This window comes from Pseudomonas sp. LBUM1671, assembly GCF_059695685.1.
Map to the genome: position 1 here is coordinate 4,000,248 of NZ_CP166782.1, position 108,778 is coordinate 4,109,025.

Sequence of the window (108,778 nt, forward strand, 5' to 3'; positions counted from 1 at the left end):
TGCCTCAATGATGTCCACCAGTTTAGTAAGACTGTCGAGTGAAACGTCAGATAACCCGCTCCCTTTTGCCGAATCAATTTCTTTGCGAAAAATCGATACAACGTCCGATGTCATCATTGAGCAATACTCTGTAAAGGGGTGACGAAAGTTTGTTGGGCTACAAGATTTTAGGCAAGGTCCCTCCCTCGGCGTTCTGCCGACCGATTACCAAATCTTTTTTGACTGCTACGCTCTCCTCCTTCATGGAGGAAATCACAATGCCCAATTCAGACCTGCTCCCTTCCTTGCTTTACAAGATCAACGAAAACCAGCTTGCCCTTGAAGCTGCCATCATGGAACTCACGTTGTTGGTTGAAAGCCAAGGCTCAACAGAAATAGGCAACAATGTTCGCGTTGCCCTGGATGTGATCGGCCAGAATGAAGAATTCATCAAGATGACACTCGCCGTCATGATGACGCCGGAATGACCTGAGGTTGCAGCTCGTCGCTTCACCCTAGCTCCAGCCTTTTGCCTCGACTACTGTATATCCGAACAGCATCGATAAGGCATGACCGTGGACCCCCTCGAAATCGAAGACACCAGCGACTGGCTTGGCTGCCCAACTGAGCTTGAGACCTGTCGCTACTTCCTGCGCATCACCGAGAACGAGGTGCAGGAACTGACCCTGCAATTGCGAAAAGCCCGCGAAGACATCTTCGGCCTGGTGCAGATGCATGCTGAGGTCTCGAAAGAATGCGGTAAGCTGCGTGCCGAACTGACGATAGCCAAGGCTGACCTCGCAGCTTCGAACCGTAGAGCCACCGATATTGAAACGAAAAGCAACTGGGAGCTGATGGCCAAAGGTAAGCACATTAGCGAGCTCATGGTGAAAATCCGCGAGCTTTCCGGCGACTAGCCGTTCAGCAGCGCCTTTCCCCAGCAGGGCACATCCATCCCGAGCGCTCATACGAAATTCAATTCTGCCTTAAACTGTTACCTGCTCTACACTGACCCTCTCCCCCCTGCTTTCAAAATAACCAGATCAATTCAAGGAAGAATGCCGTGAGATGTCTTGCCATCTTTGTCTCAGCCCTGCTGTCCGCCAATGCATATTCTGCTGGTACGACCTCAACTCCCGATGATGAATTTTACAAGGCCTATTCGGTCGTAAGCGCCGAAGGCAAACTGCCTATACGCAACGTTGTGGTGAAAAGGGTCAGCGAACATTTCACTTCGTATCGAGGCTTTCAGCTTAACTGCGTGAGCCATAAGCTCAGTGAGACCGGGTTCTTCAGTTCGCCAGATGCGGCATTGCGTGAGATATCCACCCTCAAGCCATCAGATAGAATCTTCAAACTGCTGACGGACGAAGTGTGGACAGCTGCGTGCGGGTCTGAACAGCCAACGGTGGTCAGCGATAGCGCTCAACCACCCAAAGCTTCGTAAGCCCACTCGAAAGTCTTTCCCCTGGCTCTGGCTTGGTCAGCGCCGCAGCCAGGTCATCCGCGGTGCAGCTCAACCAGTCACTCACGGCACATCCTTGAAGAACACATGACCACCAAGCCTGAGTGTTTCTTTGGCTTTTGCCGCCCAGCCCGGAGCCTTCTTCATGGCGATGGCGTAATAGTGCGTGGCGCCTTCGGTCGGATCCGGCACCTTGCCGTCGATCACCTGGTCAGCAGCGATCCGCGCCTGGGCAAGCTCCCGGAACGGAATCGCTTTGGCCCCGCTCAGGTAGGCGAAGTTCGGGTCGCTCTTGTTCCAGCAGCTGAACTGGTACGGCGCCAGGCAGACACCGGCATATCCCTCCCCCCACCACGATCTGTCCTTGCCGTCGTTCACGCGGTTGCGAATCGCCCAAGCCACTGCAATCTGCCCGGCCAGGCTTTCACCGCGCGCCTCACCCCAAAGCGTGCGAGCGAGGATGTCGCGGACCTTCTCGGTAACAGGCATAACTTTTCTCCAGGCAAAAAAATACCCGCTCAATGGCGGGTTCTTGGCGCGTCGACAATTAGGCGTCGGGGGGAAGCTCTTCTTCTGACGTCTCGCTTTCATCCTGAATTAAAGGAAGCTCTACCGGTGCCGGATCCGGCACCAAAATGTGAAGAGTGATCATGTGCTTTAGGTCGTAGGGCAGACCGTCTTTCGTTGCCTTGACCGTCAGCACTCCGTCAGCAAAGTCTGTCTCGATGTCCGCTCGGATATCCACCTGGTTGACGGTGTAACCCCAGCCGTCATCATCGGGGGGGAACGGCACCATGCCGAGGCAGCCGGTGATTTGGTAAATGCCTTTCGAGGTTCGCGCTGATCCAACCGGAGTGTCTCCCTGCGTCACGAAGTCGTAGGTTTTGCCGGTCGCGCCCAATACGTTGATTGCTGCTCTTGCCATGGTCAGATCGCCTTCAATGTGCCGTCGGCTGCACGGGTTGTATTGCCGGTGTGATAAAACTCAGCCCATGACGTCGCCGCAGTCTGGTCTTTCATGATTGAACGGAAGTAAGCCTTGTTTGCCGATATACCTAGGGCTAACTGTGATTGCCAGCGGGGGTCACCACCCCAATCCGAAGTCAGCAGCTGGATCGCGGTAAATGGCGCGTTTGTCGCGCCGCTCACTGCGTACAACCCTGTCGCCTTCTGATTGTTGGCGTTTCCATTGTCAATAATCGACGAACCGAGCCAACCGCCCGCCCCCACGGTCATTACGTTCCCGGCGGCAGTGCCGACGTTTGCGACAGCCGCTGTTCCCAAACCAAGCCCAGTCCTTGCCGCCGCCTGGGTGGCCCCTCCCGTACCGCCTTTGGCTACGGGGACGACGTTTTCAACAGCCACAGAACCCAAGCCAAGCCCTGTGCGCGCACCTGCTTGGTCACTGCTGCCGGTGCCCCCTTTGGTCACAGGCACTACATCTTCGACAGCCGCTGTTCCCAGACCCAACCCGGTCCTTGCTGCGGCCTGGGTCGCTCCTCCCGTACCGCCCTTGCTCACGGGCAGCATGTCGTAATTACCGGTGGTACCAAGAGCCGCGAGTTTGGCGCCGTATTGAATGACCAGGGAGCGCAACGCGTCGGCCGAGTCCTTGACGTACCCTTGCAGCGGCGCCAGAGCGTAACCCCCAGCGCCGTTGGTTGCGCCTTGATAGTTCGGCGAGATCGACATGGCCGTGTCACTGGCGATATTGGTCACTTCGTACCAGCCTCCGTCCGGGCCTCGCCATCCATCACCGACACGGCTATTGGCAATGAAGGCTGTGCCCGTGCCGATCACGGCATTGGAATTTTGAGCAACAGAAACCGTCCCGGCTTTATACCAAGGCATTGAATATCTCCAGAAAATAGGCGTTCAGGCCAGTAGCTTGGCGCAGAGGAAAGGACGGTGACCCTGGTCCGTCCAAGCGGTTGTTGCGAGGCTGTACATGAGGATTCGACTGTTGGCGTAATCGACGGCAAGCGCGCAGCTGCCACCATTTGCTCCGTTGTGGCAGTGCATGGCGAAGGGATTAATAGAAATGTATTCCCCCGCTCCAAGCAGCTTGCTGATGCCCCAGATGTAACGACGCCCCACTATAAGCACCTCGTCGCCTAGGTAAGTCCAGTTGCCAGCGGCGAATGTGACCACCACAGCAGGTGCGCCACTGTCATAGACCAGTGCAGCGTTCTGATCCCACAACCGCAAGCCATACACCGCCGTGCCCATGGAAGCCCAAGCAGCCACGAAATATTGACCGCTCAGCGTTGAATTGACGTTGGATGCTTTCATTGTGAACCCGGTCCAGTTACCCGGACTACCGGTGAACCACACCGATATCGGCACCTGAATAGCGCCCGTCTGGTCTGGCCGAATGAATACCAGCGGAGGATCCGGACTGGTGATCGCTCTCGCAAACAACCCGGAGGCGTTGGTAACACCCGAGTACGAACCCTTCGTCAGCAGGCACAGTCGTGGTGCCTCCGCGTCAATCTGAACGAAGGCGTTGTCATTGATGCTTTGGAAGCCAAAACTCATGTCGAGTACCTGATTGCATAGCCCTTTGCAACGATACGTGAGCCAATTGTGGCGGCCGTAGCGGAGGGGTTTTTATACTTGACGACAACCTGATTCAATGAAACCGACACGTAGGGGTAGGACTTGCTGTTGCCCGATCCGGATTCGGAGGACTGCACATCCTGTTCTCTCGTCGGAATGATCATGAACACGCAGTTGGCCGGGTTGAAACCGGGAATGCTCAAAGTGTAATCGCCGACCGAACCGCTGAAGTCGATCACGCCCTGCCATATCACCTGGTAGGTGAAGCTGTTGGTGTCCATGGCGAGCTGACCGTTCTCGTCAAACACGCGTAATCCATAAGCCATTTTTTACCCCAGATAGCCGAGTCGGACACGCAACACACTGTTGGCGTCATAGACCGAGACGTTCAGCGCGTTGATCACCAAACGCCCCTGCCCTGGCACGATGCCGTTGATCTCCAGCGTCCCGTCCTTGTTGAGAATCCAACCCTGTTGACCGGCGATGTAGTTCGTCGAACTGATGTAGCTGCCGATCTTGGCGTTGGTAATGGTGCCGTCCGCGATAAAGGCCGAGTTGATGAACACCTGACCGCCCTGCACTGCAAACGGAACCGAGATGGCGCCGCCGGCGATGGTGTTGACGACGGCAAACCGATCCGCACTGACCAGGAACTGGCTTTGCAGACCCGCGCCGGTGTTCTCGATGCCCAGACCGATACCAGCGGCAATGTACTTGCCATCGGCCGCGACCTGCATTTTCACCGACCACATGGTGTTTAGCTTGCCGGCAGTGTCCGCGTAGGCCGTCGACGTCTGTTGAATGGCGGCCGCGTTCTGCCCCACCGACACGTTCAACTGGTCAATCTTGGTGGCCGTCGCCGACTCGTTGGTGGCCACCACCTGTTCCAGCTCGGTGATGTTGGCCGCGTTCTCGCCGATCTTCGCATCGAAGGTGGTGATGCGCTGCGCGAACGCCTCGTTTTCGGAACTCCGAACCTTGGATTCCGAAGCGATGGCCGCGGTGCTGGTCCAGCCCTTGAGCGCATCGGCCAGATCACCCTCCCCGTTATCATCCCTGTAGGAAGCCCGCAACGCTTGGAACGCGGTCGCCTGCGCCGTGACAACCCCGTCGAGCTCGGTGATGTCCTGAGTGTTGAAAGCCACCTGTTGCGCCAGCCCGTTCGCCGTCTCGATTGACTCACCGACATCCAGCCAGTAGGTCGCATTCGGCGGCGGGGTGTTGATTGGCACTTCGCCCTTTGCCTGAAAGATATGGCCGTCCTCCACAACCATCTGATCTTTCTCGTAGACCTGATCCGGTTTGTAAGCGGTCAGGCCGTCGAGCGCGTCTATCTGGTCCTGAAGGCCGGGGATTTTGTTGATCTCGTCCAGCAGGTCCTGGCCAAGTTCCGTCTCGCCAATCTGGCCGGCGATCATTTCCAAGATGGCCGAAGCATCCGCACTCGACTGCCCCATAACGCCAAGCCCGATCGGGTACCAGGGCCCGATGTTGCCGATGCGGTCTACCAAACGCGCCCAGAAGAAAAACGTCACGCCAGCACGTAGGCCCAGCATCGAGAAATCACTTTGCGGGTATGACAGGTCAGTCAGCTTGGTGGCGGCCTCCAGACTGGTCGTCGGTCCGTACCAGATTTCAGTGCGCTGGGTATCCTCGGCGCCAGCCGGGAAGCCCCACTTCAGATAGATGCCGAACAGCAATGGTGTGGCTGTCAGGTATGAAACCGCCGGCGGCAAACCTTCCTTGCCCTTGAGGTTGGTCAGGATCGACGCCCGCCAGATCGACGAGATGTCGAAGGCGCTCACAGCACGGACTCTGGCCACGTAGGCGCCAGCATAGATACCCACCACGTCGACACTGGTCATCCCGGTGCGCTGCAGCTTGATCCAGTTGCCGCTGTCCTTTCGCCACTCAACGTCATACCCGACTGCGCCGTTCACTGCGGGCCAGGTAATCGTCATGGTGGCGACGGCAATGCCCTGGGACACGACCGAGTTCGAGGTGACAGTGACGCTCGCCGGCGCCGGAACGACGGTGATTGGAATCACGCTGATCGGCCGCTCTTCCAGCCGTGCGCCGGTGTCGATGTAAGCGAACTTACTCGGGTCGTACTGGACGGCCGAGATCTCGAAGACGCCAGGCTCCGGCCGTGACACGCTGGTCACGCGATATAGCGGCACAGCCAAGTCATCGGCATCCAGCGCCCAGACAAGTTCGGGCTCCGGCACCGCAGAGAAGGCGACCGTCACGGTCACCACGCGTCCCGCCACGGATTGCACGGTACGGCCCTCACACTTGCCGTTAGGCAGATTCAGGATCAAACGGTCCCCGGCCTTGGCCTTGGCCTGGGTGTCGCGGTCGAGCGTGATAGCGCGGCCAGCAACCGCCGAGATGCGCCCGCCGATCGCGCGGCCGGCCAACAGTTCGTCAGCCACGGGAATGACGTAGCCAGGCAGCGGGATGCGACCATCGAGACCAACACGGAAGTTGATCCCGCGATCCTTCGAGTTGGTCAGAAGCGCCCACTTCCCACGCCGCTGCGCTTCAGACTCACGGGTGCAGCCGATCGCGCTGATCTCCAGTGGGTTATCGCCGTAGCGCCGCTGAAGCTTGGCATCGGTCACCGCGGTGACGTCGGTGTCGTAGTTGTTGGCCGGGTTGTCGTAGCTGATCAGGGCTCGGCTGTAGCGGGTGCGCTCCGATGCACTCGAGTAAGTGAACTTGCCGTCGAGGACATTCGCCCGGGTATAGGCGAAGTCGAAGTCAGTGGCGCGCGGCATGTCGGACAGCGTGAAGACTTGGCCCTGAGCCCAGTAGGTCATGCCCCGGTATATCGCCGAGATATCGCGCAGCAGCGCCCAGGCATCGGCCTTGCCCTGAAGGTTCAGGTTGCAGATGAAGCGCGGCTCTTGGCCGCCTTTTCCGTCCGGCACCAACTGATCGCAATACTGGGCGATCCTGTATAGCTCCCATTTATCAACCTGCCACGGTTTGATCCGGCGACCAAGACCGAAGCGATCACTGACCGTGATGTCATAGGTCATCCATGTCGGGTTATCTGTCCAGGCCTGTTTAAAGGTTCCATCCCAGATCCCGGTATAGCTTCGAGTTTCCGGATCATAGTTGCTTGGAACTTGGAGCTTCTTCAGCTTGGTATCGACAGTCACCGCGGGAATGCTGCGGAACTGTTCAGCCGAAAATTCGATGTACAGCAGCGCAGTGTTCGGGTAACGCAGCTTCGCGTCGATCACTTCAGTGAAGCCAGCGATTTGCATGGTGTCGGCGATTTTATTGTTGTTCTGGTTCGGCGTAATGCGGGTGACGCGGATCAGCCAGCCGCTGGTAGCTGCGGGAAGATCAATGCGACGGGTTCGCTCATAGGTGCTGGTGGTTTTGCCGTCGACAGCTTCGCTCAGCACTTGCTGATAGGCGCCGCCGTCGGCGGCAAGTTCGACTTTGTAATCAATACGGTAGCCATTCACGTTGCCGCTGGCATCAACCGATTGCAGGGCTGGCCAGGCGAAGCGCAGGCGCACTGCTGACAGCTCGGTGTTGCTGATCGCTCGAACCCACGGCGTGCCGCTGCGCAATTCGATACCCAAAGAGGTCTCGTTCTCGATCGACGGGATACCTTGGATGTAACTCTGCTCGACCGAACCGCTGCGGAACTCCCACTTAACATTCGGGAAATTCATGTTGCCTTGGGGGTCTTGCAACGGCGTGTTATCGAGGTAGATGTCCTGCGCGGTCGGGTTGCCGGCGAACTCCCCTTCACCCATCGCGATCAGGATCTTGGCCACTGCCACAGAGCGCAGGCTGTCTGGTGCTTCGGTTGGGGTCTTTGGCTTGTCCGATCCGCCTTTGGCACCGTTAATATCGAGCTGCTGTGCTGCGCCCATACGTTTCTCCAGGCAATAAAATGTATGGTCAGCCCATCTCCTGCAACCTCATGGGCTGTTTTCGGTAAAGCTGGCTTGCGCTAATGTATCCGGGCTCATTGTGAGCGTTGCTGCAACAACGCTCGGCCCTCGATGAGTAGCCGCTCCCGACTGTCCTGAAAAAACCCTCAGCCTCTAAAGCTGATTTTATTGCCAGGTTCTCAGTCGGGCCGTTTGCCGTTTACTGTCATCAGTCAGTGACGTCGCAAAAGCCGGTAGTAAAGCTGTACGTTCAAGCGTTCGGATGTGGGTCGTACTGGCCGCCTTTGGCCAGTACCGCCCACACGATTCGCGCCAGTTTGTTCGCCAGCGCGCACGCGACGACATTGGAGTGTCGACGCGTCAGAAGCTCCCGAACCCAAGGCCCAATGGCGTCTTCCCGCTTATCGATATGCTGCATGATGGATCGCGCGCCCTGCACCAGCAGTTGGCGGATGTGCTTGTCGCCTCGCTTGCTGATCCCCAGAAGCACTGTCTTTCCGCCCGTCGAATATTGCCTCGGCACCAGCCCTAGCGAAGCGGCAAAATCGCGTCCACTTCGATAGTTCGACGCATCGCCTACATCGGCCAATACCGCACTGGCGGTGATGGGACCGATGCCAGGAATACTCTGCAAACGACTCCCGGCATCGTCTTCTTTCAACTGTTGCTTCAGATCGGACTCGATGTCCTTGATTTCATCATTCAGCTGTTGAATTTGATGATGGAGACGCATCACTACGCCCTTTAGGCGCAACGGAACCGGGTGCTGCGGGTCGTCCAACAGCGCCGGCACGCGGTGCAACGCAGCGGCACCTATAGGCAGGCTGATCCCGAACTCCAGCAGAAAGCCATGAATCTGGTTGGTCGCGACGGTTCGCTGGCCAATCAAAGATTTACGGACACGATGCAGGGCTGAAAGCGTTTGTTGCTCTGCGGTTTTGATCGAGCAGAAGCGCATCGCGGGGCGGCTCGCCGCCTCGCAAATCGCTTCGGCATCAATGAAGTCGTTTTTGTTGCCTTTGACGAACGGTTTGACGTGCTGCGGGGCGATCAGCTTCACCTCGTGGCCCAATGCACCGATCTGTCGAGCCAGCCAGTGGGCGCCACCGCACGACTCCATCACCACCGTGCAGGCCGGTAACTGGGCCAATGTGCTGAGCAATTGGCCGCGGTTGGTTTTCTTGCGCAATACCTGATGACCTTTGGCGTCCTGGCCATGTAGGTGGAAACTGTGTTTGCCAATGTCGATACCGAGAAGCGTCATCGTGTTCATGAGAGATCCTCCGCCGAAAACGAGAAAAGCCCTGCAAGCGTAAACCTGCAGGGCTTCTCGGTCAGGCTGACCATCTCATTAAACCCGCCGAAGCGGGTTTTATGAGGTTTCTAGTAAGCTGTTGGAGTCAGATAAAAATCCCCACTCCTTATTGAGATCCTGCGACGTACAGCCTCTCCTGGTTTTAATTCGATCTCAGATTCAGTAATTGCAGATTTCCCAAACATTACCCAAGTACTCAGACCCAGTACATGTTTGCCTGGAGTAAGGCCGAATCGCGCCACCTCGCCCGGATGAAACTCAGCAGCACGCTTTCCATCAATATGTAAAATGAAGCGAATTTCAGATCCAACAATGCCCCCATCCCTTGTCACCACAAGCTGAGACTCATTCTTTTCCGAAAATGCGAAAAGTCTCGACCTTGGTACAGGCTCTGCGTTTTCAGCTGAAATCGGTGAGGTCGAACACCCAGCGACACAAAGTAGAATCAAAGCAACAGCTAAAAATCTCATGTCATTCCCTCGAATTATTCCGCGAAACTCTAGCATCCGAATTACGAACAGCAAACGAACAACACACTAAACAATTACATCTGGTCCTCGGCATAGATCGCGGCACTGATTATCGCCCCACCCACCCGGCGCTTGCCGTAACAGAGCGGTACCGGATTACCGGACGCTGTGGTGTTCTTCGCGCTGCCGAAGGCATAGCCCGGGGTGTTCTCGGGGGCTGCGCTCGTCTTCAAGCCTTTGGCTTGCGGACTGAGCATCTGAATGACTCCGCTGATCACCATTGCAGCGCCAACCTGATAGAGGAATGGTGAAGCTGCAGCGAACGGTGTGAACGACAGCACAAATGCGACAGCGATTAGGACGGAGCCAACAATGGTTTGAAAGGATCCGCCCCGCTTGCTCCCTGTGACTACAGGTGCAATACGAATTTCGTCAGAGCCACTGAAACTCAGCTCGTTCTCTTGAACGGTTTTAGAGCCGCGGAAGACCGCGAACTCAATCCCTTGGGATTTTGCATTTGAAATGAAACGTTCAAACCCGGGGATCTGGATGCACAGCGCTTTTATGGCTTCCGCCGGGGAACGCACAGAAAGCCTGAATGATCGACCGAATTGCCGCAGTTGCCCGTAAAGCCTAATCGTGGTCATGGGCTGATAGTCGATAGAAAATGCAGCCATTGTTTTCTCCAGGTATAAAAAAACCGCCTCTCGGGCGGTTCTAAATCTCACAGCGTCGTAGGCAAAATATCTATCTGCCCATCGCCACCAGTAAACACTCGGTACTTCTTCACTGAGTTTTGCGCTGCCACCGCATCTCGCTCGATACGCTCGGCGCCCATCCCACACATTCCTGACCCAGAATATGCGGCACCCAAAGTCAACGGACCTGGAGGCACAAAGAATGCGGCTTTCTGACCTGGGTCAAGCAATGCAACCTTCTCACCGTCGATGAAGACAGCCATTGAGCAGAAACTACCTGTATGCCCTGAGTCGCGTATCACCTGCACTGTTCCGAAGCTACCTGCTGGCTTGCTTTGGAACTTCAAAAGCTGCTGAGCTGGCGCCTGCGATGCTTGGGAAGAAGGAACTGGAGATGTCGAACACCCCGCCAGCAGCATCACCGCCACAGCGCCTATCAAGATCCGCATGATTCTTCCTCGTCCTGAAAACGCCGACTGTATCACCGAGCGTCCTTGTGTCGAAGAATTAGACGCGCTCGGTCCATCCATGGCCCGCCGAACACGATGATCTCGCTCGGGCGCCCATACAGGTGGTGCAACAGGAATGGCCCGGGGCCGAAGGTGTTTGCCTCTTCGCCTGGCAGAGCTGGGTCCGAGCCGAGGTAAATCCCGGCGTGGTTCGGGTGAGCTGTGCGGCCGACCGCCATGACGATCATGTCGCCGCGCTGCGGCCGGTCAACTCGCACGAAGCCGGCAGCCTCGTAGTTGGATTCGTACAGACTTTCTGCCTCGGCACTCTCCCACCAGCCGTCTTCGCGTTTGAAGGCCTCAAACTCAAGCCCCCGCTCGCGCTTATACCAGTCTGCACAGACCTGCCAGCAATCCCAGGCCCCGTGCACAAACGGCCGGTTGAGCAGCGGCGTGTCGCCGCTTGGGGTAATGCTGCGCAGATCACCTTCCGGCCAACTGAGGATGTGCCAGGGCAAGGCTGTCGCCTCGCACATGGCCAAGTCGTGCGGTGACGGCCGGCTGGTTGCATCGGGGTGGGTATGGAAGACGCCGATCACCTCACCCAGGTCTTCCGCCGCGGCGTAGTCCTCGGGATCGATGCGAAACTCTTCGGCCGGCTCAGTGGCGATGTTCCGGCACGGGAAGTACCTCTGCTTCCTGCCGATCGCCAGCAAAAACCCACAAGCCTCTTTCGGATACTGGGCGGCCGCGTGCGCTGCCATGGCGCTCAAGATGTGCTTGCGCATGGTCAACTCCGTGCGATCAGGGACACCGCGGGGAATCCGCCGTGAGGAAGTTGGTTGTTCTCGCCGAAACGCAATTTGCAGGACTTGAGCCCGCCCTTGCACTCGTCCTTGCTCGGGTCGTCCGTGGGGTTGTCGTCGTCATCGAACATGGCGCTGCCGGTGTAACCGCAGTTCGGGCCGCGGTAGCCGCCGGTCATTGCCCAGTGGCAGAAGGTCGTCATCTGGCGCCCGGGCAATCCGTGGTTGTCGATCTCACCTGGTGAGGACAACTCCCATTGCACTACCTCGCCGTCTTCACTGGTCTTCTGATCGATGAACCAGATTTCCAGAGCTTCTTGGGTTGGGTCGGCGGTCGGATTGCCTTCTGGGAAGTTCGCCGCGTCCAGGTACTTGACCATCGTCTCGCGCACGGTCAGTTGAAACTTCAACAGGTCATCGAAGGCCAGGCACAGCGCCGTGATACGTCCGTTGACGTTGGCAGCCATGAACGTGGGCCGAGTGGCGCTGCCATTGCTGTCGGCGCCGATGCCTTCGATCTGCACGGGCCAAGCCGCGTATACGTTGCCCTGCCAAATGATTGACTTTGCCGGCAGCTCTTCAGTTGAACCCTCATAAGCCAAAAGCTCATCGGGCGTGTGCGGGATGGCGTGAGCGTGAAAGCGCAGAACGTCTGCGCCGTACTCCGTGCCATCGATCTCAAACAGCCGCACTTCCCCGCCGGGCTCCAGCTTCTGGATGTCCGTAATCAAAGCCATGCGGCGCTACCTCAGGGGTGAAAGGTTTGCTCGAAGGTAGCGGTCAGCGTGTATACCGATCCGCCTTTGTGTGACGGCTGAAAGCCGGTGCATCTGTAGAGCCCGAGTTCGCCGAGTGGCGGCGTCCACAGGAAAGCCTTTGCCCCCTTGTGGCGGCGCAGGAACGTGATGATTTCCTTAATCCGTTCCGAGCTGCCCGTGTGAGTGACTGGCCAAGACTGCTGCTCGTTGTTGATGCCGTCCGAAACAGACTGGCTGTAGCCGTCACCGAAACCTTTGGTGCGAACACGCTGCTTGATGTCGCCCGTCGCACCCTTTTCCGTCTGCCAGGTGAATCGCTCAATTGCCATGAATCACCCCTTGATGGCCCTGTTGATTTTCCCGCCCTGCCGCAGATCCTGGCTCACGAGCTTCTGATAACGCTGATCGACGAAGTCGGCCAAGTCCTTGCCAAACTGCTCGTAGGCAGGATCATCAGTTGTTGAGCTGGTCGATCCGTCGCCGGACACCATGACCTGCACGCTGATTGTGGTTCCGCCACCAGATCCGCCACCAAGCGCCCGAACTCCCAGAGCGCCACCGGCGGTCCTGGTAAGCGGCATGATCGCCTCTGGCCCTGCCTCACCCATTACGCCAGTTTGTCCCCCGGCCATCCCGAAGGCGGTCGGCTTGGTCACGACGTTGTTGGTGAAGGCGCCACCATTCGCAAATAGCTGCACGCCGGAGCCCCACGCACCACCGTCCGCTTGCGGAAAGTAAGTGTTGGAATAACCGGCGGCAGTGGACCCTGCTGACGTAGGTGCCGCACCTGCCGCGCTCCCGGCGAAGTAACTCGTGGCAGCACCCACCAAGCTGCTGAGCAACGCCGAACTGGCTTGCCGTGTAGCAATGCGCGCCATGTCTGCGAGGATCGACTTGGCGAAGTCCGCGAACGACAGCTTCCCAGTCATGGCGAAGTTGACGATGGCGTCTTCCATCGAGCTGAAGGCGTTGCTGAAGAGACTTTTCGTCTGTCCGGCCACATCCCGAGCCGACTCCAGGTAGTTCTGCCACGCCGATGATGCACCGGCGCTCCAGTCACCCTGTGCGGCGGTCATTTCCTCGTAGTTGGTTTGCACGGTGTCGTGCAGGTCTTGTTGTGTGGCTTTCAGCGCGGCCAGCTTCTGGGTGTACTCGTCGAGACTCATGCCGCGCGAGCCATCGCCGTATTGGTTGGCCAGTTCCAGGCGTTGCTGATTGAAGCGATCGTCAATGCCGTTTTGCTGATCCGTCAGACCGCGCTGCCGATCACCTTGGCCCAGGCCAGAAGCCGCACGCAGGCCCTGCTGCCGAAGCGTATCGACCTGTTGCTGAAGCGCGCTTGTGTAGGTCTGGACGGCCAGGGTCTGCTTGTTTAAGCGGCCTTGCTCGTTGGTAGCGATGATCGACAGCTCGCTTTCGCTGTCCTGCTGCGCCTTGACCATCGTTGAGCGCGCATCGGCGATCTTCTGATCGATCTGGATGACTTGCGCGGCAGTCGTGCCCTTTTTGGCCTTGGCCGCTTCGAGCGCGTCGATTTCCGACTGGTAGCTGTGAGCAACTTCCTCCGACTGCTGCTTCAGCAGGCTGATCCGTTGCTCGGTGTAGCTGGCCTGGGAGATCACGCCTGCACGCTGAGACGCTTCCAATTCCTTGTCGGCGTTTTTGTAGTAGGCCAGGGTCTCAGCCAAGGCGTTCTTCGCGTTGTTGAAACCGGTCAGGTCAGCGCTGCCTGCGGCGGCCTTCGGATCCTTGAACTTGTCGTTGATGTTCGCCAGGTTCTTGTCAACGACTGACTGCTCAAGACGCTTGTCCTTGGGGTCCGCCTTACGGATGTCGTCGAGTTGCCGGCGATATTCCTTCAGCGCATCTGCGCGCTTTTGCTCATTCGTCCAAGAAGACTTGGTGAGTGCGTCGACCTTGGCCATCGCAACAACGGCGTCTTTCTGAACCTTTGCCTGCTCACCCTCATACTTTGCAATATCAGCTTCAGCGGCCTTTTGATCCTCCAGCATGTTCAACCGGTCGCGGTAGAACCCGATCATCTCCTGCTTGTTCTGAAACAGGCCAACATCGCCGGCCTCTGCCCGGGCGAGGTTCCGCTGAGCTTGCTCGATATCAGCGCCGATGTCGCTACGGCCGATGTTTTTCAGGTTGTCGGCTGCTCGCGCGACAGCGTTGTATCCCTTTTCCCAGAAGCTGAGGTTTTCAAGGATCCGCGGAGTGCGTTCATTGATAGCGTCGGCGTATTGCTCGGTCGCCAGCTTCACCGCACCGGCGTGGTCGCCTTGCTGTTCCAGTGCAGCAATCTGCGAATAAACCGACGCCGTCAGATAGTGATACTGCTCATTCAGTGCGGCCGACGCCTTAACCGGGTCGTCGGCCAGCTTGGAGAACTCGGCTACCGTCTCGCTCACTGCCTTGCCGGTGGCTTCCTGCATCGACACAGCGGCTTGAGTGATCCCGGTGAAGCTCTCGCCGGCGATCTTCCCGTTGCCAGCCAGCAGAGCCAGGACCTCGGCAGCCTGCCCGGTGGTGCCGACAGTAGCGCTCACCTGGCGCGCCATATCGCCCAGTTGCCCGGCACTCACACCGGCGTAGTTGCCGGTAAGCACCAGCGATTTATTGTATGCGTCCTGCTCTTCGCTGCCCTTGTAATAGGCATATGCCAGCGCGCCCACAGCAGCAGTGGCCAGCGCGAGCGGCGCGAGGATGGCGAGTAGTCCCGCCGCACCCGCGCCTGCGCCAGCCCCAAGCTGAGCCACAGCACGAACGCCGCTACCCCAGTCGCCCGAGGACAGCGCATTGCCGAGTTGAACGACGTTTTCTTGCGCCTGGCGAGAGCCGAGTTTCAAACGGTCGAAACCAGTGGCGGTTTTCTCCAGAGCGGCATAATTGCCGTTCAGCTTGCCCAGTGCCGAGTTGTACTGGTCCTGGCTGATGCGGCCCGCATCGAGGTGCTTGCCCAGTTGCTCGACCTGAGTATCCAGCTTGACCATCGCCGCGCGGGCCGGGTCAATGGCACCGAGCAGGCTGTTTAAAGCCTTCTGCTCATCTAGGGTCGACTTGGCCAAGGCCACTTGCTGCTTATCGAGCTGCGCGGTGATCTTGGAGAATTCAGCCTCACCGTACGCGCCTGTCTTGGTGAGTTTCGCCAGGCTCTCACGCTGCTTCGCCAGTTCCTGCGTAGTGGTCGCGCCTTTCGATAGCGACTTCTCCAGCGCTTCCATCTCTTTCATCAGGCCGACGGCGGATTGCTCGGCGCGATCGCCAGCCTTTGTCAGCTTGTCGAGATCGGTCGCAGCGTTGGCGGCATCAGCCGAATCGACCTTGATGCCGAGTTCTGCAATGTTCATCGACTCACCTTGAATAAGTGCCCGTCTTCACGGGCGGTTGTCGCGGGCTTCAGCCATCACCGCGATGGCTTCCGATTCCATTACACGGATGTCTTGAAACACGCCCGGGCGATCCTTTGCTGAAATGCCGACGAGTTTCATCACCTCCGGCAGCACGCCGTAATCGAGGCCGGTTGCGCCGCATGCACCTGTGCGCCACTGAGTCCACATCGAATCCATGACGAGGAACGACTTCCAGTTGTCCGGCCAGACTTCGAAGGTTTCGTCGTAGTCCTCCGGCGAGAAGCCGAACAAGGCCATCTGCTCGGCTGATCCGTCGGATTCGTAAAGAGCACGGGCAGCGGCGGTCAGTTTCCCAGGCGGGCTTTGCCAAAGGCTTCGCTGTAAGCCCTCACGACGGCATCCGATACACCGATGCAGCTCTTCACCAGAGCCGTGATCGACTCATCGTTGAGCTTTTCGCCGAAGCCCCACGAAACCACCAGGTCCTTGATGTGATCTACACCCTGCTCGACCTCGGCCGCGGTGATTTCCGCGAGGGTTGGTTCGGTCCCTTTGAAACGCTCACCGATCGCTTCCGCTTTTGCCTTCCAGGCATCGAAAAGCTCGGCCAGTGCGGTGCGATCGCGATACTTGAAGGTAAACGGCACCATGGCCGGCTTATCACCGACCTGCGGGATAGCCACATCGATGGTGAACGTCGGCTTGGGCGCAATCGAAAACTTTGCCATGGAAACCCTTAGGCGTTGTAGCGAGTTGGGCGGGAGGCGAACGACAGAGTGATGGTCCGCGTCATGATGTTGTTGCGGCTCAGCGTTGGGGTCGCGGTGATCGATACGTACGCGTAGTAGTAAATGGTCGCGCCGCCCGGAAGGTTTGCGCGCACCAGCCGCGGCTCTTTGTCTTCGTCCGCTGCTTCAACAAGTGAGACATACGCCTGGGTCGGATCATCGGCGACTGGCAGTGTCATGCTGCTTGCCGATTTGTTGGTGGGCAGTTGACGATCGTCGTCGTCCTCGAGGAAGCCGTAGGTGAGGAACTGCTGCTCGCCGCCGTTGGCCGCCGGCTCAGTGATTTGTGCAATCTGTGTCCAGCCAGAAGCAGAGCGAACCTTGCCCGCACCGGAACCCGCGGGGTAGTTCTTCACGCTGGTGGTGTCCAAGCCTTCAGCGGCGAACTCGTCGGCTTCAGAAGCGATGACGCGAGCCGGGCGACCATTCAGCTTCGCCCAGGCGGAGTCGATGACAATCACGTCACCGTCGGCCAAGCCGTGCGCAGCCGCAGTGAGCACCGCCGGCTTGGCGTTACTGATGGCAGTGAAAGGCTTCGCGAGGCTCAGCGTGGCCGCGATCTCAAACGTGGTGCCGTTGGGAATCTTGACGCTCATGGGTTTTCCTCTGTGCAGAAATGACAAAACCCGCTCAATGGCGGGTTCTGGGTTTGCCCAACGGGCTAATTCAGTTGGTGTCGGCTCGGTACAAGAACGAAACCGGCACCGTATAGGTGGTGTCGTCTGGAATGCCGGGGCCGGGATCAACCGGTGTCATCGTCACGACGGTCAGCGCACCCTTGGTGTTCCGCTCGTACAGCGGGAACAGTGTGGCGATTTGATCGGCGAGCGCGCCGGCCGCACTGCGGTACTTGCCCGAAGGCGTCACGATGCTGACCTGAAACACGCCGGTATACAGCTTGTGGTCACCGCCAAGCGTGTTGCTCGCGGTGTCCGCTGGCAGCGTGAATGCTTTCAGGTAGGTCGCGCCGCTCACAGGTGTATAGGCCTCGTTCTCGACGACGACCTTTAGCGGGACTGGTAGAGCTTTCGCCCAGTTAATCAGCCTGGCCTCGTAGATTGAGGCAATGATGTTGTGGCTCATATCTGGTTGTTCCTGATGGCCTCCTGCACGATCTGCTGGAAGCGGGCCACAGTGATGCGGACCATGCCGCCCGGTGCCTGGGTCGAATGTCCGAACTCGAGCGGGATGGCGTACGGCAGGTTGTTGATGAGGTAGGCAGTCTGTCCGGCGGTGAAGTCGCTGACTGCCGAGACCAGTGCAGCAATCGTCTCCTGGCCGCTCGGGTCAACCTCGTCGAAGGTCACGTTCTCGACGACATCAATGGAGAGGTGCCAGTTCGCCCGGAACCGTCCGCCGACGTAGCCGTCAGGGGCAACGATATCCATGCCGTCGTTCAGCTTGCGCCCAGGCTTAAGTCGACCAGCCTTCGTCAGGTTGGCCGGATCGCTGCGCAAATCGTTGTTGTGATCGTCCACAGCCTTGTTGTACTGATGGGCCACCGTGTTCTGTGCCCAGATCTCAGGGTTGCCCACCGGTGACATCCGGATAACGCTGCTACCGACCTCGATGATGATCTCGCGCAGGCTCGCGTCGATGGCTTCCGTGGCCTGTGCTGCAAACTCGGCAAGGCTCAGGGCGAAACTGCCGTACTGGCCTGCTCCGGCGCGGCTCACGACCGCACCTGCAATTCGTAGAGGATCGGCGTTCCGGCCGGGTTGATCTCTTTCAGCGGCGGGACGATTGACCAGGTGCGTCCTTGGACGATCACCTTGTTCAATAGGTCAGGCGCCCATGCCAACCCCTGCGCGGCGATCTTGAGTTTCTTATCGCCCTGCTTGATGAGGCTGTTGGTTTGGAATTCTTGGCCGGTGAAGTTGAGCAGGATGCCCTGGGCGGTCTGATCGATGAAGGTGTCAGGTGGTGCGCTGCCAGCATCAGGGTCGTACTCGCCCACGGTAATTGCTCGGATGATCACGGGCTGGCCAAACTCTGTGATCATCTCCAGAGCCATCACGGCCATTTCGTCGTAGAAGGTGGCCATGGTTGCTCCAAGTATGAAAAACCCAGCGCTATGGCTGGGCTTGTTGGTTAGCTGTAGGACAGAGTCACTGTCCCAAAACCTCGACTTTTAAGCTCTTCAAGGATCTGTTCAAGGGTCGACTCTGATAGAGACTCACCCACATCTTGCTTCTTGGCTTCAGCCTCAACCTCTTCGTCGTCAACCTCAAACAGCGCCTTGTTGAGTTCTTGCCAGGTATACATCGTTGGCTGAGATTCGCCGCGCTCATATCGGCCTGGCATGACTTTAGAAATTCCCGCAGCGTCAGCGAGTTCAGTCAGAGTGAGCCCCGCATCTTTTCGAGCATTTCGCAGTGCTGAACGGAAATTACTGCTTTTTGGATTCGGTAGCATGGCACAGCTCCTTTAGTGAGGCGCCAAGATATACACCAAAACAAACTCGATCAAGATATTTTTGTATCATGGCCAGTATTCTTTTATACCCTAACTGCAAAGAGACCTCGCTTCAGCAAATAGTCAGCAAACTGCGTGGCGCTCGGTCGATCCGGTGCTGCTGGTAAAAGTCGGCCGCTGGTGTTGGAGATCGTGGCGTACTCGCGAGTTACGGCGCCTTCGACACGCTCAAGCGTCACAGCGCCTTTGCGCTTGTCGATGGGGTCGATGTCGTCGGCATGGATCTCGGCGGCCAAGGCCATCTGGCCGTACTGGATGCGCGCAGGCAGGTAGTTGTCGGGCTTGATCTGGCAGTCCAGTTCAACTCCCCGCCGCGGCCAGGCCAGAGCCTGATCGCCATCCGTCTTGCGCCCCTTCCAGGTCTTGCCATCCATTGCCAAGGCGGCCCGGCGAAGCAGTGCTTCCTGCGCTGGCTCGCCCGCTGGGATGGTCACGCCGAACTTGCCGGCGTACATGACCAGGTCCTCGGCGCTCGCGTAGCTTTCGGCGTCTGGCTTGCCGGTGCCGTCCTCGATGATGAGTGTCATGGATCGACTCGCTGGATTGAGTTTTGAATGATTGGCCGCCGGCTTACCGACAGCCAGCAGTATCACGCCTTGGGCAGATCAGCGACGAGCTTTTCCAAGGATTCTTTCGAGGCGTTGGCCCGGTAGGGAACGCCGGCAGCTTCGAGCTTAGCCTTCATGGCCTCGACTTCCACGCCCTCGCCTGCCCTCAGTTCTGCGAGCTCGTTGCGCAGCGTCTCGTTTTTCGCTGCGAGACCATCGCGTGCACCGGCCAGCTCCACCATCTGCACGCGAATACCGTCGAGCGAATGAAACAGGCGGATTGCGAGCTCACCAGCTTCAGGTTTTTCAATCACGCCGGTGTCTAGGCCGTCGATCACAGCGCGGACCGTATCGCTTTCGATCTGCAACTTGCCGATCAGCGCTTCTAATTCGGCACGATTGTCACCAGCACCAACGACCAGCACTTGGCGAGACTCTACTTCTATCGCCGTCACTTCGACGCCGACATGCTCGTAGCCTTCAACCACCTTCGGCCATTCGCCGACGACGACAACACCGGTTACGCCTGCTTCCGGGCGGTCGAAATGCTCCGGATTTCGATAGCGCTTGTCTGGGTCAAAGCCGGAGCTTTGAGTGGAATAGATGAGTTCCATGGAAATCTCCGTAGCGACCATTGCTGGCCGCTGTCGTGGGTGAGCCTTAAGGCGTGGTCGTCAGGGTGATCATCACACCGGCGGTGACCTTGTTGCTGTCGGAGTGCTTGACCCAGTTGGCCGCAGAGCCTACGGCTGCCAAAGTTGGGTTTGCGCCGCCGACGGCGTCCTTCCAGCTGTAACCCAGCACGTCGATGTTGACGGTGCCCTCGGCGCGGTAGCCGATGCCGAGGTTTTCCTCATCGTCCACGTTGTACGAGCGGAAGCCCGGGGCCTGGGATTCGGTGATCACCACGGCGTTTGGCAGCAGGCCGAAGATCACGTCCGCCGGCGCAGTGTCTGTCACCAGTACCGGCTTGCCGAGGGTGCCTGGGAGGCCGCCGTAGATCACGACGCCGGCTTCTTCATAGACCTTGTTGGCAATGGCCTCGTCGACGATGTCGAAGTAAGCGCTGGAGTGCATGACCCACAGAGCAATGCGGCCGAACTTGTCACCGAATTTGCGCATGCCGCGGGTCAAGGTCTTCTTGCCGTCGGTTTCGATGTTGGCGGTTACCACCATGCCGGCGTTGGAGCTGATAGCGGCACGCAATGCGGCGGTGGCGTACTGAATGAAGCCTTCCAGTGTGGCGTCGGCCACGTCGGCCCCAATGATCTGGGAGAACTCATCGACCGGACGACCGCGGCGCTTGAACGCCTCTTCGGTGGTCTGGTACGGGCCGTACTTCCAGGGAGCCTTGACGCCAACCGCTTCGCCGGCGCCAATCTTCTTCGCAGTCACCTTCCCAACGGAGTTGACGTCGCGATGCTCCAGCGAGCCGCCAATCTTGTAGAACGAACGCTTACGGAAGTCACCTTCGATCAATTCGTTGTCGAGAACGATCGCGCCGTTGGATGATGCGTTGAAGACATCGAGGTTGTCTTGGACGCGCTCCAGGTACGCGGTTTGCGCTTCATCGTTGTAGATGATCAGGTCGCTATTAACGGTTGTAGCCATGGGTGAATCCCCTTACTTGGGCAATTGCAGATATGCGGTTTGGCCGTGCTTGCGCTGGAAGTCGCGCTTTTGCTCGGAGGTCATTTCGGAGCGTTTGAATGCAGCCTGGCCGCCACCCCCGCCCGGGGCTTGTGTCCCTGAAGCCCTTGGCCACAGGTGAGGTGCGCTTTCGCGCAGTGATTCCGCCCATTCGAGCGGAGTCAGTGGGGTTTTGCCGTCTTTGCCGAGGATGGTCTGGCCAGACTCATCGACGGCGATCGCTTCGCCCTCTTCATTCAGTGAAAACACGCCCTTGGCGCGCAGGATGATGTCGTCGGTTGCTTCCGGCAGAGCGCCGGCTTTAAGTGCTGCGCCGCGCACCGAGTCGCCCAGGACTTTGCCCTGGAACTTGGCAGCGAAGGTCTCAGCCTTCTCGGCGCGCGCGGTGATGGCCTTCAGTTGCTTGTCGGTATCAGCGCGCAAACGCTCGGTTCGGCGGTTGAAGACCTCGTCCACCTTACCCTCTGTGAGCAGCTTGGTTTCTTCGTCCTGCCCGGCCCGATTCAGCAGCCCTTTGACGGCATCGATGTCGATGCCTTCGAACTGGGTTTCGAACTGGGTCAGCTTGCCGGTGGTGTCTTTCAGCTTGCCCAGCAGCTCCGTATTTTTGGTTTTCAAGCCTGAAACGGATGCTTCAACGGCAGTCGCGATAGCGGCCTTGATTGCCGGGTTTTCCAGGTCGATTTCGTTTTCTTCTGCCACGTTGATACACCCCTTGGGTTTGGTCTACCCGCTTTGCAGGCATAAAAAAGCCCCGGCGACTGCCAGGGCTGTGTTTATTTCAGTTGTAAAGTAATTAGGCGTTCGAGATCTGATCGTGTGCAGCGTCAAAATTCTTCTGTATCGCTGCACGAAATGCCGCTTTGGTTTCTTCTAACACGGGGGACCTAAACTCACTCAGAGTCGTCTTCACCTGAATCTCAAGATCTCCCAGATCATCAAAAGAAAGAAGAGCATTGATAGCCAAGTCCTCAAACATTTCAGGCTTCGTCATGAAATCGATATTCTCTGCAAAGCTCAATGTTTGAGGTAGAGACGCTTGGTCCCCATGAAAAATGAAACGCTTTATCGGTAGAATCGTGTCGATCTTGCGTGAGTAAAAACCAACCCACAGCACTCTCGCAGGCCTCTTTCCTTTTGATACAACCGAAATGAGCCAGCGGTCTCGTACCTGGCGTTGAACTATATTGAGTTCCTCTACATCCTCTTTCCGCTGTACATGCGACTGCCAAAGAGCAACACCTACCGCAAAAAATGCGCCCACCCCTGCAACCCAATCTCCCAGGCTACCCCAATTCGGTACGTACCTTGTCGTTGACTCCGCATTGAGGTTTATACCTATGGTCAATCCCAAGAGACCGCTGATGGCACACGCAATGAGCAATCCAAGCCCGATAAAATATTTCATGCCGCCTCCGATTGATTGAAGGCGTTATACCAATCCAGCACGCTCAAAGGCCAGCGGTTCCAGGCCTTTCATCTGCACAAGGGTCAGAGGTGAAAAGTTACGATCAAGCTGCAGTTCGGCGAAGCGCTGAACACTCAGACCGCCTTCGCGGAACAGTTTGGCCCGGGCAGGCCCTAAAGCTACGTACTGGAACGCTGACGGCTGCTGCTGAAGCCAGTGGTAGTAATCCAGACTCGCACTGACTTGACCCGCCCCATCAGCACCGACAGAAGCGCGGGTAGCGCCCTTGGCGAACATCGCGCTGAGTTTGGTCAGCAGAATGAACGTTGTGCGGCAGTTTGGATGGAACGGCGGCCTGGGCCCAGAGGTGACCGGAAAGCGCCGCTTGTCCATCGAGCGACATTGCTGGCTGGTCTTGCTGTCCAGGGTGGCGACCATTTCAATCTCGGCCACGATGTCCGTGTTGGCCTTGGCCACTTCCATGCGAGCCTGTGACGACACATGCTGAATCGCGGTGTGCACGACGGTGCTGGCATTGCGATTTGTCGTTGCCAGGACGCCGTCCTTGTACCCAGCCGCCTTGGTGCCGCGAATGTTGCGGATGACTTGGTAGTTCGTCTGCCCTTCGAAGAATCCCTGCCGGATCGTGCCAGAGACGCGCTCTCGCTCAGCAGTGGTCCAGTCCTTGATGAACGACTTCAGCAGCTTCCCGCCGCCGGTGCCACGCACGCTGAGCGGATTAGTCAGCACTGCCGCCCTGATGGCCGCAGCTGTCGGTGCCGCAACATCAAGCGACACGCCGACCGGCGCAGACCTGGCCAGACTTGTGGCCTCGAACTCAGCTTCGTAGTTGGCGATGTCGATCAAATCGAGGTTCAGTTGCACGCTGTAGCGGTCGAAGATGCCCAGCAGCAGGCTGTCGACTTCCTTCAGCAGCGCTTCCAGGCGCTTTACGTTGTACTCGGTCAGGTCCGACTGGGTGAGCCTGTCCCGGATCGAGCGGTCAATCTCCTTGAGGAAAGGTGCAAACTTGCCGACCTCCCCTGCCTTCAGCTTTTCGAGGAAGACCGCATGCCGGATCGTGGCGTCAAGGATTGCTTGGTTTGCCGCCATTTGGTGGTACCTCATCATCCAAGCCTAGGCCATCGCTCTGCTCTTGAAGCTCGCCATCAATCTGCAAGTCCGTGCGCTCCGGGGCAATCAAGCCCAGTTTGCGCAGGTAAGATCGCAGATCTGCCTTCGCGAAGCCGCCGTTTTGCCACAAGCCAACCAAGGCCGTGATCATCTGCGGATCAGCCGTCAGCTCGACGAACTCCTGATTAACCTGGTAAGCAACCTTGTCGGTGACACCCATGTACTGACCGCACCACATGATTGCCCGGGTATAGGCCTCGCTGACGTTCGCCACGCAGCCGGCCAGCACCGACGTCGATGCAGACTGATCACCACGGGACTCGGTAGCGGTTTTGGCCGCCAATGAAGCGACGACCATGCGAGCGCCCAGTTCGATCATCATCTGGTTTTTGTCGTTCATCGCCTCCCTGACCAAGGTGTTCGGTAATGGTTGTGCGTAGCCGAATGCGCCGCCAACAGGCAGCATCATCGGCGCCCGAGAGCCTACGTAAACGCCGTTCTTCTCCATCCAGTCGCGCCACTGCTCATCCAAGCCAGAAATCCACGGCTGAGCCTGGCCACACCAGAAGACGCTGTCTTCGTAGTCGGCGCTGTTGCGGTAATGCCCCAGATTGATCATCGCGATGTCGTATAGCGGCGACTCGTCGATTGACGGATCGTTGTTTTGCGCGCCGACGAAGGTGAACGGGATTTCCTTTAGCCGACCGGTGATTCCCTCCGGAGTAAATGTGTCCGTGACCTCAAGTGGCCCGCCACCTCTCGGCCCAGACCGGCGCCAAACTCGGCAGACAAATCCTTCAGGCTCAAGCACAAGCTCACGAAACTGCTCGACAACCTTGAATCCGAAACCGTCCTCAATCTCTAGCATCTCCCGCAGCACGACCAGCGTCAGAACGTTGTGACCATTCACCATGCCGGTGCGCCAGTTAATGATGTCTTCGGCGCAGTACGACAGGATCACCGAGTGACCACCAGCAGCATTATCTTGGTGGTAGTCGACGTACAGGCCGTGGCGCCCAGCCTCAAGCACTTTTTCCAGGGTGCCTTGGGAGTGCTGGTAGATGCTCACCCCGGATCCGTTGGCGTTGTCCTGTAGGTACTCCAGCTTCTTCGGTACATCGAGCGTCGGGTCTTTGTGGAAGGCCAGACCCAGTAAGCCGTTGCGGGTGTGGCCGGTAGCGTTCTTAAATACGGCGCGCTCGCGATATGCCTTGTTCCGGTCGGCGTTCTCAGGCGACTTGTCGTGAGCGTTGATGTAAGGGAGTCGAGAAACCACCCGGTGCTGCCCGGCGCAGATATCGCGCACGGTAGCCCAACGCTCCAGCACTTCGATGTAATCCGCCCGCTTGAAGGAGACGTCGTTGCTCATCGGGCGTATCCCATTTTGATAGCGGTGACCGGTTTGATAATCGGGTACTCGCGGTGGATGAAGTAACCGCCGCCGTCGTTGGCGTGGTCGTTGCCCTGGCTTTTGTCCGGCTCGCCGTTGGGCGCCCAGATCTGTTGCTCAAGGCCGTCAGCGTATGTCGGGCAAGTGAACGGGTTGACCAAGTAACGCCGCTCACCCTGCGCGTTGCAGAACATGGCGTTCATGGCGTTGATCCGATCCTTCACAGGCGGGTTGGCCGCCGGCGCGATGACTGTGAAGCCTGCCTGCTTGAGCATGGCGATATCGGTGACGCTAGCGTTGACCGACTTGCGCGAATCACCAGAGGCGTCCGGGTAGATTCGGATCTCGCAGGTCTTCTTGTAGTCGTTGCCGGTGTGCTCCCAATAGCGCTCCTTGATGCGACGGATCATGTCCGGCGTGTCGTATCCATCCATCAGCTCATCCACCGCGCGGGGAAGACCCTGGTCACGTTTGACGTGGGTCACCGCCGCCATCTTGCCGACGTTGAAGTCCATGCCGATGAACAGGGTCTCGCCCGGCTGCACAGTGTCGAAGCACTGATTCAGCTTGCGGTCGTACGTGTGGTAGATCGATCCAGACGTCAGGTTGACGAACTGGCCGTTCAGGTAAGCGAGGATCAGCTGCGGCGGATACGACTCCATCAGCGATTCGATGTAGTCGCTTGGCAGGTTCAGCTCGTTGTCGAACGTGCTGGCCTGCACCAGGCCGTACATCTCATTCAGCTTTGGCTTATCGCGGAGCTGCTTCACGAATTGCAGGAAGACGAATTTGAAGCCTTCCGGCGTCGTAGTTACGTCGACTCCGTTTTTTAGCCCAGGCAGGTTGTAACGCATCCGAGCAATGATCTTGCGCCAGGCTTGCTGCGCCTTGATCGACGTCAGCACATCCAGCTCATCCACCAGCGCATGGCCGATCTTGAAGCCGACGATGGTCTGCGGCTTCTCCATCGACCGGCAAATCACAGTGCCGCGATACTGCCGGCCGCTGTAGATATGAACCTCATGGTTCGCCTGGTTGATCTTGGTCTTCAGTCCCCAGTCAAAGGCCACCTCTTCCACTGTCGGATAGAAGATGTCCCGGATCTGCGGGTAAGTGGGTGCGAAGTATCCAGCGTTGACGCCGGGCCACTCCATGAAATGCTTGCACAGCGCCGAGCATCCGACCCAGGTCTTTCCTGAGCCAAACCCTGCAACGAATGCGCGGAACTTGTGGGGCAGCGTGAGGAAGAGAGCCTGCGGAACGTTAAGGCTCGGCATTCGGCTTCCTCGCATCCACCACGTCAACTTGAATGCGGGTGGGGATTGCCGGCTCTTCGTCCGGCTCATCTTTACGGTGCCGGTTGACGTAGATGTCACCGACTTCCTTCGCGGCCTGCTCCAGCACCTGCATGGCCAAAGCGATGTTCTTCATTGTCTCGGCCTTCTCGACGAACCGCCCCAAAGCGCGGAGTCTGAATGCTCGGTTGGCGATCGGGATCTCAGCCGTCTCTTCGCGGAAGCGCTTGCGTGTGTCGTGAAACAGGGTTTGCCACTTCAACGCCAGACCCTTGCCGGACGTCTTAGTTGGGTCGTGTGTTTCCACCTGTTGGCGGCTCAACACAACGCCGAATTCGTTCTTGACGGATTCAACCACCTGAGAAGGTGTGTCAAAGCACGCCAGAGCCTGAACGATGAAGCTCTTCACCTCATTTTTCAGGACTGCCATAAGTTCTCATCCGTCCAGAGCCTGTCCAGAATCAGGCCGACTTGAGCAGACAGGTTCCGCAGGCCCTCGATATGTTCAATTTCCCCACCTCAGCAGGACTGTTTGCAGCATCCACCAGCTCTTGCACATCAGGGCTCGCACCATAGCGACGGACCACACCGACGAACTCTTCAACGTCGTGACCGCGCATCTCCAGCTTGGGCAGACCTTCCTGGGTGAACTTGGGAGCGCCGTACTGATCTTTGGCCTGGGCAATGTGATAGAGCTCATGCTCAACCAGCGCGCAGAAGTCAGCGTCGGAACACTGGGCGCAGTAATCAGCAGCCAGCGTGATGATGTAAGCCGGCACATCGCCGAACCAATCCATCATCTGTTGTTCCATCCGGGCTTTCTGCCAGCCACCTGCGCGGAACGCTACCTGCTCGGCCTGGCCAACCACAGTGCGGTCCTTTTTGCTGAATGCAGCAGATGCCCACATCACTCGGATGTCAGCGTCGATCAGATGGGCATGGTCTTCGTTGTGGATGCTGCCGGTATCGGAAAGTATCTCGGCTTGGAGCCACTCCCATACTTCCGGAGCTGGAGTGAGGCGTATGCCGAAGTTGGGCTGCCGAGACAGGTCAAGCAGCGACCCAGGCGGGATAGGTCTGTCCATAGCCCACCTGAAGTTCTACATATGTGAAGGGGTTGTTGTTAGCGGATACCCTGGGCACTAGAGGACAAAGCATCAAACTGGTCAGCAGGATTTCTTCCAAGAGCAGTGGTGATTGCGAGGGCAAGCGTGAAGTATTGATTCCGACGAAATTGCGGCACACTAAAGCGATTGGACTCTTCGTCGGAGAACTCCGAGATAATCGTTCCATCCTCCCTGATGTCCAGAAAATAAACTTCTTTCCAGATGTCTCGATCCAGGCTGTCGGTGAACTTCCGCTCAAATGAGTAGCGGCCGTAAAGCCCGGCAGCATCAAGAAATACCAATAATTTAGCGCGCGCCTCGCCAAACGGGCTTGAAATCCGAGCCGATTGCCCGTCCTCGGAATGCACCAAATTCACCCCAAACGTTTCTGCATCCTCGCTTGCAAACTCGCTTGCCAACGCAACTATAACTTTTCTCGCGTAACCCCGGATTTCCTCGGCGGCGCTTTTTGCGTCTCGCGCTCGATCGGCAACGCTCATATTGAGTTCAGGAAAGGCCATGCTCATTCACTCCATTAATTGAGCGCATGAGTATGGCAGTGCTTCGTGCACCTTGCTGGTGACCTAGGTCGCTTCATCAACCCGCCACCTTTTCCAAGTCGATTGGTCTATGGTTAACGTCTGATCTATTCACAGAGGAATTGAAATGATCGAGCGCATCACTGAAGGCTTGGTAGCGCAGGCTGCCAGGGAATGGGCGGCACGAAAGAACAAAAGCGATGCGACTGCCGTAGCCAATGCATACGAAACAATGGCCGCGCTCAAGGTCAAGCTCAGCACAGAAGAATACGACCAAGCATTGGCAAAGCTTTATCGCGAGTACGAGGAGTCGTAACGCGCTCAGCTCACCATGATGTTGGTCTGCACCTGGGCGTGCCCGTGCAAGATTGATACGACCAAGCCCTGAGGTAGGCCGGCGGACTTGGCAGCGTCTACCGCTTTGGCGATGGCGCTATCCAGATCGGTGACGGCCTTGTTGATGTCCGGGCTCATCGGCAGAGCGTGGCGCAGTCGGGTCACGTTGCTCATGCTCTCTCCAATGTCGCGACACAATTTGCTGATTCTCGAAACGTGTCGCGTACTACTTGCTCTGACTGCGCTTGATCTGGGCGTCCACCTGGTCGGCACACGTGTCCAGCAGCTTGATGGCTTGATCCTTCAACTCCCACACATCGCCATTGAGGCGAAGCCCGGCCTCTGCCTCAGATGCGTCAATCCGTTCGCAGGGGATCAGTTCAGGCGCTTCAATTCGTACTGCTTGGGTCTTTGTTACCACTGCTGGCTTTCCCGAGCAGGCCGTCAGGCAGAGGCTGAGCAGCCCAATCACGAACAGGCTTGCTGTTGCGCTTGAGATCTTCAAAGTCTTTCCTCGCCTTTTTGGCTTTGTCTTCGCTGGCCTTGATTCGTTTGTTCAGGTCTTTCAGGTAGTCAGCGTTGCGTTGGGCTTCGGCGCGCAGGGTGGTGATTGTCGCCTGGCTCTCGGTGTTGGCCGCGATGGCGTCCTGTTTGCCCTTGGCCTCGATCGTCACCTGCCCCTCGAGTGCAATGACCTGGTAGTGCTGGATGCCCAGCAACAGGCAGGCAACGAGCGTGATGATTGCTGCAGCGGCGAACGCTTTCATGCTGAGTCCGCCTTGCGACCGAGGAACTTGATGATCAGCTCTCGAATCGCTGTAACGCCGATGAATCCGATAGTGCCGCCGGCCGCGACAGACAGACTGGAGGGCCAAGCCATCCATTCAATTACGCTGCTGGCAGAAAGGCTTAACGATCCGCAAATGAGCGCCTCAAGGACTACGCGCCACTTGTTGGCTTCTTTACCCTCATACAGCACGCGTAAAAACGAGACAGTAGAGGCCATGATTGCGCCCTGCCAAAGCGGATTGCTCAGGACAAGCCAAACCTGGGCCCAGAAGTCGGGGTTTTTATCAGGCATGTTTTTGGACATCCGGCTGTCCTCCCTTTCGGGGAGCGTGATAGGTCCGACTCCAAAAGCACTCCCAGCTCAGAGCGATGGGTGTGGAGGAGCCGAAAACGAAAAGGCCCCTGCAAATGCAGAGGCCATGAAGAGGTATATATTTCCCGGCGCTTATCTCCGGTCACACAACGCAGCGGTCTATGCGTAGTCGATTCGTACTTGGTAGTTCGTATCCACCAAGCGCACATGAACGCGAGATGCGGAGTATTCCTCGCACAGACTGTGACGCAATCCTTCACCTATCAGCCTTGCACGCTCGGGGTGATCGTCACCGAAAGAAATGTTTGTCTCGAATGGCATCCCTGCGGATCGGCTGTCCGAGAAATGATCCGTTGCCATTTTTTCAACCGCATCGGCCATTTTGCTGATTTCAATTGTTGTTTCACGATCCATCACAAGCCCCATCGATAAAATTAAGGGCGGATGATTTCACAACCAGCGAAAAGCAAAAAGCCCCGCTCGATGACGGGACTCTTTATCACGGGGTGGGGACGCTAGACTCTTCAGCCTTGAGAGCTATTCGAGCGTAGTGCTCATCGTCTAGCCGCTTAGCCCACGCTCCTGCAATCTCTTCCGTTTCAAAGGGGCCGGCCACTTTCATTGTGCCTACGAACACAGCCCACAACGTCTTCCCGCTCATCTTTTTTGATTTGACCGAATGGATACTCAATCTCGCCTCCCGTTAACCTGCGTGGAGACGCAACCTATCAGTTATCCATCCCTGAAAAAACCCGGCAAAATGACCGGGCTCAGTAATTGGAAGAAATCGTTAAGGAGCGGGATGCTCACTCGACACCGAGTTGTTGGCATCCACGTCCGTCATATCTTCATCGACAGGCGCTTCGTCGTCCGCAGGCAACGACACTTCAGGGTCTTTCACCTTAGGATCATGGCCTGCTTCGTTATCCGTAGTGTTCGTTACGCGCGCCTGAGAAATGTTTCCAGGCGCATTTTCGTCAATTTCCATGCTCGCTCTCCGTTCTGACGCGCGAAATGCCCGCGCTTAAATTTGAGAGGTGGCAGAGCACCACGAGTGCCCAGGCATGGACGAACGGCGAAAACTAAAAAGCCCCGCACTAGGCGAGGCTTTTGCATCATTCAGACGCTGCTTCAATCTGAGACGCAGGTGTCCAAGATCACTAGTGCTGGCCAAATTTACTAGAAGCCACCCATCCAATGATAGCGCCAAGCACCGTCCAGATAACGTCAGCCAAGAAAAGTGCCTTTTGCGATGGCGCTTGAATTGCCTGTTCAAGGAGCAGTTCCGGCATATCGGAAGTGAAAATGGCGTGATAGCCATGTGGGAAAAATGCCCAGAGCACCAATAAAACCAGCAAAGCCGCTATCCATTTCCCATCGTAGTTACGTTTGTACCCTGCCAAAAATGCATAGGTTAGAACGCCTGCGATAACTGCAGTCATCGGAAACTGCGCGACAAGCGCACTGATTTGCTCAGCAATACCACTAAAACTCATAAAACCCCTCTACTTCAAATTATGGAAATAGAGGCTAATACTTTTTCTTGGAAACAAAAAAGCCCGGCAGAAGCCGGGCTTTCTTTAGTTATGTGCGTTTCGCGTTACTTGTGCACTATGGGAAAAGTACGCGCAACTCCCCGTCATGTCAATATATTTATGCCGCCTCCTCTTCTTTTTCCGCGTGTATCACCTGCCATACAGGTTGTTGCGCCTGAATATCCACTTCCTTGATGACTACTTTCAGGGATTCCCACAGGTCGAGCCAGTCACGCGTCCAGTTCTTCGGATCGATAGTCACGCCGAAGAAGTCTTTCATCTCGGCAGCGACCCGGGCTGGCCCCCATTCCGCCGCCCCGCTCACTTGGGCCTTGTATGACTGCAATGCCAGAGTGACCAGGTAGTGCGCCTTCACGCGCTTGGCTGATGTCAGGTCGGGCAACTCTGCTTTTGACGCCACAAGCAACACCGCATTCATGACGTGTTGCATAGTCATCATCGGGTGATACAGGAAGTGCCCGAACTGCTGCACCTGGAACGGCAGCGTATCGATGGCGCGCAGGATCTTGCCGATGGTTGCCAGGTGCGCGGCGCGCGCGGTAGATCGACCCATGGGTGTCCGGCGTGTTTCGCTGATGCTGATCCGCTGCCGGGTGGCCATGATCCGTTCGGCCTTGTCGTCACCTAGGGCGGCGAACACCACCTCATGCAGGCGGGCCCGTGCCTTCTTCACCGATGCCACCGACTGCGCCGAGTCGATGGCCGCTGCCGTGATCGAGGCGTTCGATTCGTGTTGAGAGTCAGTCCATGCCTGACGTGCGCCAATTAGCTTCATGCTGCTGCCCTCTTCAGTTCTTTGGTTTTTGCCCGGTAGTCGGCGGTCATCGCCTTCAGTTCTTCGGTGGTGTACTTCTTCGCTTCATGAGGGCCTTCCAGCCACTCGACCTGCTCCGCGCCGATCCGCTTCACCAGTGCTATCCGGTAATTCACGATGTTCCCGGACAGCTGGGTGTTGCACGGGGAACACTGGCGGTGGCAGTTCAGCGGCTCGAATCGCAGCGCAGGGTTGCTGCCGACAGTGCGGTAATGCCCTGCGTCGTACTTGCCCTGGTGGTGCCGGCCGCAACTGATGCATGGCAGCTCGGCATCCCGCTCACGCACCCAGGCGTTGAAGGCGATCTGCGTGTCCTTGAGGTGTTCCGCCCTGCTCTTCAGCTTCTCCCTGCGGACCTTGATCTCTTTGCGCTGGACTTGGGCAAGCGACTTGCGCGCCCTCTCCTGGTTCACGTCCTTGATGGCCAAGCCGCACTTGGGACTGCACACAGCCTGACCCAGGCGCTGCGGCGGGAAGCTGATGCCGCACGCGGGGTTCTTACACGTTTTAGGCTTGGGTTGCTTGGCGATCATGCAGCCTCCTTGCTGAGCAGATCAGTGAACACCACGCCATGGCCGGTGAAGAACGCGGCGATTCGGTCGGTGTACTGGATGCCCTGGGAGCGATTGAACAGACTGGTCACCGGGAAGCCGTCAGGACCGAACAAATGGCATTCCCCCATCATGGCCAACTTCGTTTCGTAAGGGAGGTGGCGCATCACGCGGTACCACTCAGCCTGAAACCCGGCGTCCTCGTTCAGCAGGACCTGCACGCCGAAGTGCAGCTTGCAGTAGCGCCGGGCATCGGCCGCGTCGCCGATCTGGGTCATCTGCGCTATTCGCTTGTACATCCCAAACCACAGCGAGTTCTGGTCAAGCGTGCGGTCCTTGCCCGGACGAAGGGAAACCACGACGAACTTCTTGTCCCGGTACATGGTGGTCAGGCTGGTTATGGCTTCAGTGAGCTTGGCCTGGCAGTTGACGCTGATTTTGTCGGTCATGGCTTCACCTTGAGGCCTGCGGCGCGTATCCGATCAGCGCACATGTCGCGGATTTCGGTAGCGCTGCGCCAATCCAGATCCTGCGGCAGCTCAATCACGACAGACTCGAGTAGCCCCTTGCGCAACGCCTCGTTCTCAGCCAGCAACTCTAGCGCCACTTCCTCGACGGTCTTCTTGCCCAGGAACTCGCCTAGTGCTTCCGAGCTTCTCTGCCATGACTCACAATTCGCACTCCATGCGGCGACTTCAGCCCAGAGCAGGTTTTTCAGTTTGTTGTAGTCGCTCATTGGGAAAGCTCCTTGGCTTGGCCTTCGCTAACCTGTTTTTGCAGTACGGCCAAGCGCGCAGCCAGGTCGTTGGTGGCATGAATCCGCATCAAGACCCTGTCTTCTTCGCTGGCTTTTCGCATGTTTTGGAGGGCGGACTTGATGACCCCAATTCGCCCCTTGATCTCGGCGCTCGGTTTGGCACTGGATTCAGGCCCGCCGAGCAAGCCGGCAACAGCGCGCCCGTCTTCGGTGATTGGTTCGTGCGACAGGTCAGCCAAATAAAGCTGCCCGCGCTCTTGCGGTATGCGCTTGAGCTGAACGGCCTTGGTGATGGCTTCCAGGCGGCGATTAGCGTCAAAACCAATGGAGACGTGCCAGTTGACCGACTTGCCTTCATCGCGAGCCTGAAGAACCAATCGCTCGTAGGCGTTGATGAATGCCATCCGCGCGCCGACCTTGTCGCCGAGGTCGAGTACCGGTTTAGCAGCACCCAGTGCGAGCTGGATCTCATCAGTCATCACCACCGTGTCACTTTCGTCGCTGGACACCAGAGCGATCGCCCAAGCTTCGTCTTTGCCGGGACGGCCATCGGAGGCCTGGACGCGCTGCAAAATGTCAGCCATCGACAGCCGGCCTTTCACCTCAAGCCGGCAGGCCTTCAGCGCGGCGCGGACAACCGGAACCGGGTAGACGCACAAATCCTCGGCCATCATCGCGGCAGTGCCTGGGTTCATTTCCTGCCCCATGGCTTCAGCCGTGGCGATGATTGCCGAGGCAAGGCCGGCGACTTGGGCGTCGTTCATTTCAGAGGTATTCATTGCGCTCTCCTGCCTGGCGCTTGGCCAGGACCATTTGCGCAGCCTGTTCTGCTGCGGAGAGGTTGGCCTCGGTGCGCTCCATCTGGCGGGCCGTGGTCCCGTTGATGCGCTGACCTGTGACCCACTGGGTGTGGTAGCTCTCCGCGTTGGCCAGCAGCTCGTTGAGGCTGTGGCATTTGCGCAGCACTGCGGCGTCACTGGTTTTTAGGAAGTGGGCTGCGACGTGATGCGCGACATCGGCACCAAGGCGGCTGACAAGCTGACCGAGCTGGCCACCGACCTTGGCGTTCCATACCGGCCAGGCGCCGTAACGTTTGCGATAAGCCATGGCGTAGTTCGCCCAAGTTTTGAACGTCTTGCAGGTCTGGTCTTTGGGGCCTGGCATGTCGGTGGGGATTTCAACCCGTGGGGATTCGATCCGATCAACCACCAGCACCAAGCCGCGGGACTGGGCCGGCTTGCCGGTACCGTCCTGCAAATCCTGATTACTGGTTACCTGATTGGTACCCTGATTATTGGTACCCTGATTTGTCGGAGATTTATCCGACCCTGCATCGGATTTTTTTCCGACCTTGCTCGGAGATTTATCCGAGGTAGATCGGATTTTTTTCCGACCATCGATAGCATCTGAGGTCGGATATTTTTCCGACCCGTCCAGCTTGCGGTTCCACTCTTTCGCCTTCTCCGTCAGGCGAATCAGTGTGATGCTCGACGTGCTGGAAAGCTCGATCAGGCCAGCATCACGCAAGGCTTTTAGCAGGCGGTAAGCGGTGTCCGGCTTATCAGTGAGCAGAGGCAGTTCTTCAACGATCTTGCTCTTGCTCAGTGCGAAATAAATCCCGGTATCCGTCTTGATTGGATTGGCCCAGCTCGGGCTCTCGTAGACGAAGGCAAACAGCAGGGCTTGCTGAGAATTCAGCCCCCACTCCAGCGCCTTCACCTGGTTGATCGTGACGGTGTATTGCATGTCAGCCCTTCCCGACCAGTTTGGTCAGTTCAAGGAAGCGATCCACGTACCAGTGAGGTTGGGTTTCGCGAGGGGATTGAGGATTAGTCAAATTCTTGCCAAAACGAAGGCCCTGATCAGTCACCGACCAAAAGTCGACCATTTCCTGCTTGGAGTTCTTGCGCTGCAGCTGTTTGAGAAAGCCCCTGGCGGCCAACGCACGGTTGAATGCCGCCGGCGCGACTCGGATGCCGTTGTCTTTGAGCAAGGCCGTGGCTGACTTGGTGGGCATCGAGGAGCCGCCGGCAGCATCTGGCGCGGCGTCGACGGCGTAGCCTGGGAGAAACTTCGGGTCCAGCCCGTTGTTCTGGGCGATCCTCGTGAGCATGGCCATCTGGCACGATGGCGCAGGCTTCAGCAGGCGCGTGAAGCACTCCATGATGGCGATCTCGCCAACAACCTTGGTGCCATTGAGCAGAACCTGCTCGCGGGCGCCCTGCTGCTGTTCCAGCTCGCGCCAGCGGCGAATCACTTTCATGCGCATTGGTGCGCTGTAGCCGGTGAGCAGGCAATCGGTGTGCTCGCGGTCGAGCATGTATTCAACTTGCTCTCGGTTTTGACCGTCCAGATAGATGTGCTCAAAACTGAGTACATCTAAATTGAGTTCTTTCAGCATCGCTGCGATGTCGCGCTTCACGTTGGCGTGACGCTTGCCGGTGACGTTGGCTATCTCGCGGGAAGACATCGTGGTCCGCGACACGTTTTCGGAATTAGCAAAACGTGTCGCGACATGGTTCGGGGTATTGCTTGAATTGAGTTGGCTCTGCATAATCGGCCTCACAAGTGTTATCGAATCAGCCGACCTCGACCGTCGGCTTTTTTGTGCCTGTAATTCAGGCGGCTTTCACCGACGCATCCATCACGTCCAGGCTCTGCCGAACGTGGTTGATTTCTTGGCGGATCATGGATTTCTCAACAGTGCTGACGTGGTCATCGCCGAGCGCTTCGTGTACCGCGATGGTCAGATCGGCCACTTCCTTGCCGACGTTGATCAAGGACTTGGTCAGTGCTTGTGGTTCAGGGGCGGACTTGGCGGCCAAGTCGAAACCAAACTCGTTGGCCAGGGCCAGCAGCGGGCGCATGTCGCCGGTGTGCAGCAAGATCCCGAACAGATGCTCCACGGTCAGGTGGTGCGCATCGTTGTCGGGGTTGGCGCGCTGAAGAAGACCTACATGCGGAACGCCCATTTTTGCGGCCAGTGCTTTTGCCTCGTTATCCAGAACAGCGCTCTGGCAGGCCCGCAGGAAATCTTCCATTCGTAAAACCTCATTTCTGTTTCCGTGGTGGCGATGCGCCAACAAGGCAATAATTCGCTCATCAACTGATCAGGGATGAACCCATGACCCTTTCTGCTTCCAGTCCCGAACCAGGGACCAAACCCAATTTTGAAATCCGTTACTGGCCTGCACTACTCTCTCTGCGGTCCCTAGTAAGGGCTGTGAATCACCGCTTGGGCGGGAAGGCAACCACGTTGCTTTCGGGTGGTGTGCTGTCGCAGATCGCCTTCTTGAGCCCTGGCATCGCCAGTCGTAAAAGCTCGGAAGCCAAGGCATCCGGGGTGATTCCGATCTCCGACGCCCATCGCGCCAGTTCTTCTGTTGCGCCCTTCCTGAGTTCAACTACTGCACTGGGCATGAATCCCCCTCTATGGCCTTCTCAGGCGCGTCTTTTCTCCAGCTCAAACGGCAGCTCTCCGAGCGTTCGCTTGACCTCAAGCGCGGCCTCGATGATTTCTCGGCTAAGCACGCTGTGTTGAAGCTTCATGTCGCGGGCTACGTCCTTCAATTCCTGAAAGACTTCGTCATCGGGGCGCACCTTCACCTGGTGCTCGTGCCGGTGCGCTTTATCGTCGTAGGCCATAGGTTCACTTCCGCTTTCGGTGTGACTGGGCTGGGTTAGGCTGCTGATTTACGAGCCGGCTGATGGCGAGAACAAAGCTCACGAGCGGTGATTTCACCGCTCGTAAGCTCCTCCGCCTTGAATGCTTTCTCCGCGCTCATCAAGTAAATGCCAGACACCCAGTACGAAACCGCAGCCTGAGATACGCCGAGAGCCAAAGCTGTTTTGGTTTGCCCGCCGAAGTGGTCGACGAGCCTTTCGATAGGGGTCATTTGAAATCCATCCTGATAAGCCTGCTTATATCCTAATTAGAAGGACACTTATTTGCAAGCCGATAAGGAAACTTATAAATTTCAGCGGATGAGCACACTCGCCGAAAGAATCAAATCTGCACGAAATCACGCAAAGCTGACGCAAAAGGCCCTCGCCCTTAAGGCGGGAGTTGAGCAACCGGTGATTTCGCAGCTGGAAACGGGAAAGAACCTCCAAAGCGCGCACCTGCCAAAAATTGCGCATGCATGCGGGGTGAGCGCCATCTGGTTATCTGAGAATATTGGTCAGATGATCAACTCAAAAGCGGCCGAGTCGAACGTGGGCGAATCCCGTCAGCCTGTTGAGTCCTACCGCTACCCGGTTATCAATTGGGTTGCCGCTGGCGCCTGGGCGGAGGCCGTGGAGCCCTATCCCGCCGGCTTCTCGGATCGCTATGAGTTTTCAGAGTACGACTCGAAGGGGGCTGCGTTCTGGCTAGAGGTCAAAGGCGATTCGATGACTTCGCCTGTGGGGCAAAGCATTACTGAAGGAACATTGATCCTTGTCGATACCGAAGCTGAGGCTGCACCTGGCAAGCTGGTGATCGCCAAACTACCGGAGAGTAATGAGGCCACATTCAAGAAGCTTGTCAGCGATGGCGGAAGACTGTTCTTGAAGCCGCTGAACCCTGGATACCCGATTGAACCGTTTGACGAGCGCTGCCGGATCGTGGGCGTCGTCGTTCGGGCACTGCAAAAGTTTTGACAATGTCAAAGAAACTGCCGGTAGACACCGCTACAGCAACCGCTGCGGACATTGAGAGATCTATCCTAGCTCTGAACAAAATGGCTGAGCGCGTCTGGGGATATGGTCGAGAGAGCGAGGCAAAAGCCGTGCTCAACGCCTTGATTCCCTCAATAGAGCGCTGGACCGTATCATGATTGGCGAACCCCGTAGGGTGGTGACTTTTCACTGAGAGTCGAGCCAAAATACGACCGGCATATTGTCGTGAACCTCCTTAGTGATTGCCGGCGAAGATGGCGCAGAGAAGACTGGTAGGTCGCTTCACAAAATCATTTTTTCGCAACGCACAAGACACTCAACAAAAATTATCATCTGCACATCAAAAGGACTCGTGATGTTCCACGAAGGATTCGCCGATCTGAAGAAGGCTCTTGAGGAGAAACGCGAAGTGAAATTGCAACTTCCACCCCGCTTCTCCTTTAAAGAGCACGACGTATACGACTTTGATCGCCTGATAAAATTTTTTGACTGGGATATTCATAACTGTCCGGTCGAAATAGATCTGACAAAATGCCACACCGCTAATTACCAAGCCCTTTCATTATTAGCAATCTACGGGTGGAAGTTAAAGTCTCAAGGTTGCAGAGTTACGTATGTCGAAAATGAAAAGACTACCGGCGCCAGCGAAATGTGGAGAACCATGGGTGCACGTGGCTTATTCGCAGTGCTCTTTAATAGTGGACAGCAGTTTAAGGGAAATCATTTCAAACCACTTTTTGCCGTTAGGGATGCCAAAGACTTTGGTACTGTAATTCAGTCTGCAGAATCTTATACTGACGGATTTAACGTCGAGTATGAAGGAACATTGCGTTACGTATTGAGCGAACTTCTATATAACACAATGGAACACGGCGCTAGCTTCTCAGGGCCAGCAAACATAAGAATACCTTCGCTAGTTCAATTTACTTGGTATAAGCAGCGCAATGAAATTCAGTTCATTATTGCCGATCTAGGGATAGGTATTAAATCTCACGTTGAACAAGCCTTTGCCCCTCTTGAAAGTGATGAGGAGGCAATCGAGTTTGCTCTGCGGGCCAAAGTGTCTGGGACATTTGGTAGGAACGATCCGTATAAAAATAAAAATAATGCCGGTATGGGGCTTTATATTTCATCCAACATCATCCGGCGCTTGAATGCCGATATGCATATTCTGTCAGGTAATGGTCTTGTTCACATTTCTCCCAGAGATGTCACTCGAAGAAAAATGGAAACGAAATGGCCAGGAACGCTTGTCCTTGTATCATTGCGCCTTGATAAAAACTCGACCTTCATGCTCCACAAAATCATGCAGGAATTTAGAGAGGCCGCCGATAAAGAGCAAAAAAGCGGCGATACACAAGAAGCTAGTTCCAAATACTTGATCGGTATAGAAAATTTTTTTGGAAAGTATGCTGAAGATAAAGAAGCTGCAATCAAAATGCGGGACAAACGTATTTTCCCAGCGCTTGAAGAGGGCAAAACGATTTTAATTGACTTCGACAATGTGGTTAGCTCACCCCACAGCTTCCTAAGTGCGCTTCTCGCGTCACCAATCAAGGGCTTAGGCATGCAGGCGTACAAGCGAATCAAAATCGTAAATGCGACAGCTGAAATCCGCGAAACTATAGATTTCATTTTGGAAGACAACACGTAAAAAAGGTGTTGACAATGCCCAGTTGCAGGGATAGAAATCAGGTGTCGATGCGAATGGAGTCGCATTAGTATCGATTCTTCGGACCGCCTCTCAAGGTCGGCTCCCTCCCAAAAAAGCTCTCTTGGTTATCCTGGAGAGCTTTTTTATTTTCGACTGCGAGACCTGGGCCGGCTAGCGTAGAGTTTTTTTGGTACAGCGCTATCCACTTTTCCATCGATTGGCGCCCGCTTGACCGGCTATTTTTTGTACCTGTGGACCTAAGAAGTAAAGACTCACTCTTTCGGTCTTGCCAAAAGGAACTCTTACCAATACTGTACATACATACAGTATTGGTAAGGAAAAACCGCATGCACCCCTCCCCGATTCCTACAACAAAAAACCGAACGTCTTACGAGACGACGTGCCGCCGCTTGCAATCGCTCATTGCTGCACCTGGCGTTCAAAAGGTTCAGGCGGTGACAGTGTCCAGGCTCGAGCACGAGACCGTTGAGGATTGGCTGCGGCTCATTGATGAAATCAGTGAAACCGCCGGAGTGCTTGTTGAATCTCTGGAGGATGGCGCAGTTCGGATCGGGTGGCGACAGTACTGCGAAGCTTGAAATTAGCCCGCCATCGAGCGGGCTTTTTATCGCCTCATGATAAATATATAAGCGTGCTTATTGACGACAAAGATAAGCTCGCTTATATTCACCCCGTCGCAACCCAGTCCCCACATAGGGACCGGCTGCGAAGGGTCGAGAGATCCGCCGCTCTTTAACAGCTCAGGATCCTCGCCATCGACTACCCCGGGTTTCAGCCGGTAAGTGCGAGCAACAAATAGTCGATGCCACGCCAGCTCTGGAACTGGCCGTGCTCACCAGATGTGAGTACGCGAAACCACGCAAGCCAGCCGTACCAGCACCGAACACGAAATGTGCGACGACGGCCAGAGATATGAATCCGGCGATGCGCGTGGTGGAGAAACGAAATTTTTCACTGATGCACCTGGTGACGGGTGCATTGGGAAAATAACCGAGGGAATGACGATGTGTGACTGCAGAAGCAAGAACGAAGAGCGGCTGACCGAGCACTTCGCCAAACAACTCCCTGAAGGCGCAACAGGCCTGAAGGTGAGTCTCGGCGGCTACGCGATGATCTTCAGCGGCCCAGTGAGCATGAAGAACTATTCCGAAGTCACGGCGACGTACAGCTCGCCAACCAAAGGCACCGCCAAAAAGCCAAGCCGAATGCGCGAGCAAAAAGAGACGGAAAGCCTGCTCGGCAACTACTGCATGTTCTGCGGTGAGAAATACGACAAAGACGAGCAGGAAGCGGCTTGAAGCATCACCTCTGTCCATTCGTTGAGTGGGCAGACGGATGTAGGCCTGCATCAAACGAAAGGCTCAACTGAGCAAAGGCGACATCAATGGAATGAGGTACAAACCATGACTGTAGACATCAGCAATTACACCATCGCTACCCCGCTACCAATCTCCGACACCAATCCTATCTCCCTTGACTTGATCGGCTGGCGAGCGCTGCTCGAATGCCCTGACGTCGTCTCGATGCTTCCTGACGGATCGCTGCAGATGACGGCACCAACCCTCGGCGCTTCCAGCAAAAGCGTCCATCGCACTCGTTGCGAATGGAAAGAGCCTGGCTACTGGTTGTTTTCGAGTGCCGCAGACCATTGGAGCCGCCAAGAAATGCGGCTGACAAAGGTCAACTCTCTGCAGAAGGTCGTGATCGGCCAGATTCATGTGCAGGGCTCAGAGCGGCCTCCGGTGAAGGTGTTCTGGAACAAGGGCAAGATCACGATGGGTTTCAGGTCTAGCTATCTACAGGACGACCCGGTCAACACGACCGTCTTGGACAATGTGCCACTCGGCGCACTGTTTAAGATCAACATTCACGCCAACTCCAGCGGTGCTGTTTCGGTTTCCGCCAGCTGCAACGACGTCAAATCCGCCTCCGCAATCATGCGGCTCGACAACACATGGGACACGAAAACTCTCGCCTTCCATGGCGGCGTGTACAACCAGATTGACTACTCCGAAAGCACCGACCCGGAAGACGGTTCGGTCTGCATCATCAGCGACCTTTCCATCACTCACGCCTGACTCCGCCCGCTTCTGGACGTGAGGCCATCCAACATCACGTCAGCTTGACGATACTGCCCGAGCACCTCAAAGAGGCTGCATCGGAATGTCGGCGCCCCATGAAAAAAGCTGATCCAGGCCAACTGTTTGTATGCGAACGGGCGGACGTAGTTAGGCATCTTGGTCAGGACCGACATTCCAATGCAGCTTCGATAGGTGGCCACTGCCTGCCCAGTGAGCGAGCGATAGGAGCTACCGCCATGAAGGAATAACCCACCGTTGCCGGGCAACAGTGTCCCCAGCCACTAAAGAGCTGGGCGCTTGGACCGACGAGAGAATATCGGTACCGGAGAGCGCGCTTTGTCAGCGCCCCGCAGCGGGTATAGCCCACAGAATCTACTGATGACATCAGCGCCGGACAAGTAACCGGTACTGCAGGCGAGTCCGAGGGCATAGCTGGCCAGGCTCGACACATCCCGGGCAGTGCCGGGCGTCTGCAACCCGACTAGAGTTACTTTTGTTATTGGTACAGCCTCTCAAATTTTTTAAGGAAGCCGCTATGAAAGTTAAGGAAATGATCGCTCAGCTACAACAGCTTGACCCGGAACTCCACCTCTTGGTGCTTTGCGAGGATTCAGAAGTTTTGGAGAAAGGCCAGGGCATTCGAATCTTCGAGCCCCACTCGGCGGACATGTTTTTCGCAGAAATGAGTCGAGACTCTAATCACAAGGCTCGACTGGCAATCACCGGTGCTGGCGAAGGCCAAAAACTAGCGAGCATCAATGTAACAACAGACTTCTAGCCGTCCCCTGCAGCGCCATCGCAACAACGACTTGCCGCCGTAAGCGGCTTCGACCTTCCCCGACACCACCCGCATGCACTCCCCTCCGCGCCCAACGGCAACCAGCGGAATGTATGAGTGCAGCCGAGTTTTGTTGGATCAACACCGCCGCTCTTGGAGGCGACTATGTCAACCAGCTATGCAGACAGTGCGCAGGCCCGAGAGTGGGACAGGCGCTACGACGCTTGGGGCCGCGAGAAGAAATCGCAGCCCGAGGAGTTTCACGATTACGAAGCGGAAGCAGTCAAGCGCACTCAGGCACTGGCTGACCGTAAAGCTCGGCTGGTGAAGGAGCGCAAAAGCCTGAAGCGGCGCATTGCCGCAACCATGGCGCAAATGGAAATGGTGTGTCCGGCAAAAGGAGGCGCAGCGTGAGCATTCAACAGCGCGACCACGATACGGCGGTGACTTGGATCGAGGGCGAGATCAGCAACATGATCCGCGACCTGGGCAAGCCAAACGCCAGCTCTGCGGCAACGTCGTGCATCACCCTCGCTTACATGCTGCGCGTCATCAGCGACGCCGAACATCGTCATTACCGGGCGCGCATCGATCAGATCTACGCCTCCTTCAACGCATCAAACAAGCAGGGAGCTGCAGCATGACCACGCCACCAGTTAAATCACTGATCGACGAGCAGCTCGACGAGATCGAATCGAAGCTGGTCCTGCTGGGTTTCGGCCTGCCGTTCAACGAGGTGATTGGCAAGTCTCGCGAAGCTCTGGTCTCCAGCTTGCCGCGCCGGCTGGCGGCAACCATGAAAGGCGGCCGGATCGCGGTGAGGGTTCGGCCATGACTTCCTATCAGCGCGCAAAACGCTTTTGGTTCTGGCGCGGTTCAGCCATCGCCCTGCTCTTCTTCACTGCCTGGATGCTGGCAAGCGCCTACTCCGGTCAGATCACTCAATAACCCACACCTGCAAAAGCTGCGCACCGCGCGGCAAGGAACTGTCATGTCCGCAAATACCAAACAAGCACTCGCGCAAGACTCGCTGGAAATGAGCGAAACCGACGACGCGAAAAAAATTGTAGTCCCTGCAGTTGCCGTCACCGACATCGCCGAATATCGGCCGCACGAAGAACAGATCGTTCGTCTTGAAACCACTTACGCGAAGCTGGTCGTTGACTGCTCGACCAGCGAGGGCTTGGCGAATGCGAAGGAAGTTCGCGTCGATATCCGCGACGTGCGCTATGCCCTGGCGAACACCACCAAAACGGCGCTCGTGCCTTATCAGCAGAAAGTCAAAGAAGCCCAGGCTCGCGTCAACCAGGTTAAGGAGTTCGGCGAGGCGCTCAAAGATCGCGTGTTGGCGATCGAAGCGCCTGTCGACGAAGCGATCAAGGCCGAGGAAAAACGCGTAGCTGACGCCAAAGCCGAACGCGAGCGTGTCGAGGCTGAACGCGTCGAAGCCATCCGGGCAAAGATTACCCGCTTCAGTTCTGTTGCTGCCGCATATGCAAGCCGTAGCGCTGCCGATATCGCCGACATTCTGCAAGGCGTCAAGGTGTCAGTGATCCTGCCCGACGAATATGCCGAGTTCGAAGCTGAAGGCACCATCGCTCGCGACAACGCTATTGAGCAATTGGAAACACTGCACAAGTCTGCCGTTGAGCGAGAGGAAGCTGCCGCCAGGCTGCTGGCTCAGCAGAAAGAACTCGACGAGCTGCGCGAGAAGCAACGCATTGCCGACGCTGAAGCTGAGGAGCTGCGCAAGCAGCGGGCCGAGGAAGATCGCCTGCGGTTGAAGAAGCAGCAGGACGATCTGGACCAGCAGCGCCGCGACATGGAAGCACAGCAACGCCAACAACGTGAGCAGCAGGAAGAGCAACAGCGCCAGCAGCGCGAACGCGACGCACAGTATCAACGTGACCAGGAAGAGCTGGCCCGTCTGCGCGCCCAGGCAGCCGCACCGGCTCCAGTCACCCCAGTGGCTACCCAAGTGGTCGCAGAGAAGGCCGAAGTCACGCCTATCAGCTCACATGCACCTGTTGCTGAGTCCGACGACGTAACTACAACCGCCCCATCGGTTGAAGACATTGTCGAGGTTGTAGCCCTGGGCTTCGACGTGGACCTCGACACTGCACGCGCCTGGCTTCAAGCCATCCGCTTCTAACCACCCTTTCCATCTAACGGCCGACCTACTCCTCGTCGGCCACGGAGAGCGCAATGACTGACTCAGACACTCAAGCCCCAACTGGCCTTGCCACGTACCACGATCCATCGCACAACGCAGCTGCGCTCATTCTCGACCCGGGCACCATGAAGTCGATGAGCGACCTCGCGCTGATGATGTCGAAGGGCGTGACAACCGTCCCCAAGCATCTAAAGGGCAATCAAGCTGACTGCATGGCGGTAGTGCTGCAAGCAATGCAGTGGCAGATGAACCCATTCGCTGTTGCGCAGAAGACGTTTATCGTCAACGGCGGTGCGTTGAGCTATGAGGCACAGCTCGTCAACGCAGTGATCACAGCCAAGGCGCCCGTCAAAGGTCGCTTGAACTTCGAATGGTTCGGTGCCTGGGAAAACGTCATCGGGAAGATGCGCGAAGTCACCAGCCGGACCAAGAAGGACGAGGACACTGGCGAGTTCAAGAAGTACCGCGTTCCCGGATGGAGCTTTGACGATGAGAAGGGCCTCGGCATCAAAGTTTGGGCAACCTTCAAAGGCGAGGACGAGCCGCGCGTTCTGGAGCTTCTGCTAACCCAGGTCCGCACGCGAAACTCTACGCTTTGGGCGGAAGACCCCAAGCAGCAGATTGCCTACCTGGTGACTAAAAAATGGGCGCGACTCTTCTGCCCCGACGTGATCCTCGGCGTCTATACGCCCGATGAGTTCGAAGACTCTTACGGCGGCGAGATCGACATCACCCCTGCGAAGCAGGCTTCAAATACCGCTGCCGCTGCTGGTGTGTCGTTCGGCCCGAAATCCCCCTCGCCGGAAATCGACGGAGTATTCGCAGACCTTTTGGTCGTCGCGAAGCGGCAGGACATCGAAGCCTATGCGGCAGCCTGGGCAGGTCTCAAGCCTAAGCAGCGCGCAGCGATCGGCCTGGAATGCCACGAAGCGCTCAAGAACATGGCGGCAACCGTTGATGGCGACTTTACCGATATGACTGGCAACAACGACGGCCTGTCTCAGGTCGAGGAAGCGGCGTAGTGAGAACTGAACTTCAGGGCACTGAAAAGTGGCAAGCAGACCGATCTGGCCGAGTGACAGCCAGCCGGTTTAAAGATGTGATTGCCTGGGGGAAGCCTGACAAAAATGGGAAGCGCGAGCCTATGGGGGCGCGCACCTCATACATGCGCGAACTGTGCTTCGAGCGACTGGCAAAGAAGTCCAAGCACAACGTCAGCAGCGCTTCCTTGAAGTGGGGCCACACCGAAGAACAGAAGGCTCAGGACGCCTACGAGATGTTGACCGGCAAAATCGTCATACCGTCAGAGTTCATCGTTCACCCGAAGTACGACTGGCTCGGCTGCTCGCCAGACGGCCTGATCAACGATGACGGCGGCACCGAGTCGAAGTGCCCTTTCAATGAGGCGATACACGTCAAGACTTGGCTCGAAGGCATGCCCGAGGAACACATGCCGCAGGTCCAGGGCTGCATGTTCGTTACGGGACGGAAATGGTGGGACTTTCTGTCATTCGATTCTCGCCAAGATGAAGAGTGTCAGCTCTACATCGAGACGATTCACCGCGACGAAGACTACATCGCCAACCTGCACAAAGAGCTGGTCCAGTTCAACCTGGAACTGAACCGCATGGTTGATGAAGTCGCGGACAAAGCCAGGGCGCAAGCCCATCGTTTAGGAGCCTGATCATGATCAGCAACCACCTCAACTTGGTCGAGCAGCAGCGGCAGAATGCGGAATCAATTTCCAACCGGATCGCTGAGTTCCTGGCCGCTGGCGGTCAAATCGCCCAACTGAAAAACCCGCCGCGCAACCCGCTGCCACCTCCCCGCTCGCAGAAAATCGACCCCGGCACGATCCTCAAGAGAAAGCCCAAGGCGCTGACAGCCGCTGATCGAAAGGCTCTCCGGCTAATGGCGGACTCACTATGAGCAAGCGCAAACCGCACAACCTCAAGACCCGAATCGACCGCTCATGTCGTTCACTGCTGGCCACCAACCACGTCGCAGTGGTGAACATCGATCCCAGCGGCCACCAGGGCATGATCAATTACAAGTCGCTGAAGAGCATCGCGCCCGGGAAGATTGGCCAGGCCGTGTGTGGAATCGCCCACCGCTGGACGATCTACCTCAGCGCTCTCTGTATTGATGCCCACGGCGATCGCTACAGCAAGTCGATTGAGGTGGCGCCTGATGGCGTCTACCTCTCCGATCATCTGGAAGAGGTGATCGAGCATTGCTACAAGAAGCTGCGCGACTCCGCCAACCAAAGCCAGATGGTGGCTTCCGGTTGGATTGCTATCCCCGACTCTTTATCGCTCGACGAGGCTCACGCAGCGCGGATTTTTGAAGCGGTTGGAGCTTGGAATCAGCAAAAGGTCGCCGCGTGAGACGACTCAGCAACCAGGTGCGCCAGCGCCGACGACAGACATGGCTGGATCTACCGGCCCACGGAATTGAAGAGGCAGGCCATGGCCGAGGAACAGCAGGAACTGACGGCGGAAGCCATCAAGCAGCGCAAGAAGCGCGAGAAGGACGCGGCCAAGAAGGCCGCGCTGGGAATCGAGAAGTTCACTGTTGAGGTCGCCGGGGTGTTCAAGCCCGACATCAAGCGCCTGATGAAAGAACACGGCTTCAACAACCAGCAGGAGATGTATCAAAACCTGCTGCGGAACGTGATCGCCGCCGACTTTGAAACGGCGGCGGAGATGCTTAAGTGTGTCACGACACCTTTTGTTGTTGATGAATCAGTATCTCGGGAATTTCGCAACGAAAGCCTCCGGATGCTGCGCGACATGCTAGGTGAGCCAGAAGATGAGATTAAGGACCCTTCAAACTCGGCCTGATCTTGCCTTTTCTTCAAATACAATCACCATTTGCAGGACGAATCTTCAATGAGGAATTCAGTTCAGCAAGGTACATCTGAGTTGGATTTTTACAATCAGATATCAAATACTTTCCTGCAACCGAGTTAATTAGAACACCTAAGACAAGCCCCTTATCATCAACTACCACGGGTCGACTTGGCCCATCTGATTTTAACTGCCTTGCATTTTGGTCGGCTATATAGATAGGAAATACCAATAGGATTGACCCTAGTCCCAATGCAGATACCAATAGCACACTTATTCTAGGCTTCCCCTCTTCGATCATCTTTATTGCAAGCCCCAATGCGGATGATGAATACATCATAAAAAATATCGCCAGCATGGCATCCACCCATCCAACACTTCCAATATCCTTGCCGAACAGCGTGAGTATAAATGTTGCAAAAAGTGCGATCGTACCGACACTGAACAGTAAAAAATTACCGATTCCCTTCATGTAGTCAGAATTGGAAAAAGAGAAAAACGAAACTGCGGCAACTACGGTGCACGTTAAAACCAAGGGCAAGCCTTCTCTTACAAATCCCTGGGGGTCAATAAAATTCATCACCCACGATGAATTCAATATCCAGTAGAAGTAAAGGCAGTAGACCCACCCCGCAACATATGCAAGCCCAAGTATTGCTCCTGAGCCAACTACTAACTTACTCAGTTGATCTAGGAGCCCGGTATAAAAAGCACCTGATGTTTTTCCTGCCATAAGAACTCCTCTTCCGGCTCCATGCCGGGCCGAACACAAATACCCCACTTCAATGAATCACGCCAGCCGGCGAGGCAGGCGCACGCTTGGAGACAACCCATGCAATCAGTCATCTACGCTGGCCTGCGCAACGGCGAGCGCGATCAGCGCATCCACGACGCGTTGGTCTATAAGCACGTCGTTGAGGTTGCCAAGGAATTTCAACTGGCCCCGAACACCATCCGCGCGGCGGCAAAGCGCATTCAAAACGCTGTTGTGTTCGACCTCTGTCTGCTAGGGGGGGGGCAGCCCACGCCTATCGGCAAGGTCGCGGCGGATTGTTTTCGCAAGGCGGCACTCGGAGCCTACCGGAACTACCACGGCACCTTCCGCAACCTTGAGCTGCCTTGTTGGGTGATCACCGACGGCAACAACAGCATCGAGGTGCTCGAACTTCGCAAAATCGATACGGGCGAAATGTCCTTGTGATTGCCCGATCTACTGCGGCGCAAACTTGAATGGCAGATCTCCGTAAGCCCAGATCAGCGTGCCAGTAACCACCAATATAAAAATCACCAAGTCAGCCTTATCGAACTTGGGAATAAATTTTTGCCGCTGCTCATTCAAACCTTTCCAGCCAAAGCCAGGCGGTGTAATTGAAAGCTTTGCCCTAACTGCCACAGCTTCTGCCAGAAGAGCAAAAACGGTGGTTATCGCACCGCTCCGGCTAAACCAGCCTCCGAGATCAACATCTCGCAGGATTGGATGAGGAGCTAACAATGAAACGATCGGAGCAAGAATCGCGAACGCGATTAGCCCCCAAGCGACGTTCACACTGCGTTGCAAATCCGTATCCGTCGGCTGTTTGAACGACATTCCCGTTGACCTCAATCAAAAGCCAAATATACCGGCAAGGATCCCCTATGTCCGCACAACAGAAGAAACACCCCTTCGATTTCAAAACTCAATACGGACTCGGCTTCAGCACTCAGGACGATGAGATCGTTGTCGACTTCTTCTGTGGTGGTGGCGGCGCCGGCACCGGGCTTGAGATGGGCCTGGGCCGCGCGGTGAATGTCGCGAAGAACCACAGCCCTCAAGCGATCAGCATGCACACCGTCAACCACCCGGGCGCCGTGCATTACACCACCGACGTGTTCGCCGGTGATCCGGATACGGAATGCGGGGGCAAGGCCGTCGGCTGGTTCCACATGTCGCCGGACTGCACGCACCACAGCCAGGCCGCTGGCGGTCAGCCGCGCAAGCGTGAGATTAGGAACCTGTCGTGGATCGGCCTGAAGTGGGCCGGAAAGAAGAAACCCCGCGTCATTAGCTTGGAGAACGTGAAACAGATCCTCCAGTGGGGGCCGCTGATTGCCAAGCGCTGCAAGGCAACTGGCCGCGTAATGAAGCTGGGCGGCGCCATTGCCGAGCCGGGCGAAGTCGTCCCGGTCCACCAGCAGTTCCTGGTGCCCGACCCGAAGCGGCGCGGCCAGACCTGGGCGACCTTTGTCGCCGAGCTGCAGCACCTAGGCTATGTCGTCGAATGGCGCGTCATCAAAGCCTGCGACTTCGGCGCGCCTACAAGCCGCGAACGCCTCTTCATGATTGCCCGATGTGACGGTGAGCCGATTGTCTGGCCAGCCCCGACGCACGCCAAGCATCCGGTTAAGGGCCAACAGAAGTGGCGCACCGCCGCCGAGTGCATCGACTGGACCATCCCGAGCAAAAGCATCTTCGACCGTCCGAAGCCATTGGCACCAGCCACCCTTCGCCGAATCGCCAAGGGCATGAAGAAGTTCGTCATCGATGCCGCTGACCCGTTCATCGTACCGATTGCGAACTGGTCCGGCGAAAGCGTGCAGTCAGCGCACGACCCGCTCCGCACTGTCACCTCTTGGCCGCGCGGTGGTTCGTTCGCCTTGGCCAGCCCAATCATCGCGCCAGCCACGCACCAAGGTAGCGACCGGATTAACGACCCGCACGCACCGCTGCCGACAGTAACCTGCGCCAACCGCGGTGAACTGACGCTGATCAGCCCGGTGCTGGTCGGGGCTGGCGGGCCAGAGTACAGCGGAAAGCCAGCGACAACAGATCAGCCGGCCGGCACGCTGATGACCCAAAACCACCGTGCGATCGCCTCGGCGCATCTGGTGAAGTTCCGGTTTGAGGACGCCGGCAAGGCGCTCGACGAGCCACTGCCAACCATCACCAGCGGCGGCAACTACCAGCGCCCTGCCGGGGCCGCCCACGCCATGGGAATATCGACGGTGTTCATGGCCCAGATGAACGGCGGATTCAACACCACCGACGCCAAGAGCATCGAAGACCCGATGACCACGGTGACCAACACCGGCAGCCAGCAGCAACTGGTGACCGCCAACCTGATGCACCTACGCGGCAACTGCGATGCCCGAGATGCGGCCGATCCGCTGCACACCATCAGCGCCGGTGGCACCCACCACGGACTGGTCACCGCATTCATGGAGCGTCAGTTCGGCGCCAGCGTTGGCCAGGCGGTGGATGAGCCAGCACCAACCATCACGGCAGGCGGTGGCGGAAAGAGCTCGTTGGTTGAGTTCCAGCTTTCGCCGGAGGTTGAAGCCGGTGCACTGCGCGTCGCGGCATTCCTGATCAGCTACTACGGAACCGAGAACATGAGCGCCGCCAACGCACCAGCGCCAACGATCACTACCAAGGATCGACTCGGCCTGGTCACCGTGACCATCAAGGGCACGCCTTACGTGATCGTCGACATCTGCCTGCGAATGCTTCAACCAGCCGAGCTGTACAAGGCTCAGGGCTTCCCCGCCGACTACATCATTAGCCACGGCGCCGACGGCAAGCCGTTCACCAAGACTCAGCAAGTCCACATGTGCGGCAACAGCGTCAGCCCACCGCCGATGGCAGCACTGGCACGGGCCAACGACCCATGGCGCGCAGTTGAGCGCCAAGCAGTGGCCGCTTAAACGTTGATAAGGCGAGCGGCCTGGTGCGAATCGATGGTTGGAATCGTTCCAGAGCCTTGGTGTTGCTCTATCCACTTCCGAGTCAGCTCTACGTCAAAGCGCCAGCCATGGGCATGCATTAGCACAAGCGCCGTACCAGAGATTCGATAGTGCCCGCAATTCGGACAAACTCTTTCCTCGTAGTCCCCACCCGGATCTACATCCTTTGCTGGCTCGTCGCAAATCAAGCAAGTCATGAACTTCCCCTTTTGACTAATCGCTCAACTGTAGCCGAGATCCCAACCAACACTCCACCGCCCGGGCATGACCCGGAATAGGACGCCCCATGCCCACAGAAAACAAAATAGCTGAGCCGGCACCGAGCCTGGCGACCGGCCACTACCTCGACGCCGCGACCTGGGCCGACTTCGTCCAGCGCCTGCGCCATGATTGCAAGGGGAAGCGGGTCCACGATCATTGCACTGCTGATGCCATCTTCATTGTCGAGGCCCGCCGCATCGTCTCCGGGCTGGACATGGATTACACCGATAAGCGCTTGGTGTATTGGGACAGCGGCGAGTCGGTAGCCTACTCGGTCAAAGAGTACTGGGACGGTCTGTCCAGCTACGAGAAAAGCAAGCTCAACAAAAAGATGCAGGCCTGGTCGGAATGCCAGTTCATGAAAGCCGGCGAAGACGATCAGTGGTACGTGCTCGGCGAGCTGGCGGAGCACTCGGTCACCGGCTGGGACGATCGCTGGGAATACGTCAACGCCCACTTCACCCACACTGCCGCCGAAGCATTCATCAAGCGCAAGAAGCACGACTACCGCGATGGCATGCGGGTCTACGTCGAATCGCAGTACTACGCCTGGGAGTTCAACGCCATCAAGGAAGCGATCCTCGACGGCACGCTGACCTACACGCCGAAGGTGGCCGCATCAAGCGCATCGACCTCAGCGAGCCAATAAAGAAACGTTGTAGTCGTAGGTCGATATCAACGGCATTGCCCCGCCGTGCCGAGCCGTCTTGAGCCATTGCCTTGTTCGTTCAACGTCGAAGGATTCGTTCTTGAGCCTCGTCTTCGCAACAAGGTTCGCTGAGACCCTAAAGTGTCCACACCCGGCCGAGCATTTGATCTCGGACCAGCATCCTTCCATGTGAACAATTTTAGAAGCAGCCTGACAAATTAAGCATTGCATGTCCGATCTCCATTTCGATGACTTACCTACTGTAGCCCAACATCGGCAACGCCCTACCCGGCCTCAACTAGACGCCCTGCAGGTGCGCCTGAACGTAGCGGCTTAGCGGATTGATGAGCTGAGCGCCAATCTCTGCGCTTATTGTGCTGAGAGCCCTTGCAGTTCAACGGCCTCGAACAGATAACCCTGCAGCTCCCCCATTAATCGGAAGTAATAGAAGCTTGCCTCCGCTTCCGACTTGGTTTCAAAGGCTTCCGCCTCCTCGGGTGTCTTGCAGCGATAACGAAAACCATCGCGGTCTATCGCCTCGCCAAAGAAGGTATCTCCGTCCGGACTTGTAAGCATCACTACCCAAGCCATATCTGCCCGCCTAACCGAATGGAATGAGATGCCATTAGCTTTGCTCCGCAGCGGCCCACAGCCATTGAGGAGCAGAAGCCCTTTGGACGGTTGAGTACCACGTTGCGAGATGATTCATGCCGGCTGACCACCGGTCAGCATTAAATTATCCCCTCCCCCTTCAAAGTCAGCCGCTATAGCGGCAAAGGACAGGTATTGCCCAATGAAAAGAACAGTCGTTCTGACCGGAAAGGCGGTCGTGAATTTTCGAAAGGTGATTGAAGACATCGATGACGATGAGGTCGCGGACTTGTTGGCCAGCCAGGACCTGCGTGAAGCGCAGATTGACGACGGCGACCTGCTCGACATCGAGTGGATTCATGACGATGTCGATATGAAGGTGACGCCATGAGCCGCAGCGGATACAGCGATGATTGTGGTGGATGGGATCTGATCCGCTGGCGGGGAGCCGTGACTTCTGCGTTGAAGGGCAAGCGCGGCCAGACCTTCCTGATCGAGCTGCGCGACGCGATGGATGCAATGCCCGACAAGCGGCTAGTGACAGACACCCTGGAAGCCGACGGTCAGTTCTGCACACTCGGCGTTCTCGGCGCCAAGCGCGGCCTCGACATGGCCGTTATCGACGCTCATTGCCGCGAGAGCGTTTCGCAGGCTTTCGGGATCGCCGAGGCCATGGCCGCCGAAGTCGTGTTCGAGAACGATGAGTGCGGTTGGAACGAAACTCCTGAGCAGCGCTGGCAGCGGATGCGCAAATGGGTCGACTCGAACATCAAGCAGGTGACGCCATGATCATTTTCACAGCGCCAGCCCTCGCCTGGTTCGCCTACGTGTACTGCTACAAGGGGCCGCGGCGATAAACAACCGTTACTACAACTGCCCCTTCCTCTTCGCGTCCGTTAACAGCTCTAACCCAATCATTCGCGCAAGAACTTGGGGGAGCAATGCACCAAGCGAAGCCCATTTCGAGTCGAAGTCACACCCTACATTGATCATGCCCTTTTCCACTGAGTACCAGACTCTGTAGGTCTTCCCTTCGAATTCCAGATCTATCGTCTCACGCATAAAAACATCCTCATAACTTTAGCTCGAATGCAATAACCGTAGACCTTTCCCTTAAATCCACAAAGCCTGCCGGTGTACGGCGGGCGAGGAATCGCTATGTCCGATTTCCAAACGGAATCCACGCCCACCGCTCGGAAGGCTCACAAATGCTGCGAGTGCTATTGCGTCGTTCAACCTGGTCAACAGTACAGCCTTGTCACGGGATGCTGGGACGGCGACATGGATACCTTCAAAACCTGCATGCTCTGCGTTGAGGCGCGCACTTGGGCCACCGCTCAGCCTGAACGGGGCGGCGACGGAGAGCACCTCTATTACTTCGGGCGCCTCGACGAGGACCTAGCCGACCTTGCGCCAGAGATCAGGTCTGGTGACGGCCGGCGATTCCACGCGTATCGGCTGCGGGTGCTCATGAACAGGCGCCGTGAAGCTGGCCGGGCGATCAGAGCCGCAGCATAAATCATTCACCACCTTCTGCCGCCACGCGCGGCATGGAGCACCCAATGAAACGAGAGCTGATAAAAATCAGTGAGTTCCAGCGCCGGCGCTGGGGCGAGAACGGCACCCCGCAATGCCCGCAGGCCATCCGCAACCACATCCGTAACGGCGTGGTGCCCGGCGAGCAGATCGGGAAACTCTGGTACGTTGACTGGACAGCATTCAATCGCTCGGACGGAAACGACTTGGTGGCGATGGTATTGAAAGGAGCTGCATGATGGTCCCACGGCCGCGCAACAAGGCGAACAAGAGCCTCCCGCAGAACCTGTATTTCGATTCGCGGCGCTCGACTTATCGCTACCGGCGGCCAACCGACGGGAAGTGGTTTCAGTTCGGAACCGATCGCATCAAAGCAATCGATGCCGCGAAGCAACTGAATCTGGAATTCATGCGCGGCGCTGACCTGATCGGCGCTGTGATGGGCAACTCAACGGAGTCATTTGCTGGCTTCCTCGATACCTACGAACGCGACGTTCTGCCACCACGAGAGTTGGCCAAAGGTACGCTGGGTCTTTACGCGGTGCACTTCCGGCGTTTCCGCAAGCAGTTCGAGGGCAAGGCCGTCGATCAGATCACCATTCGCATGGTCGCGGAGATGCTCGACGCGCTCACCCCGCGCACGGCGAACCAGTGCCGGGCGCTACTGATCGACATCTTCAATCACGCAGCGTCCAAAGGATTGTGCCCGGACAACCCGGCGGCCAGCACCATCAACCGGATCGAGAAGAAGCAGCGTAAACGCCACACGGTTGAAGGACTGAAAGCCATCCGGGAGAAGTCGCCGGCTTGGCTGCAGAACGCAATCGACCTGGCGTTGATCACCGCCCAGCGACGGACAGACATCCTCGATATGCGTTTTGATGGCAGTCGAGAGGGTTACCTGTACGTGGTGCAGAAGAAGACGGCCAAGGCCAGTGACGCGGCATGGATACGATTTCTGATAACGCCGGAGTTGCAGGCGGTCATCAGCCGATGCCGTGACGATGTCGTCTCGCCCTACCTGGTGCACCGAAAGCCCGAGCGCCGGAAACAGAAACAGGCGCAGACCAAGGATCACTGGACAAAGGTTGAGGAGAGGTATTTGACGCGAGCATTCAAGGAGGCCAGGGAGGCGGCGAACTGCTACGCGGGATGGAAGGAAGAAGAGATGCCGGGCTTCCATGAAGTGCGAGCGCTATCGCTGCACCTGTACAAGAAAGCCGGAAAGGATGGTCAGAAAATTGCCGGCCATGCGAGCGAGGGCATGACCAGAAACTACCAGCGGGACCACGAGGAAATCGTCTGGTCCGAAGCAATTCCGGACCTGAATATCAGCGAAATCACCGGGTAGTTTTGCGCCAGTTTTGCGCGGGTTTTGCGCAGACACAAAAAAGCCGATCTAGCTGATCGGCTTAAGTGTCTGATTTTACTCAGGAATAATGGTCGGGACGGAGTGATTCGAACACTCGACCCCTAGCACCCCATGCTAGTGCGCTACCGGACTGCGCTACGCCCCGACTAGGCGTGAAACTCATCCTTCATCTCGAAGAACGCTCAAGAATATATCGCAAGCTTTTGAAAACTGGAAGTATTCAAACGCAGGAAATTATTTCTTGAGGACAACCAGCACATCTTCCAACTCGGCAATCATCTGCCGAATCATCTGTTTGTATTGGGTGGTGTCGTCTTTGGCTTCGTCACCGGACAAACGCAGACGCGCGCCGCCGATGGTGAACCCTTGATCGTAAAGAAGCGCGCGAATCTGCCGGATCATCAGCACGTCTTGTCGCTGATAATACCGGCGGTTTCCGCGGCGTTTGACGGGGTTGAGTTGAGGAAACTCCTGCTCCCAATAGCGCAGTACGTGCGGTTTTACGGCACACAGCTCGCTGACTTCACCAATGGTGAAGTAGCGTTTGCCTGGGATGACGGGTAGCTCGTCGTTATGACTTGGTTCCAGCATAAGCCTCAACTCGGGCCTTCAACTTCTGCCCTGGACGAAAGGTGACCACACGGCGAGCCGTGATCGGGATTTCTTCACCCGTTTTCGGATTGCGGCCAGGCCGCTGGCGTTTGTCCCGAAGGTCGAAATTGCCGAAACCGGACAATTTGACTTGTTCGTTGTCTTCAAGAGCGTGCCTGATTTCTTCAAAAAACAGTTCGACCAATTCCTTGGCCTCCCGTTTATTCAGGCCCAGCTCTTCATACAGACGTTCCGCCATCTCAGCTTTCGTCAGAGCCCCCATACGTCACTTCCTTAACGTGGCGTTCAACCTTTGTTCGAGCGAGGTGAGGATGTTTTGCGTCGTGGTATTCACCTCATCGTCATTAAGAGTGCGCGATGGATGCTGCCAGGTCAAGCCGACTGCAAGGCTTTTTCTATCAGGATCAATGCCTTTACCCTGATACACGTCAAATAGCCTGAGGTCTGTGAGCCATTCGCCTGCATTTTCACGGATTACGTCCAGTACGGCACTGGCCGCAACGTCCGTGGCCGCAATCAGCGCCAGGTCACGACGCACTTCAGGAAAGCGCGACAACTCCTGGAATTTAGGCATTTTTCCCAATGCCACTTCGGCCAGAACCAGCTCGAAGACGAAAACCGGGCGATCTAGACCGAGGGTTTTCGACAATTCAGGGTGGATAGCGCCGACGAAGCCTACCAAACGACCTTCACGTTCGATGCGCGCGGTTTGACCCGGGTGCAACGCAGGGTGTTTGCCCGGCGCGAACGTGAACGAATCCAGTGCACCGGCAAAGCCCAGCACCGCTTCCACGTCGGCTTTGACGTCGAAGAAATCCACGACATCGCGGCCCTGAGCCCAGCCTTCCGGCAAACGGCTACCGCAAACAACACCCGCAATCATCGGCTCTTGCTTCAGACCATCCAGCTGCCCCACGAAACGCAGGCCGCTTTCGAACAGACGGACGCGATCCTGCTGACGGTTCAGGTTGTGCTGAAGCGCCTTGACCAGACCGGGCCACAGAGACGAGCGCATGGCCGCCATGTCGTTCGAGATCGGGTTGGCCAGCAGCAGCGGCTCGACACCTGGATTAAACAACTCGAATTGTTTCGGATCGATGAAGCTGTAGGTGATCGCTTCCTGATAACCACGTGCTACCAGCAGGCGACGCAGTTCAGGCAGATCGCTACGCGCTTCGGCCTTGGCTTGTGGTGCAAGGCGAGCTTGCGGGTAACGAACCGGCAGACGGTTGTAGCCGTACAGACGGGCCAGCTCTTCGATCAGGTCGACTTCCAGGCTGATGTCGAAACGGTGGCTTGGCACTTCAACGCGCCACTGCCCTGCCCCATCGGCAGAAATCGTCAGGCCCAGGCCGCTGAGCAGACGCTCGACTTCGGCCGACTCCATTTCCATGCCCAGCATCTGAATGATGCGCTGCGCACGCAGGGTGACCGGAGCAATCTTCGGCAGGTGCTGTTCGCTGACGGTTTCGATGATCGGGCCAGCTTCGCCGCCAGTGATTTCCAGCAGCAGGCCAGTGGCGCGCTCCATGGCTTCACGGGCCAGCTGCCAATCGACGCCACGCTCGTAGCGGTGCGAGGCATCGGTGTGCAAGCCGTAGGAACGGGCCTTGCCAGCGACGGCGATTTGATCGAAGAACGCGCTTTCCAGGAATACGTCGCGCGTGGTCGCGGTGTTGACGCCGCTGTGCTCGCCACCCATGACGCCGGCAATTGCCAACGCGCGGGTGTGGTCGGCAATCACCAGCGTATCGCTACGCAGGCTGACTTCCTGACCATCGAGCAGCACCAGCTTCTCGCCTTCTTCGGCCATGCGCACACGGATGCCGCCATTGATTTCGGCGAGATCGAAGGCGTGCAGCGGCTGACCCAGTTCCAGCATCACGTAGTTGGTGATGTCGACAGCCGCATCGATGCTGCGCACGTCGCCACGGCGCAAGCGCTCGACCATCCACAGCGGCGTAGGCTTGGACAGGTCGACGTTACGGATCACACGACCCAGGTAACGCGGGCAAGCGGCAGGCGCCAGCACTTCGATCGAGCGCACTTCGTCGTGCACGGCTGGCACGGCAGGCACCACAGGACGGGTGACTTCAGCGGCATACAGCGCGCCAACTTCACGGGCCAGACCGGCCAGAGACAGGCAGTCGCCGCGGTTCGGGGTCAGGTCGACCTCGATGCTGGCGTCGTCCAGGCTCAGGTACTCACGAATGTCCAGACCGACCGGCGCATCCGCCGGCAATTCCATCAGGCCGTCGTTGCCTTCGCCGACTTGCAGCTCGGCTTGCGAGCACAGCATGCCGTTGGACTCAACGCCACGCAGCTTGGCTTTCTTGATCTTGAAGTCGCCCGGCAGTTCGGCACCGATCATGGCGAACGGGATCTTCAGGCCCGGGCGCACGTTTGGTGCACCGCACACAACCTGAAAGGTCTCCGAGCCATTGCTGACCTGGCAAACACGCAACTTGTCGGCGTCCGGGTGCTGCTCGGTGCTCAGCACCTCGCCCACGACCACGCCACTGAATTCACCGGCGGCCAGCGTAACGCTATCGACCTCAAGACCGGCCATCGACAGACGAGCAACCAGCTCGTCGCGACTTACCTGCGGGCTTACCCAGCCGCGCAGCCATTGTTCACTGAATTTCATCCTGCTCTCCTAAGAATTCGTTACGACTAGCGAAATTGCGCGAGGAACCGCAAGTCGTTGTCGAAGAACAGACGCAAGTCGTTTACGCCGTAACGCAGCATGGCCAGACGCTCAACGCCCATGCCGAAGGCAAAGCCCGAAAACTCTTCCGGGTCGATCCCGGACATGCGCAGCACGTTCGGGTGAACCATGCCGCAGCCCATCACTTCCAGCCAGCCAGTCTGCTTGCAGACGCGACAGCCTTTACCACTGCACATCACGCATTCCATGTCGACTTCAGCGGACGGCTCGGTGAACGGGAAGTACGAAGGACGGAAACGCACGGCCAACTCTTTTTCGAAGAACACGCGCAGGAACTCTTCGATGGTCCCTTTGAGGTCGGCGAAGTTGATATCGCGGTCGACCAGCAGGCCTTCGACCTGGTGGAACATCGGCGAGTGGGTGATATCGGAGTCGCTACGGTACACACGGCCTGGGCAGACGATGCGGATCGGCGGCTGTTTCGATTCCATGGTGCGGACCTGTACCGGCGAGGTATGGGTGCGCAACAACATGTTGGCATTGAAATAGAAGGTGTCATGCATCGACCGGGCCGGGTGATGGCCTGGGATGTTGAGCGCTTCGAAGTTATGGTAATCGTCTTCGACCTCAGGGCCTTCGGCAATGCCGTAGCCAATGTGGGTGAAGAACTGTTCGATACGTTCCAGAGTACGCGTAACCGGATGCAGACCACCCGAGGTCTGGCCGCGGCCAGGCAGGGTCACGTCAATGGACTCGGCAGACAGTTTGGCGGCCAGGTCGGCCTCTTCAAACAGTGCCTTGCGGGCATTGAGAACCTCTGTGACACGCTCCTTGGCAACGTTGATCAGGGCGCCGACTTGCGGACGCTCTTCTGCCGGCAAATTCCCCAGGGTCTTCATCACCTGAGTCAATTCACCCTTCTTGCCAAGGTAGTGAACCCGGATTTGCTCCAGGGCATTGATATCTTCAGCGCTTTGCACAGCCTCTAGTGCTTGAGAGACGAGCGCATCCAGGTTTTCCATGTACAGACTCCAGATACAAAATAGGGGAAGAGCTTGAAGGCTCTTCCCCTATTTATGACGTTTAACACCTGGCCCCACAGAGGTGAGGCCGGGTGACTGTCGGGGGTACTTAAGCCAAGGTGGCTTTAGCTTTCTCGACAATCGCAGCAAACGCCGCTTTTTCGTTCACTGCCAGATCAGCCAGAACCTTACGGTCGATCTCGATGGACGCTTTTTTCAGGCCGGCGATGAAACGGCTGTAGGACAGACCGTTGATACGTGCACCAGCGTTGATACGAGCGATCCACAGAGCGCGGAACTGACGTTTTTTCTGACGACGGTCACGGTAGGCGTATTGGCCTGCCTTGATTACCGCTTGCTTGGCAACACGGAATACGCGCGAGCGAGCGCCGTAGTAGCCTTTAGCAAGTTTCAGAATTTTTTTGTGACGTTTACGGGCAATGACGCCACGCTTTACACGAGCCATGAGTTACTTCCTCTATTCTTGACTAAAATTAACGAAGGCGCAGCATGCGCTCGACTTTTGCCACGTCAGACGGATGCAGCAAGCTGCTACCGCGCAGTTGACGCTTACGCTTGGTCGACATTTTAGTCAGGATGTGGCTCTTGAAAGCGTGCTTGTGCTTGATACCGTTAGCAGTTTTCAGAAACCGCTTAGCAGCACCACTTTTCGTTTTCATTTTTGGCATGTTCGGATACTCCGCATTCAGTTGATAAACATAATCAGAAGGCCTGCCGTGCCCTGATGATTACTTCTTCTTTTTCGGGGCGATGACCATGATCAGCTGGCGTCCTTCCATCTTAGGATGCTGTTCGACCGAACCGTACTCGAGCAAGTCACCTTCAACTCGCTTGAGGAGTTCCATCCCCAGCTCCTGGTGGGCCATCTCACGGCCGCGGAATCGCAAGGATACCTTGGCCCTGTCCCCATCACTCAGGAAACGTACCAGGTTGCGCAGTTTTACCTGGTAATCCCCTTCCTCCGTCCCTGGACGAAACTTGATTTCTTTAACCTGAATCTGCTTCTGGTTTTTCTTGGCCGCGGCAATCTGCTTCTTCTTCTCGAAGATCGATTTGCCGTAGTCCATCAGTTTGCAAACAGGGGGTACTGCATCGGCGGAAATTTCCACCAAATCCAGTTTGGCCTCTTCAGCCTTAAGAAGCGCGTCTTCAATTGACACAATCCCAAGCTGTTCACCTTCAGCCCCAATTAACCGAACCTCGCGTGCCGAGATATTCTCGTTGATCGGGGCTTTCGGTGCAGCTCGTTTATCTTGTCTCATTTCACGCTTAATAGTAATTACTCCGAATCTGGGCGACCACGCCGGGAAACCGCTTGCGCGAGAAACTCAGCGAACTGGGCGACGGGCATCGAGCCCAGGTCAGCACCTTCACGAGTACGCACAGCGACAGTCTGCATCTCGACTTCCCGATCTCCGATAACCAAGAGATAAGGAACCTTGAGCAAAGTATGCTCGCGGATTTTAAAGCCGATCTTTTCATTTCTCAAGTCAGACTTGGCACGAAATCCGCTTTCATTGAGGGTTTTTTCAACCTCGGCGGCAAAATCGGCCTGTTTATCAGTGATATTCATGATCACTGCCTGGGTCGGAGCCAGCCACGCAGGGAATGCACCCTCGTAGTGCTCGATCAGGATTCCGACGAAACGTTCGAAGGATCCGAGGATCGCCCGGTGCAACATAACCGGGTGCTTGCGACTGTTGTCTTCGGAGACGTATTCGGCTCCCAGACGGACAGGCAGGTTAAAATCGAGCTGAAGGGTACCACACTGCCAGACACGGCCGAGGCAATCTTTCAACGAGAACTCGATCTTCGGACCGTAGAACGCCCCCTCGCCCGGCTGCAGATCGTACGGCAAGCCAGCGCTATCAAGGGCTGCAGCCAATGCTGCTTCGGCGCGATCCCACAATTCGTCGGAACCCACGCGTTTTTCCGGACGAGTGGACAGCTTCATTTCGACGTCTTTAAAGCCGAAGTCGGCGTAAACGTCCATGGTCAGCTTGATGAATGCGGCGGATTCGGCTTGCATCTGCTCTTCAGTGCAGAAGATGTGGGCGTCATCCTGAGTGAACGCACGCACGCGCATGATGCCGTGCAGCGCACCCGATGGCTCGTTACGGTGGCAAGCACCGAATTCGGCCAGACGCATCGGCAACTCGCGGTAGCTCTTCAGCCCCTGATTGAACACTTGCACGTGGCAAGGGCAGTTCATTGGCTTGATTGCGTAGTCGCGGTTTTCCGACTGCGTGGTGAACATGTTGTCGGCGTAGTTGGCCCAGTGCCCGGATTTCTCCCACAGACTGCGGTCAACGACTTGCGGAGTCTTGATCTCCAGATAGCCGTTGTCGCGCTGAACCTTGCGCATGTACTGCTCGAGCACCTGATACAAAGTCCAGCCGTTCGGGTGCCAGAACACCATGCCCGGCGACTCTTCCTGGGTGTGGAACAGGCCCAGGCGCTTGCCGATCTTGCGGTGATCGCGCTTTTCAGCTTCTTCGATGCGCTGGATGTAAGCCGCCAGCTGCTTCTTGTCCGCCCATGCGGTGCCGTAAACGCGCTGCAATTGCTCGTTCTTGGCATCGCCACGCCAGTAGGCGCCGGACAGCTTGGTCAGCTTGAAAGATTTCAGGAAGCGCGTGTTCGGCACGTGCGGGCCGCGGCACATGTCGACGTATTCTTCGTGATAGTACAGGCCCATGGCCTGCTCGTTCGGCATGTCCTCGACCAGGCGCAGCTTGTAGTCTTCGCCACGGGCCTTGAACACTTCGATCACTTCGGCGCGCGGAGTGACTTTCTTGATCACGTCGTAATCTTTTTCGATCAGCTGCTGCATGCGCTGTTCGATCGCGGCCAGGTCGTCCGGAGTAAATGGACGCTCGAAGGCGATGTCGTAATAGAAGCCTTCGTCGATGACCGGACCGATGACCATCTTGGCCGTCGGGTACAGCTGCTTGACCGCGTGGCCAACCAGGTGGGCGCAAGAGTGGCGAATGATCTCCAGCCCCTCTTCATCCTTTGGCGTAATGATTTGCAGCGTGGAATCGCTGTCGATGATGTCGCTGGCGTCGACCAGCTTGCCATTGACCTTGCCGGCCACAGTGGCTTTGGCCAGGCCAGCACCAATGGATGCGGCGACCTCGGCTACGGAAACCGGGTGATCGAATGAACGTTGACTGCCGTCGGGAAGAGTAATAGTTGGCATGGCGCCTCCTCTCCTAGTGGTGACCCCTACCAAAGGTCACGTGGGTTGGGATGAGCCAGTACAAGATCCGATCCAGGCCATTCAATGACGAACGCCTGCCTTACAGCGGCAGGAGCCTTGCGGCCAACCGGAAAACCGAACCAGAGTGACTGGGATTCAAATCAGGGTTATTCGCGCATCTGCCGCCACCGGGACTGAAGGTCATCCGGAGCCTGCAAACGCCCGAGCGAGGCATGCTAGCACAGATGAACGGTCGTCGATGCAACGAGGCTTTATGCCGGGGCAAATCATGCAATTTATGCCAGAGTGCTGAACTTGAACCCTGCTTTACCCCTCTAGATAACAAGACATTGACCCACAAGGAGCATCCAGCATGCGTCTGAATCGTTTGTTCGCAGTCGTCGCCCCCATCGTTCTGCTGCTGCCACTGGCCGCCCACGCCGATTGGCCCAAGGGCGAGCGCGATAAATACATGGCTCAATGCACACAGGCTGCAACCCCGCAGATCGGTGCTGCCGCAGCGAAGGCTCACTGCGCTTGCGGTGCTGATGCGATCAAATCGTATCCGGCTGGAGATATCCAGGCATTGATGGACAACAAGGCCAGCCCGGAATTGCAACAGAAAGCACTGGGCCAGATCGCCAAATGCAAGGCCGATGTACCAGCGAAAAAGTGACAAAAAAGTCCTTTTGACTCAGCTTATCGCTGATAAAAAGCGCTGCATTTGAGCTTTTTCGTACGATTTATGCAGGTTTTACAGGTTTTTTTATCGTCTTTACTTTCGGCTGAAAGCCTTGTAAAACGGGGCTTTCAGCTACATCAAGCAGCAAACGGAACGCGACTGTAGGGCAAACAGCACGTCCGGGGGGCTCCCAAAGCGAACATTTCGACTATGATACCCCGGTGTGCCCAGTTGGCCTGAGCAGCACAGCACTACTGAAAATATATGTTTCTTGGAGATACACCATGTCTAATCGCCAAACCGGCACCGTTAAATGGTTCAACGATGAAAAAGGCTTCGGCTTCATCACTCCTCAAGGTGGCGGTGACGACCTGTTCGTACACTTCAAAGCTATCGAAAGCGACGGTTTCAAAAGCCTGAAAGAAGGCCAGACCGTTTCCTTCGTGGCTGAGAAAGGCCAAAAGGGTATGCAAGCTGCACAAGTCCGCGCTGAGTAATTTTCAGCCGCACTAAAAAAACCCCGTCCATGTGACGGGGTTTTTTATGGGCGAAGCAAAAGCCTGTAACGATCAGCCGCAGTTGACGCGGGTGACCACCCGGCTGGCATCGGTATTCAGGTTCAGGCGATCGGAGCGGTATTCCAAGGTCACCATATCGTGAGGCGACAGGAAACGTGCGTTCTGTGCGCCTGCGCGAGTACGCGCCTGCTCCAGCAATGCGGGCGAAGCCGGTTTGCCGATGGCGAATTCGGCAGCCTTTGCCTCACAACGGCTGTGACCTGTGTCAGTCGTCGTTACAGGGTCTGCCGCCGACTCGGAGGACGTGCTGCTGCAACCAGCCAGCAAAGTGACGGCGAACAAAGTACCCAATGACGCGAGCTTCCAAGGCATGAAGCCTCCTTTTTTCCAATAGTTAAACCGAGATCTTGCGACCGCCAATCCGGCATTTGGTTTCAGAGTGAGTGCCATCACCCTGCCCTGAAACCGCACGAGCGGCGAGTTTGCCTGAGCATCGCCCCGTCGTTTATCACTCAATCGTGACTGAATATGAACAGCACTCAATAGACGTCGATGTAATCGTACGGCGGGTTCGGCCAGTTCTCTTTCAGCGCATTGAAGATCTGCATGACCCAGACCTCATCGCTTGCTGCGACCAATCCTACATAGCCGGAGCCCTTCGCCCACGTCTCCAGACGAAACAGTAGCCCGCTGATATCGGTGCCGCCCACAACACCCGATGAAATATAGGCGATGCCGCCCTTGGTCACCCGCAACTGCGTGTGCTCATCATCACTGGCAGAGGCCAGCAGCTGGCGCACCGCGTCAAGGGTCAAGCCGTCGGGCGTGTTCAAATCGATCTGCACAGCGCGGTCCTTGAGAATCCGTCAAAGACCAAGTGTCGCATAGCCCTCCTCTCATGCCTAAGTCGGAGTGCCAAACGCCGCGCAAAATGGTTAACTCGACACTCAGACTTTCCCGACTTCACGAGCGCCATCATGTCCACCATAAGCATCGACGCCAACATCACAGTAAAGTGGCCGCAGGGTCACAGCTCTTACAGCCCGGGCAGCCCGGAAGAGTTCGCAATCATCGGCATCGATCTGTTGGTCAAGGAACTGGGAACTGAAGCGGCGAAGAAATTCATCGCGCAGATATTCGAGAAATACCCCGCCGACTATATGGGCCTGACAGAGATCGAGCGAGTGTAAAACCCGCAGGCTGGCACCTGCGGGCGCATGGTTTACTTCAGACGAGCCAGACGCTGGGTCAGCAGGTCGAAGAACCCCTGGGCGTCGCCGCTTTCAACCCAGAAAGCGTTCTTGGGCGCTTTCAGGCCGTCATACCAGTCGACGATGGTTTGACCGAAGGTCGGGCCTTCGCGGCTATCAACGACCACGTTGACCGAACGACCAGTGAACAACTCAGGCTTGAGCAGGTAGGCGATGACGGTGGCGTCATGCACCGGGCCACCCGGAATACCGTAGTGCTCCATGTCGCCTTTGACGTACTCATTGAGAATATCGCCCACCAGCTTGCTGGCGTTGTTGTTGAGCGCTGCGATCTGCTTCAGGCGCGCCTCACTGGTGAGGATCTTGTGAGTCACGTCCAGCGGCAGATACGTCAGCTTCACGCCGCTTTTGAGTACCACTTCCGCAGCCTGCGGGTCTGCAAACAGGTTGAACTCGGCCACCGGGGTGATGTTGCCGCCGTTGAAATGCGCGCCACCCATGATCACCACTTCCTTGATGCCCTGAACGATTTCAGGTTCCTGAATCAGCGCCAGAGCCAGGTTGGTCTGTGGACCGAGCATGGCGATGGTGATGCTGTGGGGCTTGGCGGCCTTCAAGGTATCGATCAGGTAATTGACCGCATTGCCTTCGGCCAGGCCTTTCTTCGGCTCGTGCACGGTGACGCCCGACAGGCCTTCCTTGCCATGGATGTTCTCGGCATAGATCGGCGTGCGCATCAACGGTTTCGGTGCGCCCGCATAGACCGGCACCTCCTCGCGCCCAGCCCACTCGCGAGCCAATCGTGCGTTTCGCGAAGTCTTATCCAGACGCACGTTGCCGGCGACGGTAGTCAGCGCACGAATGTTCAATTCTTCCGGCGACGCCAACGCGAACAGCAAGGCGACCACGTCATCGGCACCGGGATCGGTGTCGATGATCAAGTCGATCTTTTCCGCCGCCTGGGCGCTCGTTGCAGTAATCAGGGACAAAAGCAGCAGACTCCGGAGCAGGTGGTGCAGTTTCTGAGCATAGCGGTGCATATCGCACTCCTTGTGCGTGGGGGAACAAATCTGAGTACAGGGCGTTAGAACGTCACTCCCGATACCAGCACGATATTGCAGTACGGCGCGCATTCGCCCGTACGAACAATCGCTCGCGCCTGTCGGCTGAGGACTTTGAATTGGTCATGGCTGAGCAGCTCACGCTGGCCCAGCGCGCCTTTGGCATTCAGCTCATCCAGCGAGCTCAAGGCAGGTGGTTGTTTGTCCAGAATCTCCTGCGCCAGCACATGGCGCTCAACCTGCATTTCGCTGAGCACAACCTTCAAGGTGCTGACGAAATCCGGAATACCCTGGGTCAGGGCCAGGTCGATCAGTTCGACGCCCGGCGGAACCGGCAGACCGGCATCGCCGATCACGACCATGTCGCCGTGCCCCAGGGAGGCGATCAGCCGCGACAGTGCAACGTTGAGCAAAGGTGTCTTTTTCATGGTGCTTTGAACGCCTGTACATCGGACAAGGTGGGAATCGAAGGTTGCGCACCGGCACGGGTGACCGACAGCGCCGCAGCGACCTGACCAAAACGGATCGCTTCTGCTTCGGTTTTGCCGGACGCCAGCGCGGCGGCGAAACCACCGACGAAGGTGTCGCCAGCCGCCGTGGTATCAACAGCCTTCACCTTCGGCGCCGGAAAATGTTCGAAGCCACTACCGTTAGCGAACATTGATCCTTGAGCACCCAGAGTGATGATGACCTTCCCGGCGCCCAATGCGATCAAGCGGGTAGCGGCAGTTTCGGCGGTTTCAAGGGAGTCCACCGGCAACCCACTGAGGGCCGAAGCTTCGCTTTCATTGGGGATCAGGTAATCGATCGACGCATACCAATCCGCCGGTAACGGGCGGCTGGCCGGGGCCGGGTTGAGGATGACGATTTTGCCCAGCTCACGGCCGCGCTTGAGGGCATGACCCACCGTGGCATCCGGCACTTCCAGCTGACAAATGATCACGTCCGCCGCCTGCAACACGGCATCGAATTGGTCGATCACTTGCGGCGTCAACGCGCCATTGGCTCCGGCGACGATCACGATTGCGTTCTGGCTGTTGTCATCGACCACAATCAAGGCCACGCCGCTCGAGCCCTCGACAGTGCTGACGGCCTGGCAGTCGATATGCTCGACCAACAGCGCCCCGCGCAGTTCTTCGCCATAAGCATCGCTGCCGACACAACCGACCATCGACACCTGCGCCCCCAGGCGCGCCGCGGCGACTGCCTGGTTCGCGCCCTTGCCGCCGGACACCGTGGCAAACGACTCGCCGATCAGCGTCTCACCGCCACGGGGCAACCGTGGAGCCCGGGTCACCAGGTCCATGTTCAGGCTGCCTATCACCACTACTTTTGCTGGCATACATCACTCGTCAATTCGGTTTCAGCGGTATTCGTCGAACACACCGGCGAGCGGCGCAGTCGATTCTCGCAGGACAATACTGGGCGTCACGATTCGTTGATCGGTGGCCATGTGGGGTGTTGCGATCCGTCGTAGCAGAACCTCGGCCGCCATCTCACCCAGCTGCAGGATCGACTGGCCCACGGTGGTCAGCGCCGGATAGACATAACGGCTCATCTGGATATCGTCGAAGCCGATCACCGACAGTTCGGTCGGCACACGCACGTTGCGTTCAGCCGCCGCTCGCAGCACGCCGATGCCGATCATGTCGTTGCCGGCGAAGATCGCGCTGGGCGGGTTCTTTTCCAACAGAATCGCGGCGGCGTTGTAACCGCCCGTGCTGGTGAAGTCACTTTCCAGCATGCGCTCGCGATGCACTTCCACCCCCGCCTCTTTCAAGGCACGGCAATAACCGGCCAGACGCATCTGCGCCACGCTGGTACCGGCCGGTCCGCCAATGGTGGCGATGTCCCGGTGGCCAAGTTCGAGCAGATGCCGGGTGGCCAGATAAGCGCCGTATTCGTGATCGATACGCACCAGGTCGGCGTTCACACCTTCCAGACCGCGGTCGACGATCACCATCGGCGTGCGCACGCCAGCAAGACCTTCTGCCAGCCCCGCGTCGCCACCGGCCGAGGCAACGATCAGCCCGTCGATACGTTTTTCCAGCAGCACACGCAGGTAACTGCGCTGTTTGTCCGGGTTGTCGTCGGAGTTGCAGAGGATCACGCAATAGCCGTTGCGCTCGCAGTAATCCTCGATGCCGCGCGCCAGTTCGGCGAAGTACGGGTTGAGGCTGTTAGGCACCAGCAACCCGATGGTCGCCGTGGTCTTGGCTTTCAATGAACGGGCCACGGCGCTCGGCACGTAGTCCAGGGTCTTGATCGCCGCCTCGACCTTGATCCGCACCTCTTCGCTGACCGGCCGGGTCTTGTTCACCACGTGGGAAACCGTGGTGTAGGAAATCCCCGCGAGTGCCGCTACATCCTTGATCGTTGCCATGACTCAGGTCCGCCGGCTTGCGCGCTGACTGCGATAAGTATCCAGCACCACCGCCACCACGATCACTGCGCCGGTGATGATGCGTTTGGTCGGCTCGGTCGCGCCGATCTGCGCCAGGCCCGCCGCCAGTACGGAGATGATCAGAACCCCGAAGAACGTGCTGATCACCGAACCACGGCCGCCCATCAGGCTGGTTCCGCCGATCACCACGGCGGCAATCACTTGCAGCTCCAGGCCGGAGCCCGCATTCGGGTCTGCCGCTTCCAGACGGGAAATCTGGAACAGCGCGGCAATACCGGCCAGCAGCCCCATCAGACTGAACACCAGGATCTTGTAGGGTTTTGGATTGATCCCTGCCAGACGCACCGCTTCTTCGTTGGTGCCGATGCCGATCAGATAGCGACCGAACACAGTGCGGGTCAGCACGGCCTGGGCGATGATGATGATCAGCAAGGCAATGATGAAGGACGGCGAGATGCCAAAGGCAATCGGGTTGGACAGCCAGGCGAAGGCATCACCGATGTAGGCCGTACGCGAACCGGTCATCTGATACGCCACGCCGCGGGCCATTTCCAGCACGCCGAGGGACACGATGAACGACGGAATTCGCCACGCCACGGTGATCGATCCGGTGATGGTCCCGGCCAATGCCGCAATCGCCATTCCGAGCAGCGCTGCCGGCAGGACGCTCCAGCCCCAGCCGAGAATCGCCACGCTGACGGCCGACGCCGCGAGCGCCAGGACCGAGCCGACCGACAGGTCGATACCGCCGATGATCAGCACGAACGTCATGCCGACCGCCAACACCATCAGATCGGGAATCTGGTTGGCCAGGGTGCTGAAGGTGTCGTAAGACAGGAAGTGGCTGCTCAATACCGAGAACAGCGCGATCATCGCCAGCAAGGCACCGGCCAGTCCCAGATAGGTGCCCATGCCGTAGAAATTGCCACTACGTTTGCCGGCAGGAGATGCAGTTTTCATGAAAGATCCCTAGGCGCTGCTTCGTTGAGCAACGCATCACGTTTTTGGTAGCCGGCGAACGCGGCGGCAAGCAAATCATCCTGGGTCCAGCTGTCGCGCTCGAAGGTCTCGATCAGGCGCCCCGCCGACAACACACCGATCCGGTCGCAGATCAGCATCAGTTCACGCAGGTCGCTGGATACCACCACCAGCGCCTTGCCCTGTCGGGTCAGCTCACCGAGCAGTGCATAGATGTCGAACTTGGCGCCGACATCGATGCCGCGGGTCGGCTCATCGAACAGCATCACCGAACAGTCACGCTCCAGCCAACGACCGATCACGACCTTCTGCTGGTTGCCACCCGACAGCTCGGAGACCAGTTGCGTCGGGCTCGAACTGCGGATGCGCATGGCGTCGATCTGACGCTGGGCCAGGGACATTTCGTCAGCGTTGTTGACGATGCCGCCGCTGGAAATCACCGGCATGTTGCCCAGCGCGATGTTAGCGCTGATTGACTGCGTCAGTAGCAGGCCTTCGCCTTTGCGGTCCTCGGTGATCAGGGCGATGCCGTGACCGACCGCATCGGCCGGCGAACGAATGCTCACCACCTTGGCCGGCGAACCCAGTGCGACGGTGCCGCTGTCCGCGGTGTCGGCACCGAAGATCAGACGCAGCAACTCGGTGCGCCCTGCCCCGATCAATCCGGAAATCCCGTAAATCTCGCCGGCGCGGACTTCGAAGGACACATCGCGAATCTTGTCGGAGCGGGTCAGGCCTTTGACCGTCAACGCGGGAGCGCCAATCTTGCGCGGCCCCAGATCGATGTGTTCGCCGAGTTCGCGGCCGACCATCAAAGTGACCAGTTGCTCGCTGTTGTAATTGGCCATCGGCTCGACGCAAACCAGGTTGCCGTCGCGCAATACCGCAATGCGCTGGGCGACCCGTGCCAGTTCTTCGAGGCGGTGGGAAATGTAGATGATCGACACGCCGCGCGCTTGCAGGCGGGTGATCTGTTCGAACAGCATCTCGACTTCACGCGCGGTCAACATGGCCGTCGGCTCGTCGAGGATCAGCACATGGCAATCGCCGATCAGGTTGCGCGCGATCTCGACCATTTGTTGATGGCCGATGCCGAGTTCGCCGACCAGGGTGTCCGGGTCGATCGCATCGAGCCCGACCTGGGCCATGGCCTCGATCGCGGCTTTGCGCAGTTGCTTGCGACTGATCCAGCCGCCATTGCTCGGCAGATTGTCGAGAAACAGGTTTTCCGCCACCGACAGGGTCGGCAACAGATTGAGTTCTTGCATGACCATGCGGATGCCCAGGTCTTCAGCCTGGGAGCGGCTGCCGGGGCGGTAGTCCTGCCCCTGGAACTGCATGTGGCCTGTGGTCGGCGTGACCAGTCCGCCAATGATTTTCGACAGCGTGCTTTTGCCGGCGCCATTCTCGCCGGTCAGCGCCAGCACTTCACCGCGCATCAGCGTCAGGTCAATGCCGGTCAGGACAGGTTGGGCGTAGGTCTTGCCGATGCCGCTGACCGAGAGGACAGCGTTCGGGGCGGAAACTGACATAAAACTCTCCATGCGCTCGCCCGGACGGGCGAGCACCGTTGTGTCGCCAGAAGGCTTACTTGGTAACCAGCTCTACCGGAGTTTCGATCACGCCGTTGGCGCCGCTGTCGACCTTCTCGCCCTTGATGATTTTCAGCGCTGTCTCGATACCGAACACGGCTTGCCTGGCGGCAAACTGGTCAGCGGTAGCCAGGACCCGGCCGTCTTTCAACATTGGCTTGATGGCGTTGATGTTGTCGTAACCAACCACTTGCACCTTGCCGGCCTTGCCTGCCGCACGCACGGCGGAAACGGCACCGACGGCCATGCTGTCGTTACCGGCCAGCAGCGCTTTGACTTCCGGGTATTCGCTGAGGATCGAGGCAGCAACCTTGTTGCCCTTGTCGATCTCCCAGTCACCGGATTGCAACGAGACGACCTTGATCTGCGCCGCTTCCATCGCGTCTTTGAAGCCTGCGGTGCGGGCCTGGGCGTTGGTGGTGGTGGACACACCCTCGATGATGCCGACTTCGTCACCGGCCTTCAGTTGCTTGGCCAGGTACTCGCCAACCAAACGCGCACCTTTGCGGTTATCCGGGCCTACGAACGGGACGTTGATGTTCTTGCTTTTGACCACGGCCGGGTCCAGCTGGTTATCGATGTTGATCACGGTGATACCGGCATCGATGGCTTTCTTGATCACTGGAACCATGGCCTTGGAGTCGGCCGGCGCGATGACCAGCGCATTGACCTTGGCCAGAATCATTTGCTCGACGATACGCGTCTGCCCAGCGGTATCCGTTTCGTCCTTGATGCCGTTGGAGATCAGTTCGAAATCGCCGGAATGGTCTTTTTGATACGCCTTGGCGCCATCTTCCATGGTCAGGAAGAACTCGTTGGCCAGGGATTTCATGACCAGCGCGACTTTGGGCTTTTCAGGAGTCTCGGCGAAAGCCGAAGAGACAGGCAGCGCAGCGGATGCAGCGGCCAGCATAGCGACAGCAAGAAGACGTCCAGCGAATGGCAGCTTCATGGGTTCACTCCGATCTTATGATTATTGTGAGCAACGCTTGCGCTGGCGTAAGCTTCATTGCGTCCGTCAATGGACCGAGCCATCAAGAACGGCGCGCAAACGTTTGCGTAGACCGAACTATGCGAACCCTGCCGGGATTTGTCAACGACCTGTTTTGTGTCTCTGTTGGCAAAAACCAACCCTGCCCATTACGCGGTCGTGCTGACCAGCGCGCCAGTGCTGGAGTCCTTGGCCAGTTCTTTCACCAGATTGCCCGTCACCTGGGCCAACGCGCCATTGGTCTCGGCGATCTGCCCCTGGATCGACATGACAGCGGTGGCTTTGGCTTCCTCGGTTGGATAAGTCGCTGCCTGAGCGGCCGCCAATTGCTGCTGTTGTTCGCGCAATTGCTGTTGCAGTTCCTGCATGCGCTTGAGCAGCACCTGCACCGCAATACTTTGGCTGCTTTTGGTCTCGGATTTGCTTTCGCTCTGAGCAGCACCACCGGTTCTGACCTGATTCTCTTCTTTTCCCGTCAGTTGAGTCGACGCTTCTTCAGTCGCTTCGCTCAAGGCATTGATCGTTGACGGAGTCTTGCCACCGATGGTGATTGCGCTCGCATTTGGAAAACCGACAGAAAAAGACATGTGAACTCCCGAAAAAAATCCTTAAAGGGGCATCGACCTGTGCGCGGGTTTCTTTAGCACTGATTTTCTTTCTGGCAAGGCGATGTGTTCACCAGAGGTCGTAGGCCTTTTCGGAGAGCCGAACGCGAATCCTCAACTTATTCGGAAACCCGGACACGAGGCCGTTTAACGCCGGTAGCCAAATAGATAAATATTGATATAAATCATCACGTTAAAAGTTTTTCTCTTTCAAAGTAGGGCTGGTACAGATCCTGCTCTTCACCTACACCGCAGGCGTTCAGATCTGCCTGGGGCGTATCTAGATGAACTTGCATCAGCACCGTCTCACTACTAGAGAGAAAATAATGAAATCTGCCTTCAACACCTTTATTCCGGGCGCTTTGGCCCTCCTGCTGCTCCTGCCTACCGCTCTTCAGGCAAAAGAAGCCGAAACCCAACAGAAACTGGCCAGCGTGGTGATCCTCGCCACCGGCGGCACCATTGCCGGCGCCGGCGCGAGCGCGGCTAACAGCGCCACCTACCAAGCGGCAAAAGTCGGTATCGAGCAGCTGATCGCCGGGGTTCCGGAGCTCAGCCAACTGGCCAACGTTCGCGGCGAACAGGTCATGCAGATCGCCTCGGAAAGCATCACCAACGACAACCTGCTGCAATTGGGTCGTCGCGTCGCCGAACTGGCCGACAGCAAAGACGTCGATGGCATCGTGATCACCCACGGCACCGACACCCTGGAAGAAACCGCCTACTTCCTGAACCTGGTGGAAAAAACCGACAAGCCAATCATCGTCGTCGGCTCCATGCGCCCGGGCACCGCGATGTCGGCTGACGGCATGCTGAACCTGTACAACGCCGTCGCCGTCGCCAGCAGCAAAGACGCTCGCGGCAAAGGCGTGCTGGTGACCATGAACGATGAGATCCAGTCGGGTCGCGACGTCAGCAAAATGATCAACATCAAGACCGAGGCGTTTAAAAGTGCCTGGGGCCCGCTCGGCATGGTCGTTGAAGGAAAATCCTACTGGTTCCGCCTGCCGGCCAAGCGTCACACCATGGATTCGGAATTCGACATCAAAACCATCAAGAGCCTGCCTGACGTCGAAATCGCCTATTCCTACGGCAACGTCAGCGATACGGCCTACAAGGCACTGGCTCAGTCCGGCGCCAAAGCGATCATCCATGCCGGCACCGGCAACGGTTCGGTCTCTTCGCGAGTAGTCCCTGCCCTGCAGGCCCTGCGCAAGGACGGCGTGCAAATCATTCGTTCGTCCCACGTCAATGCCGGCGGTTTCGTCCTGCGTAACGCCGAACAACCTGACGACAAGTACGACTGGGTCGTGGCACATGACCTGAACCCGCAAAAAGCCCGCATCCTGGCCATGGTCGCGCTGACCAAGACCAACGACAGCAAAGAGCTGCAGCGGATGTTCTGGGAATACTGATTCGCCCTCGCCCGACCGACTCCGGTCGGGCACTGCATTCACCACTCGCCAGCCTTGGCGAGTGGTTCACCCCCCTCCGATATCCCGATAAAAAATTTCCCTTCGTCCTACACCAAACGGAAAAAACTGCTGTCAGAGGATTTTCTTGAATTTTAAGCAGTTGCGAAAATGCCTACAGTTAAATACTGTATGCACGTACAGCTTAATAAGGATAATTCCGTGGCCACCACCCCTGCTTCTCCTGACGCCTATCAACGCATGGGCATTCGCGTTCAGAAAATCATCAATTCCCCCACCGCACAGAAAGCCAAAGCCGCACTGATCTTCCGTCTGCCGGACGAACCCGTGGATGAGTGGGAGAAATTGCTCGAAGAGATCGATGAGAACGACAACGTCACCCTCGCCTATCGCGACGATGGCGGCGTGCAGATTTTCTGGGTTGTGCCGAAGGAAGATTGAGTCAATGAGTGTCCGCTGGTTTGCTTTGCTGTTTCTGTTCATCACCCTCGGCGCCCAGGCTGGCGCCCCACGCACCTTCAACGAAGCCAAGAAAGTCGCCTGGAAGCTGTACGCGCCGCAATCCACCGAGTTCTATTGCGGCTGCAAATACACCGGTAACAAGGTCAATCTCGCAGCGTGCGGGTATGTGCCGCGCAAGAACGCCAAGCGCGCCGCCCGCATCGAGTGGGAGCACATTGTGCCGGCCTGGCAGATCGGCCATCAACGTCAGTGCTGGCAAGAAGGTGGACGCAAGAACTGCACACGCTACGATCCGACCTATCAAAAGGCCGAGGCTGACCTGCACAACCTGGTGCCGAGCATCGGCGAGGTGAACGGCGATCGCAGTAATTTCAGTTTCGGTTGGCTACCGGTGCAATCGGGTCAATATGGCTCGTGCCTGACCCAGGTGGACTTCAAGGCGAAGAAGGTCATGCCCCGCCCGTCCATTCGCGGCATGATCGCCCGGACGTATTTCTACATGAGCAAACAGTACGGTTTGCGCCTGTCGAAACAGGATCGCCAACTGTACGACGCGTGGAACAAGACCTATCCGGTCGAAGCCTGGGAACGTCAGCGCAACCAGAGCGTGGCGTGCGTGATGGGTCGCGGCAACGAGTTTGTCGGGCCCGTGGACATGAAAGCCTGCGGCTGATCGACCGCAGAAAAACGAAAAGGCCTCGGGTGGTTATCCCCCGAGGCCTTTTTCGTTTCTAGCCGCCGCTTTTGTTATAGCGCCAGTAGCCCATCAGATTGAGCGACTCCCGGGCAATGCCGCGCTCCTTGATCAAGTGCTTGCGCAGACTCATCACGGCCACCGTCTCGCCGGCTATCCAGCCGTAGAAACCGTTACCGGTCGAGTCAAAGGTTTCCCAGAGAATCTCTTCGTCGACATCGACTTCCGTCAGCTCCACTGCTTCATGAGCCTGCGAAGAAGTGACCGGCAGCTCCGCCCGACGGACCGCTTCAACCATCAGCGACCCTGCCGCTTTACCGCTGGAATAATCCCGGACCAGCCACCGCACTGACAGCCCCGGCCATTCAGGAACCGACAATGCGTCTTCTGCGCTGTCCACCTCGAAAAATGCCTGTGTCATCGGCGGCTCGGCCAAGACGGCCATCTCGTCAAGAATGCCGAGCGCGGCGGGCAATGCAGTGGCATCGGCCACCAGCAACAAGTGCTTGAGCCTGTGAGGCGGCTTCCATTCGAAACCACCGGCGTCTTGCGCTGAAAACTGGCGATCAGGTGCGACGATCTGGATAGGCTCGCCCGCCACCGCACGTATTGCCCAACGGGAGGCGGGACCGGTTTCACCGTGCAAGACGAAGTCGATGTCCACTTCGCCTTGCTCGGCCCGCAAATGGCGAATGGTGTATGTGCGCATCGCCGGACGCTGGTCGGCCGGCATTGAACGGTAGCGCGCATACCAATGCTGGTCATGAGCCAGCTTGGCTGGCGATCCATCCTCGGCTGGAAAGAACAGCTTTACCCGTTGATCCGGCGCCCAGGTGGCCATTTCTGTGACCATCGGACCGGCCAGGGTCACGCGCATCAAATGCGGGCTGAGGGTCTTTTTGTGCGCCAGGACCGCGTCGAAGATTTTGTAAGGGGTGGCGGAGGCCATGGAGAGCTCCTTCTGGGAATCGACAGTGACTACGCTTAAAGACGAGTCAATGTGGATCCCCTTTAAGAGGCTTCGACAGAAAGCTTGCGTGAAAAGGGCTGTTACTGGGCTACAGGACGCTCAAGCACCAGCAATTCGATGTTCTGCTTCTTCGCCCGGGTAATCGCTGCAGCGACCTCGGCCTGCTTGGCTTCGGCTTCGGCTTTCGAATTGAATGGACCGAGCAGAATCCGGGTCTTGCCGTTTTCCTTGACGACGCTGGACATAAAACTGTGTTCGATCAGCCAGCCGCTCAGGTCGCTGACAGCCTGTGGCGTTTCGCCTCGCACTTCGAGATCCCATTGCGGACCGGTGGCCGCCGCCGGTGCGGAAACGACTGCCGGCTTCGGCTTTTGAGCGTCAACGCCTTTACCTTGATCGCACCCAACCAACGCCAGTACTGCGATTACCAAGACCATTTTGCGCACAACGTGTCCCTCTGAATGCTGAAAGCGGCGATTTTACCATTCATGAATACTTCCCGAGTGCCGCAAAATGGGCGCAAAACAACGAGAATGATGGTTGCGGCCTCTGTATAGTTACGCCTTGGGAATTAATGCAGCATCTGCGCGTCAGAAAGAGGCACCCAAACCGTGAGACTTCGCACTAATCTATACATACCACCGACCTCTGCACTGTTCGAATCAGGTGCCCTACAAAGCAATCAAGGAGAAGACCATGCTGATACTCACCCGCAAAGTCGGTGAAAGCATAAATATCGGTGACGACATTACGATCACCATTCTGGGCGTGAGCGGCCAGCAAGTCCGCATCGGCATCAACGCGCCGAAAGACGTCGCAGTGCATCGCGAAGAAATCTACCAACGCATTCAGGCTGGCCTGACCGCCCCAGACAAGCCACAAACTCCCTGAATCCTGTTGCAGTCAGTAGCCAGCCCGTTCAGCCCTGAACACCGGCTGGCTAAAGATTCAAGCATCGTGTCGGCATCCATTCATCCGCTCGCCCCTTCCTGCCAAAAAACGTGAGCCGATATTAACGGCACGTCCCCTGCCCTGACTGTCAGACGTTTCGGATTAACCCCGAGGAAGAACGCGATCAGACCCGGCTAACCAAACGTCACGCCGCGCGCCATGCCCGTGGCAGCCACGACCATCAGCAGCACCAACAGCCCCTCGACATGACTGATCCGTGCAAACAGCTTCGCACGCCCGGTATTGATCGGCGCGCCACGGCTCAGCGCGATCCGCCATTTGATCAGCGTGATCATTGGCGCGACCTCAAGCAGCAGGATCAGAACGAAGAGCGTCATCTTGAGATGGAACAAGGGTTGGTGAAGGTAGTAGTCAGTCCCTTTTTCATACCCACCGAAGGCCCGCATCCCACCGGTGACCAAGAGCAGGACGGCAGAGATGCCCCACAGGTTATCGGCCATCAACACACGACGAGCCTCCCCCGCTCCGGCAGCCAGTTGGCGAAATGCCGTGCCCCGCGTCAGTACCGCCCAGAACCCCAAGGCAAAAGCCAGCAGGTGAATTGCCGCAAGCGACCAATGAACCAGCATCGATAGACTCCCATCAGACTGAGTTTGAGTTTGGCCAGTCAGTAGTAGTCTAAAAAAAAGGAATGCGCTTGAGTTGGAAACGGTGTTTTCGGGGTAGCGGAGGAACAGCGGGAGTCGCGCAAGGGACGCTTAAACGTCGAGGGACAAATGTCAGGCAAAAAAAAATCCCAAGCAGCTGATGGAAGCTTGGGACTTAAAATGCATAAACCGTGGTGGTGAACGCGAAGCAATCTTACCTAAAACCGACACTTGTAACAATATATTTTGGGGACCGTTCGGTTAATAAATTTCCTAAGTGATTCAATATCCACACTATTTTTGTGGACCTTGATCAAACCCGCAAAGACCAGTGTCGCAACTGACATTTTTTCAGAGCGCCAAACAGAGAACCCAGCACGAAGGCTGGGCTCTGGTTATTTTCTGTTTTCCATCATCTTGTCGGCGAGCGCCTTGGCTCTTTCGATCAACAGGTTCTGCCTGTCCTCGTGAGTAGCCCCTCCTACAACCGGGGCCGTCAGGTTGCTTTCCGCAATCAACGCAGCGCAGAAGTATTGATCCCAAACAGCCTTGCCCTCAGACGCCTGTTTGTTCATTTGGTCGGCGATCATATGCGGCTCCTTTCGGTGAGGTAGCACCGCTATCTTACGCCTGAATCGCCAACAACCTCAGCAACTGAAGACCAACGCGAATACGCCGACACATAAACTTTCCGACGCACGACAGGTTCATTTCCAAGGACTCGTTAACCTTTTGCAAATTTGTGCCGATGTCTCTGGTTCAGGGCATAGGAGCAACACAGATGAGAAATAATCAACCCGTTACACAACGCGAGGTTGCCCTTGGACCTCAACAGAAACTCATCTCGACAACGGACTCGCGAGGGGTCATTACTTACTGCAACGACGCCTTCGTAGACATCAGCGGTTTCAACAAGTCAGATCTGATAGGCGCGCCTCAAAACATCGTTCGTCATCCTGACGTACCGTCCGCCATATTTGCCCATATGTGGAGTGCCCTCAAACAAGGCAAACCTTGGATGGGCATCGTCAAGAACCGCTCCAGGAACGGTGACCACTACTGGGTCAACGCCTACGTCACACCCGTTTTTGAAGGTAGCCAGGTCGTTGGTTATGAGTCGGTCCGGGTAAAACCGAGCATCGAACAAATCCGCCGCGCCGAGGCCCTCTATAAACGAATCAGCCTGGGTAAGTCGGCAGTACCCGGCAGCGACAAATGGCAACCCGCCTTAATGGACTGGCTACCGTTCCTGGCCATGAGTTTAGTGGGTACTTTGGGCGGTGTTTTCCTCAGTCCTCCCTTGGCAACATTGGTAGCTGTAGGGGTATCGGCTCCAATGGGCCTGATTGCTTCGCGCCGGCAAAAGCGCGGTGCGCTGCACCTGCTGGAAATGGCAGAGGCTTCCACTTCCGACCAACTGATTGCGCAAATGTATAGCGACGAGCGAGGGCATCAGGCGCGTCTTGAAACGGCCTTCGTGAGCCAGGCGTCACGTCTCAAGACTTGCCTGACACGCTTACAAGACACGGCAGAGCAACTCACCGGTCTGGCCGGGAGATCTGACGCCCTTGCCTCAGACAGCTCCCGTGGACTTGATCGCCAACGAATCGAGACCGAACAGGTATCGGCCGCCGTCAATCAGATGGCAGCAACTACCCAGGAAGTCGCAAGCCACGTCCAGCGCACCGCCGACGCCACCCAGGAAGCCAACGTGCTGACAGGCCGTGGACGCGACGTCGCCCGCGACACCCGCGAAGCCATTCAGCGCCTCTCCAATGTAGTCGGCGAGACAGGCCAGACCGTCGCGCAACTGGCTAAAGACAGTAACGAAATCGGGACGGTTGTCGATGTGATCAAAGGCATTGCCGATCAAACCAACCTGTTGGCACTCAATGCCGCAATTGAAGCTGCACGCGCAGGAGAAATGGGTCGAGGTTTCGCGGTCGTAGCGGACGAAGTGCGCCAATTGGCACAACGCACAACTGAGTCGACCACCCAGATTCACGGCCTGATTTCCAAGTTACAGGCCTCTTCCAACAATGCCGTGAAAACGATGGAAAGCGGCCAGCGCCAGGCCGAAGAGGGAGTTGCGTGGGTGCTGGAGGCCGATAAAGCCCTGATCGGCATCAGTGAAGCCGTCGCCAATATCACTGATATGACAACCCAGATAGCGGCCGCCACTGAAGAGCAATCAGCCGTCGCAGAGGAAATCAGTCGCAACATCACCACCATCGCAACCCTCGCCGATCAGACGTCAGAGCAGGCCAGGCATTCCGCCGAGGTGACCAAGGAATTAACACAGACGGCTAAAACTCAGTATTCGCTGGTTGAGCGCTTTAACCGATAACCCCTGCTATTACTGATCGGGGATCGAAATAGAAAAAGCAGGATGATCAATCCTGCTCTTTAAATCAGTTATCTGCTCGACGCTCAAGATCAGCTATGGCGTAGGCGCATGGGCACGCGTGCTACGGCCGAGAAGCTCACTTATTCCTTTGCATCCAGCCGATCAACATAAAAGCGAGCCCTGGAATGAGCAGCCCGGGCGCCATGTAACTGAACGTCGCTTCGTTTAATAGACCGCCCAAGCCAAAGCTGAATCCGCAGATTGCCAACGGGATGCCGGTTAGAAACATCGGATTTCGAAATGCCTTATCCATAGCATTATCTCCTTGAGAATTTCGCGGACTGAACTATACCGTCTGCCAGTGAGCGGCTGGAATTGCTAAACGCCAGACAACAAAAAAGGGCTCACCTTTCGGTGAGCCCTTCTAGACCGCCCAGCAGAGCGGATTTTGTTTGGTAGGCGCGATTGGACTCGAACCAACGACCCCCACCATGTCAAGGTGGTGCTCTAACCAACTGAGCTACGTGCCTGCTGTGAGGCGGCATTCTACGGAATTCCGGAGGGGTGTCAACACCTTTTTTCGAGCTAACCCTATGAATATGCAAAATATTTAATTTCGGGGCGGTTAAGAAGATTTTCCGGTGGCTGGCGGTCGATTTTTAACTCGGGTAGGATCGATGCACTCGTAAAATATATTAAACAGAGGCAGCCGGATGTCGAACACCCCCTACCCCGAATCCTATTACGCCGCGTCGGCCAATGCGGCTCCGCCGCGTCCGGCCCTGCAGGATGACGTAGAGACCGATGTCTGTGTGATCGGTGCCGGTTACACCGGTCTGTCCTCTGCGCTGTTTTTGCTGGAGAACGGTTTCAAGGTCACGGTACTGGAAGCCGCTAAGGTGGGTTTTGGCGCGTCGGGCCGTAATGGTGGGCAGATCGTCAATAGTTATAGCCGTGACATTGATGTGATCGAGCGCAGCGTCGGTCCCAAGCAGGCTCAGTTGCTGGGGCAGATGGCGTTCGAGGGCGGGCGGATCATTCGTGAGCGGGTCGCCAAATATAATATCCAGTGCGACTTGAAGGACGGTGGCGTGTTCGCCGCCATCACTGCCAAGCAGATGGGCCATCTGGAATCGCAGAAACGCCTGTGGGAACGTTTTGGTCATACGCAGCTTGAGTTGCTGGATCAGAAGCGCATTCGTGAAGTGGTGGCCTGCGATCAATACGTCGGCGGCATGCTCGACATGAGCGGCGGGCACATTCATCCGCTCAACCTGGCGTTGGGCGAAGCGGCGGCGGTCGAGTCGCTGGGCGGCACTATTTATGAGCAGTCACCAGCGGTCCGCATCGAGCGCGGCGTGAACCCAGTGGTGCATACGCCACAGGGTAAAGTCAGGGCCAAGTTCATTATCGTGGCCGGCAATGCTTATCTCGGCAACCTGGTGCCGGAGCTGGCCGCCAAGTCGATGCCCTGCGGGACCCAAGTGATCACCACCGAGCCTTTGGGCGAGGAATTGGCCAAGCGCCTGTTGCCGCAGGATTACTGCGTCGAGGACTGCAATTACCTGCTCGATTACTACCGACTGACCGGCGACAAGCGTCTGGTCTTTGGTGGCGGCGTTGTCTATGGTGCGCGGGATCCGGCGAACATCGAAGCGATCATCCGGCCGAAGATGCTCAAGGCGTTCCCACAGCTCAAAGACGTGAAGATTGATTTCGCCTGGACCGGCAATTTCCTGCTGACCCTGTCGCGTCTTCCTCAGGTCGGACGGATTGGCGACAACATCTACTATTCCCAGGGTTGCAGTGGCCACGGCGTGACGTACACGCATCTGGCGGGCAAGGTGCTGGCCGAAGCGTTGCGTGGCCAGGCAGAGCGTTTTGACGCGTTTGCCGATCTGCCGCACTTCCCGTTCCCGGGCGGACAATTGCTGCGCACTCCATTTGCAGCATTGGGCGCGTGGTATTACGGGTTGCGGGACAAGTTCGGGTACTGACTGACACTGCAAAACCATTGCGGGTGCTCGCGATCGCGAAGGGTCAGTCAACACAGATATAGAATGTGATGGCCTCATCGCGGGCAAGCCCGGCTCCCACAGGGATCAGCGCTTGGCTTTAGAGCCGATCCCGCGCGATGCCGCTGCGGATTCGCAGGATGTCGGCGAGGACGGCCAGGGCTATTTCCGCCGGTGTCTTGCTGCCTAGGTTCAGCCCGATGGGCGCATGGATCCGCGCCAACTCCGCGTCTCCCAAGCCACCAATCCTGCGCAATCGCTCGAAGCGCTTTTGCGAGGTTTGCAGGGAGCCCATCACACCGATATAAAACGCCTCGGTGCGCACGGCTTCCATCATCGCCAGGTCGTCGATGCGCGGATCGTGAGTCAAAGCCACCACCGCGGTATCGCTGTGGCAGCCGCCGTCAGCAATGAACACCGACGGCAATTGACGACGAATCTCGACGTTTTCCAGCACAACACCTCCCAGCACTTCATCGCGCGGATCACAGAGAATCACCTCGAACCCCAAGGCAACCGCAAACTCCGCACACGCCTGAGCGACGCTGGAATACCCCGCCAACAACAAGCGCTGAGCCGCACCGATCCGCACGCGCACCCGGTCAATCTCACGTTCGATGCGCACACCCTGCTCACGGTCAGTGAACAGACTGCGCGCACCGCTGGCCAGATCAACCTCGCGGATCAGCCGACGCTGGCCCAGTAACGCCGACTCCAGCTCCCGCAGATGAGCCTGAACCTCGCACTCGGACTCAAGCTTCTCCACCAACACATCGAGCACGCCGCCGCAGGGCAGACTCACGCGCGAACGCGGATCATCGCCTTCGCCATAACGAACGACGCTGACCGCCTCAACAAACGCGCCCTCGGCGACGCGCTCGAGAAAGTCTTCCTCGACGCAGCCGCCAGACAGCGAGCCGATCCATTGCCCGTCGGTGTTCACCGCCAGCAACGAGCCCGGCGCGCGCGGCGCCGAGCCATACGTGGCGAGCACCGTGCACAGCCAGATGCGCTGGCCAGCCGTCGACCATTCCAGCGCCCGTCGCACGACTTGCAGATCGAGATGCTGCATGTCAGTGGGCCTTGTGCTCGAGCGGCGGTGCATCGGCCCGCAACGTCTGCACATCGCTCACCGCCAGATCACCCGATTGACCACCCCAGCCCTGACGCAGGTAGTTCAGCAGATCGGTGAGTTGCTCATGGCTGAGCTTCTCGGCGAACCCCGGCATCGGTTGCATGTGTTCGAACCCGGCGAATTTCTGCTCACCAATGCCGTCGTCGATCACCCGCATCAGGTTGCGCGGATCGTCCAGGCGCAACGTGGTGTTGCCGCGCATAGCCACGGCGATGTGCGGTTTGCCTTCGCCGCCAACCGCGTGGCATCCGGCGCAGACGTTCAGGTAATCCTGACGACCGCGCTGGGCGCTGGCGCTGAGTTTGTCCAACGGCACGTCCGTCAGCACCTTCGCCGCCGGCGGTTGATCGCCGAGCAGGAAGGTCGCCATCGCCGCCAGATCCGGGTCATTGAGGCCTTGGGTGCTGTTGTGGAACACCGGGAACATCTCGTTGAACATCGTGCCCTGGGCGCTCATGCCGTGTTTGAGGAACGAGCTCAGGTCCTGATGATTCCAGCCGCGCGCGGCCAGGTCATTGGCCAGCAGACTTGGCGCCAGGTAGCCGTTGAGCAGGCCGCCGGTCATGCGTTTGTCCTGCTGCATCGCGCCCGGCAAACCGCGCGGCGTGTGGCATTCGCCGCAGTGACCGAGCACGTCGACCATGTACTGGCCGCGTTTCCAGGCTTCGCTTTTACCTTCAGCCGGTTCCAGTTTCACGTCCTTGCCGTAGAGCGTGTTCCAGCCCATCAAACCCAGACGCACATTGAACGGAAAGCTCAGGCTCGTGACCGGTGCTGCACGCTCGATCGGCTCGACGGTTTTCAGGTACGCGTGAATCGCGTCGGAATCTGCGCGTGGCATCAGGTGATACGAGGTGTACGGCATCGCCGGGTACAGGTTCGCGCCATCGCGACGCTTGCCCTCGGTGAGCGCGGCGAAGAACTCGTCATCGTTGTACAGACCGATGCCGTGGTCCTTGCTCGGGGTGATGTTGGTGCCGTAGATCGTGCCGAACGGCGAGACGATCGGCAGCCCGCCCGCATACGGCGCGCCACCCGGCGCGGTGTGACACGCCATGCAATCGGCGGCACGGGCGAGATAGGCACCGCGAACCACTTGATCATCCGCATGAGCCAGGAACACAGGCGCAGCCAGACCAACCGCCAACGCCAGGCGGGAAAGAAGATGCTTCATGCTTAACCCTCCTTGACCAGGCCGAGATCGGTCAGCACGTTGCGCGTCGCGCTGTAATAACGCACGTAGCCGGTGCAGCGGCAGATGTGGTGACCGAGGCTGTCCTCGATGACTTTTTCCAGCTGGCTTTTGACGATGGGCTGACGCTGCAGCTTCTCCACCAACACCGTCGCGGCATTCACGAAACCCGGTGCGCAGTAGCTGCACTGGAAGGCGAATTCATCGACGAAGCGCTGCTGGATCGGATTAAGTTCAGTGACCTGGCCGTGCTCGTCGCGGGTCGCGTGGCCTTCAATGGTCCGCACCTTTTTGCCTTCGAAATAGTGCGCACCTGTGATGCAGGTGCGCACTTCTTCGCTGGTGCCGTCCGGGTTGTCGACGATCACCACGCAGGCGTGGCAGATGCCCTGACCGCAGCCGAGACGCGAGCCGGTGAGGTTTTTGTATTCGTGCAGGTAGTCGATCATCGGCAGGTCATCAGGGATGTCCACCGGGCCGACGGATTGACCGTTGAGGGTCAGTTGAAGCCGACGGTTAGCCATTGAGGGCCTCCTTGATGCGGGCAGAAGTGATAGGCAGGTCGCGGACCCGTTTGCCGATGGCGTGCGCCACGGCGTTACCGATGGCGCCGACCACCGGGATCATCACCACTTCGGCGATGCCCTTGGACGGATCGCTCGGCGACAGCGGCGGCAGGATCTCCGCCGTCTGCTTCCAGACCGCAACGTGGCGCGCCATCGGCAAGCGGTAACGGTTGAAGTTCCAGTCGCCCTCCCCCGGCCCGCCTTCGTACAGCGGCATCTCTTCCATCAACGCATGACCGATGCCCATGGCAATCCCGCCTTCGAGTTGGCCCTTGACCAGTTCTTCCACCAGCACCCGACCGCACTCGACCCACGAGTGATGGTTGAGCACCTGAACCTCGGCCGAACCCTTGTTCACTTTCAATTCCACCAGGGTCGCGACCGGGCTGTAATAGGTCACCGCCGCGTTGTTCAACTGAGTGTCCGGGTAATGGATGTTCTGGCGGTCGAGCAGGTGGAAACCGGCGCTGTTCATCTGCGCCTTTTTCACGCTCGGAGCGCCGTCGCCGTACTTCACTGCCAGACCATCAAGCGGCAGACGTTCACGCACGCCGTCGATGCTGAACTCGGCCTCAGCCCAGCTCCAGCGGTTGAAACCGTGCACCGTCGCGCCGGTCACCAGGCCTTTTTCGTGGGCGTGTTTGGCCAGTTGCTCGAAGCTCAGCGGCTGCATACCGTTGGCGGTGAGTCGGCCGTCGACCCAATGCGCATCTTCGCGGCGCACCACATACGGATTGGCCTGGCCGCCGTAAGGGCCTTGGCCCCAGATCTGCAACGCCGCCGGCCACAAACCGTGGTTAAACAGCACGCGCGCCGCTTCACGGGTGGCGTGGCTGAAGTAGTAGGCGGAGTTGGTCGCCGACGAGGCCGAGGCGAGCTTGCCGACCCAGCGCGGATTGCGCAGGAATTTGTCCTGCTCGGCCTGGCTCATGATGTACGGGTTGCCGCCGGTGATCAGCTGCAACTCGTTCCATTCAGTCTCGCCGGTCTTCACTTCAGTCGCCGGGACGCCGAGGAAATCGGCCACGACCAAGGCTTGCGAGGTGGACATGCCGGTGCCGATTTCGATACCGATGTGGCGCAGGGTGATGTGCCCATCAGCGGTGAATTCGATGCTCGCCATCGGCGCTTCGGAGCCGGTGCCGAAGTCTTTCTGGCAGATGGCGAAACCAACGCCGTACCAGTTGTCCGGGTCCTGGGCTTCGCGCTGTTTCTTGATCGCGTCGCGGTTTTTCCAGACTTCGTGGACAGCGGCTTTATCGAGAATTTCGTGCAGACGCAACGCACCTGCCGGCACTGCGCCCTGGGTGTTTTTCATGCCCGAGACCATGGCGTTTTTCTTGCGCAGATCAATCGCATCGATGCCGAGGCGATCGGCAATTTCATCGACCATCATCTCGGTGGAGGCCATGCTTTGCAGCGTGCCGTAACCGCGCATCGACCCAGCTTCAACGGCGCGGGAATGGTAGGCGGTGACCTGCAAATCGTTCTGCGGCATGTAGTAGATCGACTGCGCCGCCGTGGCGCCAACCGCCGCCACCGATGGGCTGTAATTGATCCGCCCGCCGCCGTCGACGTTCATCTCGGCGCGGAAAATCTTGAAACTGTGATCGGTCTTGTCCACCGCCAGTTGATAGCGGATGTCGAACGGGTGACGCTTGATGCCGCTCTGGAACTGCTCGTAGCGATCGTTGGCCAGACGCACCGGCACACCGGCGCCGTACAACGCCGCCAGCGCCGCGTAGTACACGAAAATGTTGTGGTCTTTGGAGCCGTAGCCGACGGTGTAACCGGGGTGCATGTTCAGGTTTGCCAGGCCGAAACGCGACGGCGCGATCATTTTCGCGGTCTCGGTCGCGGTCTCCAGCGGGCACTGGGTGGCGACGACAAAATGCAGGGTCTTGGTCGCCGGGTCGTACCAGCCGTTGCCGTTGTCCGGCTCCATGGCGGCCGGTTCGATCGACGGGGTTTTGTAGCGCTCGTCGAACACCAGCCAGTTGTCTGGCGGCGTGTCGATCTGCTGCTTCATGCGCTCGGCGTAGAACAGGCCGCGCTCGGTCAGGTTGCCGTGCAGATTCGGCAGGGAATTCCAGACCGGACGACGGTTGCGCAGCATCGGGAACAGGATCGAATCCTTGAGGCTGGCGAATTCGTCCTCGTCCGCCGAGGTCGCCCCGCCGACGCGCACGTAGCGGAAACTGCCGTAGGGATCGCCTTCGTAGAACGGCACTTTGTCGCCGTAACGAATCGCTTTGTCATTGAATTTGAGTTTGGCCTTGGCCTGACGGAAACGCTCGAAGTCGTTCCAGATCAGGATCGCCACCGGGTGCCCGATGAACATCGGCACCTTGCCTTCCGGCAGCAGCGGATCCGGCGCGTGTTCTTCCGGGAAGGCGATGCCGTCCTTGTCCAGTTCAGCGGCAGTGACGATACGGTCCGGCTGCAAGTCAACGCCGAGCCACGCCAGGTCGTAACCGGCGTAAATGCGATCGGCCTTGGTGGTTTTCAGCAGCATGGCGTGACCTTGTTGCTGCGGCCAGCCCGGCATGTCCTTGGCGCGGATGTCGCGGGCAAAGACTTTACTGCCGCAGACCTTGGACAAGGCATCGTTACGCGAGCGCGCCTTGCCGTTGTTGCCGAGCCATTGCTCGGACGGCACGGTCACGCTGTTTTCCATCAGGGCCGCCAGCGCCTGACTGCTGAGCGGCGTGAGCGTCACGCTCACACCCGCCACCAGCCCGCCCTGAAGGAACGAGCGCCGGGATATTTCACGGTTGGACATGGATCATCCTCTGGGCGGTTATGGGTCCGCCCTTCTGGTTATGTTCTGGGGATCTCGAGTCTTGCAGAAGCCCTTTTTGACGAGGCAAAGGGCTGTGTTGACAGTGCAAAGCTGACCGAAAGGTTAACTTTATAGATTTATGCGCTTTTAGAAAACAACTGGTAACAAAAATCTGACCGAAGAATCAAAAAATCGCCGCTTTTCGGCGGAGCAAATCGATGAACAAACCCAACTCCCGGCTGATGTGTTCGCCCTTGCGAAGCAGCAATCCGAACGGCGCCAGTTGCACGTCCAGCTTTACGGGCAGCGCCACCACCAGCCCCATTTTCAGGTAGTCGCGCAACGCGGTTTCCGAGAGCACCATGATGGCGTCGGTCAGTTGAATCAGTTGCTGCATCGAATACACCGAGCTGCATTCGATGATGTCGGCGGGCGTCGGCAAGGCCAGGCGCTGCAAGGCTTGATCAAGCCCGATGCGCGCCGGACTGGTCTCCGGCTGCAGGATCCACGGCCAGCCGCTGACCAGTTCCGAGAGTTCGAGTGCTTCCCTTTGCACCAAGGGATGACCGGCGTGAACGACAACCAGCAACCGTTCGTTGCCCAGCTGTTCGAATTCGTAATGTTCGCTGTCGGTGGCGGCATTGCGCCGGGCAATGGCGAGGTCGATGCGGCCCTGCTCCAGAAGCTGGATCACCTGGTCACTGGTGTCGCCCATGATGCGAATGCGCAACTGCGGATTGAGCGCCTTGATCTCGGCAATCGAATCCATCACCAGGTCAGGCGCGGCGCCCATGATGGTGCCGATGGACAGATAACCGTAACCGCCCTGCTGCCGCGCGATCAGGTCTTCGGCGCAGCGGTCGAGGCCGCTGAGGGCGGATTCGGCGAAGCGAATCAACTCACTGCCCAGCGCCGTTGGCCGCATCCCGCGCGGCAGGCGCTCGAACAGATCGCAGCCGAACATGTCTTCAATCTCGTGCAGCATCCGGGTCGCCGCCGGTTGCGACATGTTCAGGCTTTGCGAGGCGCGGTGCAGGTTCTGACTGCTGCTCAGCGTCACCAGCATGTGCAAATGCTTGTAGCGCAGGCGGTTGAGCAGGCTGCGGGAGATGATCGGCGTGGTCATGGCGGGCCTTTTGTATCGATACCCTGAGGGTATCAGTTGTGAGCTAGATTCGATTTGTAACGCATCGATCCACGGCCGTACAGTCTTTCCCATAAGAACAAATGCCCTACCAAAGGAAAACTGCGATGAAGACTCTACCCGCGCCTCTGCTCGCCAAAATTTCCTGGCGGCTGCTCCCGTTTCTGCTGCTGATGTACATCATGGCCTTCCTCGACCGCGCCAACGTCGGGTTCGCCAAGCAAGCCTTTCAAGCCGACACCAATATCAGCGACGCCGCCTTCGCCTTCGGTGCCGGGGTGTTTTTCGTCGGATATGCGCTGCTTGAAGTGCCGAGCAATCTGATCCTGCACCGTGTCGGCGCCCGGCTGTGGATGTGCCGGATCATGGTCACCTGGGGCCTGGTCTCCGCCGCCATGGTCTTCGCCCACACCGAAACCAGCTTCTACATCCTGCGCTTTTTGCTGGGCGTGGCCGAAGCCGGATTCTTCCCCGGCGTCATCCTCTACCTCACCTATTGGTTCCCCAGCGCCGCGCGCGGCAAAGCCATGGGCTTCTTCTACTTCGGTGCGCCGCTGGCGTTCATCTTCGGCAGCCCGCTGTCCGGCCTGTTGCTGGAGCTGGACGGATTTGCCGGTGTCCACGGCTGGCAATGGCTGTTCGCGGTTGAAGGCCTGATGGCCACCGCGGTGGGTGTCTGGGCCTATTGGTATCTGGACAATCGCCCGGCCGATGCGAAGTGGCTGACGGTTGAAGAGCGCCAGCAAGTGCAAGGCATCCTCGATCAAGAAGACAGCCACAAACAGAACCACGGCCGCAGCCTGCTCAACGTCCTGTGCCAGCCGTCGGTGCTGTACCTGTGCCTGATTTATCTGCTCATTCAGGCCAGCGTTTACGGCGTGGTGTTCTATCTGCCCACCCAGGTCGGCGGACTCTTGGGCACCAAGGTCGGGCTGATGGTCGGACTGGTCACGGCGATTCCGTGGATCTGCGCGATCGTCGCGGCATACCTGATCCCCGGTTACAGCGACCGCACCGGCGAACGTCGTCGCACCGCCTGCCTGACGTTACTGATGTCGGCAGCCGGGATCGCCTGCTCGGTGACCTTCGCCAGCCCGTTCCTCGGCATCGTCGCGCTGTGCTTCGCCGCTTCCGGCTTCATCGCCGTGCAACCGGTGTTCTGGACCTTCCCTTCCAGCTACCTCGCCGGCAGCGCTGCGGCGGCCGGGATCGCCTTGATCAACTCGTTCGGCGCCCTCGGCGGCTTCATCGCCCCGGTGCTGAAAAACTGGGCCGAAGGCGCCTTCCATTCACCGGCCGCCGGTTTATACGTGCTGGCCGGCACCACTGTCATCGCCGCGTTGCTGGTGCTGGGTATCCGCTCACCCGTCCAGAAGCCTTCCAGTACACCGGCCACCGTTTAAACCTGAGGAGTCACACCATGGGCATTCCAACCATCAAACACGTCCGCGCCTTCACCCTGCGAGGCGGCGGCGCGGATTATCACGATCAGGCGGACGGCCACTGGATCGACGATCACATCGCTACGCCGATGAGCAAATACCCAGAGTACCGCCAGAGCCGCCGCACTTTCGGCATCAACGTGCTCGGGACACTGGTGGTCGAGATCGAAGCCAGCGACGGCACGGTCGGTTTTGCCGTGACAACCGGTGGCGAGCCTGCCGCGTATATCGTCGAAAAACACTTGGCGCGATTCCTGGAAGGTGCGCGGGTCACCGATATCGAAAAAATCTGGGACCAGATGTACCAATCGACGTTGTATTACGGGCGCAAAGGCATCGTCATCAACACGATCTCCGGCGTCGACCTGGCGCTGTGGGACTTGCTTGGCAAGATCCGCAAAGAGCCAGTGCATCAATTGCTCGGCGGTGCGGTGCGCGACGAATTGCAGTTCTACGCCACCGGCGCCCGTCCGGACCTGGCGCAGAAAATGGGTTTCATCGGCGGAAAAATGCCGCTGCACCACGGCCCGGCTGAAGGGGAGGAAGGCCTGCGCAAGAACCTCGAAGAGTTGGCCATCATGCGGGAACGGGTCGGCCCGGACTTCTGGCTGATGCTCGATTGCTGGATGAGCCTGGACCTCAACTACGCCACCAAGCTGGCGGTCGGCGCCCACGAATATGGCTTGAAGTGGATCGAAGAAGCCCTGCCGCCGGACGATTACTGGGGCTACGCGGCCCTGCGCAACAACGTGCCCAAAGGCATGCTGGTGACCACCGGCGAACACGAAGCCACCCGCTGGGGCTTCCGCATGCTTCTGGAAATGGGTTGCTGCGACATCATCCAGCCGGACGTTGGCTGGTGCGGCGGCATCACCGAACTGGTGAAGATCTCGGCTCTGGCCGACGCCCGCAACGCTCTGGTCATTCCTCACGGCTCGTCGGTCTACAGCTACCACTTCGTCGCCACCCGGCATAACAGCCCGTTCGCCGAGTTCCTGATGATGGCGCCGAAAGCGGACGAAGTGGTGCCAATGTTCCACCCGCAATTGCTCGGCGAACCGGTGCCGGTGAACGGCCGCATGCGCCTGTCGGCACTCGACCAGCCAGGTTTCGGCGTGACGCTCAACCCGGAATGCCAACTGCATCGGCCGTATAACCGCTGAGAAAGGACCCCGTCATGAACATGCCTCACAACGCTTTCAAGGCCGCGCTGAAAAATCCGGCGACCCAGTACGGCATCTGGGCCGGTTTCGCCACCGGCTATGCCGCCGAAATCGTCGCCACTACCGGTTATGACTGGATGTTGATCGATGGTGAACATGCGCCGAACACCGTGCCCGGCGTACTCGCGCAATTGCAGGCGGTGGCGCCCTACTCCACCGCGCCCGTCGTGCGTGCAGTGACGGGCGATGCCAATCTGATCAAGCAACTGCTGGATATCGGCGCGCAAACGCTGATGATCCCGATGGTCGAAACCGCCGAGCAAGCGGCCGCGCTGGTGCGCGCCATGCGTTATCCGCCGCATGGCATTCGTGGCGTCGGCGGCGGCCTGACCCGCGCCACGCGCTGGGACGGCGTGCCGGATTACCTGAACACCGCCCATGAGCAGTTGTGCCTGATCGTGCAGGTGGAATCGCGCACGGGTGTGGAAAACGTCGAAGCAATCGCCGCTGTCGAAGGCGTGGACGCGGTGTTTATCGGCCCGGCGGATTTGTCCATCGGCCTCGGCCATGCCGGCAACCCGGGTCATCCTGAGGTTCAGGAACGCATCCAACACGCGGTGCAAGCGACGCTCGCGGCCGGCAAGGCCTGCGGCATTCTCGCGCCGAACGAAGAGGATGCGCGCCGTTATCAGAGTTGGGGTTGCCAGTTCATTGCGGTGGCCATCGACATCAGCCTGCTGTGCCAAAGCGCCATGTCCACCCTCGCGCGCTATCGCACACCGGCCACCGAGCACGCGCCGTCGCGCACCTATTGATCAGCCAAGGAGTCGTCCCATGTCGTCCGTGCCTGTCTACGAAAACTTCATTAATGGCCAGTTTGTGGCCAGCGCTGCCCACCTCGATGTGATCAACCCGGCCACCGGCGTCGTACTGTCGAAAGTCCCGGCCTCGACGGCCGAAGACGTCGACCACGCCCTCGCCGCCGCGCGTACTGCGCAAAAAGACTGGTCGCGCAAACCGGCGATTGAACGCGCCGGGCATCTGCGGCGGATCGCCGCCAAGCTGCGGGAGAACGTACAGTACCTGGCGCGCACCATTACCCTGGAACAAGGCAAGGTCAGCGGTCTCGCGGAGGTCGAGGTCAATTTCACCGCCGATTACCTCGACTACATGGCCGAGTGGGCCCGACGCATTGAAGGTGAAATCATCACCAGCGACCGCCAGAACGAAAACATCTTTCTGTTTCGCAAACCGCTGGGCGTGGTCGCCGGCATCCTGCCGTGGAATTTCCCGTTTTTCCTGATCGCCCGCAAGATGGCCCCAGCCCTGCTGACCGGCAACACCATCGTGATCAAACCCAGCGAAGAAACCCCGAACAACTGCTTCGAATTCGCCCGGCTCGTCGCCGAAACCGATCTGCCACCCGGCGTGTTCAACGTGGTCTGCGGCGATGGTCGAGTGGGGGCGGCACTCAGCGCGCACAAGGGCGTGGACATGATCAGCTTCACCGGCAGCGTCGACACCGGCTCGCGAATCATGGCCGCCGCGGCACCGAACATCACCAAGCTCAACCTGGAACTGGGCGGCAAGGCGCCGGCCATTGTGCTGGCGGATGCCGACCTGGATCTGGCGGTGAAAGCCATTCGCGATTCGCGGATCATCAACAGCGGCCAGGTGTGCAATTGCGCCGAGCGAGTGTACGTCGAGCGCAAGGTCGCCGATCAGTTCATCGAACGCATTTCTGCCGCGATGAGCGCGACCCGTTACGGTGATCCGATTGCTCAGCCAGATGTGGAAATGGGCCCGCTGATCAACCGTCAGGGCCTGGACAGCGTCAACCGCAAAGTCCGTACGGCGTTGAGTCAGGGCGCAAGTTTGATCAGTGGCGGGCAGATTGCCGATCTACCAAATGGCTTCCACTTCCAGCCCACGGTGTTGGCGGGTTGCAGCGCCGATATGGAAATCATGCGCGAGGAGATTTTCGGCCCGGTGCTGCCGATCCAGATCGTCGATGACCTCGACGAAGCCATCGCCCTGGCCAACGATTGCGACTATGGCCTGACTTCATCGATCTACACCCGCGACTTGAGTAAAACCATGCAGGCGATGCGCGAGCTGGATTTTGGCGAGACTTACGTCAACCGGGAGAACTTCGAAGCCATGCAGGGCTTCCATGCCGGGGTGCGTAAATCCGGGATTGGTGGTGCGGATGGCAAGCATGGGCTTTACGAGTACACGCATACCCATGCGGTGTATTTACAGGGCTGAGTTTTGCGGCGCTGCCTATGCCGCCATCGCGGGCAAGCCCGCTCCCACAGGGTTCTTGGTGTTCACTCAATGTGTGAAACAACACAGATCACTGTGGGAGCGGGCTTGCCCGCGATGGCGTCATGTCAGCCAATGAGATGCCGTCAGAAGTCCACCGTCGCCGAAAGCAGATAGGTCCGAGGCGTCGACAGCGTCAACCCAGGCTCGCTGTCATCCGACGCCCCGGCCGAACTCCAATAGCGCTTGTCCGCCACGTTCTCGATATTGGCGCGCAATGTGATGTTCTTTTCCTCGACCTTGAACGCGTAGCGTGCGCCCACGTCGAAACGCTCCCAGGAATCGATTTCCTTGTTGTTGGACTGATCCAGGTATTGCGAGCTGGAATAGAGGCCGCGGCTGGTGAGGGTCAGGCCCTGAACAGTCGGCACGTCCCACTCGGCGCCGAGGTTGACGTTGTATTTCGGCGTGGCCGGCGCCCGGTTGCCGTCGAAAGTGCCATTGGCGGTGTTGGTCAGCTCGCTGTCGATGTACATGACACCGCCGAGCAGGCGGAAACCGTCGAGCGGCTCACCGAACACACTCAACTCCACACCTGTGTTTTCACGCTTGCCGTTCGGGCCGAAGACGCGTGTCGTGGCGTTGGTCTCATAGGCCGGCTGCTTGATCCGGAACACTGCGGCGGTCACCGCGAAAGCACCGGCGTCATACTTGGCGCCGACCTCGACCTGGCGGCTGATGAACGGCGGGAAAATCTCGTCTTCGTTGATCGAGGTCGACGGTGCGATCTTGCCCTGGCTCAGGCCTTCCATGTAGTTGGCGTAAAGCGACAGCTTATCGGTGGCCTTGAACAGGATGCCGCCTGATGGCGAAACCTTTTCCTCATCGTAGGCGGTGTCGCCTTTGATGTTATCCGACCAGTCGTCAACCTTGACCCGCTGCCAGCGCGCGCCGAGGGTCAGCAGCAGCTGGTCATCGAAGAAACCCAGGGTGTCGGACAACGCCACGCCGCTGAAGCGGTTTTCGGTGTAGACCTTCGGATCCTGTCGCGTCGGTCTGACCGGTGTCGGTGTTTCCACCGGATTGTAGAGGTTGCTCGCCGCCGCCGCGTAACGCGCGCCGCCATTTTCGAAGTCCATGTAGAAGTAGCTGGCGGCCAGGTTGACCTCGTGGCTCACCGGACCGGTGTGGAACCAGTTGCGCACCCCGGCCGTGGCCGTCCGCACATTTTCGTCGCGAGTAAAATCACGCGGCTGCACGCTGAAATCGCCCCGGTCATTGGTGACTGCAACGGCATGCCGGAGGAAGTCATGGTTGCTTTTGCGCGCGCCGACACCGCCATACAGCATGACGGAATCGCTGACATCGAACTCGCCGTTCACCGTGCCGAAGGTGTCGTTGGTGCTCGCCTTGCTCCAGGGTTGCGCATAGTTGTGGCGCACATCGCTGGCCCGCGGAACCTGCGCGTTGGCGTTCACCTGCACGCGTTCCTGCGGGGCGTCGGTGTCACGCTCGGTGCGCCCGATGTCCGTCGAGAGCCGCAGGCGTTCACCGCGAAAATCCAGGCCGAGTACGGCCATCTCGCGGTCGACATTCTGTTGATCCCATTCGGTGTCGCCGGACTGTTTGACGCCGTTGAAGCGAATACCGAATTTGTTGTCCTCGCCAAACCGCCGGCCGACATCCACAGCACCGCCGACCTGGCTGTCGGACGCGTAGCTGCCGGTGAACGACGTGATCGGTTTGTCGGTGGCGCGCTTGGGCACCACGTTTATCCCGCCGCCTACGCTGCCCCGCGGCGAGATGCCGTTGATCAGCTGGCTCGGACCTTTGAGCACGTCGACGCGGTCGGCCATTTCCATGTCGATCGTATAAGTCGGGAGGATGCCGTAGAGACCGTTGTAGGCAACATCACTGTTGAACAGGCTGAGCCCGCGAATGGTGAACTGCTCGTAGCGCCCACCCGCCGGGTTGGTGGCGCGAACCGACGGATCGTTGGCGATCAGGTCGCCCAAGGTCCGCGCCTGCTGGTTCTTCACCACCTCGCTGGTGTAGGTGGTCATGCTGAACGGAGTTTCCATAAAGTCTTTGGAGCCGAGCATGCCCTGCGAACCGCGGCGGGCGACCTGGCCGCCGGCATACGGATCGCCATCCACCGGGTCGATGGAGCCGAGAATCGAGGTGGCACCCAGTTGCAGGCCGCTGCCTTCTGGCGCCGGGGTCAGGATGTAGGCCTGTTCGCCCACTGGCTGCAGTTGCAGGCCGGAACCCTGCAGCAGCCGGGCAAAGCCCTCCTCCACGGCGAACTCGCCGGAAAGACCGGGACTGTTGCGACCGCTCACCAACGCCGGGTCAACCGAGAGGTTGACGCCCGCCAGACCGGCGAAACGGGTCAATGCTGCGCTGAGGCTACCTGCCGGCACCTGATAACTGCGTCGAGGCGCGTCTTCGGCCCAGCTGGCAGTGACAAACAACGGACAGGCACTGAGGCTCAGCAACAGGCTCAAGTGCATTAACGGGCGCAGGCGGGATGAAGCCAGACGCGGACTCGATGGGAACACTGCGGGCATTGAAGAAGCTCTCTTATTTCGTTCACTTGCCTTGAATGACAATCGACGCGAAAAAAGGGGACACACTTCAAACACTATTTTTGCGCGGCAGCAGCGTTACCCAATAACGCGTACGCGAATGCACCTCCAGCGGCAGGCTGGCCGCCAGCAACGCGAGGATACGGTCGGTGTCTTCCAGGCGAAAACTGCCAGTGACGCGCAGGGATTCCAATTCCGGTTCCCAGCGCAACACGCCTGGACGATAAGTGCTGAGTTCGCGCAGGAAATCCCCCAGCGGCTGGTTCTGCGCCATCAGCACACCGTCACGCCAACCTGGGGCGAGCACGTCGAAGGGCTCCACGGCACCGGCATCCGCGACCTGAAGACTGACTTGCTGGCCGGCGCGCAACGAGAAGACCGGTCCGTGCAACGGCTGCAACTGCACGGCGCCGTTAAGCACAGACACTCTGCAACCCGTCTGCCACTGACGGACACACACTTCACTTTGACTGACGACCACTTGGCCGAAATGGGTCTGGATCGTCAGCGGCGAAGTGCCGGGGACTTTCAGGGCTATTTCGCCTTCCACAAGCTTCAGTAGCCGGTTGTTCAGATCGATATCGACGGCACTGGCGGTGTTCAATTGCAGCGAGCTGCCATCGGCCAACTGGACTTTCTTTCCCTCCCCGGTCGCTGTGCGCAGATCGGCGCCCCAGACGTCCAGAGGCAATTGCCGACTGATCAGCCAGGCAGCCGGCACCAACGCGACCGCTCCGACGGCGCGCTTGAGTACTGCGCGTCGGCTTGGTTGCGGCCGATCCAGACTGGCCATCGCCAGTGCTGACGGCAGGTCGGTGAAGCGCTGGCGCAAGAGTTGCGCTTTTTGCCAGGCCTGCTCGTGGCTGGAATGGCTGTCGCGCCAGTTCTGCAATTCGGCTCGGTCGCGCTCATTGGCGGTGCCCGATTCCATGAGCGCCAGCCACCGTGCGGCAGCCCGGATGGCTTGGCGGGCGTCGGCCGAAGGGGCTGAACCGATCACAGGTCCACCAGCAGGCAGTGTTCGTAGGCTTGCGCCATGTAGCGCTTGATCGTGCGCTCCGAGACTTGCAGGCGCTCGGCAATGTCTTGATAACCCAGGCCTTCCAGTTGGCTCCAGAGAAACGCCCGTCGCACCGGCGTCGGCAATCCATCGAGCAACTCGTCGAGGGCTTGCAGGGTTTCCAGCAGGATCCAGCGTTGTTCGGGGGATGGCACGCAGTCTTCCGGCAGCAACGCCAGTGCATTGAGGTAAGCCTGCTCGAGGCTGCGGCGTTTATAGAAGTTGGTCAGCAACCGTTTGCCCACGGTCGCCAGGTAGGCGCGGGGTTCTTGAAGGTCAGCGATGCGCTGGGAGCTGGCGAGCAAGCGCACGAACGTATCCTGGCTCAGGTCCGCTGCATCATGACCATTGCTCATGCGTCGTCTCAACCAGCTTTCGAGCCAGCCGCGATGGTCGCGGTACAAATCGTGGAAGGTTTGCTCCTCCGGCATCGCTGCATCGCTCATTTCAAGAAGCCCTGTGCCAAGGAGTTATCGTAAATGAGAGTGATTCTAATTAATGTCAGGCGTATGAAGGAAGCGCTTTATGCATCGGATGAGCAGAAAGGTTCGATTGGGAGGGTGTGGACGGAGGAAAAGCCAAATCGCAGACACAAAAAACCCCGGTCTTTCGACCAGGGTCTTTGCTATCGACTCGAAGACAGCCAGCGGCTTTCTTCGTAGCTCCAAGGCGTTCAGCGGGCCTTGAGGCAGATATGGCGCAGCGGACGGGACTCGAACCCGCGACCCCCGGCGTGACAGGCCGGTATTCTAACCGACTGAACTACCGCTGCGTATCGCTTTGGACTTTCGCCCAAGTAACTCGTCTGATTGAAAACTCAGAAGCTTCTCAATCTCGAACCAGATAAAACTGACTCGGAAAATATGGCGCAGCGGACGGGACTCGAACCCGCGACCCCCGGCGTGACAGGCCGGTATTCTAACCGACTGAACTACCGCTGCGCGTCGGTGGAGGCTTTTAAAAGCTTCCATCTTACTTTCGCAAGACTCTCGGAAGTGGTGGGTGATGACGGGATCGAACCGCCGACATTCTGCTTGTAAGGCAGACGCTCTCCCAGCTGAGCTAATCACCCGTTTGCATCTCCGAGGCCGCGAAATTTACGCAGGTAGCGAACCTAAGTCAATAGCAGGATTGAAGTTTTTCTAAAAAAGACAGAATCGTGTCATTCCGCAAGGCGTTGCCAACCGCCACCATCACGCTTATGCAGTCACACCGCTTTCGCGAGCAAGCCCGCTCCCACAGTGATTTTGCGTCGTACACATAATCTGTGTTCACTGACAATCAACTGTGGGAGCGGGCTTGCTCGCGAAGGCGGCGGCACATCCAATACAAATGCTGGCCAGGACGCCGCCGGATTACTCGCTGTAAATCATCTTCTTGGTCATGCCGCCGTCGACCACAAACTCCTGGCCCGTGACGAAACCGGCATTCTTCGACAGCAGCCACGCCACCATCGCCGCGACGTCCTCGACGGTCCCTACCCTGCCCGCCGGATGCTGCGCATGGTCGGCATCGGTCAGAGGTTCGGCACGACGTGCCGCCGGATCACGCGCATCGATCCAGCCGGGGCTGACCGCATTGACGCGAATTTCCGGCCCAAGGCTAATCGCCAAGGCATGAGTCAGGGCCAACAGACCGCCCTTGCTCGCCGCGTAAGCCTCTGTGTCCGGCTCGGACTGCGCAGCGCGGGTCGAGGCCAAGTTGACGATCGCACCGCTGTGAGCGCGCAGATACGGCGCACAGTGTTTGGCCAACAGCATCGGCCCACTGAGATTGACCGCCAACACCCGATTCCAGTAAGCCAGATCGAGGCTTTCCAGGGTGATGTTGTGCGGGTCGGCCACCGCCGCGTTGCACACCAGCGCATCCAGACGTCCGAATTGCCCAAGCACCTCGGCGACGCCCAGCGCCACTTGCCCCTCGTTCGAGACGTCCATGGCGATGAACCAGGCGTTTGCGCCCAGCACCTTCGTCACTTTCGAACCGCGTTCTCGATCGAGGTCGGTCAGCACAACCTGCCAGCCTTCGCTGATCAGCCAAGCCGCAATACCGAGCCCGATGCCGCGCGCGGCACCGGTGACCAGTGCAACGCGGCCATGGGTGCCGGTGCCTGGCGTCGACAACTCGATCACAAGGCAGCCAACCCGCGCGCCAGATCGGCTTGCAGGTCAGCCACGTCTTCCAGACCGACCGCGATGCGGATCAGGCTGTCACGAATGCCCGCCGCTTCACGCTCTTGCGGCGCCAGACGGCCGTGGGAGGTGGTGCTCGGGTGCGTGATGGTGGTTTTGCTGTCGCCCAGGTTGGCGGTGATCGAAATCAGGCGAGTCGCGTCGATAAAGCGCCACGCGCCCTCTTTGCCGCCCTTGACCTCGAAACTCACCACGGCGCCGAAACCTTTCTGCTGACGCAGGGCCAGTTCGTGCTGCGGATGGCTCTTGAGGCCGGCGTAATGGACTTTTTCGATACCGTCCTGCTGCTCCAGCCACTCGGCCAATTGCTGGGCGTTGGCGCAATGCGCCTTCATGCGCAGGCTCAGGGTTTCGAGGCCCTTGAGGAAGATCCAGGCGTTGAATGGGCTCAGGGTCGGCCCGGCGGTACGCAGGAAGCCGACGACTTCTTTCATCTGCTCGCTGCGACCGGCAACAACGCCGCCCATGCAACGGCCCTGGCCGTCGATGAATTTGGTCGCCGAGTGCACGACGATGTCCGCGCCCATCTTCAGCGGCTGTTGCAACGCCGGGGTGCAGAAGCAGTTGTCGACTACCAGCATCGCGCCTTTGGCGTGAGCGATTTTCGCCAGCTCGGCAATGTCCACCAGTTCGGCCAACGGATTGGAAGGCGACTCGACGAACAGCAACTTGGTGTTGGCCTTGATCGCCGCGTCCCAGCCGGACAAGTCCGCCAGAGGCACGTAATCGACTTCGATGCCGAAGCGCTTGAAGTATTTTTCGAACAGGCTGATGGTCGAGCCGAACACGCTACGGGACACCAACACGTGGTCGCCGGCGCTGCACAGGCTCATCACCACCGCCATGATCGCCGCCATGCCAGTGGCCGTGGCCACCGCTTGCTCGGCGCTTTCCAGCGCGGCAATGCGTTCTTCGAACGCGCGCACGGTCGGATTGGTGTAACGCGAGTAAACGTTGCCCGGCACTTCGCCGGCAAAGCGCGCCGCCGCGTCGGCAGCGGTACGGAATACATAGCTGGAAGTGAAGAACATCGGATCACCGTGTTCGCCTTCCGGCGTGCGGTGCTGACCGGCGCGTACGGCCAGGGTATCGAACGCTACGCCTTCGAGGTCGCTGTCCAGCCGACCGGCATCCCAATCCTGACTCATGCTGTCACTCCTTGCCCTGCTCTCGATTTGGAGAGCTAATCAGTAGATACAAAACCGGCCCCTCAGGGCCGGTAGTTACTCAGTTGTTATACAGATCGATGATCGCACTGACTGCCTGCGTCTTGACCTTGGAGGCATCGTTGCGTGCCTGCTCGATCTTGTTCAGGTAAGCCTCATCGACGTCGCCGGTGACGTACTGGCCGTCGAACACCGCGCAATCGAACTTGTCGATCTTGATCTTGCCGCCACCGACTGCTTCGATCAAGTCAGGCAAATCCTGATAGATCAGCCAGTCGGCGCCGATCAGGTCAGCCACGTCCTGGGTCGAACGGTTGTGGGCGATCAGCTCGTGAGCGCTTGGCATGTCGATGCCGTAGACGTTCGGGTAGCGAACGGCCGGGGCTGCGGAGCAGAAGTAGACGTTTTTCGCGCCGGCTTCACGGGCCATCTGGATGATCTGCTTGCACGTGGTGCCGCGAACGATCGAGTCGTCCACCAGCATCACGTTCTTGCCGCGGAATTCCAGTTCGATGGCGTTGAGCTTCTGGCGTACGGATTTTTTCCGTGCGGCCTGGCCCGGCATGATGAAGGTCCGGCCAATGTAGCGGTTCTTCACGAAACCTTCGCGGAACTTGACGCCCAAGTGGTTCGCCAGCTCCAGGGCCGCAGTGCGGCTGGTGTCCGGGATCGGGATGACCACGTCGATGTCGTGTTCCGGACGCTCGCGCAGAATCTTCTCGGCGAGTTTCTCACCCATGCGCAGGCGAGCCTTATAGACCGACACGCCGTCGATGATCGAGTCCGGACGCGCCAGGTAGACGTGTTCGAAGATGCACGGCGTCAGGGACGGGTTGGTCGCGCACTGACGGGTGTGCAGCTTGCCGTCTTCAGTGATGTAGACCGCTTCGCCCGGTGCCAGGTCGCGAATCAGGGTGAAACCGAGCACGTCCAGGGACACGCTTTCGGAGGCGATCATGTACTCGACGCCTTCGTCGGTGTGACGCTGACCGAAGACGATCGGACGGATGCCGTGCGGGTCGCGGAAACCGACGATGCCGTAGCCGGTCACCATTGCAACAACCGCGTAGCCACCGACGCAACGGTTGTGCACGTCAGTAACGGCCGCAAACACGTCTTCTTCGGTTGGCTGCAACTTGCCGCGCTGGGCCAGTTCGTGCGCGAACACGTTAAGCAGCACTTCCGAATCGGAATTGGTGTTGACGTGGCGCAGGTCAGATTCGTAAATCTCCTTGGCCAGCTGCTCAACGTTGGTCAGGTTACCGTTGTGCGCCAAGGTAATGCCGTAAGGCGAGTTGACGTAAAACGGTTGGGCTTCGGCCGAAGTCGAGCTGCCCGCGGTCGGGTAACGCACATGGCCAATGCCCATGTGGCCGACCAGGCGCTGCATGTGACGCTGATGGAACACGTCACGCACCAGGCCATTGTCCTTGCGCAGGAATAACCGGCCATCATGGCTGGTCACGATACCGGCAGCGTCCTGGCCGCGGTGCTGGAGGACGGTTAGCGCGTCATACAGCGCCTGATTGACGTTCGACTTACCGACGATACCGACGATGCCACACATGCGACGCAACCCCTACTTAATGGATCTGAACTGAACACAACTCACTGAGGCGTTTTGGCCATCGGCAAGAGGTGCTCCTTGAACGGTATCTCAGCGGGTACGCTGATACCGCTGGCAAGCCACTGACTGCTCCACCCGAGGATCAGGTTTTTGGACCAGTCTGCGACCAATAGAAATTTTGGCACGAGCTGTGACTGTTGCCACCACCCGTCCTGCTGTACCGGCCCCAGGCTCAACAGCCCGACTGCCACGACCACCAGCAACACGCCACGCGCAGCGCCGAAGGCCATGCCGAGGAATCGATCGGTCCCGGACAACCCGGTGACACGAACCAACTCGCCGATAAGATAATTGATCATTGCGCCTACGATTAACGTGGCGACAAACATGATGGCACAGCCCGTGATCACACGAGCCGATGGCGTTTCGATGTATCCGGCGAGGTACTCGGACAATGCACCACCGAACATCCAGGCGACGACCCCTGCAATGATCCAGGTCACCAGCGATAATGCTTCTTTGACGAAGCCGCGGCTCAGACTGATCAATGCGGAGATGGCGACGATTGCAACGATCGCCCAGTCAACCCAGGTAAATGGCACAGTGCAGCCTACAGACGGATAAGGCGGCGCATTTTAGCAGAGCCCATGGCTATCGGTAAGCTGCGATTGTCAGTGCATTTCAAATCGGGGCGATAGTTTTTAGTTACGCTCAGGCTGGAAACGCACCACAAAGCCCTTGAGGTTCTTCTGACGGCCTAACAAGTCACGCAGACGGTCGGCTTCGGCGCGCTCGATCAGCGGCCCGATAAACACCCGATTCTTGCCGTCGGCCGTACGGATGTAGGCGTTATAGCCCTGACTGCGCAGGTCTTTTTGCAGGCTTTCGGCACTGGCACGGCTCGACAGGCTGGCCAGTTGCACCGACCAGCTGACCGACAGGCCATTGGCATCGACGCGGCTTTGAGTCGTATCAGGCTTGCCCGGCGCGGCAGAAATTGGTTGAGACGGCGCTGTTGCAGGCTTGGCTGCCAATGCAGGCACCGGGGCTGGCGCGGCCGGCTTGGCGACTGGTGCTGGTGTCACTGGTGCACTCGGTGCTGCGGGTGCAATCGGCGCCGACGGCGCGGCTTCTTGCTGAGCAATTTCATCATCACTCGGCACAGGTTCTTGAGGCAGCGCTTGCGGCTCAGGCACGACCACCGGCTCGACCTGCACTTGCGGCACCGACGGTGCTTGCGGCGCAGCCGGGGCTTCAACCGTCACTTGACGCTGTTCATCCTGACGGGAAAACAGCATCGGCAGAAAAATCACCGCCAGCGCCACCAGAACCAGAGCGCCAACCATGCGCTGTTTGTATGCCTTATCCAGCAATGCCATTTGCCGCTTCCTCCGTGGAGCGCCGGGCCAGCCATTCAAGGGCCTCGGCAACACAATAAAATGATCCGAACAACAGAATCTCGTCGTCGCTCGTCGCCAGTGCACACTGCCCTTCCAGAGCGGCGGCCACACTGTCATAGGACGTTACCGCAGCGCCAAGGTTCTGCAACGCCGCCTGCAAATCGGCAACCGGGCGCGCACGCGGTGAATCCAGCGGCGCGACAGCCCATTGCTGGACACTAGCATTCAATTCACTGACAACACCATCCAGATCCTTGTCCGCCAACAATCCGAACACCGCCAGGCGCTTGCCGACCGGTGGACGGCTGGCCAGACGGCGCGCCAGATACTCGGCCGCGTGCGGGTTATGACCCACATCCAGCAACAGGTTCAGGCGCTTGCCCTGCCAGTCGAACTGACGGCGATCGAGACGACCGACCACCCGCGTCGCTGTCAGGGCCTCAATAATTTGCGCACCCACCCACGGCAACCCGAGCAACAGGTAAGCCTGCAAGGCCAGCGCAGCGTTTTCCATCGGCAGATCGAGCAGCGGCAGATCGCGCAACTCGACCACACGCCCTTGAGCGTCTACACCGCGCCATTGCCAGTTGTGATCGGTGACACCGAGGTCAAAATCGCGCCCACGCAGGAAGAACGGGCAAGCCAGCTCGCGCGCTTTATCCAGCAGGGGTTGCGGAGGATTCAGGTCGCCACAGAGCGCGGGCGCGCCCTGGCGGAAGATCCCGGCTTTCTCGAAAGCCACGGATTCACGGGTATCGCCCAGATAATCGGCGTGGTCGACACCGATGCTGGTGACCAGCGCCATGTCGGCATCGACCACGTTGACCGTGTCCAGACGCCCGCCCAGGCCTACTTCCAGCACCACGGCATCAAGCCCTGCCTGTTGAAACAGCCAGAACGCCGCCAGGGTGCCCATTTCGAAGTACGTCAGGGACGTGTCGCCACGGCCCGCCTCGACCGCAGTAAAGGCTTCGCATAGCGCGGCGTCAGTCGCTTCGACGCCGTTGACCTGCACCCGCTCGTTGTAACGCAGCAGGTGCGGAGAGTTGTAGACACCAACGTTCAGGCCCTGCGCCCGCAGCAACGAAGCCACGAATGCGCAGGTCGAACCCTTGCCGTTGGTGCCGGTGACCGTGATCACCCGAGGCGCCGGCTTGCCCAGTCCCATGCGGGACGCTACCTGTTGCGAGCGCTCAAGGCCCATGTCGATGGCCGAAGGGTGCAACTGCTCAAGGTAGGCGAGCCACTCGCCAAGGGTACGTTGGGTCATATGTTGGCAGGTACCGGTGGAACCACGATCGGTTCGATAGGTGCGGCAACGAATGTCGGCGTTGGCAGGCCCATCATTTGTGCCAGCAGGTTGCCCAGGCGTGGACGCAGTTCCTGACGGTGAATGATCATGTCGATCGCGCCGTGCTCCAGCAGGAACTCACTGCGCTGGAAGCCTTCCGGCAGTTTTTCACGCACGGTTTGCTCGATCACGCGCGGACCGGCAAAGCCGATCAGGGCTTTAGGCTCACCGACAATCACGTCGCCCAGCATCGCCAGACTGGCGGAAACACCACCGTAGACCGGGTCGGTCAGCACGGAGATGAACGGAATGCCTTCTTCACGCAGACGCGCCAGTACCGCGGAGGTCTTGGCCATTTGCATCAGGGAGATCAGGGCTTCCTGCATCCGCGCACCACCGGAGGCGGCGAAGCAGATCATCGGGCAACGGTTTTCCAGCGCGTAGTTGGCGGCGCGGACAAAACGCTCACCAACGATGGCGCCCATCGAACCACCCATGAAGGAGAATTCGAAGGCAGAAACCACCACCGGCATGCCCAGCAAGGTACCGCTCATGGAGATCAGTGCGTCTTTTTCGCCGGTCTGCTTCTGGGCAGCGGTCAGGCGATCCTTGTACTTCTTGCCGTCGCGGAATTTCAGACGGTCAACCGGCTCCAGGTCTGCGCCCAATTCGGCACGGCCTTCAGCGTCGAGGAAAATGTCGATGCGCGCGCGGGCGCCGATACGCATGTGGTGGTTGCACTTGGGGCAAACGTCCAGGGTCTTTTCCAGCTCCGGACGATACAGCACAGCCTCGCAAGACGGGCATTTGTGCCACAGACCTTCAGGCACCGAGCTCTTCTTGACCTCGGAACGCATGATCGAAGGGATCAGTTTGTCTACTAACCAGTTGCTCATGCTTTCTTTCTCCAGTACCGGCGGCCCGAACGCTCTGGTTCGCAGCCCCGCGTATGCCCTTGAGCTAAATTCATGTGTGTGGCGATGATCGATCGATTGCCGGGTCAGTGAACGTGACCGGCGTACAACCCCTCAATCCTCAGCCGTGCCTGCTTTGTGCAGCGCAGTGCATTTTGGGACGGCGGCAGTCTGCCAGCCGTCACATCAACTACGTGCTACTGCGTACCGCCTTGATGAATGCCTGAATCTTTGCGTGATCCTTGATGCCCTTGCTCGCCTCTACCCCACCGCTGACGTCCACCGCGTAAGGCCGGACCCGGGCGATTGCCTCAGCCACGTTATCCGGGGTCAGGCCACCAGCGAGGATGATCGGTTTGCTCAAGCCTTGCGGTATCAGAGACCAGTCGAACGCTTCACCGGTTCCGCCGGGAATGCCTTCAACATAAGCATCGAGCAGAATACCGCTGGCACCTGGAAACGCATTGCATGCCGCCGCGATGTCGTCGCCGGCCTTGACCCGCAATGCCTTGATGTACGGGCGGTGCCAGCCTTCACAGTCGGCCGCGGTTTCGTCGCCATGAAACTGCAACAGGTCCAGCGGCACGGCGTCGAGCAGTTCGCCCAATTCGCAGCGGCTGGTGTTGACGAACAACCCCACGGTGGTCACGAACGGCGGCAGCGCCTTGATAATCTCGCGCGCCTGCTGGAACGTCACCGCCCGCGGGCTCTTGGCGTAAAACACAAAACCGATGGCATCCGCCCCGGCCTCGACTGCCGCCAACGCATCTTCTATGCGGGTAATCCCACAAATCTTGCAGCGAACGGCTGACATGTCGATAAAACCTCAGGGCAAATCCGAGAAAGTCCCGGATGGTAACAAATGCGTTCGAGGGCGTCAGCCGTCAAGTTCAGAGAAGCCGGTGAGGAAGTGTGGACCAATGTAACGCTCGGGCAATTCGAACTCGTCGCGATACTCGACCTGCACCAGGTACAGGCCGTAAGGATGCGCGGTCACCCCGCCAGAACGACGGATCCGGCTCTCCAACACTTCCTTCATCCACTCCACCGGACGCTCGCCGGCACCGATGGTCATCAATACACCGGCGATGTTGCGCACCATGTGGTGCAAGAAGGCACTGGCGCGAATATCCAGCACGATCATCTTGCCGTGGCGCGTGACCCGCAGGTGATGCAGTTCCTTGATCGGCGACTTGGCCTGGCACTGACCGGCGCGGAAAGCGCTGAAATCATGGGTGCCGACCAGATACTGGGCGGCCTCGGCCATGCGCTCGACGTCGAGGGGACGGTGGTTCCAGGTGATTTCTTCGTTCAAGTGCGCCGGACGGATCTGATCGTTGTAGATCACGTAACGATAGCGCCGGGCGATGGCCTTGAAGCGCGCATGAAAATGCGCCGGCATGACCTTGGCCCAGCTGACGCTGACGTCGTGGGGCAAGTTGATATTGGCGCCCATGACCCAGGCCTTCATCGAACGCTCGACCTGCGTATCGAAATGCACCACTTGGCCGCACGCATGCACGCCGGCGTCCGTGCGTCCGGCGCAGAGCAGCGATACCGGTGAGTCGGCGACTTTGGACAGGGCCTTTTCGAGGGTTTCCTGCACGGTGAGCACGCCAGAGGCCTGGCGTTGCCAGCCGCGATAACGCGAGCCTTTGTATTCAACGCCCAGCGCGATCCGGAAAAAGCCGTCGGCCGCCATTTCGGCGGCCGGGTTATCTATATTTGCCAAGGAGTAACAGCCTGCTGATGTGCGCAAAGGCGGGCATTATAAGGCCGCCGCACCGGGACGCCAGTGCAACAGTCGATACGGTGCTGAATGTGACGCCGCCATCGCGAGCAGGCTCGCTCCCACAGGGGGTGATTGCCGGGCGCAAATAATGCGGTACCACGATCCTTGTGGGAGCGGGCTTGCTCGCGAAGGCGCCCCTGACAGACGCCATCGAACATTCGGGAAACAAAAAACGGCAGCCTCAATGGGCTGCCGTTCTGTTTACTGCCTACCGATCTCTCAAGCCATATGCGAAAGCATTTCCTTGGCTTCGCTCTTCTGGTCAGCATTCCCCTCGGCCACCACCTCATTGAGGATGTCCCGAGCGCCGTCGTTGTCGCCCATGTCGATATAGGCCTGGGCCAGATCGAGTTTGGTGGCGACTTCGTCGGTGCCGGAGAGGAAGTCGAAGTCCGGCTCGTCCGCCGCGGAAGCCATAGCATCTTCTGCGGTAAAGGTCGGCTCACCCATGCTCAGGGACAGACGATCCAGCTCGGCATTGACGTCTTCCAGCTCGGCGGCGAA

133 protein-coding genes, 5 tRNA genes and 1 pseudogene (2 of these 139 only partly in view) are annotated in these 108,778 nt (G+C 58.2%); 40 read left to right on the top strand and 99 right to left on the bottom strand.

The window, feature by feature from the left end; all coding sequences use genetic code 11:
* Positions 1-117: the 5' portion of a hypothetical protein gene (locus ACA060_RS18355; RefSeq protein ID WP_497312298.1), read on the bottom strand. Its footprint begins 480 nt before the window's first position; only the first 117 of its 597 coding nucleotides appear in the window; the start codon lies at positions 115-117; the stop codon falls past the left edge of the window.
* 140 nt (positions 118-257) lie between these two features.
* Between ACA060_RS18355 and ACA060_RS18360 the strand changes: the two genes are divergently transcribed.
* The 3 genes from ACA060_RS18360 (at position 258) to ACA060_RS18370 (ending at position 1,426) form a co-directional block, all read left to right on the top strand.
* A complete protein-coding gene (locus ACA060_RS18360; protein WP_497312300.1) occupies positions 258-467 on the top strand; it encodes a hypothetical protein in 210 nt (69 codons plus the stop codon).
* 81 nt (positions 468-548) lie between these two features.
* Complete coding sequence (locus ACA060_RS18365) at positions 549-896, top strand: hypothetical protein (protein WP_497312302.1); 348 nt, start codon at positions 549-551, stop codon at positions 894-896.
* Between the two features lie 146 nt (positions 897-1,042).
* The gene (locus ACA060_RS18370) at positions 1,043-1,426 is read left to right on the top strand and encodes a hypothetical protein (protein ID WP_497312304.1); all 384 of its coding nucleotides are present in this window, start codon (positions 1,043-1,045) and stop codon (positions 1,424-1,426) included.
* A gap of 81 nt (positions 1,427-1,507) precedes the next feature.
* Here ACA060_RS18370 and ACA060_RS18375 read toward each other — a convergent pair whose 3' ends face one another.
* The 32 genes from ACA060_RS18375 to ACA060_RS18530 form a co-directional block, all read right to left on the bottom strand.
* Entirely contained in the window at positions 1,508-1,933 is a 426-nt protein-coding gene (locus ACA060_RS18375) for a cell wall hydrolase (protein WP_497312306.1), read from the bottom strand.
* A gap of 58 nt (positions 1,934-1,991) precedes the next feature.
* Positions 1,992-2,369: a hypothetical protein gene (locus tag ACA060_RS18380; protein WP_497312308.1), complete on the bottom strand. Its 378-nt coding sequence runs from the start codon at positions 2,367-2,369 to the stop codon at positions 1,992-1,994.
* A gap of 2 nt (positions 2,370-2,371) precedes the next feature.
* The gene (locus ACA060_RS18385; RefSeq protein ID WP_497312310.1) at positions 2,372-3,295 is read right to left on the bottom strand and encodes a hypothetical protein; all 924 of its coding nucleotides are present in this window, start codon (positions 3,293-3,295) and stop codon (positions 2,372-2,374) included.
* A 24-nt stretch (positions 3,296-3,319) separates the two neighbouring features.
* Complete coding sequence (locus tag ACA060_RS18390) at positions 3,320-3,982, bottom strand: hypothetical protein (RefSeq protein ID WP_497312312.1); 663 nt, start codon at positions 3,980-3,982, stop codon at positions 3,320-3,322.
* The gene (locus tag ACA060_RS18395; protein ID WP_497312314.1) at positions 3,979-4,311 is read right to left on the bottom strand and encodes a hypothetical protein; all 333 of its coding nucleotides are present in this window, start codon (positions 4,309-4,311) and stop codon (positions 3,979-3,981) included. The genes ACA060_RS18390 and ACA060_RS18395 overlap by 4 nt, the downstream gene beginning before the upstream one ends.
* 21 nt (positions 4,312-4,332) lie before the next feature.
* Positions 4,333-7,902, bottom strand: a complete 3,570-nt coding sequence (locus ACA060_RS18400) for a TipJ family phage tail tip protein (protein ID WP_497312315.1) — start codon at positions 7,900-7,902, stop codon at positions 4,333-4,335.
* Positions 7,903-8,173: 271 nt separating this feature from the next.
* Positions 8,174-9,196, bottom strand: coding sequence for an IS110 family RNA-guided transposase (locus ACA060_RS18405; RefSeq protein ID WP_497312317.1), 1,023 nt, complete (start codon positions 9,194-9,196; stop codon positions 8,174-8,176).
* Between the two features lie 110 nt (positions 9,197-9,306).
* Positions 9,307-9,708 (bottom strand): hypothetical protein, encoded by a 402-nt coding sequence (locus ACA060_RS18410; RefSeq protein WP_497312319.1) that lies wholly within the window; start codon positions 9,706-9,708, stop codon positions 9,307-9,309.
* A gap of 74 nt (positions 9,709-9,782) precedes the next feature.
* A complete protein-coding gene (locus ACA060_RS18415) occupies positions 9,783-10,385 on the bottom strand; it encodes a tail assembly protein (protein ID WP_497312321.1) in 603 nt (200 codons plus the stop codon).
* 47 nt (positions 10,386-10,432) lie between these two features.
* Positions 10,433-10,855 carry a hypothetical protein gene (locus tag ACA060_RS18420; protein WP_403098281.1) on the bottom strand — a complete coding sequence of 141 codons (423 nt, stop codon included), beginning with the start codon at positions 10,853-10,855 and terminating at the stop codon, positions 10,433-10,435.
* Between the two features lie 32 nt (positions 10,856-10,887).
* Positions 10,888-11,643 carry a C40 family peptidase gene (locus tag ACA060_RS18425; protein WP_497312323.1) on the bottom strand — a complete coding sequence of 252 codons (756 nt, stop codon included), beginning with the start codon at positions 11,641-11,643 and terminating at the stop codon, positions 10,888-10,890.
* A gap of 2 nt (positions 11,644-11,645) precedes the next feature.
* The gene (locus ACA060_RS18430) at positions 11,646-12,398 is read right to left on the bottom strand and encodes a phage minor tail protein L (RefSeq protein WP_497312325.1); all 753 of its coding nucleotides are present in this window, start codon (positions 12,396-12,398) and stop codon (positions 11,646-11,648) included.
* A gap of 11 nt (positions 12,399-12,409) precedes the next feature.
* A complete protein-coding gene (locus ACA060_RS18435) occupies positions 12,410-12,748 on the bottom strand; it encodes a phage tail protein (protein ID WP_497312327.1) in 339 nt (112 codons plus the stop codon).
* A 3-nt stretch (positions 12,749-12,751) separates the two neighbouring features.
* The gene (locus tag ACA060_RS18440; RefSeq protein ID WP_497312329.1) at positions 12,752-15,772 is read right to left on the bottom strand and encodes a phage tail tape measure protein; all 3,021 of its coding nucleotides are present in this window, start codon (positions 15,770-15,772) and stop codon (positions 12,752-12,754) included.
* Positions 15,773-15,799: 27 nt separating this feature from the next.
* Entirely contained in the window at positions 15,800-16,072 is a 273-nt protein-coding gene (locus tag ACA060_RS18445) for a DUF1799 domain-containing protein (protein ID WP_497312331.1), read from the bottom strand.
* A 47-nt stretch (positions 16,073-16,119) separates the two neighbouring features.
* On the bottom strand, positions 16,120-16,503 hold the full coding sequence (locus ACA060_RS18450) for a phage tail assembly chaperone (RefSeq protein WP_497312333.1): 384 nt from the start codon (positions 16,501-16,503) through the stop codon (positions 16,120-16,122).
* Between the two features lie 8 nt (positions 16,504-16,511).
* The gene (locus ACA060_RS18455; RefSeq protein ID WP_497312335.1) at positions 16,512-17,159 is read right to left on the bottom strand and encodes a phage tail protein; all 648 of its coding nucleotides are present in this window, start codon (positions 17,157-17,159) and stop codon (positions 16,512-16,514) included.
* A 70-nt stretch (positions 17,160-17,229) separates the two neighbouring features.
* On the bottom strand, positions 17,230-17,646 hold the full coding sequence (locus ACA060_RS18460) for a phage tail terminator-like protein (RefSeq protein ID WP_497312337.1): 417 nt from the start codon (positions 17,644-17,646) through the stop codon (positions 17,230-17,232).
* Complete coding sequence (locus ACA060_RS18465; RefSeq protein ID WP_497312339.1) at positions 17,643-18,239, bottom strand: hypothetical protein; 597 nt, start codon at positions 18,237-18,239, stop codon at positions 17,643-17,645. The genes ACA060_RS18460 and ACA060_RS18465 overlap by 4 nt, the downstream gene beginning before the upstream one ends.
* Positions 18,236-18,607 (bottom strand): hypothetical protein, encoded by a 372-nt coding sequence (locus ACA060_RS18470; protein ID WP_497312341.1) that lies wholly within the window; start codon positions 18,605-18,607, stop codon positions 18,236-18,238. Before ACA060_RS18470 ends, ACA060_RS18465 begins: the two co-directional genes overlap by 4 nt.
* Before the next feature lie 47 nt (positions 18,608-18,654).
* Positions 18,655-18,978 (bottom strand): helix-turn-helix domain-containing protein, encoded by a 324-nt coding sequence (locus ACA060_RS18475; protein WP_236530949.1) that lies wholly within the window; start codon positions 18,976-18,978, stop codon positions 18,655-18,657.
* Positions 18,979-19,061: 83 nt separating this feature from the next.
* Positions 19,062-19,565, bottom strand: coding sequence for a DnaT-like ssDNA-binding protein (locus ACA060_RS18480; RefSeq protein WP_497312343.1), 504 nt, complete (start codon positions 19,563-19,565; stop codon positions 19,062-19,064).
* Positions 19,566-19,627: 62 nt separating this feature from the next.
* The gene (locus tag ACA060_RS18485; RefSeq protein ID WP_497312345.1) at positions 19,628-20,200 is read right to left on the bottom strand and encodes a hypothetical protein; all 573 of its coding nucleotides are present in this window, start codon (positions 20,198-20,200) and stop codon (positions 19,628-19,630) included.
* Between the two features lie 46 nt (positions 20,201-20,246).
* Positions 20,247-21,197, bottom strand: a complete 951-nt coding sequence (locus tag ACA060_RS18490; protein WP_123368076.1) for a major capsid protein — start codon at positions 21,195-21,197, stop codon at positions 20,247-20,249.
* A 12-nt stretch (positions 21,198-21,209) separates the two neighbouring features.
* Positions 21,210-21,938 carry a beta-N-acetylhexosaminidase family protein gene (locus ACA060_RS18495; protein ID WP_497312347.1) on the bottom strand — a complete coding sequence of 243 codons (729 nt, stop codon included), beginning with the start codon at positions 21,936-21,938 and terminating at the stop codon, positions 21,210-21,212.
* A gap of 94 nt (positions 21,939-22,032) precedes the next feature.
* Positions 22,033-22,644 carry a hypothetical protein gene (locus ACA060_RS18500; RefSeq protein ID WP_497312349.1) on the bottom strand — a complete coding sequence of 204 codons (612 nt, stop codon included), beginning with the start codon at positions 22,642-22,644 and terminating at the stop codon, positions 22,033-22,035.
* A 24-nt stretch (positions 22,645-22,668) separates the two neighbouring features.
* A complete protein-coding gene (locus tag ACA060_RS18505; RefSeq protein WP_497312351.1) occupies positions 22,669-23,757 on the bottom strand; it encodes a minor capsid protein in 1,089 nt (362 codons plus the stop codon).
* A complete protein-coding gene (locus tag ACA060_RS18510) occupies positions 23,732-25,147 on the bottom strand; it encodes a DUF4055 domain-containing protein (protein WP_497312353.1) in 1,416 nt (471 codons plus the stop codon). Before ACA060_RS18510 ends, ACA060_RS18505 begins: the two co-directional genes overlap by 26 nt.
* Complete coding sequence (locus ACA060_RS18515; RefSeq protein WP_497312355.1) at positions 25,144-26,445, bottom strand: terminase large subunit domain-containing protein; 1,302 nt, start codon at positions 26,443-26,445, stop codon at positions 25,144-25,146. Before ACA060_RS18515 ends, ACA060_RS18510 begins: the two co-directional genes overlap by 4 nt.
* Positions 26,432-26,893 carry a DUF2280 domain-containing protein gene (locus tag ACA060_RS18520; protein ID WP_403098317.1) on the bottom strand — a complete coding sequence of 154 codons (462 nt, stop codon included), beginning with the start codon at positions 26,891-26,893 and terminating at the stop codon, positions 26,432-26,434. The genes ACA060_RS18515 and ACA060_RS18520 overlap by 14 nt, the downstream gene beginning before the upstream one ends.
* Positions 26,894-26,924: 31 nt before the next feature.
* Positions 26,925-27,548: a putative metallopeptidase gene (locus ACA060_RS18525; RefSeq protein WP_497312357.1), complete on the bottom strand. Its 624-nt coding sequence runs from the start codon at positions 27,546-27,548 to the stop codon at positions 26,925-26,927.
* A gap of 38 nt (positions 27,549-27,586) precedes the next feature.
* Positions 27,587-28,090 carry a hypothetical protein gene (locus tag ACA060_RS18530; protein WP_497312359.1) on the bottom strand — a complete coding sequence of 168 codons (504 nt, stop codon included), beginning with the start codon at positions 28,088-28,090 and terminating at the stop codon, positions 27,587-27,589.
* A 145-nt stretch (positions 28,091-28,235) separates the two neighbouring features.
* Here ACA060_RS18530 and ACA060_RS18535 point away from each other — a divergent pair, with 145 nt between their 5' ends.
* Positions 28,236-28,424, top strand: coding sequence for a hypothetical protein (locus ACA060_RS18535; protein WP_497312360.1), 189 nt, complete (start codon positions 28,236-28,238; stop codon positions 28,422-28,424).
* A 5-nt stretch (positions 28,425-28,429) separates the two neighbouring features.
* Here ACA060_RS18535 and ACA060_RS18540 read toward each other — a convergent pair whose 3' ends face one another.
* The 17 genes from ACA060_RS18540 to ACA060_RS18620 form a co-directional block, all read right to left on the bottom strand.
* A complete protein-coding gene (locus ACA060_RS18540) occupies positions 28,430-28,618 on the bottom strand; it encodes a hypothetical protein (RefSeq protein WP_497312362.1) in 189 nt (62 codons plus the stop codon).
* A gap of 215 nt (positions 28,619-28,833) precedes the next feature.
* Positions 28,834-29,211: a hypothetical protein gene (locus tag ACA060_RS18545; RefSeq protein WP_497312364.1), complete on the bottom strand. Its 378-nt coding sequence runs from the start codon at positions 29,209-29,211 to the stop codon at positions 28,834-28,836.
* A complete protein-coding gene (locus ACA060_RS18550; protein ID WP_461989282.1) occupies positions 29,208-29,525 on the bottom strand; it encodes a phage holin, lambda family in 318 nt (105 codons plus the stop codon). Before ACA060_RS18550 ends, ACA060_RS18545 begins: the two co-directional genes overlap by 4 nt.
* 180 nt (positions 29,526-29,705) lie before the next feature.
* Entirely contained in the window at positions 29,706-29,960 is a 255-nt protein-coding gene (locus tag ACA060_RS18555) for a hypothetical protein (protein ID WP_497312366.1), read from the bottom strand.
* A gap of 376 nt (positions 29,961-30,336) precedes the next feature.
* On the bottom strand, positions 30,337-30,534 hold the full coding sequence (locus tag ACA060_RS18560; RefSeq protein WP_497312368.1) for a hypothetical protein: 198 nt from the start codon (positions 30,532-30,534) through the stop codon (positions 30,337-30,339).
* 172 nt (positions 30,535-30,706) lie between these two features.
* Positions 30,707-31,042 (bottom strand): hypothetical protein, encoded by a 336-nt coding sequence (locus ACA060_RS18565; RefSeq protein WP_497312370.1) that lies wholly within the window; start codon positions 31,040-31,042, stop codon positions 30,707-30,709.
* 157 nt (positions 31,043-31,199) lie between these two features.
* The gene (locus ACA060_RS18570; protein ID WP_497312372.1) at positions 31,200-31,877 is read right to left on the bottom strand and encodes a hypothetical protein; all 678 of its coding nucleotides are present in this window, start codon (positions 31,875-31,877) and stop codon (positions 31,200-31,202) included.
* Entirely contained in the window at positions 31,874-32,449 is a 576-nt protein-coding gene (locus ACA060_RS18575; RefSeq protein WP_497312374.1) for a recombination protein NinG, read from the bottom strand. The genes ACA060_RS18570 and ACA060_RS18575 overlap by 4 nt, the downstream gene beginning before the upstream one ends.
* Complete coding sequence (locus ACA060_RS18580; RefSeq protein WP_497312376.1) at positions 32,446-32,916, bottom strand: hypothetical protein; 471 nt, start codon at positions 32,914-32,916, stop codon at positions 32,446-32,448. The genes ACA060_RS18575 and ACA060_RS18580 overlap by 4 nt, the downstream gene beginning before the upstream one ends.
* Complete coding sequence (locus ACA060_RS18585) at positions 32,913-33,203, bottom strand: hypothetical protein (RefSeq protein ID WP_497312378.1); 291 nt, start codon at positions 33,201-33,203, stop codon at positions 32,913-32,915. Before ACA060_RS18585 ends, ACA060_RS18580 begins: the two co-directional genes overlap by 4 nt.
* On the bottom strand, positions 33,200-34,003 hold the full coding sequence (locus tag ACA060_RS18590) for a hypothetical protein (protein WP_497312380.1): 804 nt from the start codon (positions 34,001-34,003) through the stop codon (positions 33,200-33,202). The genes ACA060_RS18585 and ACA060_RS18590 overlap by 4 nt, the downstream gene beginning before the upstream one ends.
* The gene (locus ACA060_RS18595) at positions 33,990-34,970 is read right to left on the bottom strand and encodes a phage replication protein (protein ID WP_497312382.1); all 981 of its coding nucleotides are present in this window, start codon (positions 34,968-34,970) and stop codon (positions 33,990-33,992) included. Before ACA060_RS18595 ends, ACA060_RS18590 begins: the two co-directional genes overlap by 14 nt.
* A gap of 1 nt (position 34,971) precedes the next feature.
* Positions 34,972-35,694, bottom strand: a complete 723-nt coding sequence (locus ACA060_RS18600) for a Rha family transcriptional regulator (RefSeq protein ID WP_497318299.1) — start codon at positions 35,692-35,694, stop codon at positions 34,972-34,974.
* 148 nt (positions 35,695-35,842) lie between these two features.
* Complete coding sequence (locus tag ACA060_RS18605; RefSeq protein ID WP_497312384.1) at positions 35,843-36,265, bottom strand: phage regulatory CII family protein; 423 nt, start codon at positions 36,263-36,265, stop codon at positions 35,843-35,845.
* Positions 36,266-36,452: 187 nt separating this feature from the next.
* Positions 36,453-36,644 carry a hypothetical protein gene (locus ACA060_RS18610; protein WP_429530464.1) on the bottom strand — a complete coding sequence of 64 codons (192 nt, stop codon included), beginning with the start codon at positions 36,642-36,644 and terminating at the stop codon, positions 36,453-36,455.
* 21 nt (positions 36,645-36,665) lie between these two features.
* Entirely contained in the window at positions 36,666-36,869 is a 204-nt protein-coding gene (locus ACA060_RS18615; protein WP_497312386.1) for a hypothetical protein, read from the bottom strand.
* A 35-nt stretch (positions 36,870-36,904) separates the two neighbouring features.
* Positions 36,905-37,120 (bottom strand): transcriptional regulator, encoded by a 216-nt coding sequence (locus ACA060_RS18620; RefSeq protein WP_497312388.1) that lies wholly within the window; start codon positions 37,118-37,120, stop codon positions 36,905-36,907.
* A gap of 88 nt (positions 37,121-37,208) precedes the next feature.
* On the opposite strand from ACA060_RS18620, the gene ACA060_RS18625 reads away from it, so the two are divergent.
* The 16 genes and pseudogenes from ACA060_RS18625 (at position 37,209) to ACA060_RS18700 (ending at position 47,433) form a co-directional block, all read left to right on the top strand.
* Positions 37,209-37,865, top strand: a complete 657-nt coding sequence (locus ACA060_RS18625; RefSeq protein ID WP_497318301.1) for a helix-turn-helix domain-containing protein — start codon at positions 37,209-37,211, stop codon at positions 37,863-37,865.
* A gap of 2 nt (positions 37,866-37,867) precedes the next feature.
* A pseudogene (locus ACA060_RS18630) lies at positions 37,868-38,076 on the top strand (hypothetical protein).
* Between the two features lie 162 nt (positions 38,077-38,238).
* Positions 38,239-39,537 (top strand): STAS-like domain-containing protein, encoded by a 1,299-nt coding sequence (locus tag ACA060_RS18635; RefSeq protein ID WP_497312390.1) that lies wholly within the window; start codon positions 38,239-38,241, stop codon positions 39,535-39,537.
* A 347-nt stretch (positions 39,538-39,884) separates the two neighbouring features.
* On the top strand, positions 39,885-40,136 hold the full coding sequence (locus ACA060_RS18640; protein WP_497312392.1) for a DUF1654 domain-containing protein: 252 nt from the start codon (positions 39,885-39,887) through the stop codon (positions 40,134-40,136).
* Positions 40,137-40,448: 312 nt separating this feature from the next.
* The gene (locus ACA060_RS18645; protein WP_497312394.1) at positions 40,449-40,856 is read left to right on the top strand and encodes a hypothetical protein; all 408 of its coding nucleotides are present in this window, start codon (positions 40,449-40,451) and stop codon (positions 40,854-40,856) included.
* A gap of 105 nt (positions 40,857-40,961) precedes the next feature.
* Positions 40,962-41,636 carry a polysaccharide lyase family 7 protein gene (locus ACA060_RS18650; RefSeq protein ID WP_497312396.1) on the top strand — a complete coding sequence of 225 codons (675 nt, stop codon included), beginning with the start codon at positions 40,962-40,964 and terminating at the stop codon, positions 41,634-41,636.
* 538 nt (positions 41,637-42,174) lie between these two features.
* Entirely contained in the window at positions 42,175-42,417 is a 243-nt protein-coding gene (locus tag ACA060_RS18655; RefSeq protein WP_497312398.1) for a hypothetical protein, read from the top strand.
* A 165-nt stretch (positions 42,418-42,582) separates the two neighbouring features.
* On the top strand, positions 42,583-42,831 hold the full coding sequence (locus tag ACA060_RS18660; RefSeq protein WP_497312400.1) for a hypothetical protein: 249 nt from the start codon (positions 42,583-42,585) through the stop codon (positions 42,829-42,831).
* The gene (locus tag ACA060_RS18665; RefSeq protein WP_497312402.1) at positions 42,828-43,061 is read left to right on the top strand and encodes a hypothetical protein; all 234 of its coding nucleotides are present in this window, start codon (positions 42,828-42,830) and stop codon (positions 43,059-43,061) included. Before ACA060_RS18660 ends, ACA060_RS18665 begins: the two co-directional genes overlap by 4 nt.
* Positions 43,058-43,252 carry a hypothetical protein gene (locus ACA060_RS18670; RefSeq protein ID WP_497312404.1) on the top strand — a complete coding sequence of 65 codons (195 nt, stop codon included), beginning with the start codon at positions 43,058-43,060 and terminating at the stop codon, positions 43,250-43,252. The genes ACA060_RS18665 and ACA060_RS18670 overlap by 4 nt, the downstream gene beginning before the upstream one ends.
* Positions 43,253-43,453: 201 nt before the next feature.
* Entirely contained in the window at positions 43,454-44,569 is a 1,116-nt protein-coding gene (locus ACA060_RS18675; protein ID WP_497312406.1) for a coiled-coil domain-containing protein, read from the top strand.
* A gap of 53 nt (positions 44,570-44,622) precedes the next feature.
* Positions 44,623-45,612 carry a RecT family recombinase gene (locus tag ACA060_RS18680; protein WP_497312408.1) on the top strand — a complete coding sequence of 330 codons (990 nt, stop codon included), beginning with the start codon at positions 44,623-44,625 and terminating at the stop codon, positions 45,610-45,612.
* Complete coding sequence (locus ACA060_RS18685; RefSeq protein WP_497312410.1) at positions 45,612-46,274, top strand: lambda exonuclease family protein; 663 nt, start codon at positions 45,612-45,614, stop codon at positions 46,272-46,274. Before ACA060_RS18680 ends, ACA060_RS18685 begins: the two co-directional genes overlap by 1 nt.
* Before the next feature lie 2 nt (positions 46,275-46,276).
* Positions 46,277-46,519, top strand: a complete 243-nt coding sequence (locus ACA060_RS18690) for a hypothetical protein (RefSeq protein WP_497312412.1) — start codon at positions 46,277-46,279, stop codon at positions 46,517-46,519.
* The gene (locus tag ACA060_RS18695) at positions 46,516-46,977 is read left to right on the top strand and encodes a hypothetical protein (RefSeq protein ID WP_497312414.1); all 462 of its coding nucleotides are present in this window, start codon (positions 46,516-46,518) and stop codon (positions 46,975-46,977) included. Before ACA060_RS18690 ends, ACA060_RS18695 begins: the two co-directional genes overlap by 4 nt.
* Before the next feature lie 81 nt (positions 46,978-47,058).
* Positions 47,059-47,433, top strand: coding sequence for a hypothetical protein (locus ACA060_RS18700; RefSeq protein ID WP_497312416.1), 375 nt, complete (start codon positions 47,059-47,061; stop codon positions 47,431-47,433).
* A 13-nt stretch (positions 47,434-47,446) separates the two neighbouring features.
* Here ACA060_RS18700 and ACA060_RS18705 read toward each other — a convergent pair whose 3' ends face one another.
* The gene (locus ACA060_RS18705; protein WP_497312418.1) at positions 47,447-48,172 is read right to left on the bottom strand and encodes a hypothetical protein; all 726 of its coding nucleotides are present in this window, start codon (positions 48,170-48,172) and stop codon (positions 47,447-47,449) included.
* Positions 48,173-48,271: 99 nt separating this feature from the next.
* On the opposite strand from ACA060_RS18705, the gene ACA060_RS18710 reads away from it, so the two are divergent.
* Complete coding sequence (locus ACA060_RS18710) at positions 48,272-48,640, top strand: hypothetical protein (protein WP_497312420.1); 369 nt, start codon at positions 48,272-48,274, stop codon at positions 48,638-48,640.
* Between the two features lie 9 nt (positions 48,641-48,649).
* Here the strand turns inward: ACA060_RS18710 and ACA060_RS18715 are convergent, their stop codons facing one another.
* On the bottom strand, positions 48,650-49,027 hold the full coding sequence (locus tag ACA060_RS18715; protein WP_497312422.1) for a hypothetical protein: 378 nt from the start codon (positions 49,025-49,027) through the stop codon (positions 48,650-48,652).
* 47 nt (positions 49,028-49,074) lie between these two features.
* Between ACA060_RS18715 and ACA060_RS18720 the strand changes: the two genes are divergently transcribed.
* The gene (locus ACA060_RS18720) at positions 49,075-51,120 is read left to right on the top strand and encodes a DNA cytosine methyltransferase (RefSeq protein ID WP_497312424.1); all 2,046 of its coding nucleotides are present in this window, start codon (positions 49,075-49,077) and stop codon (positions 51,118-51,120) included.
* A gap of 325 nt (positions 51,121-51,445) precedes the next feature.
* Positions 51,446-52,069, top strand: a complete 624-nt coding sequence (locus ACA060_RS18725) for a hypothetical protein (RefSeq protein ID WP_497312425.1) — start codon at positions 51,446-51,448, stop codon at positions 52,067-52,069.
* Positions 52,070-52,438: 369 nt separating this feature from the next.
* Here the strand turns inward: ACA060_RS18725 and ACA060_RS18730 are convergent, their stop codons facing one another.
* Positions 52,439-52,660: a hypothetical protein gene (locus tag ACA060_RS18730; RefSeq protein WP_497312427.1), complete on the bottom strand. Its 222-nt coding sequence runs from the start codon at positions 52,658-52,660 to the stop codon at positions 52,439-52,441.
* 238 nt (positions 52,661-52,898) lie between these two features.
* Here ACA060_RS18730 and ACA060_RS18735 point away from each other — a divergent pair, with 238 nt between their 5' ends.
* The 4 genes from ACA060_RS18735 to ACA060_RS18750 all read left to right on the top strand — a co-directional run bounded on the left by ACA060_RS18735 (position 52,899) and on the right by ACA060_RS18750 (position 55,547).
* Positions 52,899-53,051: a hypothetical protein gene (locus tag ACA060_RS18735; RefSeq protein ID WP_497312429.1), complete on the top strand. Its 153-nt coding sequence runs from the start codon at positions 52,899-52,901 to the stop codon at positions 53,049-53,051.
* Positions 53,048-53,449 carry a hypothetical protein gene (locus ACA060_RS18740; protein ID WP_497312430.1) on the top strand — a complete coding sequence of 134 codons (402 nt, stop codon included), beginning with the start codon at positions 53,048-53,050 and terminating at the stop codon, positions 53,447-53,449. Before ACA060_RS18735 ends, ACA060_RS18740 begins: the two co-directional genes overlap by 4 nt.
* Before the next feature lie 773 nt (positions 53,450-54,222).
* A complete protein-coding gene (locus ACA060_RS18745; protein ID WP_045060620.1) occupies positions 54,223-54,435 on the top strand; it encodes a hypothetical protein in 213 nt (70 codons plus the stop codon).
* Positions 54,435-55,547, top strand: a complete 1,113-nt coding sequence (locus tag ACA060_RS18750; protein ID WP_497318303.1) for a phage integrase Arm DNA-binding domain-containing protein — start codon at positions 54,435-54,437, stop codon at positions 55,545-55,547. The genes ACA060_RS18745 and ACA060_RS18750 overlap by 1 nt, the downstream gene beginning before the upstream one ends.
* Positions 55,548-55,636: 89 nt before the next feature.
* Here the strand turns inward: ACA060_RS18750 and ACA060_RS18755 are convergent.
* The 9 genes from ACA060_RS18755 to thrS form a co-directional block, all read right to left on the bottom strand.
* Positions 55,637-55,713 (bottom strand) — tRNA-Pro (locus ACA060_RS18755).
* A gap of 89 nt (positions 55,714-55,802) precedes the next feature.
* Positions 55,803-56,159: a MerR family transcriptional regulator gene (locus ACA060_RS18760; RefSeq protein ID WP_003179985.1), complete on the bottom strand. Its 357-nt coding sequence runs from the start codon at positions 56,157-56,159 to the stop codon at positions 55,803-55,805.
* Entirely contained in the window at positions 56,140-56,442 is a 303-nt protein-coding gene (ihfA, locus tag ACA060_RS18765) for an integration host factor subunit alpha (protein ID WP_002553164.1), read from the bottom strand. The genes ACA060_RS18760 and ihfA overlap by 20 nt, the downstream gene beginning before the upstream one ends.
* A gap of 3 nt (positions 56,443-56,445) precedes the next feature.
* Positions 56,446-58,827 (bottom strand): phenylalanine--tRNA ligase subunit beta, encoded by a 2,382-nt coding sequence (gene pheT / locus ACA060_RS18770; RefSeq protein WP_497312432.1) that lies wholly within the window; start codon positions 58,825-58,827, stop codon positions 56,446-56,448.
* Between the two features lie 26 nt (positions 58,828-58,853).
* Positions 58,854-59,870, bottom strand: coding sequence for a phenylalanine--tRNA ligase subunit alpha (gene pheS, locus ACA060_RS18775; protein WP_007905876.1), 1,017 nt, complete (start codon positions 59,868-59,870; stop codon positions 58,854-58,856).
* Positions 59,871-59,979: 109 nt separating this feature from the next.
* Complete coding sequence (rplT, locus tag ACA060_RS18780) at positions 59,980-60,336, bottom strand: 50S ribosomal protein L20 (protein WP_007905879.1); 357 nt, start codon at positions 60,334-60,336, stop codon at positions 59,980-59,982.
* Positions 60,337-60,364: 28 nt separating this feature from the next.
* A complete protein-coding gene (gene rpmI, locus ACA060_RS18785; RefSeq protein ID WP_002553160.1) occupies positions 60,365-60,559 on the bottom strand; it encodes a 50S ribosomal protein L35 in 195 nt (64 codons plus the stop codon).
* A 60-nt stretch (positions 60,560-60,619) separates the two neighbouring features.
* Positions 60,620-61,171: a translation initiation factor IF-3 gene (infC, locus tag ACA060_RS18790; RefSeq protein ID WP_169857083.1), complete on the bottom strand. Its 552-nt coding sequence runs from the start codon at positions 61,169-61,171 to the stop codon at positions 60,620-60,622.
* Positions 61,171-63,093, bottom strand: coding sequence for a threonine--tRNA ligase (gene thrS, locus ACA060_RS18795; RefSeq protein WP_010455934.1), 1,923 nt, complete (start codon positions 63,091-63,093; stop codon positions 61,171-61,173). The genes infC and thrS overlap by 1 nt, the downstream gene beginning before the upstream one ends.
* Positions 63,094-63,466: 373 nt before the next feature.
* Here thrS and ACA060_RS18800 point away from each other — a divergent pair, with 373 nt between their 5' ends.
* Together ACA060_RS18800 and ACA060_RS18805 are read left to right on the top strand one after the other, a co-directional pair.
* On the top strand, positions 63,467-63,769 hold the full coding sequence (locus ACA060_RS18800) for a hypothetical protein (protein WP_497312434.1): 303 nt from the start codon (positions 63,467-63,469) through the stop codon (positions 63,767-63,769).
* Positions 63,770-64,059: 290 nt separating this feature from the next.
* Positions 64,060-64,272, top strand: coding sequence for a cold-shock protein (locus tag ACA060_RS18805; RefSeq protein ID WP_007905882.1), 213 nt, complete (start codon positions 64,060-64,062; stop codon positions 64,270-64,272).
* Positions 64,273-64,344: 72 nt separating this feature from the next.
* On the opposite strand, the gene ACA060_RS18810 is transcribed toward ACA060_RS18805, so the two are convergent.
* Complete coding sequence (locus ACA060_RS18810) at positions 64,345-64,665, bottom strand: I78 family peptidase inhibitor (RefSeq protein WP_497312436.1); 321 nt, start codon at positions 64,663-64,665, stop codon at positions 64,345-64,347.
* A gap of 167 nt (positions 64,666-64,832) precedes the next feature.
* Entirely contained in the window at positions 64,833-65,138 is a 306-nt protein-coding gene (locus ACA060_RS18815; protein WP_497312437.1) for a hypothetical protein, read from the bottom strand.
* A gap of 132 nt (positions 65,139-65,270) precedes the next feature.
* Here ACA060_RS18815 and ACA060_RS18820 point away from each other — a divergent pair, with 132 nt between their 5' ends.
* Positions 65,271-65,483, top strand: a complete 213-nt coding sequence (locus ACA060_RS18820; RefSeq protein WP_497312439.1) for a hypothetical protein — start codon at positions 65,271-65,273, stop codon at positions 65,481-65,483.
* 32 nt (positions 65,484-65,515) lie between these two features.
* Here the strand turns inward: ACA060_RS18820 and ACA060_RS18825 are convergent, their stop codons facing one another.
* From ACA060_RS18825 to ACA060_RS18860, 8 genes are all read right to left on the bottom strand, one after another.
* Positions 65,516-66,544 (bottom strand): nucleoside hydrolase, encoded by a 1,029-nt coding sequence (locus ACA060_RS18825; protein WP_497312441.1) that lies wholly within the window; start codon positions 66,542-66,544, stop codon positions 65,516-65,518.
* A gap of 44 nt (positions 66,545-66,588) precedes the next feature.
* Positions 66,589-66,993, bottom strand: coding sequence for a D-ribose pyranase (rbsD, locus tag ACA060_RS18830; RefSeq protein WP_109633142.1), 405 nt, complete (start codon positions 66,991-66,993; stop codon positions 66,589-66,591).
* Complete coding sequence (gene rbsK / locus ACA060_RS18835) at positions 66,990-67,907, bottom strand: ribokinase (RefSeq protein WP_497312444.1); 918 nt, start codon at positions 67,905-67,907, stop codon at positions 66,990-66,992. The genes rbsD and rbsK overlap by 4 nt, the downstream gene beginning before the upstream one ends.
* A gap of 21 nt (positions 67,908-67,928) precedes the next feature.
* Complete coding sequence (locus tag ACA060_RS18840) at positions 67,929-68,948, bottom strand: LacI family DNA-binding transcriptional regulator (RefSeq protein ID WP_109633146.1); 1,020 nt, start codon at positions 68,946-68,948, stop codon at positions 67,929-67,931.
* Between the two features lie 3 nt (positions 68,949-68,951).
* Positions 68,952-69,929 (bottom strand): ABC transporter permease, encoded by a 978-nt coding sequence (locus ACA060_RS18845; RefSeq protein WP_497312446.1) that lies wholly within the window; start codon positions 69,927-69,929, stop codon positions 68,952-68,954.
* Complete coding sequence (locus ACA060_RS18850; protein ID WP_497312448.1) at positions 69,926-71,479, bottom strand: sugar ABC transporter ATP-binding protein; 1,554 nt, start codon at positions 71,477-71,479, stop codon at positions 69,926-69,928. Before ACA060_RS18850 ends, ACA060_RS18845 begins: the two co-directional genes overlap by 4 nt.
* 55 nt (positions 71,480-71,534) lie before the next feature.
* Positions 71,535-72,491: a sugar ABC transporter substrate-binding protein gene (locus ACA060_RS18855; RefSeq protein WP_403106805.1), complete on the bottom strand. Its 957-nt coding sequence runs from the start codon at positions 72,489-72,491 to the stop codon at positions 71,535-71,537.
* Between the two features lie 188 nt (positions 72,492-72,679).
* Positions 72,680-73,117, bottom strand: coding sequence for a hypothetical protein (locus ACA060_RS18860; RefSeq protein WP_497312450.1), 438 nt, complete (start codon positions 73,115-73,117; stop codon positions 72,680-72,682).
* Between the two features lie 344 nt (positions 73,118-73,461).
* On the opposite strand from ACA060_RS18860, the gene ACA060_RS18865 reads away from it, so the two are divergent.
* From ACA060_RS18865 to ACA060_RS18875, 3 genes are all read left to right on the top strand, one after another.
* Positions 73,462-74,550: an asparaginase gene (locus tag ACA060_RS18865; protein ID WP_497312452.1), complete on the top strand. Its 1,089-nt coding sequence runs from the start codon at positions 73,462-73,464 to the stop codon at positions 74,548-74,550.
* A gap of 168 nt (positions 74,551-74,718) precedes the next feature.
* Entirely contained in the window at positions 74,719-75,009 is a 291-nt protein-coding gene (locus tag ACA060_RS18870) for a DUF1654 domain-containing protein (protein ID WP_497312454.1), read from the top strand.
* A gap of 4 nt (positions 75,010-75,013) precedes the next feature.
* Positions 75,014-75,703 (top strand): endonuclease, encoded by a 690-nt coding sequence (locus ACA060_RS18875; protein WP_109633159.1) that lies wholly within the window; start codon positions 75,014-75,016, stop codon positions 75,701-75,703.
* Positions 75,704-75,761: 58 nt separating this feature from the next.
* On the opposite strand, the gene ACA060_RS18880 is transcribed toward ACA060_RS18875, so the two are convergent.
* A complete protein-coding gene (locus tag ACA060_RS18880; protein ID WP_497312456.1) occupies positions 75,762-76,673 on the bottom strand; it encodes a siderophore-interacting protein in 912 nt (303 codons plus the stop codon).
* Positions 76,674-76,774: 101 nt separating this feature from the next.
* Positions 76,775-77,140, bottom strand: coding sequence for a penicillin-binding protein activator LpoB (locus ACA060_RS18885; RefSeq protein ID WP_109633163.1), 366 nt, complete (start codon positions 77,138-77,140; stop codon positions 76,775-76,777).
* A 250-nt stretch (positions 77,141-77,390) separates the two neighbouring features.
* Here ACA060_RS18885 and csrA point away from each other — a divergent pair, with 250 nt between their 5' ends.
* On the top strand, positions 77,391-77,585 hold the full coding sequence (csrA, locus tag ACA060_RS18890) for a carbon storage regulator CsrA (protein WP_007938114.1): 195 nt from the start codon (positions 77,391-77,393) through the stop codon (positions 77,583-77,585).
* 194 nt (positions 77,586-77,779) lie between these two features.
* Here csrA and ACA060_RS18895 read toward each other — a convergent pair whose 3' ends face one another.
* Together ACA060_RS18895 and ACA060_RS18900 are read right to left on the bottom strand one after the other, a co-directional pair.
* The gene (locus tag ACA060_RS18895; RefSeq protein ID WP_497312458.1) at positions 77,780-78,235 is read right to left on the bottom strand and encodes a DUF2214 family protein; all 456 of its coding nucleotides are present in this window, start codon (positions 78,233-78,235) and stop codon (positions 77,780-77,782) included.
* Between the two features lie 413 nt (positions 78,236-78,648).
* Positions 78,649-78,843: a hypothetical protein gene (locus ACA060_RS18900; protein ID WP_010455982.1), complete on the bottom strand. Its 195-nt coding sequence runs from the start codon at positions 78,841-78,843 to the stop codon at positions 78,649-78,651.
* 191 nt (positions 78,844-79,034) lie between these two features.
* Here ACA060_RS18900 and ACA060_RS18905 point away from each other — a divergent pair, with 191 nt between their 5' ends.
* On the top strand, positions 79,035-80,600 hold the full coding sequence (locus ACA060_RS18905; RefSeq protein ID WP_497312460.1) for a methyl-accepting chemotaxis protein: 1,566 nt from the start codon (positions 79,035-79,037) through the stop codon (positions 80,598-80,600).
* 136 nt (positions 80,601-80,736) lie between these two features.
* On the opposite strand, the gene ACA060_RS18910 is transcribed toward ACA060_RS18905, so the two are convergent.
* Together ACA060_RS18910 and ACA060_RS18915 are read right to left on the bottom strand one after the other, a co-directional pair.
* Entirely contained in the window at positions 80,737-80,913 is a 177-nt protein-coding gene (locus ACA060_RS18910) for a hypothetical protein (RefSeq protein WP_178082317.1), read from the bottom strand.
* 140 nt (positions 80,914-81,053) lie between these two features.
* A tRNA-Val gene (locus ACA060_RS18915) sits at positions 81,054-81,130 on the bottom strand.
* 183 nt (positions 81,131-81,313) lie between these two features.
* On the opposite strand from ACA060_RS18915, the gene ACA060_RS18920 reads away from it, so the two are divergent.
* On the top strand, positions 81,314-82,597 hold the full coding sequence (locus ACA060_RS18920) for an NAD(P)/FAD-dependent oxidoreductase (RefSeq protein WP_497312463.1): 1,284 nt from the start codon (positions 81,314-81,316) through the stop codon (positions 82,595-82,597).
* Between the two features lie 118 nt (positions 82,598-82,715).
* Here ACA060_RS18920 and ACA060_RS18925 read toward each other — a convergent pair whose 3' ends face one another.
* The 5 genes from ACA060_RS18925 to ACA060_RS18945 all read right to left on the bottom strand — a co-directional run bounded on the left by ACA060_RS18925 (position 82,716) and on the right by ACA060_RS18945 (position 89,416).
* A complete protein-coding gene (locus ACA060_RS18925) occupies positions 82,716-83,687 on the bottom strand; it encodes an XdhC family protein (protein ID WP_497312465.1) in 972 nt (323 codons plus the stop codon).
* Between the two features lies 1 nt (position 83,688).
* Complete coding sequence (locus ACA060_RS18930; RefSeq protein WP_497312467.1) at positions 83,689-84,924, bottom strand: c-type cytochrome; 1,236 nt, start codon at positions 84,922-84,924, stop codon at positions 83,689-83,691.
* Between the two features lie 2 nt (positions 84,925-84,926).
* Positions 84,927-85,466, bottom strand: a complete 540-nt coding sequence (locus ACA060_RS18935; RefSeq protein WP_497312469.1) for a (2Fe-2S)-binding protein — start codon at positions 85,464-85,466, stop codon at positions 84,927-84,929.
* Entirely contained in the window at positions 85,459-88,290 is a 2,832-nt protein-coding gene (locus ACA060_RS18940) for a xanthine dehydrogenase family protein molybdopterin-binding subunit (RefSeq protein WP_497312470.1), read from the bottom strand. Before ACA060_RS18940 ends, ACA060_RS18935 begins: the two co-directional genes overlap by 8 nt.
* Before the next feature lie 184 nt (positions 88,291-88,474).
* Positions 88,475-89,416, bottom strand: coding sequence for a LysR family transcriptional regulator (locus ACA060_RS18945; RefSeq protein ID WP_497312472.1), 942 nt, complete (start codon positions 89,414-89,416; stop codon positions 88,475-88,477).
* Between the two features lie 125 nt (positions 89,417-89,541).
* Here ACA060_RS18945 and ACA060_RS18950 point away from each other — a divergent pair, with 125 nt between their 5' ends.
* From ACA060_RS18950 to aldA, 4 genes are read left to right on the top strand one after another with little or no spacing between them, the layout of a single operon-like run.
* On the top strand, positions 89,542-90,837 hold the full coding sequence (locus tag ACA060_RS18950) for an MFS transporter (RefSeq protein WP_109633177.1): 1,296 nt from the start codon (positions 89,542-89,544) through the stop codon (positions 90,835-90,837).
* Between the two features lie 17 nt (positions 90,838-90,854).
* Entirely contained in the window at positions 90,855-92,039 is a 1,185-nt protein-coding gene (gene rhmD / locus ACA060_RS18955; protein WP_497312474.1) for an L-rhamnonate dehydratase, read from the top strand.
* Positions 92,040-92,053: 14 nt separating this feature from the next.
* Complete coding sequence (locus tag ACA060_RS18960; protein ID WP_497312476.1) at positions 92,054-92,854, top strand: aldolase/citrate lyase family protein; 801 nt, start codon at positions 92,054-92,056, stop codon at positions 92,852-92,854.
* A 19-nt stretch (positions 92,855-92,873) separates the two neighbouring features.
* On the top strand, positions 92,874-94,307 hold the full coding sequence (gene aldA / locus ACA060_RS18965; RefSeq protein WP_497312478.1) for an aldehyde dehydrogenase: 1,434 nt from the start codon (positions 92,874-92,876) through the stop codon (positions 94,305-94,307).
* Positions 94,308-94,450: 143 nt separating this feature from the next.
* Here the strand turns inward: aldA and ACA060_RS18970 are convergent, their stop codons facing one another.
* The 16 genes from ACA060_RS18970 to ACA060_RS19045 all read right to left on the bottom strand — a co-directional run.
* A complete protein-coding gene (locus tag ACA060_RS18970; RefSeq protein ID WP_497312480.1) occupies positions 94,451-96,874 on the bottom strand; it encodes a TonB-dependent siderophore receptor in 2,424 nt (807 codons plus the stop codon).
* A 67-nt stretch (positions 96,875-96,941) separates the two neighbouring features.
* Positions 96,942-97,892 (bottom strand): FecR domain-containing protein, encoded by a 951-nt coding sequence (locus ACA060_RS18975; RefSeq protein WP_497312482.1) that lies wholly within the window; start codon positions 97,890-97,892, stop codon positions 96,942-96,944.
* Entirely contained in the window at positions 97,889-98,398 is a 510-nt protein-coding gene (locus ACA060_RS18980) for a sigma-70 family RNA polymerase sigma factor (RefSeq protein WP_109633190.1), read from the bottom strand. The genes ACA060_RS18975 and ACA060_RS18980 overlap by 4 nt, the downstream gene beginning before the upstream one ends.
* 249 nt (positions 98,399-98,647) lie before the next feature.
* A tRNA-Asp gene (locus tag ACA060_RS18985) sits at positions 98,648-98,724 on the bottom strand.
* Between the two features lie 92 nt (positions 98,725-98,816).
* Positions 98,817-98,893: transfer RNA gene (locus tag ACA060_RS18990), tRNA-Asp, on the bottom strand.
* 55 nt (positions 98,894-98,948) lie between these two features.
* A tRNA-Val gene (locus tag ACA060_RS18995) sits at positions 98,949-99,024 on the bottom strand.
* Positions 99,025-99,307: 283 nt separating this feature from the next.
* Positions 99,308-100,084: an SDR family oxidoreductase gene (locus ACA060_RS19000; protein WP_109633194.1), complete on the bottom strand. Its 777-nt coding sequence runs from the start codon at positions 100,082-100,084 to the stop codon at positions 99,308-99,310.
* Positions 100,081-101,292, bottom strand: coding sequence for an O-succinylhomoserine sulfhydrylase (locus ACA060_RS19005; protein ID WP_010456020.1), 1,212 nt, complete (start codon positions 101,290-101,292; stop codon positions 100,081-100,083). The genes ACA060_RS19000 and ACA060_RS19005 overlap by 4 nt, the downstream gene beginning before the upstream one ends.
* A gap of 79 nt (positions 101,293-101,371) precedes the next feature.
* Positions 101,372-102,877, bottom strand: coding sequence for an amidophosphoribosyltransferase (purF, locus tag ACA060_RS19010; RefSeq protein ID WP_046026886.1), 1,506 nt, complete (start codon positions 102,875-102,877; stop codon positions 101,372-101,374).
* 41 nt (positions 102,878-102,918) lie between these two features.
* A complete protein-coding gene (locus tag ACA060_RS19015) occupies positions 102,919-103,479 on the bottom strand; it encodes a CvpA family protein (RefSeq protein ID WP_109633196.1) in 561 nt (186 codons plus the stop codon).
* 99 nt (positions 103,480-103,578) lie between these two features.
* A complete protein-coding gene (locus tag ACA060_RS19020; RefSeq protein WP_497312485.1) occupies positions 103,579-104,256 on the bottom strand; it encodes an SPOR domain-containing protein in 678 nt (225 codons plus the stop codon).
* A complete protein-coding gene (gene folC / locus ACA060_RS19025; RefSeq protein ID WP_497312487.1) occupies positions 104,240-105,547 on the bottom strand; it encodes a bifunctional tetrahydrofolate synthase/dihydrofolate synthase in 1,308 nt (435 codons plus the stop codon). Before folC ends, ACA060_RS19020 begins: the two co-directional genes overlap by 17 nt.
* Complete coding sequence (accD, locus tag ACA060_RS19030) at positions 105,544-106,464, bottom strand: acetyl-CoA carboxylase, carboxyltransferase subunit beta (protein WP_109633201.1); 921 nt, start codon at positions 106,462-106,464, stop codon at positions 105,544-105,546. Before accD ends, folC begins: the two co-directional genes overlap by 4 nt.
* Positions 106,465-106,672: 208 nt before the next feature.
* The gene (locus ACA060_RS19035; RefSeq protein ID WP_497312489.1) at positions 106,673-107,296 is read right to left on the bottom strand and encodes a phosphoribosylanthranilate isomerase; all 624 of its coding nucleotides are present in this window, start codon (positions 107,294-107,296) and stop codon (positions 106,673-106,675) included.
* Between the two features lie 63 nt (positions 107,297-107,359).
* A complete protein-coding gene (gene truA, locus ACA060_RS19040) occupies positions 107,360-108,184 on the bottom strand; it encodes a tRNA pseudouridine(38-40) synthase TruA (RefSeq protein ID WP_403106832.1) in 825 nt (274 codons plus the stop codon).
* A 309-nt stretch (positions 108,185-108,493) separates the two neighbouring features.
* Positions 108,494-108,778 carry the 3' end of a FimV/HubP family polar landmark protein gene (locus tag ACA060_RS19045; protein WP_497312491.1) on the bottom strand. The gene runs 2,352 nt beyond the window's last position, so only the last 285 of its 2,637 coding nucleotides appear in the window; its start codon lies off the right edge, out of view; its stop codon occupies positions 108,494-108,496.

Excerpts from the sequence above, each read along its gene's own strand:
- ACA060_RS18655 (WP_497312398.1), top strand. The coding sequence starts at position 42,175 with ATGAAAGTTAAGGAAATGATCGCTCAGCTACAACAGCTTGACCCGGAA.
- ihfA (WP_002553164.1), bottom strand. The coding sequence starts at position 56,442 with ATGGGGGCTCTGACGAAAGCTGAGATGGCGGAACGTCTGTATGAAGAG.
- ACA060_RS18670 (WP_497312404.1), top strand. The coding sequence starts at position 43,058 with ATGACCACGCCACCAGTTAAATCACTGATCGACGAGCAGCTCGACGAG.
- ACA060_RS18405 (WP_497312317.1), bottom strand. The coding sequence starts at position 9,196 with ATGAACACGATGACGCTTCTCGGTATCGACATTGGCAAACACAGTTTC.
- ACA060_RS18740 (WP_497312430.1), top strand. The coding sequence starts at position 53,048 with ATGAGCCGCAGCGGATACAGCGATGATTGTGGTGGATGGGATCTGATC.
- ACA060_RS18490 (WP_123368076.1), bottom strand. The coding sequence starts at position 21,197 with ATGGCTACAACCGTTAATAGCGACCTGATCATCTACAACGATGAAGCG.
- ACA060_RS18840 (WP_109633146.1), bottom strand. The coding sequence starts at position 68,948 with ATGGCAACGATCAAGGATGTAGCGGCACTCGCGGGGATTTCCTACACC.
- ACA060_RS18620 (WP_497312388.1), bottom strand. The coding sequence starts at position 37,120 with ATGACCCCTATCGAAAGGCTCGTCGACCACTTCGGCGGGCAAACCAAA.
- rplT (WP_007905879.1), bottom strand. The coding sequence starts at position 60,336 with ATGGCTCGTGTAAAGCGTGGCGTCATTGCCCGTAAACGTCACAAAAAA.
- ACA060_RS18800 (WP_497312434.1), top strand. The coding sequence starts at position 63,467 with ATGCGTCTGAATCGTTTGTTCGCAGTCGTCGCCCCCATCGTTCTGCTG.
- ACA060_RS18675 (WP_497312406.1), top strand. The coding sequence starts at position 43,454 with ATGAGCGAAACCGACGACGCGAAAAAAATTGTAGTCCCTGCAGTTGCC.
- ACA060_RS18870 (WP_497312454.1), top strand. The coding sequence starts at position 74,719 with ATGCCTACAGTTAAATACTGTATGCACGTACAGCTTAATAAGGATAAT.
- rpmI (WP_002553160.1), bottom strand. The coding sequence starts at position 60,559 with ATGCCAAAAATGAAAACGAAAAGTGGTGCTGCTAAGCGGTTTCTGAAA.
- ACA060_RS18695 (WP_497312414.1), top strand. The coding sequence starts at position 46,516 with ATGAGCAAGCGCAAACCGCACAACCTCAAGACCCGAATCGACCGCTCA.
- ACA060_RS18425 (WP_497312323.1), bottom strand. The coding sequence starts at position 11,643 with ATGCGCAAGCACATCTTGAGCGCCATGGCAGCGCACGCGGCCGCCCAG.
- ACA060_RS18385 (WP_497312310.1), bottom strand. The coding sequence starts at position 3,295 with ATGCCTTGGTATAAAGCCGGGACGGTTTCTGTTGCTCAAAATTCCAAT.
- ACA060_RS18905 (WP_497312460.1), top strand. The coding sequence starts at position 79,035 with ATGAGAAATAATCAACCCGTTACACAACGCGAGGTTGCCCTTGGACCT.
- ACA060_RS18610 (WP_429530464.1), bottom strand. The coding sequence starts at position 36,644 with ATGCCCAGTGCAGTAGTTGAACTCAGGAAGGGCGCAACAGAAGAACTG.
- ACA060_RS18510 (WP_497312353.1), bottom strand. The coding sequence starts at position 25,147 with ATGAGCAACGACGTCTCCTTCAAGCGGGCGGATTACATCGAAGTGCTG.
- ACA060_RS18535 (WP_497312360.1), top strand. The coding sequence starts at position 28,236 with ATGATCGAGCGCATCACTGAAGGCTTGGTAGCGCAGGCTGCCAGGGAA.
- ACA060_RS19020 (WP_497312485.1), bottom strand. The coding sequence starts at position 104,256 with ATGGCATTGCTGGATAAGGCATACAAACAGCGCATGGTTGGCGCTCTG.
- ACA060_RS18575 (WP_497312374.1), bottom strand. The coding sequence starts at position 32,449 with ATGATCGCCAAGCAACCCAAGCCTAAAACGTGTAAGAACCCCGCGTGC.
- rbsD (WP_109633142.1), bottom strand. The coding sequence starts at position 66,993 with ATGAAAAAGACACCTTTGCTCAACGTTGCACTGTCGCGGCTGATCGCC.
- ACA060_RS18520 (WP_403098317.1), bottom strand. The coding sequence starts at position 26,893 with ATGGCAGTCCTGAAAAATGAGGTGAAGAGCTTCATCGTTCAGGCTCTG.
- ACA060_RS18415 (WP_497312321.1), bottom strand. The coding sequence starts at position 10,385 with ATGGCTGCATTTTCTATCGACTATCAGCCCATGACCACGATTAGGCTT.
- ACA060_RS18945 (WP_497312472.1), bottom strand. The coding sequence starts at position 89,416 with ATGACCACGCCGATCATCTCCCGCAGCCTGCTCAACCGCCTGCGCTAC.
- ACA060_RS18950 (WP_109633177.1), top strand. The coding sequence starts at position 89,542 with ATGAAGACTCTACCCGCGCCTCTGCTCGCCAAAATTTCCTGGCGGCTG.
- pheS (WP_007905876.1), bottom strand. The coding sequence starts at position 59,870 with ATGGAAAACCTGGATGCGCTCGTCTCTCAAGCACTAGAGGCTGTGCAA.
- ACA060_RS18700 (WP_497312416.1), top strand. The coding sequence starts at position 47,059 with ATGGCCGAGGAACAGCAGGAACTGACGGCGGAAGCCATCAAGCAGCGC.
- ACA060_RS18615 (WP_497312386.1), bottom strand. The coding sequence starts at position 36,869 with ATGGCCTACGACGATAAAGCGCACCGGCACGAGCACCAGGTGAAGGTG.
- ACA060_RS18390 (WP_497312312.1), bottom strand. The coding sequence starts at position 3,982 with ATGAGTTTTGGCTTCCAAAGCATCAATGACAACGCCTTCGTTCAGATT.
- pheT (WP_497312432.1), bottom strand. The coding sequence starts at position 58,827 with ATGAAATTCAGTGAACAATGGCTGCGCGGCTGGGTAAGCCCGCAGGTA.
- ACA060_RS19035 (WP_497312489.1), bottom strand. The coding sequence starts at position 107,296 with ATGTCAGCCGTTCGCTGCAAGATTTGTGGGATTACCCGCATAGAAGAT.
- ACA060_RS18720 (WP_497312424.1), top strand. The coding sequence starts at position 49,075 with ATGTCCGCACAACAGAAGAAACACCCCTTCGATTTCAAAACTCAATAC.
- ACA060_RS18470 (WP_497312341.1), bottom strand. The coding sequence starts at position 18,607 with ATGGCCACCTTCTACGACGAAATGGCCGTGATGGCTCTGGAGATGATC.
- ACA060_RS18980 (WP_109633190.1), bottom strand. The coding sequence starts at position 98,398 with ATGAGCGATGCAGCGATGCCGGAGGAGCAAACCTTCCACGATTTGTAC.
- ACA060_RS18540 (WP_497312362.1), bottom strand. The coding sequence starts at position 28,618 with ATGAGCAACGTGACCCGACTGCGCCACGCTCTGCCGATGAGCCCGGAC.
- ACA060_RS18750 (WP_497318303.1), top strand. The coding sequence starts at position 54,435 with ATGGTCCCACGGCCGCGCAACAAGGCGAACAAGAGCCTCCCGCAGAAC.
- ACA060_RS18450 (WP_497312333.1), bottom strand. The coding sequence starts at position 16,503 with ATGGCAAAGTTTTCGATTGCGCCCAAGCCGACGTTCACCATCGATGTG.
- ACA060_RS18650 (WP_497312396.1), top strand. The coding sequence starts at position 40,962 with ATGACTGTAGACATCAGCAATTACACCATCGCTACCCCGCTACCAATC.
- ACA060_RS18920 (WP_497312463.1), top strand. The coding sequence starts at position 81,314 with ATGTCGAACACCCCCTACCCCGAATCCTATTACGCCGCGTCGGCCAAT.
- ACA060_RS18930 (WP_497312467.1), bottom strand. The coding sequence starts at position 84,924 with ATGAAGCATCTTCTTTCCCGCCTGGCGTTGGCGGTTGGTCTGGCTGCG.
- ACA060_RS18585 (WP_497312378.1), bottom strand. The coding sequence starts at position 33,203 with ATGAGCGACTACAACAAACTGAAAAACCTGCTCTGGGCTGAAGTCGCC.
- ACA060_RS18635 (WP_497312390.1), top strand. The coding sequence starts at position 38,239 with ATGTTCCACGAAGGATTCGCCGATCTGAAGAAGGCTCTTGAGGAGAAA.
- truA (WP_403106832.1), bottom strand. The coding sequence starts at position 108,184 with ATGGCGGCCGACGGCTTTTTCCGGATCGCGCTGGGCGTTGAATACAAA.
- ACA060_RS18590 (WP_497312380.1), bottom strand. The coding sequence starts at position 34,003 with ATGAATACCTCTGAAATGAACGACGCCCAAGTCGCCGGCCTTGCCTCG.
- ACA060_RS18810 (WP_497312436.1), bottom strand. The coding sequence starts at position 64,665 with ATGCCTTGGAAGCTCGCGTCATTGGGTACTTTGTTCGCCGTCACTTTG.
- ACA060_RS18505 (WP_497312351.1), bottom strand. The coding sequence starts at position 23,757 with ATGGCGGCAAACCAAGCAATCCTTGACGCCACGATCCGGCATGCGGTC.
- ACA060_RS18970 (WP_497312480.1), bottom strand. The coding sequence starts at position 96,874 with ATGCCCGCAGTGTTCCCATCGAGTCCGCGTCTGGCTTCATCCCGCCTG.
- rbsK (WP_497312444.1), bottom strand. The coding sequence starts at position 67,907 with ATGCCAGCAAAAGTAGTGGTGATAGGCAGCCTGAACATGGACCTGGTG.
- ACA060_RS18960 (WP_497312476.1), top strand. The coding sequence starts at position 92,054 with ATGAACATGCCTCACAACGCTTTCAAGGCCGCGCTGAAAAATCCGGCG.
- ACA060_RS18760 (WP_003179985.1), bottom strand. The coding sequence starts at position 56,159 with ATGCTGGAACCAAGTCATAACGACGAGCTACCCGTCATCCCAGGCAAA.
- ACA060_RS18475 (WP_236530949.1), bottom strand. The coding sequence starts at position 18,978 with ATGCTACCGAATCCAAAAAGCAGTAATTTCCGTTCAGCACTGCGAAAT.
- ACA060_RS18430 (WP_497312325.1), bottom strand. The coding sequence starts at position 12,398 with ATGGCTTTGATTACGGACATCCAGAAGCTGGAGCCCGGCGGGGAAGTG.
- ACA060_RS18895 (WP_497312458.1), bottom strand. The coding sequence starts at position 78,235 with ATGCTGGTTCATTGGTCGCTTGCGGCAATTCACCTGCTGGCTTTTGCC.
- ACA060_RS18910 (WP_178082317.1), bottom strand. The coding sequence starts at position 80,913 with ATGGATAAGGCATTTCGAAATCCGATGTTTCTAACCGGCATCCCGTTG.
- ACA060_RS18805 (WP_007905882.1), top strand. The coding sequence starts at position 64,060 with ATGTCTAATCGCCAAACCGGCACCGTTAAATGGTTCAACGATGAAAAA.
- ACA060_RS18660 (WP_497312400.1), top strand. The coding sequence starts at position 42,583 with ATGTCAACCAGCTATGCAGACAGTGCGCAGGCCCGAGAGTGGGACAGG.
- folC (WP_497312487.1), bottom strand. The coding sequence starts at position 105,547 with ATGACCCAACGTACCCTTGGCGAGTGGCTCGCCTACCTTGAGCAGTTG.
- ACA060_RS18865 (WP_497312452.1), top strand. The coding sequence starts at position 73,462 with ATGAAATCTGCCTTCAACACCTTTATTCCGGGCGCTTTGGCCCTCCTG.
- ACA060_RS18525 (WP_497312357.1), bottom strand. The coding sequence starts at position 27,548 with ATGGACAGACCTATCCCGCCTGGGTCGCTGCTTGACCTGTCTCGGCAG.
- ACA060_RS18445 (WP_497312331.1), bottom strand. The coding sequence starts at position 16,072 with ATGGCCTTGTTCGGCTTCTCGCCGGAGGACTACGACGAAACCTTCGAA.
- ACA060_RS18460 (WP_497312337.1), bottom strand. The coding sequence starts at position 17,646 with ATGAGCCACAACATCATTGCCTCAATCTACGAGGCCAGGCTGATTAAC.
- thrS (WP_010455934.1), bottom strand. The coding sequence starts at position 63,093 with ATGCCAACTATTACTCTTCCCGACGGCAGTCAACGTTCATTCGATCAC.
- ACA060_RS18545 (WP_497312364.1), bottom strand. The coding sequence starts at position 29,211 with ATGAAAGCGTTCGCCGCTGCAGCAATCATCACGCTCGTTGCCTGCCTG.
- ACA060_RS18710 (WP_497312420.1), top strand. The coding sequence starts at position 48,272 with ATGCAATCAGTCATCTACGCTGGCCTGCGCAACGGCGAGCGCGATCAG.
- ACA060_RS18730 (WP_497312427.1), bottom strand. The coding sequence starts at position 52,660 with ATGGCTTGGGTAGTGATGCTTACAAGTCCGGACGGAGATACCTTCTTT.
- ACA060_RS18515 (WP_497312355.1), bottom strand. The coding sequence starts at position 26,445 with ATGCCGAGCCTTAACGTTCCGCAGGCTCTCTTCCTCACGCTGCCCCAC.
- ACA060_RS18400 (WP_497312315.1), bottom strand. The coding sequence starts at position 7,902 with ATGGGCGCAGCACAGCAGCTCGATATTAACGGTGCCAAAGGCGGATCG.
- ACA060_RS18880 (WP_497312456.1), bottom strand. The coding sequence starts at position 76,673 with ATGGCCTCCGCCACCCCTTACAAAATCTTCGACGCGGTCCTGGCGCAC.
- ACA060_RS18935 (WP_497312469.1), bottom strand. The coding sequence starts at position 85,466 with ATGGCTAACCGTCGGCTTCAACTGACCCTCAACGGTCAATCCGTCGGC.
- ACA060_RS18850 (WP_497312448.1), bottom strand. The coding sequence starts at position 71,479 with ATGTCAGTTTCCGCCCCGAACGCTGTCCTCTCGGTCAGCGGCATCGGC.
- ACA060_RS18860 (WP_497312450.1), bottom strand. The coding sequence starts at position 73,117 with ATGTCTTTTTCTGTCGGTTTTCCAAATGCGAGCGCAATCACCATCGGT.
- ACA060_RS18440 (WP_497312329.1), bottom strand. The coding sequence starts at position 15,772 with ATGAACATTGCAGAACTCGGCATCAAGGTCGATTCGGCTGATGCCGCC.
- ACA060_RS18550 (WP_461989282.1), bottom strand. The coding sequence starts at position 29,525 with ATGCCTGATAAAAACCCCGACTTCTGGGCCCAGGTTTGGCTTGTCCTG.
- ACA060_RS18570 (WP_497312372.1), bottom strand. The coding sequence starts at position 31,877 with ATGAAGCTAATTGGCGCACGTCAGGCATGGACTGACTCTCAACACGAA.
- purF (WP_046026886.1), bottom strand. The coding sequence starts at position 102,877 with ATGTGTGGCATCGTCGGTATCGTCGGTAAGTCGAACGTCAATCAGGCG.
- ACA060_RS18375 (WP_497312306.1), bottom strand. The coding sequence starts at position 1,933 with ATGCCTGTTACCGAGAAGGTCCGCGACATCCTCGCTCGCACGCTTTGG.
- ACA060_RS18940 (WP_497312470.1), bottom strand. The coding sequence starts at position 88,290 with ATGTCCAACCGTGAAATATCCCGGCGCTCGTTCCTTCAGGGCGGGCTG.
- ACA060_RS18600 (WP_497318299.1), bottom strand. The coding sequence starts at position 35,694 with ATGTCTTCCCGCGAGATAGCCAACGTCACCGGCAAGCGTCACGCCAAC.
- ACA060_RS18825 (WP_497312441.1), bottom strand. The coding sequence starts at position 66,544 with ATGCACCGCTATGCTCAGAAACTGCACCACCTGCTCCGGAGTCTGCTG.
- ACA060_RS18820 (WP_497312439.1), top strand. The coding sequence starts at position 65,271 with ATGTCCACCATAAGCATCGACGCCAACATCACAGTAAAGTGGCCGCAG.
- ACA060_RS18715 (WP_497312422.1), bottom strand. The coding sequence starts at position 49,027 with ATGTCGTTCAAACAGCCGACGGATACGGATTTGCAACGCAGTGTGAAC.
- ACA060_RS18560 (WP_497312368.1), bottom strand. The coding sequence starts at position 30,534 with ATGGAAATTGACGAAAATGCGCCTGGAAACATTTCTCAGGCGCGCGTA.
- ACA060_RS18900 (WP_010455982.1), bottom strand. The coding sequence starts at position 78,843 with ATGATCGCCGACCAAATGAACAAACAGGCGTCTGAGGGCAAGGCTGTT.
- ACA060_RS18625 (WP_497318301.1), top strand. The coding sequence starts at position 37,209 with ATGAGCACACTCGCCGAAAGAATCAAATCTGCACGAAATCACGCAAAG.
- ACA060_RS18690 (WP_497312412.1), top strand. The coding sequence starts at position 46,277 with ATGATCAGCAACCACCTCAACTTGGTCGAGCAGCAGCGGCAGAATGCG.
- ACA060_RS18605 (WP_497312384.1), bottom strand. The coding sequence starts at position 36,265 with ATGGAAGATTTCCTGCGGGCCTGCCAGAGCGCTGTTCTGGATAACGAG.
- ACA060_RS18435 (WP_497312327.1), bottom strand. The coding sequence starts at position 12,748 with ATGGCAATTGAGCGATTCACCTGGCAGACGGAAAAGGGTGCGACGGGC.
- ACA060_RS18705 (WP_497312418.1), bottom strand. The coding sequence starts at position 48,172 with ATGGCAGGAAAAACATCAGGTGCTTTTTATACCGGGCTCCTAGATCAA.
- ACA060_RS18595 (WP_497312382.1), bottom strand. The coding sequence starts at position 34,970 with ATGCAATACACCGTCACGATCAACCAGGTGAAGGCGCTGGAGTGGGGG.
- ACA060_RS18680 (WP_497312408.1), top strand. The coding sequence starts at position 44,623 with ATGACTGACTCAGACACTCAAGCCCCAACTGGCCTTGCCACGTACCAC.
- ACA060_RS18420 (WP_403098281.1), bottom strand. The coding sequence starts at position 10,855 with ATGCGGATCTTGATAGGCGCTGTGGCGGTGATGCTGCTGGCGGGGTGT.
- ACA060_RS18925 (WP_497312465.1), bottom strand. The coding sequence starts at position 83,687 with ATGCAGCATCTCGATCTGCAAGTCGTGCGACGGGCGCTGGAATGGTCG.
- ACA060_RS18745 (WP_045060620.1), top strand. The coding sequence starts at position 54,223 with ATGAAACGAGAGCTGATAAAAATCAGTGAGTTCCAGCGCCGGCGCTGG.
- ACA060_RS18410 (WP_497312319.1), bottom strand. The coding sequence starts at position 9,708 with ATGAGATTTTTAGCTGTTGCTTTGATTCTACTTTGTGTCGCTGGGTGT.
- ACA060_RS18565 (WP_497312370.1), bottom strand. The coding sequence starts at position 31,042 with ATGAGTTTTAGTGGTATTGCTGAGCAAATCAGTGCGCTTGTCGCGCAG.
- ACA060_RS18500 (WP_497312349.1), bottom strand. The coding sequence starts at position 22,644 with ATGAAATATTTTATCGGGCTTGGATTGCTCATTGCGTGTGCCATCAGC.
- ACA060_RS18485 (WP_497312345.1), bottom strand. The coding sequence starts at position 20,200 with ATGGAACTCATCTATTCCACTCAAAGCTCCGGCTTTGACCCAGACAAG.
- csrA (WP_007938114.1), top strand. The coding sequence starts at position 77,391 with ATGCTGATACTCACCCGCAAAGTCGGTGAAAGCATAAATATCGGTGAC.
- ACA060_RS18360 (WP_497312300.1), top strand. The coding sequence starts at position 258 with ATGCCCAATTCAGACCTGCTCCCTTCCTTGCTTTACAAGATCAACGAA.
- ACA060_RS18580 (WP_497312376.1), bottom strand. The coding sequence starts at position 32,916 with ATGACCGACAAAATCAGCGTCAACTGCCAGGCCAAGCTCACTGAAGCC.
- ACA060_RS18455 (WP_497312335.1), bottom strand. The coding sequence starts at position 17,159 with ATGAGCGTCAAGATTCCCAACGGCACCACGTTTGAGATCGCGGCCACG.
- ACA060_RS18875 (WP_109633159.1), top strand. The coding sequence starts at position 75,014 with ATGAGTGTCCGCTGGTTTGCTTTGCTGTTTCTGTTCATCACCCTCGGC.
- ACA060_RS18640 (WP_497312392.1), top strand. The coding sequence starts at position 39,885 with ATGCACCCCTCCCCGATTCCTACAACAAAAAACCGAACGTCTTACGAG.
- ACA060_RS18725 (WP_497312425.1), top strand. The coding sequence starts at position 51,446 with ATGCCCACAGAAAACAAAATAGCTGAGCCGGCACCGAGCCTGGCGACC.
- ACA060_RS18555 (WP_497312366.1), bottom strand. The coding sequence starts at position 29,960 with ATGGATCGTGAAACAACAATTGAAATCAGCAAAATGGCCGATGCGGTT.
- ACA060_RS18845 (WP_497312446.1), bottom strand. The coding sequence starts at position 69,929 with ATGAAAACTGCATCTCCTGCCGGCAAACGTAGTGGCAATTTCTACGGC.
- ACA060_RS18365 (WP_497312302.1), top strand. The coding sequence starts at position 549 with ATGACCGTGGACCCCCTCGAAATCGAAGACACCAGCGACTGGCTTGGC.
- rhmD (WP_497312474.1), top strand. The coding sequence starts at position 90,855 with ATGGGCATTCCAACCATCAAACACGTCCGCGCCTTCACCCTGCGAGGC.
- ACA060_RS18530 (WP_497312359.1), bottom strand. The coding sequence starts at position 28,090 with ATGGCCTTTCCTGAACTCAATATGAGCGTTGCCGATCGAGCGCGAGAC.
- accD (WP_109633201.1), bottom strand. The coding sequence starts at position 106,464 with ATGAGCAACTGGTTAGTAGACAAACTGATCCCTTCGATCATGCGTTCC.
- aldA (WP_497312478.1), top strand. The coding sequence starts at position 92,874 with ATGTCGTCCGTGCCTGTCTACGAAAACTTCATTAATGGCCAGTTTGTG.
- ACA060_RS18480 (WP_497312343.1), bottom strand. The coding sequence starts at position 19,565 with ATGACACTCATCATCGAGGACGGCACCGGCAAGCCAGACGCCGAAAGC.
- ACA060_RS18380 (WP_497312308.1), bottom strand. The coding sequence starts at position 2,369 with ATGGCAAGAGCAGCAATCAACGTATTGGGCGCGACCGGCAAAACCTAC.
- ACA060_RS18855 (WP_403106805.1), bottom strand. The coding sequence starts at position 72,491 with ATGAAGCTGCCATTCGCTGGACGTCTTCTTGCTGTCGCTATGCTGGCC.
- ACA060_RS18645 (WP_497312394.1), top strand. The coding sequence starts at position 40,449 with ATGTGCGACGACGGCCAGAGATATGAATCCGGCGATGCGCGTGGTGGA.
- ACA060_RS19005 (WP_010456020.1), bottom strand. The coding sequence starts at position 101,292 with ATGAGTCAGGATTGGGATGCCGGTCGGCTGGACAGCGACCTCGAAGGC.